This window comes from Hafnia sp. (genome assembly GCF_036648275.1).
Classification (GTDB): Bacteria; Pseudomonadota; Gammaproteobacteria; order Enterobacterales; family Enterobacteriaceae; genus Hafnia; species Hafnia alvei.
In genome coordinates this window covers 1-81,406 of record NZ_JAVXIQ010000019.1, presented here as the reverse complement: position 1 = coordinate 81,406, position 81,406 = coordinate 1, and the positions used below count along the sequence as shown (strand labels likewise).

General features: G+C 49.9%; 73 protein-coding genes. 17 read left to right on the top strand and 56 right to left on the bottom strand.

Translation table 11 applies throughout. From position 1 onward, the window contains the following. Window positions 1–132: 132 nt before the first annotated feature. From nqrM to RSC70_RS15635, 8 genes are all read right to left on the bottom strand, one after another. Window positions 133–360, bottom strand: a complete 228-nt coding sequence (nqrM, locus tag RSC70_RS15670; RefSeq protein WP_025800166.1) for a (Na+)-NQR maturation NqrM — start codon at window positions 358–360, stop codon at window positions 133–135. 1 nt (window position 361) lies between these two features. Beyond that, on the bottom strand, window positions 362–1,426 hold the full coding sequence (locus RSC70_RS15665; RefSeq protein ID WP_234618955.1) for an FAD:protein FMN transferase: 1,065 nt from the start codon (window positions 1,424–1,426) through the stop codon (window positions 362–364). A gap of 141 nt (window positions 1,427–1,567) precedes the next feature. Further along, window positions 1,568–2,794, bottom strand: coding sequence for an NADH:ubiquinone reductase (Na(+)-transporting) subunit F (gene nqrF / locus RSC70_RS15660; protein ID WP_130998450.1), 1,227 nt, complete (start codon window positions 2,792–2,794; stop codon window positions 1,568–1,570). An 18-nt stretch (window positions 2,795–2,812) separates the two neighbouring features. After that, window positions 2,813–3,409, bottom strand: a complete 597-nt coding sequence (nqrE, locus tag RSC70_RS15655; RefSeq protein ID WP_025800171.1) for an NADH:ubiquinone reductase (Na(+)-transporting) subunit E — start codon at window positions 3,407–3,409, stop codon at window positions 2,813–2,815. A gap of 6 nt (window positions 3,410–3,415) precedes the next feature. After that, complete coding sequence (locus RSC70_RS15650) at window positions 3,416–4,045, bottom strand: NADH:ubiquinone reductase (Na(+)-transporting) subunit D (RefSeq protein WP_025800172.1); 630 nt, start codon at window positions 4,043–4,045, stop codon at window positions 3,416–3,418. Then, complete coding sequence (locus RSC70_RS15645; RefSeq protein ID WP_115104752.1) at window positions 4,038–4,856, bottom strand: Na(+)-translocating NADH-quinone reductase subunit C; 819 nt, start codon at window positions 4,854–4,856, stop codon at window positions 4,038–4,040. Before RSC70_RS15645 ends, RSC70_RS15650 begins: the two co-directional genes overlap by 8 nt. Next, a complete protein-coding gene (locus tag RSC70_RS15640) occupies window positions 4,849–6,087 on the bottom strand; it encodes an NADH:ubiquinone reductase (Na(+)-transporting) subunit B (protein ID WP_332542964.1) in 1,239 nt (412 codons plus the stop codon). Before RSC70_RS15640 ends, RSC70_RS15645 begins: the two co-directional genes overlap by 8 nt. 3 nt (window positions 6,088–6,090) lie before the next feature. Further along, complete coding sequence (locus tag RSC70_RS15635; RefSeq protein ID WP_332542963.1) at window positions 6,091–7,434, bottom strand: Na(+)-translocating NADH-quinone reductase subunit A; 1,344 nt, start codon at window positions 7,432–7,434, stop codon at window positions 6,091–6,093. Between the two features lie 512 nt (window positions 7,435–7,946). Here RSC70_RS15635 and dpaA point away from each other — a divergent pair. Next, window positions 7,947–8,672, top strand: a complete 726-nt coding sequence (dpaA, locus tag RSC70_RS15630; RefSeq protein ID WP_040047119.1) for a peptidoglycan meso-diaminopimelic acid protein amidase — start codon at window positions 7,947–7,949, stop codon at window positions 8,670–8,672. Here the strand turns inward: dpaA and RSC70_RS15625 are convergent. Together RSC70_RS15625 and lpcA are read right to left on the bottom strand one after the other, a co-directional pair. After that, the gene (locus RSC70_RS15625; protein ID WP_040047118.1) at window positions 8,643–9,410 is read right to left on the bottom strand and encodes a class II glutamine amidotransferase; all 768 of its coding nucleotides are present in this window, start codon (window positions 9,408–9,410) and stop codon (window positions 8,643–8,645) included. The two genes, dpaA and RSC70_RS15625, sit on opposite strands and share 30 nt — an antisense overlap. Window positions 9,411–9,809: 399 nt before the next feature. Then, a complete protein-coding gene (lpcA, locus tag RSC70_RS15620) occupies window positions 9,810–10,388 on the bottom strand; it encodes a D-sedoheptulose 7-phosphate isomerase (protein ID WP_046459419.1) in 579 nt (192 codons plus the stop codon). 316 nt (window positions 10,389–10,704) lie between these two features. Between lpcA and fadE the strand changes: the two genes are divergently transcribed. Then, complete coding sequence (fadE, locus tag RSC70_RS15615; protein ID WP_332542962.1) at window positions 10,705–13,197, top strand: acyl-CoA dehydrogenase FadE; 2,493 nt, start codon at window positions 10,705–10,707, stop codon at window positions 13,195–13,197. A gap of 165 nt (window positions 13,198–13,362) precedes the next feature. Then, on the top strand, window positions 13,363–14,268 hold the full coding sequence (locus tag RSC70_RS15610) for a LysR family transcriptional regulator (RefSeq protein WP_130998447.1): 906 nt from the start codon (window positions 13,363–13,365) through the stop codon (window positions 14,266–14,268). A gap of 77 nt (window positions 14,269–14,345) precedes the next feature. Here RSC70_RS15610 and glnB read toward each other — a convergent pair whose 3' ends face one another. The 10 genes from glnB to RSC70_RS15560 all read right to left on the bottom strand — a co-directional run bounded on the left by glnB (window position 14,346) and on the right by RSC70_RS15560 (window position 28,908). Continuing rightward, window positions 14,346–14,684, bottom strand: coding sequence for a nitrogen regulatory protein P-II (gene glnB / locus RSC70_RS15605; protein ID WP_025800186.1), 339 nt, complete (start codon window positions 14,682–14,684; stop codon window positions 14,346–14,348). An 11-nt stretch (window positions 14,685–14,695) separates the two neighbouring features. Further along, window positions 14,696–16,318, bottom strand: coding sequence for an NAD+ synthase (locus RSC70_RS15600; RefSeq protein WP_040047115.1), 1,623 nt, complete (start codon window positions 16,316–16,318; stop codon window positions 14,696–14,698). A 291-nt stretch (window positions 16,319–16,609) separates the two neighbouring features. Then, entirely contained in the window at window positions 16,610–17,950 is a 1,341-nt protein-coding gene (gene glrR / locus RSC70_RS15595) for a two-component system response regulator GlrR (RefSeq protein ID WP_040047114.1), read from the bottom strand. A gap of 12 nt (window positions 17,951–17,962) precedes the next feature. Further along, on the bottom strand, window positions 17,963–18,781 hold the full coding sequence (gene qseG, locus RSC70_RS15590; RefSeq protein WP_130998446.1) for a two-component system QseEF-associated lipoprotein QseG: 819 nt from the start codon (window positions 18,779–18,781) through the stop codon (window positions 17,963–17,965). A gap of 3 nt (window positions 18,782–18,784) precedes the next feature. Continuing rightward, window positions 18,785–20,221: a sensor histidine kinase gene (locus RSC70_RS15585; protein ID WP_332542961.1), complete on the bottom strand. Its 1,437-nt coding sequence runs from the start codon at window positions 20,219–20,221 to the stop codon at window positions 18,785–18,787. Between the two features lie 56 nt (window positions 20,222–20,277). Further along, entirely contained in the window at window positions 20,278–20,430 is a 153-nt protein-coding gene (locus RSC70_RS15580; RefSeq protein ID WP_155273781.1) for a hypothetical protein, read from the bottom strand. A gap of 557 nt (window positions 20,431–20,987) precedes the next feature. Beyond that, window positions 20,988–21,965 (bottom strand): hypothetical protein, encoded by a 978-nt coding sequence (locus tag RSC70_RS15575; protein ID WP_332542960.1) that lies wholly within the window; start codon window positions 21,963–21,965, stop codon window positions 20,988–20,990. Window positions 21,966–22,064: 99 nt separating this feature from the next. Then, window positions 22,065–24,491, bottom strand: a complete 2,427-nt coding sequence (locus tag RSC70_RS15570; RefSeq protein WP_332542959.1) for a hypothetical protein — start codon at window positions 24,489–24,491, stop codon at window positions 22,065–22,067. A 242-nt stretch (window positions 24,492–24,733) separates the two neighbouring features. Then, the gene (gene purL, locus RSC70_RS15565) at window positions 24,734–28,648 is read right to left on the bottom strand and encodes a phosphoribosylformylglycinamidine synthase (protein WP_332542965.1); all 3,915 of its coding nucleotides are present in this window, start codon (window positions 28,646–28,648) and stop codon (window positions 24,734–24,736) included. Window positions 28,649–28,701: 53 nt separating this feature from the next. Continuing rightward, the gene (locus RSC70_RS15560; protein WP_130997713.1) at window positions 28,702–28,908 is read right to left on the bottom strand and encodes a hypothetical protein; all 207 of its coding nucleotides are present in this window, start codon (window positions 28,906–28,908) and stop codon (window positions 28,702–28,704) included. 55 nt (window positions 28,909–28,963) lie between these two features. On the opposite strand from RSC70_RS15560, the gene mltF reads away from it, so the two are divergent. After that, window positions 28,964–30,460 carry a membrane-bound lytic murein transglycosylase MltF gene (mltF, locus tag RSC70_RS15555; protein ID WP_025800194.1) on the top strand — a complete coding sequence of 499 codons (1,497 nt, stop codon included), beginning with the start codon at window positions 28,964–28,966 and terminating at the stop codon, window positions 30,458–30,460. Here the strand turns inward: mltF and tadA are convergent. Continuing rightward, window positions 30,457–30,969 (bottom strand): tRNA adenosine(34) deaminase TadA, encoded by a 513-nt coding sequence (tadA, locus tag RSC70_RS15550; protein ID WP_025800195.1) that lies wholly within the window; start codon window positions 30,967–30,969, stop codon window positions 30,457–30,459. The two genes, mltF and tadA, sit on opposite strands and share 4 nt — an antisense overlap. Window positions 30,970–31,211: 242 nt before the next feature. On the opposite strand from tadA, the gene pspE reads away from it, so the two are divergent. After that, window positions 31,212–31,532 carry a thiosulfate sulfurtransferase PspE gene (gene pspE, locus RSC70_RS15545; protein ID WP_234618957.1) on the top strand — a complete coding sequence of 107 codons (321 nt, stop codon included), beginning with the start codon at window positions 31,212–31,214 and terminating at the stop codon, window positions 31,530–31,532. 292 nt (window positions 31,533–31,824) lie between these two features. Beyond that, window positions 31,825–32,976 (top strand): L-threonine dehydrogenase, encoded by a 1,152-nt coding sequence (yiaY, locus tag RSC70_RS15540; protein WP_332542958.1) that lies wholly within the window; start codon window positions 31,825–31,827, stop codon window positions 32,974–32,976. Between the two features lie 42 nt (window positions 32,977–33,018). On the opposite strand, the gene yfhb is transcribed toward yiaY, so the two are convergent. Further along, window positions 33,019–33,669 carry a phosphatidylglycerophosphatase C gene (gene yfhb / locus RSC70_RS15535; protein ID WP_052439995.1) on the bottom strand — a complete coding sequence of 217 codons (651 nt, stop codon included), beginning with the start codon at window positions 33,667–33,669 and terminating at the stop codon, window positions 33,019–33,021. A gap of 265 nt (window positions 33,670–33,934) precedes the next feature. On the opposite strand from yfhb, the gene RSC70_RS15530 reads away from it, so the two are divergent. Continuing rightward, a complete protein-coding gene (locus RSC70_RS15530) occupies window positions 33,935–34,195 on the top strand; it encodes a YfhL family 4Fe-4S dicluster ferredoxin (protein ID WP_025800199.1) in 261 nt (86 codons plus the stop codon). A 39-nt stretch (window positions 34,196–34,234) separates the two neighbouring features. Here RSC70_RS15530 and nlpE read toward each other — a convergent pair whose 3' ends face one another. The 3 genes from nlpE to RSC70_RS15515 form a co-directional block, all read right to left on the bottom strand. Beyond that, window positions 34,235–34,915, bottom strand: coding sequence for an envelope stress response activation lipoprotein NlpE (gene nlpE / locus RSC70_RS15525; RefSeq protein WP_040047109.1), 681 nt, complete (start codon window positions 34,913–34,915; stop codon window positions 34,235–34,237). Window positions 34,916–34,977: 62 nt separating this feature from the next. Beyond that, on the bottom strand, window positions 34,978–35,394 hold the full coding sequence (gene arfB, locus RSC70_RS15520; protein ID WP_040047108.1) for an alternative ribosome rescue aminoacyl-tRNA hydrolase ArfB: 417 nt from the start codon (window positions 35,392–35,394) through the stop codon (window positions 34,978–34,980). Window position 35,395: 1 nt separating this feature from the next. After that, window positions 35,396–35,944 (bottom strand): YaeQ family protein, encoded by a 549-nt coding sequence (locus tag RSC70_RS15515; protein WP_332542957.1) that lies wholly within the window; start codon window positions 35,942–35,944, stop codon window positions 35,396–35,398. A 226-nt stretch (window positions 35,945–36,170) separates the two neighbouring features. On the opposite strand from RSC70_RS15515, the gene RSC70_RS15510 reads away from it, so the two are divergent. Continuing rightward, entirely contained in the window at window positions 36,171–36,371 is a 201-nt protein-coding gene (locus RSC70_RS15510) for a YaeP family protein (protein ID WP_008814496.1), read from the top strand. Beyond that, on the top strand, window positions 36,358–36,618 hold the full coding sequence (rof, locus tag RSC70_RS15505; protein WP_025800203.1) for a Rho-binding antiterminator: 261 nt from the start codon (window positions 36,358–36,360) through the stop codon (window positions 36,616–36,618). The genes RSC70_RS15510 and rof overlap by 14 nt, the downstream gene beginning before the upstream one ends. A gap of 79 nt (window positions 36,619–36,697) precedes the next feature. Here the strand turns inward: rof and RSC70_RS15500 are convergent, their stop codons facing one another. The 24 genes from RSC70_RS15500 to rpsB all read right to left on the bottom strand — a co-directional run bounded on the left by RSC70_RS15500 (window position 36,698) and on the right by rpsB (window position 66,503). After that, on the bottom strand, window positions 36,698–37,015 hold the full coding sequence (locus tag RSC70_RS15500) for a c-type cytochrome (protein ID WP_282813834.1): 318 nt from the start codon (window positions 37,013–37,015) through the stop codon (window positions 36,698–36,700). Window positions 37,016–37,244: 229 nt separating this feature from the next. Further along, entirely contained in the window at window positions 37,245–38,564 is a 1,320-nt protein-coding gene (gene tilS / locus RSC70_RS15495; RefSeq protein ID WP_332542956.1) for a tRNA lysidine(34) synthetase TilS, read from the bottom strand. Between the two features lie 78 nt (window positions 38,565–38,642). Beyond that, complete coding sequence (gene dtpD, locus RSC70_RS15490) at window positions 38,643–40,127, bottom strand: dipeptide permease DtpD (protein WP_130984592.1); 1,485 nt, start codon at window positions 40,125–40,127, stop codon at window positions 38,643–38,645. A 73-nt stretch (window positions 40,128–40,200) separates the two neighbouring features. Continuing rightward, window positions 40,201–42,342, bottom strand: a complete 2,142-nt coding sequence (locus tag RSC70_RS15485) for a lysine decarboxylase CadA (protein ID WP_332542955.1) — start codon at window positions 42,340–42,342, stop codon at window positions 40,201–40,203. Window positions 42,343–42,491: 149 nt separating this feature from the next. Continuing rightward, on the bottom strand, window positions 42,492–43,814 hold the full coding sequence (gene cadB, locus RSC70_RS15480) for a cadaverine/lysine antiporter (protein ID WP_025800208.1): 1,323 nt from the start codon (window positions 43,812–43,814) through the stop codon (window positions 42,492–42,494). A gap of 426 nt (window positions 43,815–44,240) precedes the next feature. Next, complete coding sequence (gene cadC, locus RSC70_RS15475; protein WP_332542954.1) at window positions 44,241–45,848, bottom strand: lysine decarboxylation/transport transcriptional activator CadC; 1,608 nt, start codon at window positions 45,846–45,848, stop codon at window positions 44,241–44,243. Window positions 45,849–45,955: 107 nt separating this feature from the next. Next, complete coding sequence (locus RSC70_RS15470; RefSeq protein ID WP_046458961.1) at window positions 45,956–46,372, bottom strand: VOC family protein; 417 nt, start codon at window positions 46,370–46,372, stop codon at window positions 45,956–45,958. A gap of 180 nt (window positions 46,373–46,552) precedes the next feature. Beyond that, window positions 46,553–47,512 (bottom strand): acetyl-CoA carboxylase carboxyl transferase subunit alpha, encoded by a 960-nt coding sequence (gene accA / locus RSC70_RS15465; RefSeq protein ID WP_025800211.1) that lies wholly within the window; start codon window positions 47,510–47,512, stop codon window positions 46,553–46,555. A gap of 12 nt (window positions 47,513–47,524) precedes the next feature. Further along, complete coding sequence (gene dnaE, locus RSC70_RS15460; RefSeq protein ID WP_040047103.1) at window positions 47,525–51,007, bottom strand: DNA polymerase III subunit alpha; 3,483 nt, start codon at window positions 51,005–51,007, stop codon at window positions 47,525–47,527. A gap of 56 nt (window positions 51,008–51,063) precedes the next feature. Beyond that, window positions 51,064–51,660, bottom strand: a complete 597-nt coding sequence (gene rnhB, locus RSC70_RS15455) for a ribonuclease HII (protein WP_234618958.1) — start codon at window positions 51,658–51,660, stop codon at window positions 51,064–51,066. 38 nt (window positions 51,661–51,698) lie between these two features. After that, window positions 51,699–52,889: a lipid-A-disaccharide synthase gene (gene lpxB, locus RSC70_RS15450; protein WP_332542953.1), complete on the bottom strand. Its 1,191-nt coding sequence runs from the start codon at window positions 52,887–52,889 to the stop codon at window positions 51,699–51,701. 3 nt (window positions 52,890–52,892) lie between these two features. Then, a complete protein-coding gene (gene lpxA, locus RSC70_RS15445; protein ID WP_040047101.1) occupies window positions 52,893–53,681 on the bottom strand; it encodes an acyl-ACP--UDP-N-acetylglucosamine O-acyltransferase in 789 nt (262 codons plus the stop codon). 3 nt (window positions 53,682–53,684) lie between these two features. Then, on the bottom strand, window positions 53,685–54,140 hold the full coding sequence (gene fabZ / locus RSC70_RS15440; protein WP_025800216.1) for a 3-hydroxyacyl-ACP dehydratase FabZ: 456 nt from the start codon (window positions 54,138–54,140) through the stop codon (window positions 53,685–53,687). Window positions 54,141–54,297: 157 nt separating this feature from the next. Continuing rightward, the gene (gene lpxD, locus RSC70_RS15435) at window positions 54,298–55,320 is read right to left on the bottom strand and encodes a UDP-3-O-(3-hydroxymyristoyl)glucosamine N-acyltransferase (RefSeq protein ID WP_332542952.1); all 1,023 of its coding nucleotides are present in this window, start codon (window positions 55,318–55,320) and stop codon (window positions 54,298–54,300) included. A 3-nt stretch (window positions 55,321–55,323) separates the two neighbouring features. Continuing rightward, the gene (skp, locus tag RSC70_RS15430) at window positions 55,324–55,821 is read right to left on the bottom strand and encodes a molecular chaperone Skp (RefSeq protein WP_025800218.1); all 498 of its coding nucleotides are present in this window, start codon (window positions 55,819–55,821) and stop codon (window positions 55,324–55,326) included. Between the two features lie 174 nt (window positions 55,822–55,995). Then, window positions 55,996–58,404, bottom strand: coding sequence for an outer membrane protein assembly factor BamA (gene bamA / locus RSC70_RS15425; RefSeq protein WP_025800219.1), 2,409 nt, complete (start codon window positions 58,402–58,404; stop codon window positions 55,996–55,998). A 37-nt stretch (window positions 58,405–58,441) separates the two neighbouring features. Next, window positions 58,442–59,797: a sigma E protease regulator RseP gene (rseP, locus tag RSC70_RS15420; protein WP_040047098.1), complete on the bottom strand. Its 1,356-nt coding sequence runs from the start codon at window positions 59,795–59,797 to the stop codon at window positions 58,442–58,444. A 25-nt stretch (window positions 59,798–59,822) separates the two neighbouring features. Next, a complete protein-coding gene (gene cdsA, locus RSC70_RS15415) occupies window positions 59,823–60,674 on the bottom strand; it encodes a phosphatidate cytidylyltransferase (protein ID WP_046359633.1) in 852 nt (283 codons plus the stop codon). Window positions 60,675–60,683: 9 nt separating this feature from the next. Continuing rightward, window positions 60,684–61,445 carry a (2E,6E)-farnesyl-diphosphate-specific ditrans,polycis-undecaprenyl-diphosphate synthase gene (ispU, locus tag RSC70_RS15410; RefSeq protein WP_025800222.1) on the bottom strand — a complete coding sequence of 254 codons (762 nt, stop codon included), beginning with the start codon at window positions 61,443–61,445 and terminating at the stop codon, window positions 60,684–60,686. Window positions 61,446–61,720: 275 nt separating this feature from the next. After that, window positions 61,721–62,920 (bottom strand): 1-deoxy-D-xylulose-5-phosphate reductoisomerase, encoded by a 1,200-nt coding sequence (gene ispC, locus RSC70_RS15405; protein ID WP_332542951.1) that lies wholly within the window; start codon window positions 62,918–62,920, stop codon window positions 61,721–61,723. Between the two features lie 169 nt (window positions 62,921–63,089). Then, window positions 63,090–63,647 (bottom strand): ribosome recycling factor, encoded by a 558-nt coding sequence (frr, locus tag RSC70_RS15400; RefSeq protein WP_025800224.1) that lies wholly within the window; start codon window positions 63,645–63,647, stop codon window positions 63,090–63,092. A gap of 163 nt (window positions 63,648–63,810) precedes the next feature. Continuing rightward, window positions 63,811–64,536, bottom strand: a complete 726-nt coding sequence (pyrH, locus tag RSC70_RS15395) for a UMP kinase (RefSeq protein ID WP_020303583.1) — start codon at window positions 64,534–64,536, stop codon at window positions 63,811–63,813. Between the two features lie 198 nt (window positions 64,537–64,734). Next, window positions 64,735–65,586: a translation elongation factor Ts gene (gene tsf / locus RSC70_RS15390; protein ID WP_025800225.1), complete on the bottom strand. Its 852-nt coding sequence runs from the start codon at window positions 65,584–65,586 to the stop codon at window positions 64,735–64,737. A 191-nt stretch (window positions 65,587–65,777) separates the two neighbouring features. Next, window positions 65,778–66,503 carry a 30S ribosomal protein S2 gene (rpsB, locus tag RSC70_RS15385; RefSeq protein ID WP_332542950.1) on the bottom strand — a complete coding sequence of 242 codons (726 nt, stop codon included), beginning with the start codon at window positions 66,501–66,503 and terminating at the stop codon, window positions 65,778–65,780. 387 nt (window positions 66,504–66,890) lie between these two features. On the opposite strand from rpsB, the gene map reads away from it, so the two are divergent. The 5 genes from map to RSC70_RS15360 all read left to right on the top strand — a co-directional run bounded on the left by map (window position 66,891) and on the right by RSC70_RS15360 (window position 72,312). Then, window positions 66,891–67,691, top strand: coding sequence for a type I methionyl aminopeptidase (map, locus tag RSC70_RS15380; protein ID WP_025800227.1), 801 nt, complete (start codon window positions 66,891–66,893; stop codon window positions 67,689–67,691). A 95-nt stretch (window positions 67,692–67,786) separates the two neighbouring features. Further along, entirely contained in the window at window positions 67,787–70,456 is a 2,670-nt protein-coding gene (gene glnD / locus RSC70_RS15375) for a bifunctional uridylyltransferase/uridylyl-removing protein GlnD (protein WP_227741592.1), read from the top strand. Window positions 70,457–70,562: 106 nt separating this feature from the next. Next, window positions 70,563–71,387, top strand: a complete 825-nt coding sequence (gene dapD, locus RSC70_RS15370; protein WP_040047095.1) for a 2,3,4,5-tetrahydropyridine-2,6-dicarboxylate N-succinyltransferase — start codon at window positions 70,563–70,565, stop codon at window positions 71,385–71,387. A 129-nt stretch (window positions 71,388–71,516) separates the two neighbouring features. Continuing rightward, on the top strand, window positions 71,517–71,903 hold the full coding sequence (locus RSC70_RS15365) for a DUF3461 family protein (protein ID WP_008814520.1): 387 nt from the start codon (window positions 71,517–71,519) through the stop codon (window positions 71,901–71,903). Between the two features lie 43 nt (window positions 71,904–71,946). Then, window positions 71,947–72,312, top strand: coding sequence for a hypothetical protein (locus RSC70_RS15360; RefSeq protein WP_332542949.1), 366 nt, complete (start codon window positions 71,947–71,949; stop codon window positions 72,310–72,312). A gap of 210 nt (window positions 72,313–72,522) precedes the next feature. On the opposite strand, the gene RSC70_RS15355 is transcribed toward RSC70_RS15360, so the two are convergent. The 4 genes from RSC70_RS15355 to syd all read right to left on the bottom strand — a co-directional run bounded on the left by RSC70_RS15355 (window position 72,523) and on the right by syd (window position 75,454). Next, window positions 72,523–72,972 (bottom strand): flavodoxin, encoded by a 450-nt coding sequence (locus RSC70_RS15355; RefSeq protein WP_025800230.1) that lies wholly within the window; start codon window positions 72,970–72,972, stop codon window positions 72,523–72,525. A gap of 16 nt (window positions 72,973–72,988) precedes the next feature. Beyond that, a complete protein-coding gene (truC, locus tag RSC70_RS15350; protein ID WP_332542948.1) occupies window positions 72,989–73,783 on the bottom strand; it encodes a tRNA pseudouridine(65) synthase TruC in 795 nt (264 codons plus the stop codon). Continuing rightward, window positions 73,783–74,115, bottom strand: coding sequence for a YqcC family protein (locus RSC70_RS15345; protein ID WP_040045315.1), 333 nt, complete (start codon window positions 74,113–74,115; stop codon window positions 73,783–73,785). Before RSC70_RS15345 ends, truC begins: the two co-directional genes overlap by 1 nt. 787 nt (window positions 74,116–74,902) lie before the next feature. Next, window positions 74,903–75,454, bottom strand: a complete 552-nt coding sequence (syd, locus tag RSC70_RS15340; protein WP_130971056.1) for a SecY-interacting protein — start codon at window positions 75,452–75,454, stop codon at window positions 74,903–74,905. A gap of 69 nt (window positions 75,455–75,523) precedes the next feature. Here syd and queF point away from each other — a divergent pair, with 69 nt between their 5' ends. From queF to xni, 3 genes are all read left to right on the top strand, one after another. Then, a complete protein-coding gene (queF, locus tag RSC70_RS15335; protein WP_130971055.1) occupies window positions 75,524–76,372 on the top strand; it encodes an NADPH-dependent 7-cyano-7-deazaguanine reductase QueF in 849 nt (282 codons plus the stop codon). Window positions 76,373–76,688: 316 nt separating this feature from the next. Next, window positions 76,689–78,053: a nucleotide 5'-monophosphate nucleosidase PpnN gene (gene ppnN / locus RSC70_RS15330; protein ID WP_130997707.1), complete on the top strand. Its 1,365-nt coding sequence runs from the start codon at window positions 76,689–76,691 to the stop codon at window positions 78,051–78,053. A 68-nt stretch (window positions 78,054–78,121) separates the two neighbouring features. After that, complete coding sequence (gene xni, locus RSC70_RS15325; RefSeq protein WP_282813831.1) at window positions 78,122–78,874, top strand: flap endonuclease Xni; 753 nt, start codon at window positions 78,122–78,124, stop codon at window positions 78,872–78,874. 73 nt (window positions 78,875–78,947) lie between these two features. Here the strand turns inward: xni and rlmM are convergent, their stop codons facing one another. The 3 genes from rlmM to RSC70_RS15310 form a co-directional block, all read right to left on the bottom strand. Next, window positions 78,948–80,093, bottom strand: a complete 1,146-nt coding sequence (gene rlmM, locus RSC70_RS15320; protein WP_040045319.1) for a 23S rRNA (cytidine(2498)-2'-O)-methyltransferase RlmM — start codon at window positions 80,091–80,093, stop codon at window positions 78,948–78,950. Next, window positions 80,086–80,481 (bottom strand): DUF423 domain-containing protein, encoded by a 396-nt coding sequence (locus RSC70_RS15315; protein WP_172625155.1) that lies wholly within the window; start codon window positions 80,479–80,481, stop codon window positions 80,086–80,088. The genes rlmM and RSC70_RS15315 overlap by 8 nt, the downstream gene beginning before the upstream one ends. Before the next feature lie 56 nt (window positions 80,482–80,537). Then, window positions 80,538–81,406, bottom strand: an 869-nt coding sequence (locus RSC70_RS15310) for a transcriptional regulator GcvA (protein ID WP_332542947.1), incomplete at its 5' end; no start/stop codon positions are given.

The window sequence follows — 81,406 nt, the reverse complement described above, 5'->3', positions numbered from 1 at the left end:
CCCGGATGCAAGGCGGCGGCGATTGAGCCGCCTTGCTCGGACGCCTGCACAGTGTATATGTATGCTTCGGTGCGTGAGGCGTACGAAACTATCACACTCGCGAGCTATCTCTATTCAACTGGCACTGCCCATTCATATAATCCTATGCTTCTCCAGCATCTCACGCCGAGCTTCCTCACGCGCCATACGCTTTTTGCGCGCGTCGCAGGGTTCGGGGCAGTCGCAGACTTTCTCCAGACCGAGGCTGGCGATGCCGCCGCAGCTGCCGTGAATGCTTTTACGCTTGATGATATAGCCGATAGACATTCCGGCAACCACCGCTAAAAACACCACAAAGGTCGCAATAAATACCGTCGCCATATTATTTACCTTTTTTTGCCTGCACCAAATAAGGCTTAAAGGCATCCGAATAACGATCCTCAAAACCGTTTTCAGTTTTCACAATCATAAATACCGGAATACCCAGCAGGTTTGCCAACGCCATTCCGCGTTCTGGCCCCATCACGTCTAACCCCGTCGACAGGCCATCAGCCGTCATACAGCTCGGCGCAAGCACGGTGATCGAAACCAGATGATGCGTAACCGGACGCCCTGTTTTAGGGTCAATTTCATGCGAGAAACGCTGGCCATTCTGCTCAAAATAGTTGCGATAATCACCGGAGGTCGCGATAGCCATCTCGCCCGGTTGAATAATAACCTGAGCGCTTTGCTGTAATCCAGCCTGCGGTTTTTCAATGGCGATGCGCCACGGCGCGCCGTCTCCGTTGATGCCACGCGTTCTCACTTCACCGCCAATATCCACCATATAATTAGTGATCTTTAACGAAGCAAGATACTCCGCTACCACGTCCACGCCATACCCTTTCGCAATAGACGACAGATCGAGATAAAGCTGAGGAATATTCTTCACCAGCGCATTGCCCTGTACGGATAAATGCCCAATGCCGATCCATGCACGACGCTGGTTAATTTCTTCATCCGTAGGAATACGATCGGGGCGCCCTTCTGGCCCAAATCCCCACAGATTAACCAATGGCCCAACCGTGATATCCAGCGCACCATCGGTGACTTTATTAATCCGAATAGCCTCTTCAACCACTTTCGCGGTTGCGGCCGAAACAGGGAACGGCGTATTCACCTCGGTGCTTTGGTTAAAACGGCTCAGCTCAGAGTTAGAACGGTAGGTCGACATCTGGTCGTTAACCTGCTCCAAACGCTTATCCAGCTCGGCTTTAATTTTTTCCGGCGCGGGCATCCCTGATTCACTGACATACTTGATGGAGTAATAGGTCCCCATCGTTTTGCCTTCAATGTTGACCTGCTCCGGCCCACATCCCGTCAGCAAAAAAGCCAGCCCGCAAAAAGCCAGCCAGCGTGTATTTCGAATAAAAAACGCGGTCGCCCGCGCAGTATTATTTTTCATTATTTTCAACCCATTTTTTGGATAACCATGGATTTCAAGATGCAGGAAGGCGGCAACTGAACGAATCCCTAGGAGCTTACAAAAGTAAGTGACTAGGGTGAGCGAAGGAAGCCAACGCACCTGCAGCTTGAAAGACAGTGGCTATCAGCCGCCGAAGTCATCGAGCATGATATTCTCGTCTTCTACCCCGAGATCTTTCAGCATCTTAATAACCGCAGCGTTCATCATCGGCGGCCCACACATATAGAACTCACAATCTTCCGGCGCGGGATGCGCACGCAGATAGTTTTCGAGCAACACATTATGGATAAAGCCGGTGTAACCCGTCCAGTTATCTTCGGGTTGAGGATCGGACAATGCGATGTTCCACGTAAAGTTTGGATTCTCTGCCGCAAGTTTGTCGAAATCTTCAACGTAGAACATTTCACGCGTTGAACGTGCACCGTACCAGAAACTCATTTTACGCTTGGAGTGCAGGCGCTTGAGCTGATCGAAAATGTGCGAGCGCATTGGTGCCATACCCGCACCGCCGCCGATAAAGATCATCTCAGCCTCAGTTTCTTTGGCAAAGAACTCACCAAATGGCCCGGAAATGGTGACTTTATCACCCGGCTTTAACGACCAGATATACGAAGACATAATCCCTGGAGGCGCATCTGGCACACCCGGAGGCGGCGTGGCGATACGCACGTTCAGCATGATCAGGCCTTTCTCATCAGGGTAGTTTGCCATGGAGTAAGCGCGGATCGTTGGCTCGGTGACCTTGGACTCAAAGCGGAACAGATTGAATTTGTCCCAGTCGCCACGGTATTCCTCTGGTACATCAAAATCGGCGTAGCGCACATGATGCGGTTCACATTCGATTTGGATATAGCCACCGGCGCGGAACGGCACCGCTTCACCGTCAGGGATGCGCAGCTTGAGCTCTTTGATGAAAGTTGCCACGTTATCGTTAGAGATAACTTCGCACTCCCATTTTTTCACGCCGAAAATCTCTTCTGGCAGCTCAATTTTGAGATCTTGTTTGACGCTAACCTGACAGGCTAAACGGCAGCCTTCTTTGGCTTCACGCTTAGAGATATGCGCCAGTTCAGTAGGCAAAATATCGCCGCCGCCTTCTTTAACGTGCACACGACACTGGCCACATGAGCCACCACCGCCACAGGCAGACGAAACGAAAATGCCCTGATTTGAAAGCATATTCAGCAGTTTGTCACCGGCCGGAGCATCAAAGCTTTTCTCCGGATCGTGGTTAACTTCCACATGTATGTCGCCGGTATTCACCAGCTTAGATTTGGCGAACAAGATCAAGACGGTCAGCGCCACCACGATCAGGGTGAACATCGCCACACCCAGAATAATTTCTTGCATAGGTTCCTTCCTGTCCTATCAGAGGTGTACGCCGGAGAAGGACATAAAGCCCAACGCCATCAGGCCCGTGGTCACAAAAGTGATGCCCAGCCCACGTAGCCCAGCAGGCACATTGGCATATTTCATTTTTTCGCGCAGACCCGCCATCGCCACGATAGCCAACAACCAGCCGATCCCTGAACCAAAACCATAAACCACGGATTCAGTGAAGTTGTAGTCACGCTGAACCATGAATGACACCCCACCAAAGATGGCGCAGTTAACGGTAATCAGCGGCAGGAAAATCCCCAGCGCGTTATAAAGCGATGGGAAGAAACGGTCGAGGATCATCTCAAGGATCTGTACAAGTGCCGCGATAACGCCGATGAAGGTGATAAAGCTTAAGAAGCTGAGATCAACGCCATCCACCAGCGCACCGTCGCGGAGCACGTAGTTATAGACCAGATTATTGGCGGGAACAGAGATCCCTAACACCACCGTTACCGCAATGCCTAAACCGAAAGCCGTGGTAACTTTCTTGGAAACGGCCAAAAAAGTACACATCCCCAAGAAGAACGCTAATGCCATGTTTTCAATGAAAACGGCGCGTACAAACAGGCTGATATAATGTTCCATCTGCCCTTACTCCTTTTCCATCTGTTCAGGTTTCAGCGTACGCAGCGCCCAAATCAGCAGACCGATAATAAAGAATGCGCTCGGCGCTAACAGGAACAGGCCGTTTGGCTGATACCAACCGCCGTTCTGCACGCTTTCTAACACGGTAATACCAAACAGCTTGCCTGAACCAAACAGTTCACGCAGGAAGCCCACTAGAATCAGAATAACGCCGTAGCCCAAGCCGTTGCCGATACCATCCATAAAGCTTTCAATCGGCGGCGACTTCATCGCATAGGCTTCAGCGCGCCCCATCACGATGCAGTTGGTGATGATCAAGCCAACAAATACCGAAAGCTGCTTGGAGATTTCATAAGCATAGGCGCGCAGGATCTGGTCAACCACGATAACCAGCGAGGCGATAATCGCCATCTGCACGATAATGCGCACGCTGTTTGGGATCTGATGACGGATCAGTGAAATAAAGAAGTTAGAGAATGCCGTCACCAGCGTTACCGCAATCGTCATCACGAAGGCAGTTTCTAACTTGGTGGTCACCGCCAACGCCGAGCAAACCCCGAGGATTTGTAAGGCGATAGGGTTGTTGTCGAGCAAAGGCCCTAACAGGACTTTTTTAATCTCTTTAGTATCAGCCACGATTCAATGCTCCTTCACGAACGCGTTTTAGGAACGGCCCATAACCATTGTCGCCCATCCAGAAATCGAAGGTATGCTGCACGCCGTTAGCGGTCAGCGTCGCGCCTGATAGTCCATCAACACCGTGTGGGTCCTGAGGATTTGCGCCCCCTTTAACGATACGGATCGCCGGATGGCCGCCGTCATCAAACAGCTGCTTACCCACCCATTTTTCACGCCATGACGGGTTTTCGATTTCACCGCCCAGACCTGGGGTTTCGCCGTGCTCATAGAACGTCAGCCCTTTCACCGTGTTACCGTCGGTGTCGATAGCCACGAAGGCATACATCACCGACCACAGACCGGTGCCATAGACAGGCAATACGACTTGGCCGATGTTGCCCTGCTCGTTTTTCACCAGATACACTTCAACCACGTTGCTGCGGCGTTTAATGCCCGCCGGGTCCTGCGCTGCATCCAAGACCATGCTGGTAGCCGGATCTTTTAACGCTTTGCTCATGTCGAAGGTATACGGATCGCCGGAGGTGAACTCGCCGGTTTTCAAGTCAAGCAGACGCGGTTCGATACGCTGGCCGAACAATGTTTTCACCTGCTCGCCATCGAGCTTTTCGCCCTGCATCAGCCCGGCAACGGCCAGAATGTTGCGCTGTTTATCCAGCTGCTTTTGCTCTTCCTGCATCGGCTTCAAGCCCACCGCTGCACCAGCAACAATCACTGAACATACCAAGCACAACACCACGACCACCATCAGCGTTCGGCCGATGCTGTCGTTTTTACCTACGCCCGCTTTATTTACTGAATCCTTAGCCACGTGCTTTTCTCCTTTTGATGTTGGCGCGCATCACCATGTAGTCGAACAATGGAGCAAACAGGTTTGCGAATAGGATCGCCAACATCATGCCTTCTGGATAGGCGGGGTTAATCACGCGAACCAGAACGCACATCACGCCAATCAACCCGCCGTACCACCATTTACCTTTGTTGGTAAAGGAAGCCGATACCGGATCGGTTGCCATAAAAATCATACCGAATGCAAAGCCACCCAAAACCAAGTGCCAATACCACGGCATAGCAAACATTGGGTTAGTGTCTGAGCCGATGAAGTTAAACAGCGCTGACATAGCCACCATCCCCACCATCACGCCCGCAACGATGCGCCATGAAGCCACGCGGCCAAACATAATGATAAGGCCGCCGAGAAGGATCATCAGCGTGGAGACTTCGCCAATTGAGCCGGGAATGTTACCGATGAAAGCGTCCATCCACGTCACGTGCTGGCCGGTGATGGTATTCATCAAACCGCTCTGTCCAGTTGCACTCCACTGTGACAGCGGTGTCGCACCTGAATAGCCATCTGCGGCGTTCCACACTAAATCACCGGAGATCTGCGCCGGATAGGCAAAGAACAGGAATGCACGCCCCGCCAATGCAGGGTTTAGGAAGTTACGTCCGGTGCCGCCGAAGATCTCTTTGGCAATGACCACGCCAAAGGAAATACCCAGCGCGGCCTGCCACAACGGCAGCGTAGGAGGAACAATCAGCGCAAACAGAATGGAAGTAACGAAAAAGCCTTCGTTGATTTCATGTTTGCGGATGATAGAAAACAGCACTTCCCAGAAGCCGCCCACCAAGAACACCACGGCGTAAATAGGCAGAAAATAGACCGCGCCTAGCGTCATCATGCTGACCCAACCGGCGTTGGCCTGTAGGCTAGCGCCTAACATTTCGGCGAGCCAATAATGCCAATCCGAGGCAATGACCTGAGTCAGTTGCTCTCCCTGATACAGCTGATTGAGAGCACCAATGGCCTCATGGCCCACGTTGTACATTCCCCAGAACATGGTAGGGAATACCGCCAGCCACACTAAAATCATCATGCGTTTTAGGTCGATGGCGTCACGAACGTGCGATGCACCGTGCGTCACTTTGCCTGACGTATACATCAGCGTTGCGGCCGCTTCATACAGCGGATAATACTTTTGCAGCTTGCCACCCGGTTCGAAGTGGTGCTCCATATTCTCGATAAAACTCTTCAGACCCATGAATTATCCTTCCTGCTCAATGGTCGTCAGCACGTCGCGCAGCACCGGGCCATATTCGTATTTGCCCGGACACACGAAGGTACAGAGCGCAAGATCTTCCTCATCCAGCTCTAAACATCCCAAAGCCTGGGCGCTTTCACAGTCGCCAGAGAGCAGATCGCGCAGCAGCATCGTTGGCAAAATGTCTAATGGCATCACGCGTTCATAGTTACCGATTGGCACCATGGCGCGTTCACCGCCGTTCATGTCGGTCGAAAACGCGAACAGTTTGCGCTTAAAGAAATGACCCAGCGTAGTTCGGGTAATGGAGAATTTATTCGCGCCCGGCATCATCCAGCCCAGCAGCTCTTTCTCACGCCCTTCTTTCACCACGGAGATTTGATGGTGGAAACGACCCAAGAAAGCCTTGGTGCCGCTGGCCTGTGTTCCACTCAGCACTGAACCGCTAATCACACGGTTATCGCCTGGCTTCAAGCGGCCTGCGGTAATTTCATCCGTGCTAGCGCCTAATCGGGTACGCAGCAACAGCGGTTTTTCTACCTGTGGCCCTGCCAGTGCAATCACGCGATCGGTATTCAGTTCACCGGTGGTGAAAAGTTTGCCGACGGCGATAACGTCCTGATAGCCCATGTGCCAAACGGTTTTGGTTAAGCTAACCGGTTCAAGGAAATGGATATGCGTCCCCACCAACCCTGCTGGGTGTGGGCCGGTAAATTCGTTATGGGTAATATTTGGCGCAGACTTGGTTTGCAGCCCCGCACCGGCCTGTTGGCAAACGTAAACTTTGCCTTCGGTTAAACGGCTTAGTACGGTCAGTCCATGTTCGAAATCAACCATATTTTCACGCAGGATCAGCAGCGGATCGGCGGCTAACGGCTGAGTATCCATAACGCTCACGAAAATCGCTGCGGCGTTAGAGCCCGGTTTTGGCGCATGGCTAAATGGACGCGTGCGCAGTGCCGTCCACAGCCCCGATGCCAGTAGATTGCTTTCAACCTGAGCGCGGGTGAGATTCACCAGCTCAGACACATCGTAATGGGAAAATGGCACCTGCTCATCGCCATCAACGGCAATAACGACCGACTCCAGTACACGTTTTTCACCGCGGTTAATCGCAATAACCTGCCCTGCGGCGGGTGCGGTGAACAAGACGCCAGGATTCTTTTTGTCTTCAAAAAGCACCTGACCTTTTTTGACCTTATCACCTTCTTGCACCGCCATGGACGGTCGCATTCCGACATAGTCGCCGCCTAAAATAGCAACGTTTCGTATAGCCGGGCCTTGTTCAATGATCGGGGCGGGCGCGCCCTCGATAGGCAAATTAAGCCCTTTTTTAATTTTAATCATGTGGTTGCACTATATATATCGTCATGACATTAATGATGTGAACCCTGCAGGCGTTCCTCTACCCTCCATCCGGATGTCACTCCAATGATGTTGGGTATGATGGCCTTCCCGTTGAGAAAAAAGCGCATCGTTGCATGCAGATAAGAGATCGCTCATAAGTACCGGAGAATATTAACCCGAGGTATTACATGGATTAAAAACGATGTTACCGATAACTGTGCGATTTTACCATTTTACGCCGCCTGCATCAGCAACATTGCCGTGACCTACATCAAGCTAATTAAACATAGCCATGAACCATTCATTTTTAGTAGGCGAACAATTCGGTTTTTATATAACTATCGTTCACTAATTCTTAAAATTAATTTTTGCTACATGTAGATTTCATCCCAAATGAGTTAAAAAACACTCACTACAGATCCGCTCTCTGGATTAAACTGATGCTGCTTTGGGAGCTGTCAACAGACTTAATCTGAAGATCTTCTTTCTATGATTTATTAACAGGGTTATCAATGGGCAAAATCATCGCCTTGTTGGCCGTATTTTTTGTACTGCCACTGACTTCATGTAGTTCTTCTGCCAGTGAGCAGACGCAAAATACACCGCTGACAAAACAGCAATTAATGGGCTCTCCGGTTTATATTCAGATATTCAAAGAAGAAAGAAAGCTCGAACTGTTTGCCAAGGTTCAAGACAAATATCAGCTGGTGCAAAGCTTTAATATTTGCAAGTTTTCTGGCGGATTGGGTCCAAAACGTACCGAAGGGGATTTTAAAAGCCCTGAAGGGTTCTATCAGATTGATGCCCGACACCTAAAACCGAACAGCAAATATTACCAAGCAATTAATATCGGATATCCGAACGCTTACGATCAGGCGCACGGTTATTCAGGCAAATATCTGATGATTCACGGTGACTGTGTTTCCATTGGTTGTTATGCCATGACCAATGAAGGTATTTCGCAGATCTTTAGCTACGTGCAAAGCGCATTCCGTAATGGACAAACTTTGGTCGATATCAATATTTATCCATTCCGTATGACCGAACAAAATATGCAGCGCCATCGCAACTCTGACTATTTGCCGTTCTGGAAACAGTTGCAGCCGGCCTATGCTTATTTCAATGAGTATCACCAAGCGCCGCAGGTGAATGTCATCGGTGGCCAATATGTGGTTAACCGTCCATCGCAAAGCAATGGACTGTCTTCCTCACAGCTGGCGTTCACCCAAGCAAAATAAGGCAAACTCTCCCGGCTCGATGCGATTCCACATCTCATTGCTAGTCAGAGGCTGAGTTGCAATCACGGTGACGACGTCATTTGGCGTCGTCTGTGATTGAAAATCAATTTCGACATCCTCATCCAACAGCGTCGCCTTACCGAAAGGCGCTCGACGCGTGATCCAATACAGATTGGTCGAGCAATAGGCCATCACAAAACGCCCATCAGACAGCAGCATATTGAATACGCCTTTGGCGCGAAGCTCATCGGCGCACTGCGCAATAAAGCGAAATACCGCAGGCCAATTACCCGGCGTTCTAGGATATCGCGTCGCCATTTTATTCAGCAGCCAGCAAAACGCATATTCACTGTCGGTTTGACCCACAGGCCGGAAATGTCCCGTCTCTAAGCCCTTATATCCGGTCAATTGTCCGTTATGTGCAAACGTCCAATTACGTCCCCAAAGTTCACGGGTAAACGGATGGGTGTTTTCCAGCGCTACGGTGCCACGATTTGCCTGACGAATATGCGAAATCACCGCACAGGATTTGATCGGATAATCTTGAACTAAGCGGGCAATCGGAGAGTTGAAACTCGGGTGCGGATCTTTAAATGTGCGACAGCCATTACCTTCATAAAAGGTAATTCCCCACCCATCCTTGTGTGGCCCCGTTCTTCCGCCACGCTGTACCAAGCCGGTAAAGCTAAAGCAGATGTCCGTTGGGACATTGGCGCTCATACCGAGTAGTTCACACATACCGACCTCCTGTTCCAAACGTCGACGGATATACATCAGGCACCGTCTGCCTTCTTTATGTTGCCACTGAAAAGGATTTCGCTCGCCAGTCAGCAAATGTGTTTCTCTGCAACGCTGATTAAGGCGAACGAGTCGGGTGCGCTAGCGCGCGCCCCCAACACCCGCGCGCTTTTATCCGAGATGGCATTTCCGCTCCGGTTTGGTATCGCCCATCCAGGGCGCCCCAAACTCCTGCGTGACGTCCTGTCACGCAGGCTCGTCCTACCAAAACTTCAATACCGAAATAAGCGTTATCGGCGCAGTCAATTTGAGTGCAGACAGCGCGCAACCACCGGAGCGTACACATAGTACGTGAGGATGGTGAGCACTGCTCAAGCTCAAAGTGGCAAGTAAGATAGCTTATTTAACCATCTCTTTTTCGATCAACTGAATCAGGATATGTATCGCTTTGATGTGGATTTCCTGAATACGGTCTGCGTAGCCAAAGTGCGGTACGCGGATCTCAACGTCTGCGCTTCCGGCCATTTTGCCGCCGTCTTTGCCGGTCAGGGTGATGACTTTCATGCCCTTGGCGCGTGCGGCTTCGATCGCTTTCATGATGTTGCCAGAGTTACCTGACGTGGAGATGCCTAACAGCACATCACCTTCACGGCCCACGGCTTCTACATAACGAGAAAATACATATTCGTAGCCAAAATCATTGCTCACGCAGGACAGGTGGCTTGGATCAGAAATCGCAATCGCAGCATAACCTGGGCGATTTTCACGATAACGACCGGTTAACTCTTCGGCGAAGTGCATGGCGTCGCAGTGTGAGCCGCCGTTGCCGCAGGAAAGCACTTTGCCCCCCGCTTTGAAAGAGTCTGCCAACAACACTGCTGCACGTTGGATTGCCTCAATGTTAGCGTCATCGCTGATGAAATTTTGCAGCGTTGTCGCCGCTTCGTTCAGTTCACTACGAATAAGATCGTGGTACATAGCAGCCTCTTTATTACATAGAAAATGGCACAGGAAATATTGTAAGAAGTGTAACGGATAGCTCTCCCCCCGAGAAGCACCGCTCGCCGCGTTTTCCATGATTCTGCACTTTCTTTTTCGCTCACCAACGCTCATCGACGAAAGGATTTAGCTTGGAATGCGGTTTGAGGACTAAATTGTGAACTGCGTTGTAATTAATATGTAAACACATTGCTAAATAAAATTAACTCAACTACAACCTATATTATCTACAACAGGTCAGACCTCCTACAACTTGGTCCCCTAACCCGACCTCTGAACACGCAGGAGCATTAATATGATGGTTCTTAGTCTTGTGGTTTTTTTGATAGCGATTGGTGTGCTGTTCTATCACCAAGTTAACCTCTATCTGAGCAGCGCCATTTTGCTGGCATACACAGCGGCAATGGGTGCCATTGGCCTTTGGTCATTCTGGGCTTTAGTCCCCGTTGCCGTGGTATTACTGCCGCTGGTGCTGGTTTCAGTCCGTCGCTCGCTGATTTCAGGCCCTGCGTTAAAGGCATTCCAAAAGGTGATGCCGCCGATGTCTCGCACGGAGAAAGAAGCCATCGACGCAGGCACAACCTGGTGGGAAGGCGATATTTTCCGTGGTACTCCCGATTGGAAAAAACTGCACGACTATCCGCAGCCTAAGTTAACGGAAGAAGAACAGGCGTTTCTGGATGGCCCAGTAGAAGAAGCTTGCCGTATGGCAAACGACTTCCAAATCACCCATGAACTGGCGGATTTACCTCCTGAGCTGTGGGCCTATCTGAAAGAACATCGCTTCTTTGCGATGATCATCAAAAAACAGTACGGCGGTTTAGAATTCTCTGCGTATGCACAGTCTCGCGTGCTGCAAAAACTGTCTGGCGTATCCGGCATTCTGGCGATTACCGTGGGTGTTCCTAACTCCCTCGGCCCCGGAGAACTGCTGCAACACTACGGCACCGAGGCGCAGAAAGATCACTATCTGCCACGTTTAGCGCGTGGTCAGGAGATCCCGTGCTTTGCATTAACCAGCCCTGAAGCAGGATCTGATGCCGGTGCGATCCCCGATGTCGGCATCGTCTGTATGGGCGAATGGCAAGGCAAGCAAACCCTGGGGATGCGCCTAACGTGGAATAAGCGCTACATCACTCTTGCGCCTATCGCTACCGTGCTTGGCCTAGCCTTCAAGCTTTCTGACCCTGAACGTTTACTCGGCGGTGAAGAGCATTTGGGTATTACCTGTGCGCTGATTCCAACCGATACCGACGGCGTTGAAATCGGCACTCGTCACTTCCCGCTGAACGTTCCTTTCCAGAACGGTCCAACGCGCGGTCAAGACGTGTTCGTACCTATTGATTTTATTATCGGTGGCCAGACTATGGCTGGCCAAGGCTGGCGTATGCTGGTTGAATGTCTGTCGGTTGGTCGCGGCATCACCCTGCCGTCTAACGCAACAGGCAGCCTGAAAAGCGTGGCGCTTGCCATCGGTGCCTATGCCAATATCCGCCGCCAGTTCAAAATTTCCATTGGTAAAATGGAAGGGATTGAAGAGCCGTTAGCACGCATTGCGGGTAACGCCTATGTGATGGACGCTGCGGCTACATTAGTCACCTACGGCATCATGCAGGGCGAGAAGCCTGCGGTGCTGTCAGCGATTATCAAATATCACTGTACCCACAGAGGCCAACGTTCAATCATTGATGCGATGGATATTGCTGGTGGTAAAGGCATTATGCTCGGCGAATCTAACTTCATCGCCCGTGCTTATCAAGGCGCACCAATCGCGATTACCGTTGAAGGCGCGAACATCCTGACCCGTAGCATGATGATCTTCGGCCAAGGCGCCATTCGTTGCCATCCATACGTTTTGGATGAAATGGCCGCCGCGCAAGACAACAGCGTTCCACGCTTCGATAAGCTGCTGTTTAGCCACTTAGGGCATGTAGGAAGTCATAAGGTGCGTAGTTTCTGGCTGGGCTTGACCGATGGCCGTACCAGTGCCACGCCAACTAAAGACGCAACACGTCGCTACTATCAGCAGATTAACCGTATGAGCTCAAACTTAGCGCTGCTGTCCGACGTTTCTATGGGCGTGCTGGGTGGTTCTCTGAAACGCCGTGAGCGCATCTCTGCGCGTCTCGGAGACTTACTCAGCCAGCTGTTCTTAGCCACCGCCGTGCTGAAACGTTATGAAGATGAAGGACGTAACGAAGCTGACCTGCCGCTGGTTCACTGGGGCGTACAGGACGCGCTGCATCAAGCCGAGCAGGCTATCGACGATCTGCTGCGCAACTTCCCGAATGGCTTGGTTGCCGGTGTGATGCGGGCGGTGATCTTCCCATTAGGCCGTGCGCACTCTGCACCGTCTGATTATCTGGATCATAAAGTCGCTAAGATTTTGCAGGTTCCATCAGCAACGCGTAGCCGTATCGGGCGTGGCATGTACCTCACGCCAAGCGAATATAATCCGCACGGCCTGATTGAAGCCGCGCTGGCAGACGTGATTGCCGCAGACCCTATCCATCAGCGTATTTGCAAAGCGTTGGGTAAAAATCTGCCATTCACCCGTTTAGACCAGTTAGCTAAAACCGCGCTGGATAAGGGATTAATCAACGCCGAAGAGCAGGCCATTTTGGTCAAAGCCGAAGAAAGCCGCCTGCGTACCATTAACGTAGATGAGTTTGAACCGGAAGCTTTAGCCGCCGCCGTAATACCTGAAAAAAATCAGATCGCGCCTGAACAAGCGGAGAAAAGCCTGCCGGAAAAGCACAACGGCCTGCCAAAAACGGAGGCCGCATAACCGAACAAGCGTAATTTAATTCAATAAATTACCTGTGTCAGCGGCTCCTTCGGGGGCCGTTTTTTGTTTCAATTGATATTACGGCTAAGCCAATACGTTTACTTTGTCATTGGCGTTCGGTTAGGGTGGGTAAATTCCCAAGCTCACTCGTTATGGAAATCATGAATGAAACCAATACGCTTTTCATTGGCGCAAATCGAAGCGTTTGCCAGCGTCTGTGAATGCGGCACCTTGACGCACGCCGCCAAAAAGCTAAAAAAAGATCGCACCACCATCAGCGAGCTCGTGGATTATCTGGAACTGGATCTGGGCTATGCCCTCTTTGACCGCAGCACCCGCCCACTCAGCCTTACCGATGCAGGCAAACTCTTATATCGCCAAGCACGGCTGTTTTTACATGAGGCTCAGGCCTTTGGGCAGATTGCAGAGCATATTCCACAGCAGCTCAGTACCCAGCTCACCCTTTGCTACGATGCCTTTACGCCGCGTGATTTTTTACTTCGCTTGGCTGACAAGCTGCACGGCCAACAGATCCATCTCAATTTAATTGCCACCGAGCGCGCCAACGCCGAACAGATGCTCGAAAAAGGCGAGGCAGATATTGGCCTATTCCAAGCCATGAACCGTTCGATCAATGAGCGTTTTCAATGGAAAGCCATCGGCGGCATTTCACTCGCCGTTTATGCCAAGGTGGGATATTTCCACGTTAAGCCGGTTTCGCTGCTGAGCTTAGCCTCTGGCGTACAGCTCATGCCGTTTAAGGATTTGCCGCCTCATATGGCTCAACGCCTACAAATCGCCGACAGAATTCAAAGCGTGACGGAAATCAGCATGCTAAAAGCGTTGCTCACCGCGGGCTATGGCTGGGGATTCTTACCGACTCATCTACATGCTGAACAGTGGCCTGATGTTGAAAGGCTCGAGGCCGAATTTGGCGATGCCGGTTTATCCCACCCGCTGGTGGCGTTATGGGATCCTGCACAGAAAAATCAGCCTACCGTGCTTCATGCCCTTTCGTTAATGTCTGAGTTGTTTAGTCACCCCGAAGACGTGATCGAGGCAGCCGAATAGACAACAAAAAAGCCCCTGATTTTCATCAGAGGCTTTTTGACTAGCATAAGGTGATCATAACGTCAGTCTGACGCGAATTAGATCGCTTCTTCGTCTTGCTCACCGGTACGAATACGCACCACGCGCGCCACGTCAAAGACAAAGATTTTACCATCGCCAATTTTGCCGGTTTGAGCGGTTTGCATAATGGTATCTACGCAGGTGTCGACGATATCATCGGCAACTACAATTTCAATTTTTACCTTCGGTAAAAAATCGACCATGTATTCTGCACCGCGATAAAGCTCGGTATGGCCTTTCTGGCGACCAAAACCTTTTACTTCAGTGACGGTCATGCCAGTAATGCCCACTTCAGCCAGCGCTTCACGAACGTCATCCAGCTTGAATGGCTTAATAATTGCGTCAATCTTCTTCATTGCTAATCCCTTTACCAGTTTTTGCGGCCAAAGCCAGATGTAATCGGATAGCGACGATCTTTGCCAAAGTTGCGCGCGGTAATACGCGGGCCAACCGCAGCCTGACGGCGCTTATATTCGTTAATATCAACCAAGCGGATCACTTTTCGCACCACCGCTTCATCAAATCCAGCGGCAACCAGATCGGCCACGGATTTATCTTGCTCGACGTAACCTTCCAGAATCGCATCCAAAATGTCATACGGCGGCAAACTGTCTTGATCAAGCTGATCGGGAGCCAGTTCCGCTGACGGTGGACGATCGATAACGCGCTGCGGGATCACGTAGGATACCGTATTACGATATTCTGAGAGCTTGAACACCAGCGTTTTTGGCACATCTTTCAGCACATCAAAACCACCGGCCATATCGCCATAAAGCGTGGCGTAGCCGACGGCCATTTCACTCTTGTTACCCGTGGTCAGCACCAAACGACGGCGTTTGTTAGACAGCGCCATCAGCACCACGCCACGGCAGCGTGCCTGCAGGTTTTCTTCCGTGGTATCGCGCTCAGTACCCGCAAACATCGGCGCCAACTGCCCCATGAACGCATCAAACATCGGTTCGATGGAGACAATATCAAATTCAACGCCAAGAATTTCAGCTTCTTCTTTGGCATCCGCGATACTGATATCCGCGGTATAGCGGAACGGCATCATCATCGCCTGAACTTTGTCTTTACCCAGCGCATCCACAGCAATCGCCAGCGTTAACGCCGAGTCGATACCGCCAGATAAGCCAAGTACCGCGCCTTGAAAACCATTTTTGGTCACATAGTCGCGAACGGCGAGAACCAGCGCTTCATAAACCTGAGCCAAATCTGGCAAGCTTGCCGCTGGCGCAAGCATCGGTTCAACCTGCAACTCATTGAGATTGAACAGCGCGGTCTGTTCAGCAAAGCCCGCCAGACGGTGAGTCATATTGCCAGCTGCATCAAAGGCTTTTGAGCAACCATCAAAAATCAGCTCGTCCTGACCGCCAATCTGATTCAGATAAACCAAAGGCAAACCGGTGCGCTGGCAGTGGCTGGTCAATAACGTTTTGCGAATATACGGTTTCTCGCGATTGTAAGGCGAGGCGTTGATCGACAGCAGCACTTCGGCACCAGCGGCGGCAACCGCATCAACCGGGCCGTCAAACCACAGGTCTTCACAAATCAGCAGGCCTAAACGGTAGCCTTTCAGCTCAACCACACAGCTCTCTTGACCAGCGGAGAAATAACGTTTCTCGTCAAACACGCCGTAGTTTGGCAGTTGTTGCTTGAAATAGCGGGCAACTAACTGACCATCAGAGAACAGAGATAGCGCATTGTATAAGTGCCCACCTTCACGCCACGGATGCCCAACCAATACGGCGATATCAGCAGATGCCTGCTGCAAACGATCCAATTGCTGCTGGCAGCGCTGATAAAAATCATCGCGATACAGCAAATCTTCAGGAGGATAGCCCGAAAGCGCCAGTTCAGAAAACATGACCAGATCGGCACCGGCATTGCGCTGCTCGTGCAGCGTGTTCAGCATGCGTTCGGTGTTACCTTCAATATCACCCACCAGCCAGTTGAGCTGGGCTAACGCAATAGAAAGAGATCGACTCATAATTACTCACTTCCTTCGTATTTGAAGCTGCGACAGCGCTCGCTGCCTTGTTGCCACTTCAGCTACTTTGGATATAAAAAGAGGCTGGTTGAATTCGCCAAGTGTAAAACATTCTCAACGCTTTGTTTAGCGCCCTAAACGCACAAAGGCACCTGAATCCCCCTCCTAGCCTCCCCCTTCACAGGGGGAGGAACCGTTCAGCGCAATCTTTTATATCTGTGTGCTCAAACCTAACGCTGTTGTGCCCCCTCCCCTACGAAGGGGAGGGCTGGGGTGGGGTTTCTGAGAAAATTATTCTTTGAAGTCTGCCGCATCTAACTCATGCCGCGCCAGTAGCTTATAAAACTCGGTACGGTTACGACCTGCCAAACGTGCGGCGTTGGTTACGTTGCCTTTGGTTATTTGCAGGAGTTTGCGCAAATAGTTGAGTTCAAAGTGGTTACGCGCTTCCGCAAACGTCGGCAGTACCGTATTTTCGCCTTCCAGCGCCTGCTCAACTAAGGCTTCGCTGATCACTGGCGCGCTGGTTAACGCAACACACTGTTCGATAACGTTAACTAACTGGCGCACGTTACCAGGCCAACTGGCAGCCATAAGACGGCGCATCGCATCGGTAGAGAAACTGCGCACAAAAGGCTTATGTCGTTGAGCCGACTCACGCAGTAAGTGATTGGCTAATAATGGAATATCTTCAGCACGTTCGTTCAGAGCTGGAATTTTTAGACTGACGACGTTCAGACGGTAGAACAAGTCCTCACGAAACTCACCTTTGGCCATCGCTTTCGGCAAATCGCGGTGAGTCGCCGAAATAATCCGCACGTTAATATCAATATCACGGTTGCTACCCAGAGGGCGAACCTTGCGCTCTTGTAAAACGCGCAGCAGTTTAACCTGCAACGCCAGCGGCATATCACCAATTTCATCGAGAAATAACGTGCCACCTTCGGCAGCTTGGAATAGCCCTTCTCGGCTGCTGACCGCGCCGGTAAAGGCGCCTTTGGCATGTCCAAAGAGTTCAGATTCAAGCAGCTGCTCAGGCAGTGCGCCACAGTTGATAGCAATAAACGCCTTTCCTGCTCGCGGGCTAGCGGCATGAATTGCCTGCGCCAGAACCTCTTTACCGGTGCCGCTTTGCCCGTTAATCAGCACGCTGACGTCTGATTGCGCCACCATGTTTGCCTGCTCAAGCAAACGCAGCATAGTTGGGCTGCGGGTCACAATCCCTTCTCGCCAGGTATCATCACCCGCTGCGGGCATCGACTGAGCCAACGCTTCATCAATGGCTTTGTACAGCGCATCACGATCGACGGGTTTGGTTAAGAAACCAAATACCCCTTGCTGCGTAGCCGCAACGGCATCAGGGATAGAACCATGAGCCGTCAGTATAATCACCGGCATCCCCGGCTGACGCTTTTGGATTTCCGCAAACAGCGCCATGCCATCCATCTCGTCCATGCGCAAATCGCTGATCACCAGATCAATCTGCTCACGCCCTAACACACGTAACGCATCATGCCCACTCTCCGCCGTCGTCACGCGAAATCCTTCGCTGCTTAAACGCATCCCAAGCAGTTTGAGTAGGCTTGGGTCATCATCCACGAGAAGTAGGTTAGCGGGTTTACGTTGTGCCATGGGTATTGCTCCTTAATGGGCTTCCGTTTTTTCTGGTTCAGCCACGGGCTTGTCGGTGGCATCTGCCGGAGCTTTGTTCTCAGGTTTTCCCGCATCAGGCGTATCGTCTTTCGCTGCGGGCTCGGGCATTTCACCTGAAATCTGTTTGCGTGACGACAGCTGGCGCTCAATATCGGTTAAATTTTCGAGTTTGCGCGTGGTGTCATCCAACTGGAACTGGAGACGCCCTTGAGTTTCACGCAGAGCATCTAGCTGAGAATCACTGCTGGCTTGGAGCTTTTGATAGCGAGCTTTCTCATCAAGTAAGTTGATCGTCAGCATCTGTTTTTCACGCCAAATTTGAATAAGCGGACGAACCGACGCAGGGAATTCAGAGCGATAACTGTTTAAGCGGTCGATGATCTGCCGACGTTCGGCGGCAGTCGGATCGGCGCTGCCAACCAGTAAGCTTTGTTTAAACACACGCTGCCAGTTCTCGCTGCCCAGAGAGCGTGCTTGTAGACGCGCATCCTGACCGCTGAGGCGATCGGCGCAGTCCATCGCACGCAGCCAATAAAGCCCGTTATCAACGGCGTCTTTATCGTCATTGAGCCAAATGGTGTCACAGGACGCCGTTTGGTAATCAACCACTTTGCTATCAGGAATTATTGCCTGTACGGCATGAGCGACGGGATTTCCCGCACCATTCTTGGCGCATCCGGTCAATAAGAAAGGAACCAACAACACAGCGCCCAAAAGGCTTAATGGACGCAAAGCAGACGCTTTACGGCATGAGCCGTCAGCGTCAAACAGATGTTCGTTGAATAGGGCGCGAACAGACCACTTATTCATTAGTTATGAGATCTCTGCGGTTAATGGTAATTCAATGCGAAAACAGACGTCGGCTCCGTCTACGGCCACCAGATGTAAATCGCCCTGCATACGTCGGATGCAATCACGAGCAATACTCAGCCCTAAACCGCTTCCTTTGACAGCGCCTTTACGTTGAAGACTTCCCTGATAAAAAGGCTCGAAGATCATGGCCTGTTCCGCGCGCGGGATGCCCGCTCCGGTGTTTGCCACGTCGATCTGTATTTTATCTCCAGCCAAACGACTGCGGATCCAGATGGTACCGGATTCCGCCCCGTAGTGCACCGCATTGGAATAGAGATTATCAATAACGCGTTCTAATAGCGTAGGTTCTGCCCAGCAAAGGTCAATGTCTAGCTCAGTAAGTGTACGAATAGATTTGGCACGCGCAGGTAAACTATGAGCAGAAACCACCAGCTCAATCATCTCGCCCAGATTTACTCTCTCTTTTTCCATTGGCGCATCGGCCAACTTGCGGTTGTAATCCAAGAGCTGTTCAATAAGCTGCTGAAGATGACGACTGCTGGAATCCAGAATGCCCACCACCTCTTTTTGATCCTGCGTCAACGGCCCCGCGACCTCATCGGCCAGCAGTTCAGTTCCCTCTCGCATGCTAGCAAGCGGCGTCTTTAACTCATGTGAAATATGGCGCAGGAACTCATGCCGTTGCGATTCCAGCCATGATAGGCGCTCGCTTAACCAGACGATCCGCTGAGCCAGTGACCTAATTTCACGCGGCCCGCGAAATGCCACCATATTGCCGACGCTTTTTCCTTCGCCTAGCCGGTTGATCATACGTTCAACCCCTTTCACCGGCCCGATGATCATGCGTGTAAACAGGAAAACCAACAGCACGCTGACTAAAAACAGCACCAGTGACTGCCAGCCAAAGAACTGACCGCGCTCGGCAATCGCCTGCTGAAGTTGCTGCCCTCGGGTAAAAATCACGTCTCGAGTGGCTTGAACCATCTGCCCATTCGCCACGGAGAAAGCGGCTAATAAAGCCGATGCCTGAGTCACCGGGGCATTATTTTGGCAATTAAACACCGCCAGTTGGTCAATCAGCCCATTCAACTTTTGGTAGTAACGTGGATCGGGCAACACGGAAGCCTGACGCTCTAGCATTTGGGAATATTGACCACGCTGTTTTTGATACAGCTTAGAGAGCGACTCATCGCCTAAAACGCAAAATTGCCTGTAGCTGCGCTCCATCTCTACCGCAAGGCTCGCCATCGCCTCGCTGCGGCGGGCGTCAGAAAGCGTGGTGCGGTTGATATCCGCAGCCTGCGAGCTCAAATTGTTGAGCCCCTGATACGCCTGATACGCCAGCACCAGTAAAGGAAGCAGGACTAATAAGAACGCCAGCAGAACCAACTGACGCAGGGAGCGGGGAAATAAACGCCATCTCTTCAAGGAAATCATCTCATTACCCAAAGGTTTGCTCAGATGCTAACTGAGTCCGGCGAGAGGAGCAATTTTCAGATCGCAGATAAACAAAAACCCGAAGTCAGATAGCTGGCTTCGGGCTCTGTTATTTGAATGATATCGCTAATGCAATTCTCGTCTTCAGTTTGATGAGGTAGAACCATCATCGGTGCCGTACAACGGCGGATAAGACGAATGTCATTCATTTTATGTCCCAGGCTGATGAACCAATCATCACAGTCGGACATTAAATAGGTGGTGCCTCACTCAACGTGTCGCCCCGAGTTTGATAAAGCGCATAAGCGACTGTTATCGATAATTGGACGGTAGGCACCTTACTTTGGCGTCATTCGATGTCTTATGTAGCCTGACTCGCTATTGCGGTCGCTGACATAAAAGAGTGAATGAGCAACTGCGTTTTATAATGCAGAAGTCGTGCCAACTTTAAAAAACAATTAATAACACACTGATTTAAAACACCTTAAATAAAAAACATTGCCTCAACCATTAAATAAACATCACTTTTGGTGATAGGAAATGGCATAACCATGCTTGTTTTTCCATCAATACGTCGCTAAAAGTAGACAGACATGCTCAAAGGCGAAGATACGCATATAAATCAATTAGTTAAATGTCACCTATCAGCGACATTGCTAATAGTGGTTTGTTGTCTTTTTGCGACAACGGAGACAACTGCAAACATGGAAGGACAGGAAGCTAACGCTATACATATCAAGAATGACGTTAGCTCAAAGCAAGTTATTTATCGATGAGACAGAATATCTTCGTCACCACCTACCCGCATTTTGATACTTTCCAGTATCCATAAGATCAGCTCTTCACCGCTGATTTTGTCGCGGTATTCAGAAGGTAAATCACGAGTATCAATTTCACCGTCAATCATAATCAGCGGCTTGAGACGATTGCCTAGCTCGGTGCCGCTAGGCAGCCATTGAAATTCACGCCCTGTCGGATTGAGTTTATCGTGGCTGGTATAGAGTTCCCCTTTAATCCCCCCAACAACAACCGTGCTGCTTGGGAAGAAGGTTCTGAGTAATTTACCTTTGGAAGTGCGCTCTTCTAGCACTGATTGTTCATCTTTATTAAGACTTTGAATATCGATGGTGATATAGCTCGAGGTATATTTTCCGCCTGTAATACCGCGCCACGTAATTTCATAGCTGTCCTGTTTCTCAAGGCGTCCCGGATAATATTGATACTCATTGTTAAGACAGTAGCCTTGCTCATAGTGGGGGTAGGCATGGTAGGAAATTTTCGCTACATCACGTACTTGCGCATCCATCCGGCGCTTGACTTCTATATCAAGTTTATCCGAAGGCTGTGGACGTGGTAGTTCTATCGGGCTCCCCGTTACAAGCATCCATTTTTTCCTTTCTGGAAAAGACTTCAGATAGTAGGGTTTAAACATATAAATAGAACCAAGCGATATAGAGGGATCTTTGGATGTATCCATATACTCTAACATTACTCGTGTAGCCGATTTCATATTTTGGTAAGTGAGTTTACTTCCAGGCCAATTAGAAATATCAGTCGCAATTTTTTCGTTAATAAAATGCACCCAATCTTTTTCTATTGAGGGATAATCAGAACGTACAGCTTTTGAAATCTCTATATCAAAGTTTTCAAAAGAATAATTACCGCTCTCCATATACATAAAAATGGGTAATTCAATTTCATAACGGCCAAAGCAGTGTTTCTGTGTGGGAAGTTGAGTACTCATACTAGTATCCTTACGAAGAGAATGTGGCCCACAGCCGGTTGTTGATAACACCAAGGTGCCAAGTAATAACCACGATAAATGCCGCATAACTAATTCCTTTTATTTTTTAAGCGCGCTAATTTCTGAGTTATAGGCCCAACTGGCGGTTTGCAGCTCCTTATATACGGCTGCACGGATTTTTTCGTCTTGATACAGGCTGTCGTGATATTCACTGCATTCGACTTCCGTAGCCCCTTTTGCCGCCGACAGCGGTAGCTCGCCGTCACCAACACTGCCACCCTTTTGCAATACAAACTCGGTTGGCAACACGGTTAAACGAGCCGTTGCTCCCGTGAGATATAACGTGCCCTGCCCGCTATCTGCTAGGGAGCTAAACAGATGGGTGCCTAATACTGAGTCAATACCGTTGAGCAGACCGCTAGCGTTAGCCACTCGTTGTCCAAATTTCTGCCAGCTCTCTGATGCTCCCGGTGGAGTAACGCTCTGTGCCTGCCAAACCGCTTTATCTCGCGACATTGGCTTACTGTTCTTGCCGCTCAATTGCTGAGTTTTATCTAAACCACTTGAGCCCAAACTTGAATGAAAGGACGAGGATTTGGCTAAATAGCTATGCACAAAAGATAAGTTACTTTGTTGTAACTTTTTATTCTTGCATAAGAGATCTTCATTAATCGCTTTATACCAATGCTTATCACTTTTATATTCAACATATACATCTTCCCCTAAAGCCATCACCACCGGAGCTGGCGCTTTTTCGCCTTCCACCAACGAAATAGACGGCGGTTGATAGCAAATCCATCCTTTCTCATAGCTATTATTGGGTAATACCTCTAGCGCACTTTGGCTATAACTCAATACCATGGTAATTTCTGCCGCATTAGCACCCAGTACCTGATTACTGATATAGGCTAAGGCCTTGTCTTTCGCTGCCTGATCGGGCTTGCTCCAGTCCACCGATACCGGCGTTTGCATACCCGCACGAAACCAACAATAGATATCTGGCATACCGTTTATCGGCAGGCCAGCATGCACTGCTTTGAGCAAGTTTTCTTTGTTGAAAGATGGAGTCGCTTTTTTGATTGCAGCAGAGGTGCTGCTTGATGAGTTTTTATCAGCCGCTGCCTGCTCGGGATTTTCTTTAGCGTCATGGCTATCAAAACTCCCTCCGCCTCCAGTGCTTGAGTTTTCTTGGGAAGTTGCTGAGTTTGCTCCACCCGACGTCTCCGGTGATAAATCCGCCAGCATCGCTCGCACCACTTGCCCACCAGCACCGTGCGAAATAATCAGTACCTTTTCAACCGGCTTTTTGGTCATCCACGTACCGTCACCGCCGTCATCTGAGGTTTTGTACATCGCCATAATCTGTGCAATACGGGTCGTGAGCCGCTGAGCACCGTCGGCACAGCCCTGCATCCAGTTAAAACCCACCGCGTGTAAAGGAAACGCGTAGCCTCCCATCACCTTAGCAAAGTTGGCATCCGCTCCCCAAGGCAGTGGCGATTGTTTGCTTGAACTGCTCACAGGAGCTGCCGAAGGCGTTGGGGCTGGCGTTGACACTGAGGTGACCGTTTTAGGCACGGCCGCCGCGGCAGGCTTGGATGCCGATTTATCGCTGAAATCAAACAGCGCTTCAATCGCAGCCAATAAGTCTTTAAGTGCTTTCCCCGTTGGCATCGCTGGCTGGGGGATATCACCCGGCAAATTCTGCCCCGCAACGCTAACGTCTTTGATATTAAAACGCGCATCCAAATGCCGCTGCAGCGTCATCAAAAATTCACCGTATTGATGCCAGCACACTTCTCCCCATCCCTGCTTAAATCGCTGGTCAATATCCTGCACGCGCACCGAGGTCATGGTGCTGAAATAGAGGGTATCTGCGCTGCCTTTGGTTGCATCTTGGCTGATTTCAAGCAGGCTATCATCACGACCAACCTGCGCCCCCACCAACATTTCCCGCCGCTTGCTCGCATCGCGAAACATCCATTCCAATACCGAAATGGCTCCCCATACGTTACGCCCAATACGTAATATATCTTCAGCTTTCCCCATAGCCTCGAATACATGGGTAATTTCTTTTTCAATATGGGCAATTTTGGTTTTTATCTCTGCAAGCTGGGCTTTAAGCTTGGAGGTAGCCTCTTTGCTATCGTCTACCGCATCGGTGCTGGCTCCCTCAAGCCGCTTGCTGAGGCTATTAAGGCCGAGTGCCTTGGCAATTTTCTGGCTCATCTGATACAGCGCCATCAACGCACCGTGTAACTTGGTCAATTTTTCCTGCAGCGCCAGCAGCTTTTTGACCAAAGGGGAGGCATTAGCCATCGCTGTTTGTTTGGTGATCATCCCGCTTAAATCAATCGCGGCGGTCCCTAGCGGCGTGTGATAACTGCCCATTCCCGCCATCGGATCCCACACCGTCTTATGATCTCTGGCATTAGATAAACGCGTGCCTAAAATATCCGGCACAAAAATCACCGGAATAACCACTTTCTTACACTGGCATTCGCCACGACATTCATGATCGCTCATTAAACATATCCCTCCTGTTTATGGGAACATTACGCAACCATTAAAACGGAAAAATAAGTAAATAAGCCGAACATCAATGATAAGTTTTATTTAAGTATTTTTAGTTCCAAGAAACTAGGGGCGATGCGATTAAAGACACGAGATCATTGCGGAGAATATTTATAGATCTGTGGCAAGAAGGGAGAAAAAACAAAAGCCTTTGCCCAGAAGATCTGAGCAAAGGCAACAGAGAGAGAATATAACTACCCCAACTGCTTACGCGCATTGCGGAACATGCGCATCCAAGGGCTGTCTTCACCCCACTCGGCTGGATGCCAAGAGTTGCTGACCGTACGGAACACACGCTCTGGATGAGGCATCATCACAGTGGCACGACCGTTTGAGCTGGTTAGTGCGGTAATGCCGTTTACGGAACCGTTCGGGTTAGCCGGATAGGTTTCTGTCACTTTACCGAAGTTATCGACAAAGCGCAGCGCAACCAGACCATGGTGCTCAATCGCGGCCAAATGCGCATCGTCACGCACTTCAACATGCCCTTCGCCATGTGATACCGCAATTGGCATACGCGAGCCTTCCATGCCCTGCAATAGCAGAGAGGGGCTGCTCGCCACTTCAACGAGGCTAAAGCGAGCTTCAAAACGCTCGGACGTATTGCGCACAAAGCGCGGCCAAAGTTCAGCGCCAGGGATCAGCTCACGCAGGTTAGACATCATCTGGCAGCCGTTACACACGCCCAATGCCAAGGTTTGTGGACGATGGAAGAAGGACTCAAACTGTTCGCGAGCACGCTCATTGAACAGAATAGACTTCGCCCAGCCCTCACCGGCCCCCAACACGTCGCCATATGAGAAGCCGCCACAGGCGACAAGCGTGTGGAATTCATCAAGCGTAATACGCCCCGCCAGAATATCGCTCATGTGAACATCCACCGCTTCGAAACCCGCACGGTGGAAAGCAGCAGCCATTTCCACATGGGAGTTCACACCCTGCTCGCGCAGCACCGCCAGTTTAGGACGGCTACCCTTAGCGATGTAAGGCGCAGCAATATCATCCTGAGGATTGAAGGTGAGTTTCACATTCAAGCCTGGATCGGATTCTACCTGTTTGGCCTGATGTTCTTGATCGGCACACTCAGGGTTATCGCGCAGGCGCTGCATCTGCCACGTAGTTTCAGCCCACCACAAACGCAGCGTCGAGCGCTGTTCATGGTAAACTTCTTTGCCATGAGACTGAATCGCAAGGTGATTTCCGCTAGAAGCATGCCCAATCTGGTGCGTGATATCGGCGATGCCTTGATCTGCTAACACGGCTTTCACCATGTCTAGATCGGCGTTACGTACCTGAATCACTGCGCCAAGTTCTTCATTGAACAGCGCGGCTAAGTGATCTTGCCCCAGCGCGCTGATATCAATATCCAAGGCACAATGACCAGCAAACGCCATCTCAGCCAGCGTAACCAGCAGGCCACCGTCGGAACGGTCGTGGTAGGCCAACAGCTTGCCTTCCGCCACCAGCGCCTGCATGGCGTTGAAGAAGCCAGCCAGTTTCGGCGTATTACGTACATCGGCAGGTTTGTCCCCCAGTTGGCGGTAAACCTGTGCTAATGCCGTTGCGCCTAAAGCGTTATGCCCTTCACCTAGATCGATCAGCAGCAGCGTATTTTCGCCCTGATCGACATGTAGCTGAGGTGTCACGGTACGACGAACGTCTTCCACGCGGGCAAACGCGGTGATTACCAGCGACAATGGCGACGTCATTTCACGCGGTTGATTACCTTCCTGCCAACGCGTTTTCATCGACATCGAGTCTTTACCCACCGGAATGGTTAGCCCCAGCGCCGGACACAGCTCTTCGCCCACGGCTTTCACCGCTTCGTATAATCCAGCATCTTCTCCTGGGTGGCCCGCCGCAGACATCCAGTTAGCCGAGAGCTTAACGCGTTTAAGTTCACCCACCTGAGTGCAGGCTAAGTTGGTCAACGCTTCACCCACGGCCAAACGTGCCGAGGCGGCGAAGTCAAGTAACGCCACCGGAGCACGTTCGCCCAGCGACATGGCTTCGCCGTAATAGCTATCTAAACTGGCCGTGGTCACCGCGCAATCGGCGACCGGGATTTGCCAAGGACCAACCATCTGATCGCGCGCCACCATACCGGTAACGCTACGGTCACCGATGGTGATCAGGAACGTTTTTTCCGCCACGGCAGGAAGATGCATCACGCGTTTTACCGCGTCAGCAATGCTGATAGTGCCACGGTTCAGTGAATCTCCCAGCGCTTTGAGCGTGGTGACATCGCGCGTCATTTTTGGCGTTTTGCCTAGCAATACGTCCAGCGGCATATCGATAGGCTGATTGTCGAAGTGACGGTCATTCAGCGTTAAATGCAGTTCTTCTGTCGCTTCGCCGATAACAGCATAAGGCGCACGCTCACGGCGGCAAATCGCATCAAACTGAGCCAATTTTTCTGGTGCCACCGACATCACATAGCGTTCCTGCGATTCGTTACACCAAACTTCCAGCGGGCTCATGCCCGGCTCATCGTTAAGAATATCGCGCAGTTCGAAACGACCGCCGCGACCACCATCGCTCACCAGCTCTGGCATCGCGTTAGACAGTCCACCCGCGCCAACGTCGTGAATAAACTGAATCGGGTTCTCATCACCCAACTGCCAGCAGCTGTCGATCACTTCTTGGCAACGACGCTCCATTTCTGGGTTGTCGCGCTGTACCGAAGCGAAATCCAGATCGGCATCTGACTGACCTGAAGCCATCGAAGACGCAGCCCCGCCACCTAAGCCGATATTCATAGCCGGGCCGCCCAGTACGATAAGCTTCGCGCCTACAGTGATCTCGCCTTTCTGTACATGGTCGGCGCGAATATTACCAATACCACCCGCCAACATAATCGGCTTGTGGTAGCCACGTAACTCAACGCCGTTGTGGCTCTTCACCTGTTCTTCATAGGTGCGGAAATACCCCAGCAGTGCTGGACGACCAAACTCATTGTTAAACGCGGCGCCGCCCAGTGGCCCTTCCGTCATAATGCTCAGCGCATTGACGATACGATCTGGCTTGCCAAAATCCTGTTCCCATGGCTGTTCAAAGCCCGGAATTCGCAGGTTGGACACGGAGAAGCCGACCAGTCCAGCTTTAGGTTTCGAACCTCGGCCAGTTGCTCCTTCGTCGCGGATTTCACCGCCGGAGCCCGTTGCTGCGCCCGGCCATGGGGAAATCGCGGTTGGATGGTTGTGAGTTTCCACCTTCATCAAGATGTGCGCCTCTTCCTGATGGAAGTCATACACACCCGATTCTGGATTCGCAAAGAAACGGCCAACCGACGAGCCTTCCATAACGGCGGCGTTATCTTTATAAGCAGACAAAACATAGTCAGGCGTCTGCTCATAGGTATTTTTAATCATTTTGAACAGCGACTTTGGCTGTTCTTGCCCATCGATAACCCAATCGGCATTAAAAATTTTGTGGCGACAGTGCTCAGAGTTTGCCTGAGCAAACATGTAGAGTTCGATATCGTTAGGATTACGCCCTAAGCGCGTGAAGGACTCTAGCAGGTAGTCAATTTCATCATCTGCCAAGGCCAGACCTAAGCGCACGTTGGCATTAACCAGCGCGTCACGGCCTTCGCCCAACATATCCACGCTTTGTACCGGAGCCGGAGACTGGTGCGTAAACAGCTTCTGCGCATCCTGTAGCTCGCTGAACACGCGTTCCATCATGCGGTCGTGCAGCAGGTCTTGCAGCTTTTGCCACTGGGCATCGCTGAGCTGTGGTGCATCAACAGCGCCTGTGGCGTCTACGCTTATATAGTAAGCCAAACCACGCTCTAAACGGATGACCTGAGGAAGATTACAGTTATGAGCAATATCAGTCGCTTTAGACGACCACGGAGAAATAGTACCGGGGCGCGGCGTCACTAACAGCAAGCGGCCTTTCGGTTCGTGTTCAGCCAAAGAAGGGCCATATTTCAACAGGCGCTGAAGCGTTGCTTTTTCCTCAGAAGAAAGAGGCGCGCTGACATCGGCAAAATGCACGTATTCAGCGTAGATATCGTTGACTGGAAGATTAGCGTCCCGACAAGCAGACAGCAGTTGGGTAACACGAAAAGCCGACAAAGCGGGTGAGCCACGCATGATTTCCATAGGAAATGAGTCCGTCATCTAGGTTCTCTCGTCTTCGAGATGGCTGTGAGAGGTCAAAAAACCTTGTCTACAACCGCCTCAGTGGGCGAAACAGGGGGAAAGCGGAGGACATTATAGAGAATCTCTGCGCCATACGAAACCGTTTGCGTAGCCTTTATTTCGGATTGACGATTTATCTGCCCGATCAACTTTATGTGCTTTTTGAGTTGCACGCTGACGCTTTGTTGCGCAAAATGCCGCCTTCCTGTTGATTTAGCCATATACTATCCTGCGAACACAGCACCACAATTCGATACACATTCATGAGATAACTATTTGAAACGTATAAAATATAATTATTATCTTATCGGTATCGTTTCTGCCCTGCTGGCGCTTGCGCTATGGCCGAATATTCCGTGGCGTAGCGGAAACGAGAGCCAGCTACAGCAGATTCTCGACCGTGGTGAGCTGCGAGTCAGCACCATTAATTCCCCCCTCACCTATCAAACCGATGGGAAGAACATCAGCGGGCTCGATTATGAGCTGGCAAAACGCTTTGCTGATTATCTGGGCGTGAAGCTAAAAGTTCGCGTGCGCGGCACGTTGCCAGAATTATTTGATGATTTGGACAGTGGTAAAAGCGATCTGGTTGCCGCGGGTCTACTTTATAATACCGAACGCCTCAGCCGTTTTCGCACTGGCCCTTCTTATTATTCAGTATCACAGCAGTTAGTTTATCGTCAGGGCAAACCACGACCGAAATCGCTTAAAGATTTGAGCGGTATACTCGCCGTGCAGTCGGGCTCTGCGCATGTCACCACCCTGAGCCAATACAAGCAGACCAAATATCCCAATCTGACCTGGGAGTCGTCTACTGATTTGTCCTCAACCGATCTTATGCAGCGCGTGGTACAAGGTACGCTGGATTATACGATTGCCGACTCTGTGAGCGTGGCGCTTTTCCAACGCATTCACCCGCAGTTGGCCGTAGCTTTCGATATCAGCGATGAAGAACCCGTAATGTGGTATCTCAACCGCGACGATGATGACAGCCTGTATGCCGCCGTCTTGGATTATTTCAGCAAGATTGTGGATGATGGTTCACTGGCACGCTTGGAAGAAAAATATTTGGGCCACGTGGGCGGATTTGATTATGTTGATATCAAAACATTCTTAGCGGCAATTGATAATGTGCTGCCCGACCTGAGCGAGATCTTTAAAAAATACGCCCAGAAAATCGATTGGAAACTGCTGGCGGCCATTGCCTATCAAGAATCACACTGGAACCCTCAGGCCACGTCACCGACCGGCGTCCGAGGCTTAATGATGCTTACCCGCGCCACGGCAGATGGGCTAGGGGTAAAAGATCGTCTTGATCCCGAGCAAAGCATCGCGGGCGGTGCACTTTATCTCGAACGTTTGATGGATAAACTGCCAGATACCATTCCTGAAGATGAGAAAATCTGGTTTGCATTAGCCGCCTACAACATGGGCTACGGACACATGCTAGACGTGCGCCAGCTGACGCAAAAACAGGGTGGGAATCCTAATAGCTGGGTTGATGTGAAACAGCGTCTGCCTATGTTAAGCCAAAAGAAATATAACCAGAATCTAACCTACGGCTATGCGCGCGGGCATGAGGCTTATCAGTATGTGGAAAACATCCGCCGCTATCTGGTGAGTCTGGAAGGTTATTTGTTAGAAAAAGAGAAGCAGATTGCCGCCGAGCAAACTCGCCAAGCGTTATTAGGTCAAGGCTATCCAGCGGTGCCGCCTGAACAGGCGCTGGAAGGACGAACAAAGCGCAGCCCACGCGGACTGCTGCCGTTCTAATCGGTAGAGCCTGAAAGATTTTGACGCCGAGCCTCGCGCTCGGCTTTTTTCTGCTCGCGGCGCTGCTGGAAAAACTGACTCAGCATGTCCGAGCACTCGGTAGCCAACACGCCAGATGCGATCTCTATCTGATGATTCATGCCCGGATGGCGCAGAATATCCAACAAAGAGCCTGCTGCACCGGTTTTTAAATCACTCGCACCATAAACCAAACGTTTAATACGGCTGTGCACCATAGCGCCTGCGCACATCACACAAGGCTCAAGCGTGACATACAGCGTTGCATTTAGCAGCCGATAGTTCTGCACAATCTGCCCGCCCTGCTGCAACGCCATAATTTCGGCATGCGCGGTTGGATCGTGTCGAGTGATTGGACGGTTCCAGCCCTGCCCAATCACTTTATCATCCAGCACCAAAATCGCACCGACGGGCACTTCGCCCTGATCCCACGCTTTTTGCGCTAACGCTAACGCCTGCTTCATCCAGTAAGCATCATTTAGTTCGCTCACGTGCTCACCTCCATTAATTCAGGGCGCGCATTATACCCTTCTTATCTGAAGTTGCATCTTGGACTTTAATCATAGCGGGGAATCTCTTCGCTCCTGCCTATTACTCCCTTGATTGAACGTTTTCTCAATATAGTAGGGAGTACGCAAAGTTTTACGCACTCCGTTGGCGTAGTATGCATAAGGCGAAAGCCGTTATTTGATAATCACAAAGGAGATGTATCACGATGTTTGGTCAAACTCGAATGGTAAAAAAAGCGCTGATTGCCAGTGCGCTGCTGATGGTTTCAACTTCACTGTGGGCCGCAGAGCATTGGATTGACGTGCGTACTCCGGATCAGTATCAAGAAACTCATGTGAAGGGCGCGGTGAATATTCCGTTAAAGCAGCTAGATCAGCGTATTAGCGAAGTATCACAGGATAAGAACGACACTCTGCATCTTTATTGCAATACCGGCAATCAGTCAGGTAAAGCAGAGAAAATGCTGCAAAAAATGGGCTACAAAAATGCCGTTAACGAAGGCGGCTTGAAAGACGTTGAAAAAACGCAAACCTTGGTAAAATAATCACACCCTATCCCCTGATGCCAGATAACTACGCCTCAGGGGTTATCACCAATCCCCCCTTCGCTGAAGTACTTTTTACACCCGCGTAAAGATCGGTTAGCGGCGCTAACACATTTAATTACATCTCTATGTTTATAAATGCCACGCATCACACATGCCACAAATATATAAATCATCGATATATTAATTTTGCTATTATTTTATTCCTGCCAAATTTTGAGGAAGATCAGATTTCATCTACCCCTTGGATAGTATCGTGATTGTTAATTTTCTCACATTAAGGAATGACCCGATGACAACTTCAACCTTCTTTATCCCTTCAGTCAATATGATTGGCGCTGGCTGCTTAGCCGAAGCGGCAACCACCATGAAAGGCTATGGCTACAAGCACGCGCTGATTGTTACCGACAACGTATTGAACAAAATTGGTGTTGTCGCCAAAGTTCAGACTTTGCTATCCGATATGGGCATTAAGAGCGCGGTGTATGACGGTACTCATCCAAACCCAACAACGATCAACGTCGCTGAAGGCTTAGAAATTCTGCGCCAGCATCAAAGTGATTGTGTTATTTCCCTTGGCGGTGGTTCTCCACACGATTGCGCAAAAGGCATTGCCCTGGTCGCTGCCAACGGAGGTGACATCCGTGATTACGAAGGCGTTGATCAATCAGCCAAACCACAGTTACCGCTGATTTCCATCAATACCACGGCGGGTACAGCGTCTGAAATGACGCGTTTCTGCATCATTACCGACGTTGATCGTCACATCAAAATGGCTATCGTGGATAAACACGTCACGCCAATTCTGTCAGTAAACGATCCTGAGCTAATGGCTGGCATGCCTAAAGGCCTGACTGCGGCTACCGGTATGGATGCGCTGACCCACGCCGTAGAAGCCTACGTGTCTATCGCCGCTAACCCAATCACAGATGCCTGCGCGCTGAAAGCCGTCACCATGATCAGCCAGTCGCTGCGTCATGCGGTGGAAAACGGCAGCAGCATGGAAGCGCGTGAAACTATGGCCTATGCACAGTTCTTGGCCGGTATGGCGTTTAACAACGCATCACTCGGCTATGTGCACGCGATGGCGCACCAGTTGGGTGGTTTCTACGATTTGCCACACGGCGTGTGTAATGCGGTTCTGCTGCCGCACGTGCAGATCTTTAACGCGAAAGTGTCTGCTGCTCGCCTGAAAGATATCGCGGCAGCTATGGGCGTTGATGTGAGCAAGATGAATGACCAGCAGGGTGCGGATGCGTGTATCGCAGAAATCCGTAAACTGGCAAAAGACGTCAACATTCCTGCCGGTTTGACCGAACTGAACGTGAAAGAAGAAGATCTGCCAACGCTGGCAACCAATGCCTTAAAAGATGCCTGTGGTTTCACTAACCCAATTCAGGCTACGCACGAAGAGATCGTTGCTATCTTTAAAGCTGCGATGTAATCACGCTTTAAAGCCTCCCCTTTGTAGGGGAGGCTTCTTGATTCACTCTAACTGCTGTAACTCTCCCGTAGGACTCACTCGGAAGCGATGCTCGCAAAACGACAATAGCGGGTTGTCTTGCTGGCTGTCGCTGTACCCACTGTAAAGCTTAAGCGGTTTACCCAGCTCCTTTTCTAGCTGTACCACTTTTTCTGGCCCTAAACAGCGCAGTGTCAGCACCCAACCACCGCGTCGACGCACCATCCGGCTGCCAATCATGCGTACCTGATGAATAAAAGGTTCATCTGCATAAACTTGCTCCACCAAACGCTGCGGGGAACCGGTAATCAGCCACACTTCTGCTGTTTGGCTGCTTAAGTACTGTTTTAAACGCCCCATGACAACCGGGAAAGGCACCACGTCACGCTTAAATACCTGCACAAACTGGCGCTCAAGCGCATTCAACCGCGATTCCCGATGACCAAACGTGATAGCCCAAAGCAGCAGGCTTATTGGCCAGCGCGTTGCTCTTCCCTGAACGATCAAGCCGAAAGCAATCACCGGCAATAGAGGGATCACTAACAGCAGGTTTTGTGGCATATGCCAAAGCATAAAGCGTAAAAAACTGCCGAACATATCTTGCTGATGCAGAGTGCCATCAAGGTCAAAGAAGACCACGCGTTGTGCTTTTGTCGCTGACTGGCTGTCGGTCAAAATGGCTCCTTGGGAAAGCAAAATCCCATCCTCTCGTTTAAATCAGGTTAATTCATTGGAACTGGATCAATAGTATTAACGGTACCCAGCATCCTACAAAGATACAACCACGTAGCTAAACTAACGCTAACGTGGGAGAGATAACCCGAGTGAAAAAATTGGTGTATGACACATCTGGGGGTATAATCGCGCGCCCACGCGAGTATTTATCCGCCCCACATTGAGTGGTTTATTTGAAACCGCCCTGCAACGTTATGAGAGAGTTATGGCCCTACTGATCACAAAAAAATGTATCAACTGTGATATGTGCGAGCCGGAGTGCCCGAACCAAGCGATTTCCATGGGAATGGATATTTACGAGATTGATGCAGAGCGCTGCACCGAATGCGTAGGCCACTACGACGAACCGACCTGTATGAAGGTCTGTCCTATCGACAACACGATTATTCGCGACCCAGCTCATCTAGAAAGTAATGAACAGCTGTGGGATAAGTTCGTTGTACTGCATCACGCCGATAAAATTTAAACACTTCAGGGCCTAGCCCTGAAGTGCATTCATTTAGGCTCAGTTTGCACAGCCGCCTTTGGCATCAAAATGAGGCTGACCGTCAGGAACTAACGCTTTTTCCACCTGCCCTTCTTCCATCGAAGGCGTTACCGCAAAGTGCCCTTGGATTTCTAAGAACACAGGCTGTCCCGGCTCAGACTGCGCATGGCTATAGCCTTGCTCCAGCGCAATATTGTTGCTGACAGGGAATTGCTTACCGGTAGCACAATCACGGAAGATTGCCGCATCCGCCATGTAAACATACATGCCTTTAAACGTCATTGGCGTGACGGGCAAAGTGGCGTCCGTTGCCTTTAAGGTGTAATTCAGCGAAGAATCGATGTCGTTACCGCTAGCATCCAACATCGTCAAGTTGTTGCCTTTCGGACGAAAATAGCGCTTATTGCCATCAGTACCGGTTAGCACTAGCTTATCCGCGGTACGCTGCCAACTGCCATATTCTGCGAAAGTCTGATCGCCATCGCGTGCGCCACGATAGATCTCTTTCAGTACAAAGGTGCCGTCCTTTTCCAAGAACAGCGACGTATCCATGCCCTCGCAGTCAGCACAAGGCAATACGCCCTGAAAACTTTGCGCCATCGGCTTGAGAGGTTGTTCTACATATTGGGAACGAGCGTTACACCCGAACAGTGCCATAGCACCCGCTGCCAAAAACAGCGAAATAGCCAATTTTTTCACAGTTGTTCTCCTACTGTGGGTCCCTATTATTTTAATCTTCGGTGACATACCAAGCACAAACGCTAATCCGCACTCACCTTGCCACGTAAAGATTTCGTCACCCCGCGTCGGGTTTTGCTTTCTACCCGCTTACGTTTTGCATTTCGACTCGGCTTCGTTGGACGGCGAACTTTCTCCACCACGCCTGCCGATTTAATTAATTCCGTCAATCTTGCCAGCGCCGCTTCGCGATTCATCTCCTGACTCCGATATTCCTGCGCCTTGATAATAATGACGCCGTCGGGGGTTATCAGATGATGACTCATCGCCAGTAAACGCTCTTGGTACAAAGGCGGTAAACTGGAGCTGCGAATATCAAAGCGTAGGTGAATCGCCGTTGAAGACTTATTCACATTTTGGCCACCGTTGCCCTGCGCGCGGATCGCGGTGATTTCAATTTCGTCATCGCTTACGGATACTGTGTTGGTAATCTGCAACATCTCAGACTCCCGCAGGCTTCCAGTGATCAAACTGGATCTCAACGTTATTTTGCGCGTCAGATAGCCAGATTGCGCCTTCCTGAATTGTTGCCTGTAAGTCCATGGTGCGATTAGCAAACTTAGGCAGCAGCGCCATAATTTCATCGCTAACAAAACGAATGGATAGCGCTTTAAGCCCGCTCAGTTTTGCCTGATTCTGCTGCCACCACACACGCCCAGCGCGTTCACTATAAGCGTAGAGCACCACTTCCTGCGATAACGAACAGGCTTTTTTAAGACGTTTCTCATCAGGTAAGCCGAGTTCAATCCACAGATCGATCCCGTTGTAATCATTACGTAGCCATAATTCAGGCTCATCGTCGGCGCACAATCCTTTGGTAAAAGTCAGGCGCTCGTTTGCGTGGCAAATCCAGACTAAAAGCCGCAGCATCATGCGTTGTTCAGTTTCTGATGGATGCTGTGCCAGCGTCAAAGAAGCATCATGATAAAAATGACGATCCATATCTGCAATATTGACGTTAGCTTTGTAAATCGTTGCCTTTAATGCCATAAAATCCTCTCGTATAATTGTTAACAGTGTACCGTATCCCCCTTCTGGCAACTAGTCAGAGTGGGACTGTCACGTGTAAAGAACAGATTTATTACATCGCGTAGCAACTCAGCCTGCTTTCTAGTGAGGGCGGCTGTGCTATAGTCGATGAGATAAGCAGAGCTTATCCTCGTGCCGATTTTTTCAGACTAACCGTCACAGGGATAAGCTTTAGAGGAGGATAAATTTGCAGCAATATTCTGAGTTAGTACGCCGTATGTACGCCCAGATCGGTAGTGGGGATTTGGGATATATACCTGATGCGTTAGGTTGTGTTTTAAAAGCTCTGGATGAGGTTGCAGCCAACGAAGCGCTGCCCTCTGCCGTTAGGGAACAGGCGGCCTATGCCGCCGCTAACTTATTGGTGAGTGATTATGTCGAAAATTGAAGAGTATCAGCCAATCAACTGTGACGATTACGACAATTTGGAACTCGCCTGCCAGCATCATCTGATACTGGCGCTAGAACTGCGCAACGGAGAGAAGTTGCAAGCCAAAGCCAACGACCTGATTTCACGTAAACACGTAGAATATCTGGTTATTGAGCAAGACGGCGAGCCACGGGAGTTACGTTTAGACCACATTGCCAGCTTCAGTCATCCTGAAATTGGCACCGTCAACGTAAGCATGTCTTAACCCCTTTCGGCACACCTCTCCACCAAGATAGATTGACGAAACAGATAGACGAAGGGCGATGATTTCATCGCCCTTTTCATTATGGTTTCAGACTCGCGTAATACGCGGCTAAATCGCTGATATCCTGCTCAGAAAGATTGCCAACATAGGCTTTCATCACTTCAGCTTGTCCACCTGAACGCCCGCCGCTTTTATAATCCTTCAGCGCCTGCTCCAGATACATCGCGTTCTGCCCGGCTAAATTAGGATACATCGGCACCGTAACTTTGCCTTCCATGCCATGGCAAGCCACGCAGGTCATCGCTTTATTTTTTCCCGCAGCCGCATCACCCGCCGCAAATGCAGGTAGAGAAACCACCGCAGTCAGCACTACCGCAGTCATTAATTTTTTCATCATTATTATCTTCCTCGACATTGCCATCACTGTAACCAACGCATCTATAGCTTGAAGTATGACGGAGATTTATCCTCAACGTAATTGGAGCTGTATCCCCCAGACTAATCTCCTAAATAATTCAGGCTACAAAAAGGCGGCAAACACGTGAATCCCTAGGAGCTTACGCAAGTAAGTGACTGGGGTGAACGTGTGTAGCCAACGCATTTGTAGCTTGAAGTATGACGGAGATTTACATCCAGTCTTTGGTCCAGTGTATATTCCACACCGGCCGATCCGCCATCCCCTGCCCATCTTGGGTAATGAAAACGCCGAGTGCGGCGATTAGCGTTTCACCATAGTAGAGCATAGGTGTTCGTTCACGCTCCCATGGCGGAATGTTATGTTCTTGCCAGATTTTTTTTATTGGGCGTGAATGGCGGCGTCCGACGATGCGTAGTGTGCCATGAGCAGCAAAGCGGATCGAGACGACTTCATCCGATGTTGGGGCGCGCACGCATATTCCGCGCTCACCGAGCTGTAATTCACCGAGACCATCTGGCAGCGGCAAGGATTCACGCGGATCCCATGCGATGACTTCTGTTTTGAGCGAACGCAGCGGAGGCAACAGGTATAGATGCTGGCGATAACGGCGAACCTGATTTTTACCGAGTTGAAGCTGCGGCTCTGCGTCTTCACGTGCGGTTGCGACTTCGTTCCAGAGGCGTTGCAGCTGTTCACGAGTCGGCATCATGACGCCAAAGCAGGCAATCCAGCGGCGCAATAGCGCATAGCGCTTGGCCTCAGACATCGGCAACAGGCCTTCGATATTCAGCGAGTCATCTTCGCTCATCAGAGACTGTAGCGAGTCTAACAAGAGCTCATCGAGCAGCTGTTCCTGCTCGGCACATAGGCTGGCGCTGCGGGCAACGGCTTCAGGAAAGTGTGGCCAGCGGTCGCGTAGATTTGGGATCACGCGCAGGCGTAGGAAGTTGCGATCGAAGCGATCGTCTTGATTGCTGTCGTCTTCAACCCATTTGAGATCGTAGCTGGCGGCATATTCTTCTAGCTGGGCACGGCTGATGTCGAGCAACGGACGTATCTGTTCGGTGCTGAAAAACGGCATGTGGCTGGCCATCGCGGAAAGTCCCGTCGGGCCGCTGCCGCGTTTAAGTGCCAATAAAAAGGTTTCACACTGATCGTCGAGATGCTGCGCGGTCAGCAGGGTTTCGTGATTACCGATAAGTCCGGCTATCGCATGGTAGCGGGCATCACGCGCGGCGGCTTCAACACCGCTGCGCTGGGCATCCACTTTAACCCGTAGGACATGCAGCGGCACCTGCCATTGCTGGCACACTGACTTACAGTGATCGACCCATAAATCAGCGTAGCGGCTGAGCCCGTGGTGCACATGCGCAGCCCGTAGCTGTAAATGGGGGAAATTCTGCATACGCAACTGAACGAGCGCATGCAGTAAAACGGTAGAATCAAGCCCACCGCTGAAAGCAACCATCAGATGCGAACGCCCCTGAAGTTTGCTGGCAATTCGCATCTGGATTTCTGAGCTATTCATGACACTTTACGGCGCGGTCACCGCCCTGAACGATTGAATATCAGAACGTTAACCATCCGCTCTGTTGGAAGCAAGTCCTTATTCGCACGACTCGGCGGCAACTGTGTTGCGGCGCACCATAAACATATGACACAGCCAAATCACCGCAACCAGTCCAACGCAGCCAAGCGCGCCCCATGCGATATCGCTAAACACGCTGACATACGCCATAACGGAGTGTGCCGTCGCTTCGCCGCCTTGTTCAAATGAAACTTCAGCGGTTTGATTTGCGATAATACCCGCAAGATAGTTGGCTATCGATCCAGTTGCCAACATGTAGATCCCGGTAAGGACGCCCGTCACTCCCGGAATTTTCAGCCGAGTAATCTGTGCCATCGCCACTGGATCGATAAAGAGTTCTGCGCATCCCATCACCGCTAGGCCTAAAACGGTTAATGCCATTGAGCCTTGGCCATGAACCGCCGCCCAGCGAGCGTTGAAGGTGAGAATGCCGAAGCCTGCGCTAATCAGCGCCAGCCCAAGAGCAAACTTACCCCAAATGCGCAATATACGGTTGCCGTTGCTGTTTTCGCGAACCAGCCAAGCCAGAACCACGCCGCTTAGCATAACGGCAAAACCGTTAACCGATTGGAACACCGCCGTAGGAATGGTGAAAGAGAACCATTGGCGATTCACAAAGCGGTCTATGAACAAGCTGATTGAGCTGCCGCCCTGTTGGGCAAACGCCCAGAACAGCGTACCGAGCAGCATTAAAATCACAATTTGTAGCAGGCCTTTACGCTGATCCGGCTCTGCTCGACGATAAATGCTCACCATAATAATAATGGCCGCGGCACACACCAGCGCCAGCGCGTAGCTTGACCAGTCGCGCCAGAAAAGAACGGCGACAAAGAGCGGAGAAAGAACCACCGCCGCCAGCAACCATCCCCAGTTAGGAATGCGCAGCGTTTTATTTTTCATACCCTGATGGTTCACACCAACGGTATGGCGGAAATGTTTGTGTCCGCATAAGAAGATAATCAAACCGGCAAACATGCCGATTCCGGCTAATGCGAAGCCGACGTGCCAGCCATACTGCTCGGCAGCAAGGCCGCAGGCAATGGGGGCAACGATAGAACCAATGTTTCCAGCGGCATACAGCAAGGAGAAACCGCCGTCACGGCGCGGATCTTCAGGAGCATAAAGCTCGCCTAGCAGGCAGCTGATATTGGATTTGAACAGCCCGTAACCACACACGATGATGGCTAAGGCTAAATAGAGAGATGAAGGTGAAACCGCACTGACGCCGAGAACCACATGGCCTAACGTCATCAGGATAGCCCCGGCTATCACCGCCATTCGGTTGCCCAGCAGTTTATCTGCAAGGATCCCACCGATAATTGGGGTGACGTAAACCAATGAAGCGTAGGCGCTATAGAGACTGAAAGCGTGGGTGTCGTTATACCCAAGCTGATGGGTGAGATAAAGGATCAATAACGCACGCATGCCGTAAAAGCTGAAATATTCCCAGATTTGCAATGCTACGACATAGTAGATAGCGCGCGGTTGTGAGGGTGTTTTCATGTCATCTCCCATTTAAGGGGGTTGCATAATAAAAGGGGGCGTCCTTTAGCAGGACGCCCCCTCAGTCAGTCAATTACTTCTGGTCTTTGATAACTTTAACAGTGTAGCGACCGTCAGCCTGACGATATGCACCGTGGATATCAGTTTCAAAGCCTGGGTAATGTGCACCGATTTCGCACAGCATCTGCAAGAATTCCAGAACTGGGCGGCTTTCTTCGGTCAGCATTTCACCTGGCATTACCAAAGGAACTCCTGGAGGATATGGCAGGATCATGTTGGCATTAACTTTGCCGATCATCTCTTCCAGATAAACTTCTTCAGTCTGGCCACGCAGTTCTTTTTGGAACGCTGCATGTGGGTTCATAACCATGGTTGGCAACACTTCAAATGCACGGTACATCAGGTCCGGCAGGTTGTGGTGTTGGATCAGCGCATGGATGCCCTGTGCCAAGTCCTGAATACGCATGTTTTCATAGAACTCTGGATCTTCACGATACAGTGAAGGCAGCATGTTCTTAACGCGCAGGTTCAAGTCGTATGAACGTTTGAACTCGGTCAGCGCACGCAGCAGGCTCAGTGCTTTAGTTTTGTCGATACCGATGCTGAACAGGAACAGCAAGTTGTATGGACCAGTTTTCTCAACGATGATGCCGTGTTCGTCTAAGTATTTAGAAACGATAGACGCTGGGATACCGGTATCAGCCATTGAACCATCTTTCTGCATCCCTGGAGTCAACAGAGTGACTTTGATTGGGTCCAGATACATGTGGTCGTTATCGATATCTTTGAAGCCATGCCAGTTGTCTTTGGAATCCAAAGGCCAGCATTTCGCTTCGTCGATACCTTCTGGCTGCCATACGTCGAAGAACCAGCCTTCAGACTCGGAGTTCAGACGTTTGATTTCTTTACGGAAACGAATCGCACGTTCGATAGAACCGTTGATCAGACGTTTACCGGCATTACCTTTCATCATTGCTGCTGCGGTTTCGGTAGAAGCCACGATGCCGTAATGAGGAGAAGTAGAGGTGTGCATCATGTAGGCTTCGTTGAAGGTTTCTTCGTTGATATCACCTTTAACGTGAATCATTGAAGCCTGAGAGAATGCAGCCAGCAGTTTATGAGTAGACTGAGTTTCATAAATGACTTTGCCTTCAACACGGCCACCGCTCATACCGCACAGACCTTTGTAGATCGGGCTGAAGTTGGTGTAAGGAACCCATGCAGAGTCAAAGTGGATGGATTTAACGTCCAGCGCTTCTTTGATGTAATCAGTGTTGTACAGCAGACCGTCGTAAGTGGAGTTAGTCACTACGGCGTGAACTGGCCAGGTTGCATTTGGAGTTTGTGCAACGCGTTCAGCGATGGTGTCGTGCTGGAATTCACTCTTAGGAATACCACCCAAAATACCGTAAGCGTTACGGGTTGGACGGAAGTAGATAGGAGTGATGTCGCTCATCATCATCAAGTGAGTCAGAGACTTATGGCAGTTACGGTCAATCAGAACGGTGCTGCCAGCTGGTGCTGAGTACATACCAACGATTTTGTTCGCGGTAGAAGTACCGTTAGTCACCATGTAGCTGCGTTCTGCGTTGAAAGTACGCGCAATGTATTCTTCAGCTTCTTTGTGTGGACCTGAGTGGTCAAGCAGAGAACCCAGTTCACCCACAGAGATGGAGATATCAGATTTCATCGCGTTAGCGCCGAAGAAATCATAGAAGATGCTGCCCACTGGGGATTTCTGGAACGCAGTACCGCCCATGTGACCCGGAGTACAGAAGGTGTATTTACCTTCTTTAACGTAGTTGAACAGTGCTTTGGTCAACGGAGGCAGAATTTCGTCGATGTATGCGTCGGTGCTCTGACGGATTTTCTGTGCGATATCCTGAGCTGCGCCCAGTGCATATTCGAAGAACTCAACGTTCAGACGCAGATCGTTCAGGCTAACATCCAGAGTAGAGTGGGTGTTGGCGAACGCATAAACAGGCAGATGTTCGTTCATCGCGCTGATTTCTTCGCACAGGTCGAGATTGTAAGTATCCCAGTCGAAGATAACGCCGCACAGACGTGCATTGTTGTCGATGAGTTTCAGCAGGTCTTCACGGTCGTTTGGATAAACAATCTGAAAATCGAGTGCTTCCAGTGCCTTGTGCAGTTCACGGATAGGCTCTTCTTTGAAGTAGACGCCCATGTGATTCAAGATGGCAATAATATTCATACTCTAATTCTCCAGGCAAAAAGCTGGCCCCTCTCTACTTTTCAGTAGAAGTACTTCAAACAGAGAGAGGCTGGATAAATTAATTGTCTTGCTGTGTGTAATCGCGAGGATTACTCAATTCGTTGTGTACGTGGCGTTAGCCAAGTCACTTATGCGTTGCTGTCTGCGCTAGCTTGTGGTTTGCGAGAGTTCATTTTACGTGCATAGAACATCAGGATAACCAGGCTCACGATGAAGGTACCGGACAGTTCGAATGAACCCGCACCCATCAGAGCGATAAAGCAGAAGCAACAACCCAGAACCGATGCAACCAGGCTCAACAGGTTTTTCACGTTGGCGCCTTCGAAACGAATCAGGTCAACGCAAGAGTAGAAGTAAGGCAGCATAGTCAGCAGAACCGCGATACCTGTCAGTTCACCGAACAGGTCAGACGCTTTACCGCCGCTAGCGCTCATTACAGTAATCAGAACCATCAGTACGGTCATTTTCACTGCGGCTAACAACAGGCCTTTCTTAGGAATGCCGTTTTTGTCCAGCTCGCCGTACACTTTAGGGAAGTTACCGTCTTTAGCAGCACGCACACCGGCTTGACCCACCAGCATCATCCAAGAACCTAAAGAGGTTAAACATGCGAATGCGGTGAAAGCAGACACTACTGGAGCAGCCCAGCCGCCAACCATAGTTGAAGCACTCATTGCGAACGGTGCACCAGAAGCCGCCATTTGGCTCGCTGGGTAGATACCTGCGATAACCTGAGTTGCTGCGATATAAACGATACCTGCCAGAGCAGTACCCAACATGGTAGCCAGTGGAACGGTACGAGATGGGTTTTTCACCATACCAGTACTTACCGCTGCGGATTCAACACCGACGAACGCCCACAGGCACAGCAGGATACTTTTGATAACCGCGTGGCTATCGGTACCGCCAGAAGTGTTCCAGTTAGCGTGATAAGTAGCAGGGTCAAACCAAGCCCAACCTGCGATAGCAGTACCGATTACTGGGATTAACACCAGAACCAGACCGATAGTAGTTAAGCGGCTTACCCAAGTACCACCCAGCATATTCACGAAAGTGAAGATCCATACAATGGCGATACATGCTGCGCCAGCTGCAATTGGGCTATTCAATACTGGGAAGAAAGTAGATAGATAAGAAACTGCGGTAATACCGATTGCTAAATTACCAATCCAGTTTGCATGGTAATAAAGAACACCGGTTTGGAAACCGAATGCCGGACCAATTTCACCAGCATAAGCAATAGGGCCACCTTCCTGAGGGTTCTTAGTAGCCAAACGTGCATATACATACGCTAGAGACATTGCACCGATTAATGAAATGATCCAACCAAATATTGCGATGGAACCGAGACTCGCCAGGTTCGCAGGTAATAGTGCAATACCGCTCCCCATCATATTACCAGCTACTACGCCGGTGCAGGCAATTAGCCCGATTTTCTTGCTTGATGACATGGTCAGTTGCTCCTGATTAATTTTCAGAAAAGTCGTATTCACTCATTACCGCAGTTAGGTGTTCGACTTGATGGGATGCATGTTACTGACCGGCAAAATAAAAGTCCTAAAGGTAAAGTTAAATTATCAGCGTGTCCCAAGAAATGACATCTTGACCTTTTTATCCAGACAATAAAAAAACATCAAGAAAATAAAAATTAAACCAATAAAAACAGTATGTTGACATAAAAATTACCGCTGATTTTTTAAGGTAAAATAACGTTTAATGAAACAAAATTAACACATACAGAGAAACAAAAAAACAACACACTTAATGCATATATTTTTCATTGTCAGTGAAGAATCCGAGGGAGGTTTATAATTCTTTGGGGGTAAAAAAAGCCTGCTCCTTTATAAGGGAACAGGCTGGATTAAATATCATACAAATTAATTGTTATCGGAGAAGTCGTAATTCGCTAAGTAAGGGGCAACGCGGATAACATTGGTTTGGAAGACGCCATTTTTGATCCAATCCAAGGTATTATTTCCTGGACGTAAATTGAAAGCGGTAATATAAGCATCTGCAGCAAGGTTATTTTGTCCTTTCAATTCGTAGACTTTGCCAAGTAAGACATAGTTTAACCAAGACATCTCTAAATCTATGCCTTTATTAATCATCTTAAAGGCTTCATCGACTTTACCCTGACTTAAATAATCAACCGCATATATCTGCTGAATAATTGCGCTATTTTGCAATATTGGAATAGCCTCAACGTCAGTAATCTCTTTACGCAGAGCAGCGAGATCTGAGGCATTAAACGGCTGGTATGAATTCAGCAATATATCTACCAACGCTTTTTCTGCACGCGCATAAACAAAGTCCGGCGACTGTTTTGTAATCTGGGCAAGTAAGGTACTAGCTTGATTCAATGAATCGCTATCGCCCTGAATCAAAAGCTGGTGAGCCTGATAATAGAGCTGCAATATCTGACTATGCTGCGGCACCAGCGTTTCAATTCTCTGTACCATACTCGCAGGCTGAACCACTTTTAACGTTTGGAACATGCTATCGATGAAGTCTTTCTGCACCGTCAGCAAATTATCCGTCGTAATAAAGTAGCGTTTCTCCAGCATCACTGAGCTATCAGCGTTATCAATCAGGCGCACGGACAAGAAACACTGCTGTGCGCGATAGTGCCTCTGATTCACAAACTCAATGAACATAGACTTGCCTGAACTGCTCGGCCCGCCGTAGTTGTAGTTGGTTTGATCGTGCACTAAAAACGTTGAATGGGTATTCAGACCCTGCGCTAGCATTTCGCTCAGGCCAACGACGTACGAAAGCTGATTAGTCCAGTTGGTGCAACTATTCCCGCCCTGAATACGGATATCAATATCACGAGGATTCAGCAGCATGGGCGCAGGAGCAACAGGCACTCGCTGATTAAAAACGGCTAGCCCAATCAACGAGATACACAACACCAATGAGGATAAAAATGCAACCCACACCCAAAAACGTGAGCGCCACAGCTTAGACGAACGTTTTTTATCGCCCGTATCTTTCGGTGCGACGTCAGGGCTGGCCGTTTGGACATGGCTAAGCGATGATTGCTCAGGATGAACATCAGATGCAGTGACAGTATGCGAGATCGCGCTGCCATCTTCCGGCTCGTGCTCAATCACCACTTTGACCGGCGCTTGAGTCGGCAAAGTAAAATCAGCCCCGCCCTCTTCGCACCAGATAACCGGTTCAACCAGTTTGTAGCCGCGTTTAGGCACTGTCACGATGTACTCGGGCGCGTCAGGTCGCCCGTCTTTTAAATATTTCCTCAGCTCAGAGATACACTGAGTCACCACATGATTGGTGACAATATTACGTTTCCATACGTTATCAATTAGTTCATCCCTGCTTAGTACCGTATCGGGATGATGAGCAAAGTAGCTCAACATATCGATGAGGCGAGGCTCTAGCACTAATAAACGACCATCACGGGTGATCTTATTATCAGCGGCTAAAACCAACCATTCGCCAACGCGGAAAGTTTGCTCTTGCATGGTGTGCTAAGGCTCAGAGGGAAATGGAAAGAAGCGCGCAATAGTAGCACAGCGGGACTTGTTACACAGTAAACCGCTGCACCCTATGCACTTTTGGTATTATATTTTCAGCAATTGGTACTATTTTTCAAGTCATCACCCATTTGATAGAGCTCAAGCGGCAGCCCATCAGGATCCGAGAAAAATGTAAATCGACGTTCAGTATAGGGGTCAATGCGTACCTCTTCACAACGCACCGCATGATTTTCCAGATGTTTTACCGCACTATCAATATCATCTACGCTGAATGCCAGATGACGCAAACCACAGGCTTCAGGCCGAGACACGCGCGCGGGAGGCTTTGGAAATGAAAACAGCTCAATCGTATAGTCACCGTTCAGTGCTAAATCCCCTTTCCAAGAATCACGCTCTGCGCGATACACTTCGCTCAGTAACGTAAAACCTAAAACATCACAGTAGAAAGACTTACTGCGCTGATAATCTGACGCAATAATTGCGATGTGGTGGATTTTATTGAGTTTCACACAGCCTCCAAATGCAAACGATTCTCGGGGAAATTACCCCTTAACAATGCAGAAAGCAATTTTACGCTGACAAAAAGCGCTTCATAAAGTGTAAGCCAAACAAAAGAAACTGAACGAACGATAAAAACAACAAAGCCCGGCATAACCGGGCTTTAGAATGAACATTACTCGTGATGGCTATCAGCAGTAACCGTAGTTCATCAGGCGCTGGTAGCGACGATTCAACAGTTCTTCTGTTTCTAACACATCAAGATCGCCTAAATCTGCTAATAGCTGCGCTTTCAGAGATGCAGCAATCGCAGGAACATCGCGATGCGCACCGCCCAAAGGTTCAGGGATAACAGAGTCAATCAGCTTAAGTTCTTTCAGACGCGGAGCCGTAATACCCATCGCATCGGCGGCTAATGGCGCTTTATCGGCGCTCTTCCACAGAATTGAGGCGCAACCTTCCGGAGAAATAACGGAGTAGGTGCTGTACTGTAGCATGTTAACTTTATCGCCAACGCCGATAGCCAACGCACCACCCGAACCACCTTCACCAATCACGGTGCAGATAACCGGCACGGTCAAACCTGACATTTCACGCAGGTTACGAGCGATAGCTTCGGACTGACCACGCTCTTCAGCGCCAACGCCAGGATATGCTCCTGGGGTGTCGATAAAGGTAATGATTGGCAGTTTAAAGCGCTCGGCCATTTCCATCAGGCGCAGAGCCTTACGGTATCCTTCCGGCGCTGGCATACCAAAGTTGCGACGGATTTTCTCTTTGGTTTCACGTCCTTTCTGATGACCAATAATCATCACCGCGCGACCATTTAAACGAGCCATACCACCGACAATCGCCTTGTCATCAGCATAGGCGCGATCGCCTGCCAACTCATCGAAGTCAGTAAAGATATGTTCGATATAATCCAGCGTATAAGGACGACGCGGATGGCGCGCTAATTGCGCAACCTGCCATGCACCCAGATCAGAAAATATCTTACGTGTCAGTTCAACGCTCTTATCACGCAGGCGCTGTACTTCTTCGTCGATATTAATATCTAATTTTTCGTCTTGACGGCTGACTGAAGTTAGCGAGTCAATTTTCGCTTCAAGTTCTGCAATCGGCTGTTCAAAATCCAGAAAATTCAGACTCATAGTATTCCTATATTAGTCAAATTCCAGTTCAACCTGTTCATTACCCACCAGAGTACGAAGGTCAACTAGCAGGCGATCTGTCGGCGTTACCCGCCAGGCCGCGCCAAATCTTAACTTAGCGCGTGCATTATCACGTTGATAGTATAAATGCACTGGAATCGTCCCCGACCGATGTGGTTCCAACGAGTCGCGGAGACGGTTTAAAAGCTGGTCATCAATTTGCCTGTCAGTCAGCGAGATAGCAAGCCCACGCGCATATTTTTCGCGTGCTTCACTGATGTCCATTAGCTCGCGGGCGATCATTTTAAGCCCACCGCTAAAGTCATCAAAGCTGACCTGTCCGCTGGCAATCAGGATACGGTCTTTTTCCAGCAAATGTTGGTATTTATCTAACGCATCGGTAAATAGCATCACTTCGAGACGACCGGAACGGTCATCCAGTGTGCAAACGCCAATACGATTACCCCGCTTGGTGGTCATCACTCGTGCAGCTACCACGAGACCAACCGCAGTGGTCATTTTGCCCCGATCCGTCGGATGCATATCTTTTAGGCGCATGCCACCGGCGTAGCGCTCTATCTCCTTCAGGTATTGGGTGATGGGGTGGCCTGTTAGATATAAACCTAACGTTTCACGCTCGCCATCCAATACCACCTGAGCAGGCCACGGTGCAACGCTGCTATAGGATTTCTCAACTTGTTCAGGTGCTTCAGCCAGTACGCCAAACATATCCACCTGACCAATAGCCTCTGCTTTGGCATGTTGATCTGCGGCTTTCAATGCGTCATTCAGCGAGTTCATCAGCGCAGCACGGTGCGGACCTAAACGGTCAAATGCACCAGACATAATAAGCTTCTCCAGCATACGCCGGTTTAGCTTTTTAGTGTCTGTTCTAGCACACAGATCAAATAACTCTTTGAAATGACCGCCTTCGTTACGCGCGTCGATGATAGCCTCAATCGGCCCCTCACCCACGCCTTTAATCGCACCGATACCGTAAACAATTTCGCCATCGTCATTCACGTGGAAATGATACTGCCCGCTGTTAATATCCGGCGGCAGAACTTTTAGCCCCATGCGCCAGCATTCATCCACCAAGCCAACAACTTTTTCGGTGTTATCCATATCGGCTGTCATTACCGCAGCCATAAACTCAGCGGGATAGTGCGCCTTTAGCCACAGCGTTTGATAGGAAACCAGCGCATAGGCAGCGGAGTGCGATTTGTTAAACCCATAACCGGCAAATTTCTCTACCAAGTCGAAGATTTTAACCGCCAGCTCACCGTCAACGCCACGCGCTTTGGCTCCATCTTCAAACCCACCGCGCTGCTTAGCCATTTCAACGGGATTCTTTTTACCCATTGCACGACGAAGCATGTCTGCGCCGCCTAGCGTATAGCCGGCGAGCACCTGAGCAATCTGCATAACCTGTTCTTGATACAGGATAATGCCGTAGGTCGGCTCCAGCACGGGTTTCAGTGACTCATGCTGCCACTGAACATCAGGGTAAGACACTTCTTCACGCCCGTGTTTACGGTCGATAAAGTTATCAACCATCCCTGACTGCAAAGGACCGGGGCGGAAAAGCGCCACCAATGCGATCATATCTTCGAAGCAGTCAGGCTTCAGGCGTTTGATCAAATCTTTCATGCCGCGCGATTCAAGCTGGAATACCGCCGTGGTTTCCGAGCGTTGCAGCATATCGAAACTTTTTTTATCGTCGAGCGGAATAGCCGCAATGTCGATTGGCTCTTCGCCCGCTTTAGCACGGCGGGCGTTAATCATCTCAAGCGCCCAGTCGATGATCGTCAGCGTTCGCAGGCCCAAGAAGTCAAACTTAACTAGGCCTGCATACTCTACGTCGCTTTTATCAAACTGTGTGACGGGGTGATTACCTTCAGAGTCACAGTATAGCGGCGCAAAGTCAGTAATTTTGGTCGGTGAAATTACCACCCCACCAGCGTGCTTACCGGCGTTACGCGTGACGCCTTCAAGCTTACGAGCCATGTCGATCAGCGCACGAACCTCTTCATCCGCCTCATAAATTTCTGGCAGCTGCGGTTCAGCTTCAAAGGCTTTAGCCAGCGTCATCCCCGGCTCTGGCGGCACTAATTTTGATATACGATCGACAAAACCATACGGATGCCCTAATACGCGGCCAACGTCGCGGATAACCGCTTTCGCCGCCATGGTACCGAAGGTAATAATCTGCGATACCGCATCACGACCGTACATTTCAGCCACGTGATCGATAACCCGATCGCGTTTCTCCATGCAAAAGTCGACGTCAAAGTCAGGCATGGAAACACGTTCTGGGTTCAAGAATCGTTCGAACAGCAGATCGAACTCCAGCGGATCCAGATCGGTGATTTTCAGCGCATAGGCCACTAACGACCCCGCACCAGAACCACGCCCCGGCCCTACCGGTACGCCGTTATCTTTCGACCACTGGATAAACTCCATCACGATCAGGAAGTAGCCAGGGAATCCCATCTGGTTGATAACTTTGAGTTCAATCTCTAAACGCTCGTCATACTCAGGACGGCGTTTGGCGCGCTCTTCAGGATCGGGAAATAAAAACTCGAGACGTTCTTCCAAACCCTGCTTGGATTTTGCCACCAAGAAGTCTTCGGTCGACATCTCGCCAGTCGGAAACTGTGGCAGAAAATACTCACCTAACCGGATCGTCACGTTACAACGCTTAGCAATCTCTACGCTGTTTTCAAGCGCTTCGGGGATGTCGGCAAACAGCTCACACATCTCTTCTTCGCTGCGCATGTACTGCTGAGCACTGTAGTTTTTAGGTCGTTTTGGATCGTCTAAGGTGAAACCATCATGGATAGCGACTCGAATTTCATGCGCATCGAAATCACCGGTTTCTAGAAAGCGCACATCGTTGGTAGCCACGACCGGAAGATCGCGCTCTTCAGCCAAGGCCACGGCAAAATGCAGATAGCTCTCTTCATCAGGGCGGCCAGTGCGTATAAGCTCTAGATAATAGCGATCAGGAAAATATTGCTGATAAAAATCAACGCACTCATGCGCTAGCTGCTGATTACCACGCAGGAGCATTTTACCTACGTCACCTTGGCGTGCGCCTGACAGCAATATCAGCCCTTCACGGTATTCAATCAGCCAATCACGGTCGATGACCGGGCCATCGGCACCATAACCACGTTGATACGCATGTGAAATAAGCAGGGTTAGGTTTTGATAACCGGTGTTATTTGCCGCCAATATAGTTAAATGCGAAAGCTCATCGCCCAGCATTTCGCTTTTAACCAATACATCTGCGCCAATAATCGGCTTGATTCCAGCCCCGTGCGCCGCGCCATAAAACTTCACTAGCCCGCACATATTGGTATGGTCAGTAATCGCAAAGGCAGGCATACCTAGCGCAGCCACTTTCTTGACTAATGGGCCGACTTTCGCCAGCCCATCGATCATGGAATAGTCACTGTGAACGCGCAAATGTATGAAACGTGGTTCTGCCATATGTCAATTACTCGCCTAAAAACCGGTTACTAAAGTAGTACATAGATGGGGATTAATTATATTAACCCAAGAACACGTTTAACCGGCCCAAAGCTGCGACGGTGGTGTTCAGTTGCGCCCAACTGCGCTAAGCGCTCAAGATGGAAAGCAGTTGGATAGCCTTTATGCTGTGCAAAACCATAGTCTGGGAATTGGGCATCCAGAACTTCCATTTCACGGTCGCGGGTGACTTTAGCCAAAATAGAGGCCGCGCTGATTTCAGCCACGCGGCTATCACCTTTCACTACGGCCTGCGAAGCCATAGGCAATTTCGGGCAACGATTACCATCAATCAGCACAAAGTCAGGTTCGATCGACAATCCAGCCACTGCTCTTTGCATCGCCAGCATAGTGGCATGCAGGATGTTCAGCTCATCAATTTCGTGCGGCTCTGCGCGGCCTAAGCTCCAGCTCAACGCTTTCTCAATAATTTCGTCATACAGTGCGTTACGGCGCTTTTCACTTAATTTCTTCGAGTCGGCCAAGCCCACAATCGGACGCGCAGGATCGAGGATCACTGCCGCAGTGACAACCGCGCCAACCAAAGGCCCGCGTCCTACTTCATCAACGCCTGCAATTCGCTGCGCGATAGGATAGACAAAAATGTCACTCACTGAATTGGTGCTCATTGAATTACGGCCTATTGATTAACTTATTGATTAACTAAAGACAGTACCGCATCGGCCGCTTGTTCATCGGCGCCGCAGCGGATACTTTGGTGCAATTCGAGGAAGGTCTTTTGCAAGACTTTAGTGGCTTCGCCACCTTCTAACAGCGGCAATAAAGCAGCGGCTAATTTTTCAGGCTGGCAATCGTGCTGTAGCAGTTCTTGCACCAACTCACGGCGCGCCAACAGATTTGGCAATGAAACATAATCTGTTTTCACCAGACGCTCAGCCAACCAGAAGGTGAACGGTTTCATGCGGTAGCCAACCACCATTGGGCATTTCGCCAGCATACATTCCAGCGCTGCCGTACCAGAAGCTAACAGCGCCGCATCGCTGGCGTACATCGCATTACGCGCTTGTCCATCGAGAAGATGAGCGGTTAATTCTGGTGCCACTTCAGCTTTAATGCGTTCAAACTGTTCGCGGCGTTTGGCGTTAACCAGCGGTACGACGATTTCTAATGCCGGATACTTCTCCCGCAAGATCATCGCTGTTTTTAAGAAGTCAGCGCTCAACATCTCAACTTCGGCGCTACGGCTGCCCGGCAGTAAAGCTAAGCACAAAGCATCGGGAGCAATGCCCAATGCTTGACGCGCAGCCTGTTTATCCGGATTGAGCGGCATTGCATCTGCCATCGTATGGCCAATGAAACGGCACGGAACATTGAATTTGTCATAAAACGCTTTTTCAAAAGGCAGAAAGGCTAAAACCAAATCGGTTGCCTTGCCAATTTTGAAAACACGCTTCTGTCGCCACGCCCATACTGACGGGCTGACATAATGAATGGTTCGAATACCTTGCTGCTTTAAGCGGCCTTCCAGCGTGATATTAAAATCGGGCGCATCGATACCGACGAAAACATCGGGCTTAAGCTCGGTAAAGCGTTGGGTCAGTTCACGACGAATTTTAAGCAAACGAGGCAGGCGTTCGAGAACTTCAACAATCCCCATCACCGCCAGCTCTTCCATTTCAAACCAGGCTTCACAGCCTTCGGCCTGCATCAGAGGACCGGCTACGCCAACAAAACGCGCATTGGGATGACGCGCTTTCAAAGCACGGATCAAACCCGCACCGAGGATATCGCCGGAGGTTTCCCCGGCGACCAGACCAATCGTCAGCGGACGCGAAGCGCGATCCACCGACAACGAGTCAGAGGCTATCTGAGATAACGTCATGGCTTAGCGGATAATGCCGCGAGTCGAACGCTCAAAGAAATCAACGAACAGCTGAACAGCAGGATGCTGTTTGGCTAACTCGGCAATTTCTGGCTTGGCTTCTTCTAGCGTTTTTCCGCTACGATAAAGGATCTTGTATGCGTTACGAATCGCATGCAGAGACTCTTTTTCGAAACCACGGCGCTTCAGGCCTTCAATATTCAGGCCGAACGGAGTTGCATGGTTACCCTGTGCAATCACATACGGAGGCACGTCTTGCGCGACGCCAGAACAGCCGCCGACCATCACATGCGCACCAATCACACAGAACTGGTGAACCGCTGTCATTCCACCGATGATCGCAAAATCATCAACCGTAACATGACCACCTAACGTTGCGTTGTTAGCGAAAATACAACGGTTACCGATGACACAATCGTGCGCGATATGCGCATTAATCATCAGCAAGTTATCGCTACCTACTTTCGTTAGGTTACCGCCCTGTGCAGTACCACGATGAATGGTGACACTCTCGCGAATACGGTTACGATCGCCGATTTCTACGCGGGTAGGTTCGCCAGCATATTTCAGATCCTGATTCACTTCACCAATAGAGGAGAACTGATAGATCTCGTTATCACGGCCAATTTTAGTAATACCATTGACGACGACATGGGACTTCAGCACGGTACCTTCGCCGATTTCCACTTGGGAGCCGACGTAGCAAAAAGGACCGATATGCACACCGGCACCAATGACTGCGCCGTCTTCGACTATGGCACTTGGATGGATAAAGGCGGTTGGGTCAATCACGTATTAGGCCTCCCGGCTACGGGCACACATCATTGAAGCTTCGCAAACAATCTTACCGTCTACTTTGGCAACACCGTTAAAGCGAGCTACGCCGCGGCGCTCTTTGAGGAATTCAACTTCCAGAATCATCTGGTCGCCCGGCTGAACGGGACGCTTAAAGCGAGCATCGTCAATACCAGCAAAATAGTACAACTCGCCTGGCTCCAGTTTGCCCGCGCTTTTAAATGCCAGAATACCGGTGGCCTGAGCCATCGCTTCTAGAATTAACACGCCTGGGAAAATCGGTTTGCCAGGGAAGTGGCCCTGGAAAAACGGCTCGTTAAAAGTAACGTTTTTCACTGCACGCAGGAATTTGCCTTCTTCAAAATCAAGAACGCGATCCACTAAAAGGAACGGAAAACGGTGCGGCAGTAACTCTAAAATCTCGGAAATATTGAGAGTATGAGTGTCAGTAGTCAAAATACTCTTCCTGTAGGAAAACTAATTGTCATCAACAACACGGCCCGCCTCATGTCCATATAAAGACAATGATGCAGGCCGCAAATCGTTTTATACCCAGTAAAACAGGGTAAATGCCAGGAATATGTATTCACTGACAAAGGTATGGCTTTAGTCGTTAGTCATTAGTGACTTTCTTTTCAACGGCTTTTAGACGCTTATTGATTTCATCAATATTCATCACCAGAGCTGCCGTTTTACGCCATGCCTTGTTGGGTTGCAGCGGAATACCAGAGGAATAAATACCCGGTTCAGTGATAGGACGCATCACCATACCCATTCCCGTTACCACGGCTTTGTCGCAAATTTCCATGTGACCATTGATCACACTTGCACCGCCAATCTGGCAGTAACGACCAATCTTCAGACTGCCCGCCATGATAACACCGCCAGCAACTGCTGTATTGTCGCCAATCATAACGTTATGTGCAATCTGGCATTGATTGTCGATAATTACGCCGTTGCCAATAATGGTATCATCCAAAGCGCCACGGTCGATGGTGGTACATGCGCCAATCTCAACGCGATCGCCGATGCGTACCGTGCCGAGCTGTGGAATTTTAATCCAATTGCCGCGATCGTTAGCATAACCAAAACCATCAGCGCCGATAACGGTTCCTGACTGAATCAGACATTTGTCACCGATTTCGATCTGGTGATAAACGCTAACGTTGGCCCACAAGCGTGTGCCTGAACCAATTTTCGTGAACTTACCTACGAAGCAACCCGCGCCAATGATGACGTTGTCGCCTAACACGACGCCCTCTTCAATGACCGCATTGGCGCCAACAGAAACATTGTTGCCAAGCTGAGCCGTTGCATCAATCACCGCACTCGGCGCAATATCTTTTGCCGGAGCCGGTGTTGTATCCATAATCTGCGCCATCAGTGCATAGGTTAAGTAAGGGTTTCTTACTACCAACGCCGCCGATGTACAGAAAGGCAGATCCGCTTCAGTCAACACCACAGCGCTTGCATTACAAGCTGCTAATTGTTCACGGTAGCGACTGTTAGATAAAAAAGTGATTTGCTGCGATTTTGCCGAATGCATTGAAGCAACGCCGGTGATGACGATATCGCCATCACCGTGAAGCTCTGCATTCAACTGCTGAGCGAGATCAGCGAGTCGAATTGAAGCCATGCCTTATTTAACCTGTTTCAGCACTTGTGCAGTGATGTCGTTGGAAGAATCAGCATAAGCAACAGCATTTGCATCAATAACCAGATCGTAGCCTTTGTCTTTAGCAACGGCACGAACGGCATCCTGAATGCGGCTCAACAGCTTATTACGTTCTTCGCCCTGACGACGTCGGTTATCCTGCTCAAAAGCCTGAGCTTTCTGAGAGAAAGCGTCACGCTGTGCCATGATGTCTTTTTCCATCTTGGTACGATCGCTTGCTTTCATGGTAGAACCATCACGTTGCAGTTTTTGCATTTTTGACTGCAGATCGCGTTCCTGACCCTGCAACTCAGTTGCGCGGCTTTTGAACTCGTTCTCCAGTTGTTTCGCAACGGTTGCACGCTGTGGCAACTGCTGGAAGATGCTGGATACGTTTACAATTGCAATCTTATCAGCAGCTTGTACGTTAGCAGAAACTGCTAATGCCATGCCCAGACCTGCCGCATATAACCACTTTTTCAATTTAGACTCCTTACCATCACCCATATGTGTCGACGACACGTATACCGCATAGGCACCGACCCATAGTGTCTCTCACAACGTCCATTATAAAAGAACGCTCTGAGTGGAACTTATGCATTATGGTATGAGGACGTATCCCCATACCTTATACAGTAGCTTTTATAGAGTAGCTTATTACCAAGTCTTACCGATGTTAAATTGGAACTGTTCCGATTTATCACCGTCATATTTTTTAACTGGCTGAGCGTACGAGAACACCAACGGCCCCAGTGGAGACATCCACTGTAGTGCTAGACCCGCAGAGACACGAATGTTGCTCGGATCGCTGTAGTCAGGAATGCCCTGAGAACTACAGGAGGTCGCGCCACAGCCGTTGTTATCCCAGTTAGTATCCCAAACGGTACCCGCATCCATAAAGATAGAGGTACGCAGGGAGTTGGAATATTTCTCACCCACGAACGGCGTTGGCGTAATCAGCTCAAGGCTGGCCACTGCCATGGCGTTACCGCCCACCGCATCGTTGTCATCCGTTTTGCTGCTATCAATGCTGCCGTTCGAATTCAGATAAACCGCTTTAGGACCGATGTTATTCGATTGGAAACCACGTACCGAGCTAGAACCACCGGCATAGAAGTTTTCATAGAACGGCATCTCTTTACCGCCCAGACCGTCACCGTAGCCTAAACGGGAACGCCCCATCACAACCCAAGAACGATCGTCATCCAACGGCAGATAGCTTTGGCTATCGAACGTGATTTTGTAGTATTCGTTATCAGAACCAGGGATGGTCACTTTACCGTTCAGAGACGCTTTCGTACCCTGAGTTGGGAAGAACCCACGGTCAACGTTGTTATATGACCAACCTAAGGTATAAGTGAAGTCATCAGCGGTATAGTCAGCTTTCTTCGTATCATCCGGATGCTGTCCCATGGAGTCCAGATAACGCCACATAGCCACCTGTGGCTGCATATCAGACAGGGAGTTATGCACGTAACCCAGACCGGTACGCAACGAGTTATTTTCGTTGATTGGGAACCCTAAGGTGCCATCAAGTCCATAGCTGCTGTTGGTATAGTCAGACAGGTCCGCATCATCAGCTTTAAAGTCGTTATAGAAAATACGACCACCCAAGCTCACACCGTCAACGGTGAAGTACGGGTCTGTCATAGACAATTCAGCATAGGTTTGGTAATCGTTTTTGGTACCGCTAATACCGACGGTATTACCTGTACCCAACCAGTTTTCCTGCTGAACGCCGACTTGGAAGCTAACGCCACTTTCAGTACCGAAGCCCACACCGAAGTTGAAAGTACCGGTGTTACGCTCTTTCACCTTATAGGTAACATCTACCTGATCTGGCGTACCAGGAACACGCTGAGTATCAACGTCAACGGTTTCAAAATAACCGGTACGGTTCAGACGTTCTTTACCCTGGTCGACCAAGTCGCTGCCCAGCCATGCACCTTCCATCTGGCGCATTTCACGACGCAGAACGGAATCTTTACTGGTGTCATTGCCTGCAAACTTGATGTTACGAACGTAGTAACGGTTACCCGCATCAACGTTCATATGCAACTTAACGGTTTTATCCGCATCGTTGATTTCAGGCTGAGTCTGTACTTTTGGATAAGCGTAGCCGTAGCGACCGAGGAGTTTCTTAACGTCATCCTCCATCTTGGTCACTTTAGCACCGTTATACAGTTCACCCGGTTCAATCGTGGTCAAGCGGTTGATTTCAGTGCTATAACCCGCCATGTTACCGTTCACGTCAACGCCAGTGAGTTTGTACTGGTCGCCTTCAGTGATGTTAACAGTGATGTAGATGCCTTTTTTATCCGGCGTTAAGCTCACCTGAGTAGAATCAATGTTGAAACGGGCATAGCCGCGATCCAAATAGAAGCTTCTCAAGGTTTCTAAGTCACCAGACAGTTTTTGTTTTTGATATTTACGGTCACCAACCAAGTTCCACCAAGGAACTTCGTCGCGCAGTTGGAAACGAGCAATCAACTCTTCGGAGGTGAACGCGTGGTTCCCTACGATATTGATTTGCTGAATCTGAGCGGATTTACCTTCAGTAAATACCAGTTTCAAGTCAACACGGTTACGAGGCAGAGGTGTTACCACCGCTTTCACCGTCGCACTGTATTTACCGACGCTGTAGTAGAAATCTTCCAGACCCTTTTCAATGCTAGAAAGCATTGTGCGGTCCAGAGCTTCACCTACGCGCACGCCAGAAGCTTCAAGGTTCTGCTTCAGCATGTCGTCTTTTACAGACTTGTTACCGGAGAAGGTAATACTCGCGATCGTAGGACGTTCCTTAACCTGCACGATCAAGTTCTCACCATCGCGCAGCACCCGAACATCTTCGAAGTTGCCGGTCGCATATAATGCGCGAATAGTGTTACTGAGATCTTCATCGCTGACGGTATCGCCAACGCGAACCGGCATGTTAAGTAACGCCGCACCGACGGCGACCCGCTGCAGGCCTTCGAAATGAATATTTTTCACTACGAATCCATCTGCACCGTATACGGTTGCGCTGCCAAACAGCAGCGACGCTATGAGCAACTTTTTCATCGCCATCGTTGTTATGCGTTCTTCCTAACCTAAATCCCGTCCCTTAGAGGCGCGAGAAATCATTGAAGAGTGCAAGCCCCATTAACAACACCAGTAAAATAGAACCGATGCGATAACTGAAGTCTTGAACTCGCTCGGAAACCGGCCCTCCTTTTAGCTTTTCAATCGCTAAGAAGAGCAAGTGACCACCATCAAGTACTGGGAGTGGGAACAGGTTGATAATCCCTAAATTAACGCTGATAAGCGCTAAGAACATTAGGTAATACACAACACCGTACTCCGCTGACATCCCTGCGCCCTGCGCGATCGAAATCGGCCCACTCAGGTTATTCAGCTTCACATCACCAGTAATTAGTTTCCCTACCATAGAGACCGTTAGCTTCATCAATTGCCATGTTTTATCACTGGCCTGATAGATCGCCATAAACGGTCCATATTGTCGAATCGTCTTATACTCATTGGGTAAAGGAATAACTTTCGGCGCGATGCCAGCAAAGCCTTCCATTTTACCCGCACCAACAGCTTTGCTGTCTGGTGTTAACTGCAATGATTGAATATTTCCATTGCGTTCAATATCAAGTGCTATGCTTTCGTTAGGTCTTTCACGGACCTGTTTAACAAAAGTTTGCCAGTTCAATAACGGCTGACCATCGACTTTAACGATCCTATCGCCGACTTGCAAACCTGCTTTCTGAGCCGCTGAATCCTTCTGCACTTCAGCAAGGATCGGCTCAATCTGCGGGCCACGCGGCACGATGCCAAGCGAAACCACCGGATCTTGCTTATCTGGCTCAAACTGCCAATGCGTCAGATCCAGAGTTTTCTGCGTTTTATTGTCACTACCAAACGGTGCAACTTCAACGGTCGTCTCTTTCGCGCCAATTTTTCCGACCAGCGCTAAACGAACAGAATCCCAGTCAGGCGTTTCGATACCTGCAACGGACTTTAGTTCCAATCCTGGCGAAATATCTGCTTGAGCCGCTACCGATTGAGGAACAATTTCGCCAATAACCGGACGAACGCTAGGTACACCAATCACGAAAACAAACCAGTAGGCAACAATGGCAAACAAGAAGTTAGCAATAGGCCCTGCGCTGACAATGGCCGCTCGCTGCCACACCGTTTTGTTATTAAACGCCTGATGGCGAAACTCAGGGGCAACGCTCTCTACCCGCTCATCCAGCATTTTGACATAGCCGCCAAGCGGGATAAGAGCCAGCACATATTCCGTACCGCTGCGGTCTACGCGACGCCACAGCGCCTTACCAAAACCGATAGAAAAGCGCTCTACCTTTACGCCACAACGGCGAGCCACCCAAAAGTGGCCAAACTCATGCACCGTGATCAACACCCCAAGCGCCACTAAAAACGCAATCAGGCTCCAGAGTATATTGGTCATTGGTAAGCTCCCTGTCTCAAGCGGACTAGTAAAACACTAACAGCATAAGACATGCAAACACCGGTACTGCCGCAGTCAAACTATCAATACGGTCCAGAATGCCACCATGACCGGGGATTAAATGCCCACTGTCTTTGATGCCGGCTTCACGTTTGAACATGCTTTCGGTTAAATCGCCCAGCACAGAAACCAGAGCGGCCACAATAGAGCAAACCAGCAGCGTAGTTGGCACCACAGCGAGCGGGGCGTACAAACCAAAACCCCATGAAATTAGCGCTGAGGTAATCAAACCACCGATGAAGCCTTCCCACGTTTTACCCGGAGAAACCTTTGGCGCCAGCTTGTTTTTACCAAACAGTTTACCAAACATGTAAGCGCCAGAATCCGCACCCCATACCAGGAACATTACGTACAACAGCCACCACGCCCCTTGATAATGATCGGCGTCATAACCGTGTTGGCGTAGTGCAATCATTCCCCAAAAGAACGGAATAATGGTTGCTGCGCCAAAAACAATTTTGAGCACGCGAGAGTGTTTCCACCATCCCGCAGACTTGGGATAAAACAGCACTAAAAACAGCGCGACAATCCACCAAACAACTGATGCCCACAGCGAACCGGCAATTAACGGCAGGTGCACGCTTCGATTAAATTCAGGCAGGCTCAGCAACATCGCAGCCAGCACTAGGCCACAGATCACTGCGCCCCAAATACGCTGCGAATTAGATGTAAAACCAGCAAGTTGTCCCCACTCCCAAGCGGCTAGCATGCATATGACTAAGGTCACAATCGCAAAACCTACAGGAGGTAATAAAAACAGCGCCGCAATGACAATAGGCACTAAGATCAAAGCAGTAATAATGCGAGACTTCAGCAAGAGATCCCCCTAAGACGCATCTGATGCGTTGATAGGTGTAGTGCCTCCGAAGCGGCGCTCGCGTTGCGCAAATGCATTAAGTGCACCTTCAAAGGTAAGTTCATCAAAATCAGGCCACAGCACATCCGTGAAATAAAACTCGGAATATGCGATTTGCCACAGCAAAAAGTTGCTGACCCGATGCTCTCCACCGGTCCGAATGACAAGGTCAACCGGAGCCAGTTCATGTAAGCAAACTTGCTGGCTCAGCAAGTCCTCAGTGATATCTTCAGGTTGAAGCACTCCGGCCTTGACCTGCTCGGCCAGCGTTTTCACGCCCTGCATGATATCCCATCGCCCACCATAATTAGCGGCAATATTTAACGTTAGCCCATCATTATTTTCAGTTAATTGCTCAGAACGACGAATACGCTCTTGTAAGCGCGAGCTAAAACGGCCGATATCACCGATGATTTTCAGACGTACATTGTGCTTATGCAAGCTTTTCACTTCACCGTCTAATGCCCGAATGAAGAGCTCCATTAGCGCACTGACTTCCTGCGCTGGGCGGTTCCAGTTCTCACTACTAAACGCATACAACGTTAACGCCTTGATGCCATGGCTAACCGCAAAACGTACGGAACGACGTACCGATTTCACCCCAGCTTTATGGCCAAATACACGCATTTTGCCCTGACGCTTCGCCCAACGGCCATTGCCGTCCATAATGATAGCGACGTGCTGTGGACCACAGACCATCTCGTCAGTCATTGGTGATTGAGTGGAAGACATACGTGTAATCAATTCCTCAAAAGCATGGCACTAAAGTAAGCCACAACATCAAGCTCACCTTGCCCATGCGACATCAATTGCACAAACTGAACCGAGTATTAAATAACCAAGTGTTTAATGCGCAAAAAAGCCGTGTACTAGTCACGGCTAACCAATTAATCAGCAGCAAAATCAAAATCCTTAGCACACTAAACATCTCGACCCGCCAAAAGTTGTCGCAAACTATATCATTTCACCTGAACAGCCACAAACTACCTACACAGGGAATAACTAATCTATATTAGGAAGTTCGCGCTCAAACGAGTGGCTACTTCGCGCGCTTGGCGATCAATATCCAAGACTTCTGCAATACTTTGCGGCTCACAACAAGATAATGACGACAAAACATCCTGATTTAACGCCGCAATATCCGTAAAGCGAATTTGCCCGCGTAAGAATGCATCCACTGAAACTTCGTTCGCCGCATTCAACGCGGTTGTCGCTGCCTGCCCTGCCCGCGACGCGTCTATCGCCAGTTGCAAACAAGGATAGCGCACCATATCGGGTTGCTCGAACGTAAATGATCCAATTTTGCAGAAATCGAGAGGTTCGACACCGGTTTGCACGCGAGCAGGATAAGCCATCGCATGGGCAATTGGCGTACGCATGTCAGGCGAACCTAGCTGCGCAATGACGCTCCCATCGCGGTAGCGCACCATAGAGTGAATAACGGATTGAGGGTGAATAATCACCTCCATCTCAGACTCAGAGGCATTAAACAGCCAGCGAGCTTCGATATACTCCAGCCCTTTATTCATCATGGTGGCAGAATCAACGGAAATCTTACGCCCCATTGACCAGTTCGGGTGCGCACAAGCCTGATCTGGCGTGACCGCAGCGAAATCACTCATCGGCAATTGACGGAATGGGCCCCCAGAGCCAGTGAGAACAATACGCGATATGCCATTCTCATTCAGTGAGGCAAAGCCAAGATTCTTTTGTACAGCCTCGGGCAAACTCTGAAAAATAGCGTTATGTTCGCTGTCGATAGGCAACAGCTGAGCGCGACTCTGCTTCAGTGCATCCATAAACAGACGTCCACAGGTCACTAACGCCTCTTTATTGGCCAGTAAAACCTGCTTATTGGCTTTAATCGCGGCCAACGTTGGTAACAGACCTGCTGCGCCGACGATGGCAGCCATAACCTGATCAACGTCATCTAGCGCAGCTAAATCGCAGGCGGCCTGCTCTCCAGACATCACCTCAATGCCGCTGATCCCAGCATCTTGTAAGCGTTGACGAAGCGTCTGGGCAGCATGATCATCAGCCATAGAAACGTAGCGCGGAGCAAATTCAACGCACTGCTGGAACATGACTTCGACGTTTTTACCTGCCACCAGCGCGGCAACTTTAAAATTATCAGGATTTGCTCGCACCACAGCCAGTGTACTGGTGCCAATGGAGCCGGTAGAACCAAGAATAGTCAGTTGCTTCATGAGGGGTCTTCTGAATAACTGTTTAGAACAGGAGATGCATCAGTCTGAAACTAAGACGGCGGATTGTCTATGAGAATTAGCCCGTCTTCAGCAACAGCCTGAGGTTTCTCGGATAGCCCAAAAAACAAAAGCGCCGCCGGGGCGACGCTTTTTTCAAGCCAGTGAGGAATTAAACTTCCATCAACTCTTTTTCTTTGTCAGCTAATGCAGCGTCGATCTTTTTGATCATCACGTCTGTCATTTTCTGCACTTCGTCTTGCGATTTACGATCTTCGTCTTCGCTGATTTCTTTATCTTTCAGCAAAACTTTGACTTTATCGTTCGCATCGCGGCGTACGTTACGAACAGAAACACGACCCTGTTCAGCTTCAGCACGAACCAGTTTGATCAGATCTTTACGACGTTCTTCGGTCAGCGCTGGCAATGGAACACGGATAACCGCGCCCGCAGACATTGGGTTTAAGCCCAAATCTGAAGCCATGATCGCTTTTTCTACCGCAGCAGACAGAGAACGATCGAACACGGTGATTGCCAGTGTGCGAGAGTCTTCAGCAACCACGTTAGCAACCTGACGCAGAGGCGTAGCAGATCCATAATATTCTACAGAAATACCATCCAGCAGGTTCGGATGAGCACGACCTGTACGGATCTTGTTGATGTTTGACTTAAATACTTCAACGCATTTATCCATGCGCGTTTCGGCATCTTTTTTGATTTCGTTGATCACGTTGCGAACCCTTGAAAACGGTTAATTAAACTGGCGCTTCATCATGAGAAACGCCGATATATTTTCAATCAAGCGTAACTGGCAAGAAAGCCTGACGCAATATTCATCGAGTAAAAATGACGCGTAAGGCTCTCACGTTCGTAGAGCGCCGTTATGCTCCAAATTATTTGGAGATCAGCGTGCCTTCTTTCTCACCCATAACGACACGACGCAGAGCACCTGGCTTGTTCATGTTAAACACACGAATCGGCAGGTTATGGTCGCGAGCCAAGGTGAAAGCGGCCAGATCCATGACTTTCAGTTCTTTTTCTAAAACGTCCTGATAGGTCATTTGATCGAACAGCGTTGCATCTGGATTGGTGACCGGATCGGCTGAATACACACCGTCAACTTTGGTCGCCTTCAACACCACGTCAGCTTCGATTTCAATACCACGCAGACAGGCTGCGGAATCAGTCGTGAAGAATGGATTACCGGTACCGGCAGAGAAAATCACTACGCGGTTGTTACGCAGCAGGCTAATTGCTTCTGCCCAGCTGTAGTTATCGCACACGCCGTTAAGTGGAATCGCAGACATCAGACGCGCGTTCACATAGGCACGATGCAGCGCATCACGCATTGCCAAGCCGTTCATCACGGTGGCAAGCATCCCCATGTGATCGCCCACAACGCGGTTCATGCCCGCTTGTGCCAGACCTGCGCCACGGAACAGGTTTCCGCCGCCGATGACAACACCGACTTGAATGCCTAATTCGACCAGCTCTTTAACTTCCTGAGCCATACGATCCAGTACGCTTGCATCGATGCCAAAACCTTCTGCACCTTGCAGGGCTTCACCGCTAAGCTTGAGCAAGATACGCTGATATACGGGTTTGGAGTTAGTTGCCATGGTGTTCTGTCCTAAGAAGCAGTCAATAAATAGTCGGAGGTATTTCAATGCACGGTCGTAACCGATCATTGGGATACATTCTAATGCTGGCTGGGATACTTAATAGTGTAAACCTTTCTACGTTGGCTAAGGGCTATGCGCCTAACGTTTCCAGATAAAACAATGGAACCACCCTGCGGCGGTTCCATTTGAAGGCGATTAAGCGCCTTTAGTCATTGAAGCAACTTCTGCAGCAAAGTCTACGGTCGCTTTTTCGATACCTTCACCCACTTCGAAGCGGATGAAATTGGTAACGTCAGCATTGTGCTCTTTCAGCAGCTGACCAACAGTTTTGCTTGGGTCCATAACGAAAGCTTGACCAGTCAGAGAAACTTCGCCGGTGAATTTCTTCATGCGGCCTTCAACCATTTTCTCTGCGATTTCTTTCGGCTTACCAGACTGCATCGCGATGTCCAGCTGAACCTGGTACTCTTTTTCTACTACTTCAGCAGAAACGTCTTCTGGTTTAACGAATTCAGGCTTGCTTGCAGCAACGTGCATTGCCAGTTGCTTAGCCAGTTCTTCATCAGCGCCAGTAGCAGCAACCAGAACACCAATGCGAGCACCGTGCAGGTAGCTAGCCAGTACATCGCCTTCCAGAGAAGAAACGCGACGGATGTTGATGTTTTCACCGATTTTAGCAACCAGTGCAACACGCTCTTCTTCGAACTGTGCTTTCAGTACTTCAACGTCGGTGATTTTGCCTGCAAACGCAGCGTCCAGCACTTTCTCAGCGAATGCCTGGAAACCACCGTCTTTAGCAACGAAGTCAGTCTGGCAGTTAACTTCCAGAATCACACCGTAGTTGCCTTCAATCTTGGTTTTGATCACGCCATCAGCAGCAACGTTGCCTGCTTTTTTCGCCGCTTTGATCGCGCCAGATTTACGCATGTTTTCGATTGCCAGCTCGATGTCGCCTTGGGCCTCGGTCAGCGCTTTCTTACAATCCATCATGCCTGCGCCAGTACGTTCACGCAGTTCTTTTACCAGGGCGGCGGTAATATCAGCCATTGTATTTTCCTCGGTGGTCTCGTCGTGAAGAGCGAACCTCACGGAGACTGGTTCTCTCATCTAGGGATTGGTTCTTTATATCGCCGTGATAAAAAGGCGATTTTTACAAAGAAAGGGGGGGCCATAAAGGCCCCCTAACCAACATATTTTAATACCTGGTTAATAAGGGCTCAAATTTTGAGCTTGCCTTATTATTCAGCTTCTACGAAGCTTTCTTCCGCTTGGGAAACCAGATCCTGAGAACGGCCTTCACGGACAGTTGCCGCTACAGCGCTCAGGTACAGGTTTACTGCACGGATTGCGTCATCGTTACCAGGGATAACGAAGTCAACGCCGTCCGGATCGGAGTTGGTATCAACGATAGAGAATACCGGGATACCCAGGTTGTTGGCTTCTTTAATCGCGATGTGTTCGTGATCGGCATCAACTACGAACAGAGCGTCTGGCAAGCCACCCATGTCCTTGATACCGCCCAGGCTGTTTTCCAGCTTGGCCAGTTCACGAGCGCGCATCAGCGCTTCTTTTTTGGTCAGTTTTTCGAAGGTGCCATCCTGAGACTGGGTTTCCAGATCTTTCAGACGCTTGATGCTCTGACGAACGGTTTTCCAGTTAGTCAGCATACCGCCCAACCAGCGATGGTTCACGAAGAACTGGTCGCAGCTGTTAGCAGCTTCTTTTACCGCTTCGCTTGCAGCGCGTTTAGTACCAACGAACAGGATTTTGCCTTTACGAGCAGAAATCTTCTGCAACTCAGCCAGAGCTTCGTTGAACATTGGAACAGTTTTTTCAAGGTTGATGATGTGAACTTTGTTACGCGCACCGAAGATGAAAGGCTTCATTTTCGGGTTCCAGTAACGGGTCTGGTGACCAAAGTGAACACCAGCCTTGAGCATGTCGCGCATGGAAACAGTTGCCATGATTAAACCTCTATATAAAGTTTGGGGTTAAGCCTCCACATATCCCATGAGCCGACCCGGCAAGGCATTGTCCTAAGACTCATCCTGCAAGGCACCCCGGCGCACGTGCCGATATGTGTGTGTTGTTGTCGTTTCTTTGCAAAGAATACAAATAACACAATTGAGATTTACAGCTTCCTTATCAACGCCCCGCTCTATTGAGCAAAAGAAACAGAAGATATAGGAACTGCGGCGCGCTTTATACCATAAACGAGCCATAGACTCCACCTTTTGTTGCATTTTGAGCCCACGGCTATCGTAGGATTTGGCAGCGGTTCCGAGGACTGTTACCATGTTCAGCAATTGATTCTCATTGTCGATTTCACGACACCTGCGGACACATACTTCATGGCAATTTCAATAAAAACACCTGAACAAATCGAAAAAATGCGCGTGGCTGGACGACTGGCTGCGGAAATCCTAGAAATCATCGAGCCGTACGTTGTTCCTGGTGTCAGCACCGGTGAACTTGACCGTATCTGCGACGATTATATTACCCAAAAACAGCATGCGATCTCCGCTTGCTTGGGCTATCACGGCTATCCAAAATCCGTCTGCATCTCTGTGAATGAAGTGGTTTGCCACGGCATTCCTAGCGACGAAAAAATCTTGAAGAACGGCGACATCGTCAACATCGACGTGACCGTTATCAAAGATGGCTGGCACGGCGATACTTCAAAAATGTTTATCGTGGGTGAACCTACCATTCTGGGTGAGCGTCTGTGTCGCATCACGCTGGAAAGCCTCTATCTGGCACTGAAAATGGTAAAACCGGGTATCCGCCTGCGCACTATCGGTGCTGAAATCCAGAAATTCGTCGAATCACACGGCTTCTCCGTGGTGCGCGAATACTGTGGTCACGGCATCGGTGAAGTGTTCCACGAAGAACCGCAGGTTCTGCATTACAATGCCGACGACGGTGGTGTGGTACTGCAAAAAGGCATGACGTTCACCATCGAACCTATGGTCAACGCCGGTGATTACCGCATCCGCACCATGAAAGATGGCTGGACGGTAAAAACTAAAGATCGCAGCTTGTCCGCACAGTATGAGCATACTATTGTGGTGACTGATAACGGTTGCGAGATTTTGACACTGCGTGAGGAAGAGACTGATCTCCCACGTGTTATCGTTCACGAGAACGTATAACCCATCGCTTAACAAGCGAGTCATCATCTCAAGCCGGCTTATGCCGGCTTTTTTTATGTTTTGCGTTCTTAACTCGGCGACAACGGGAGATGCCCATGCCCATTTTACCTTCAGCCACGTCAGAATCCCCCACGGAGCCGCTGATCCAGCCGCCCTCTCCTGACAATTTTGCCGCATCCGATCTTGAGTGTGCGCCGCTGAAACTGTCGCTTGAACGCTTCCAACAATGGATGGCAGCCGCATTTAAGGCTGGCGAATCAGCTGAATCGCTGATTGCCGCCCGAACACTCTATATCGACCGGCTGCTAACGCGTCTATGGATTCATTTGGGATTCAAAGAGCGTCAGGGCATGGCGTTAATCGCCGTGGGTGGCTATGGGCGTGGCGAACTGCACCCGTTGTCTGATATCGACCTGCTGATTTTGAGTCAGGAACCGCTTAACGAACACGACGCGCAGCGCATCAGCGAACTCATCACTCTGCTGTGGGATTTAAAGCTCGAAGTGGGGCACAGCGTCCGTACGTTAGATGAATGTATTCAAGAGGGGCTTTCAGACCTCACGGTCGCCACTAATCTGATTGAATCTCGCTTAATCTATGGCGACGTCGCGCTATTTCTTCAACTGCAAAAACAGATTTTCAGCGATGAATTCTGGCCATCCCCTCAGTTCTTTGATGCAAAAATTCAAGAACAAAAAGACCGCCATCACCGCTACCACGGGACCAGCTACAACCTTGAGCCAGATATAAAAACCAGCCCAGGTGGGCTACGTGATATTCACACTTTACTTTGGGTGGCTCATCGTCATTTTGGCGCGACATCCATGAATGAGATGGTGGGTTTCGGTTTTCTGACAGAAGCCGAACGCGACGAGTTAAACGAATGCCAAAGTTTTCTGTGGCGTATCCGTTTTGCGCTGCATTTAGTCTTGAACCGCTACGATAACCGCCTGCTGTTTGACCGCCAGTTTAGCGTCGCCCAACTGCTCGGCTACGAAGGCGAAGGCAATGCCCCAATCGAACGCATGATGAAAGATTTCTACCGCATGACACGCCGTGTGGGAGAACTCAACCAAATGCTGTTACAGCTGTTTGATGAAGCGATTCTGGCGCTCGGAACCAATGAAAAACCGCGCCCACTGGACGAAAATTTCCAGCTACGCGGCAATCTGATTGATTTGCGCGACGCAGAAACGTTCATGCGCGATCCGGTCACCATCCTGCAAATGTTTTATGTGATGGCCAAAAATCAGGAAATACAGGGAATTTATTCCACCACGCTGCGCCACCTACGCTATGCGCGCCGTCATCTGGCTCAGCCGTTGTGCGATCTGCCCGAAGCCCGAAAACTGTTTATGGCGATATTACGCCATCCAGGATCGGTGAACCGCGCTCTACTGCCGATGCACCGCCATAGCGTTTTATGGGCCTATATGCCGCAGTGGGGAAAAATCGTCGGCCAGATGCAGTTCGACCTGTTTCACGCCTATACCGTGGATGAGCACACCATGCGCGTCTTGCTGAAGCTGGAAAGCTTTGCGGATGAAAATACCCGCCAGCGACATCCGCTGTGCGTGGAGCTCTACCCTCGCCTCCCACAGCCAGAGTTATTGCTGCTCGCCGCGTTATTTCACGATATCGCCAAAGGGCGCGGCGGTGACCACTCAATTTTAGGCGCTCAAGACGTCATCGAATTTGCTCAGTTGCACGGGCTCAATTCACGCGAAACTCAGCTCGTTTCATGGCTAGTGCGCTGCCATCTGTTGATGTCGGTCACGGCACAGCGGCGCGATATCCAAGATCCCGCCGTTATTCAGCAATTCAGCGCCGAAGTGCAGAGCGAAACCCGTTTGCGCTATCTGGTTAGCCTGACCGTTGCGGATATCTGTGCCACCAATGAAACGCTGTGGAATAGCTGGAAACAGAGCCTGTTGCGCGAACTCTATTTTGCGACAGAAAAGCAGCTGCGGCGTGGAATGCAAAACACGCCAGATATGCGCGAGCGCGTGCGCCATCACCGTTTACAGGCTTTGGCATTGTTGCGCATGGATAATATCAACGAGGAGGCGCTGCATTATATTTGGAGCCGCTGCCGCGCCGATTATTTCCTGCGTCACAATCCTAATCAGCTGGCATGGCACGCTCGCCACCTGCTCAAGCATGATGCCAGCAAACCGCTGGTATTAGTGAGCCATCTTGCCACTCGCGGCGGCACCGAAATTTTCATCTACAGCCCAGACCGGCCTTATTTGTTTGCCGCCGTGGCAGGAGAATTAGATCGACGCAATTTGAGCGTGCATGACGCACAGATCTTCACCAATCGCGACAACTTTGCGATGGATACCTTCGTGGTACTTGAACCCGATGGCAGCCCACTGGCACAAGATCGCCATGCCACAATCAAACATTCGCTGGAACAGGCGCTCACCCAGCAACACTATCGCCACCCACGCACACGGCGTCCGTCACCCAAACTACGCCATTTTACCGTACCGACAGAGGTCAGCTTCCTACCAATGCACAACGAACGTCGAAGCTATATGGAACTGGTGGCGCTCGATCAGCCGGGGCTATTAGCGCAGGTGGGAGAAGTATTCGCTGAGATGGGGCTGTCACTGCACAGCGCCCGAATCACCACCATCGGCGAGCGGGTTGAGGACTTATTTATTCTGGCAGACGGCGAACGTAAAGCATTAAGCATTAAAATGCAGACAGAATTGGCTCAGCGGTTGACAGAAGCCCTCGATCCAACCGATAAAGGGTAATGTATTTGTTAAGATTTATACCCAGAATAATTCGAGCTGCGGCCAACACATCTGCAACTCGAAATATGAAGGGGATATGTCAATTAAACTTCGGGAATAGAACAGCATGCAGCAGTTGCAAACACTTATTGAAAACGCCTTTGAACGCCGCGCAGACATCACTCCGGCTAACGTAGACAGCATCACGCGTGAAGCAGTTAATCAGGTTATCGCTCTGTTAGATTCAGGCGAACTGCGCGTCGCAGAAAAAATTAACGGCGAATGGGTCACCCATCAGTGGCTGAAAATGGCAGTGCTGCTCTCCTTCCGCATCAATGACAACAAACTGATGGAAGGCGCTGAAACTCGCTTCTACGACAAAGTGCCGATGAAATTTGCCAATTATGACGAAGCACGTTTCCAGCGTGAAGGCTTCCGCGTAGTGCCACCTGCCAGCGTTCGTCAGGGCGCATTCATCGCTCGCAACACCGTGCTGATGCCTTCTTATGTCAATATCGGCGCATACGTTGATGAAGGCTCCATGGTCGATACATGGGCTACCGTGGGTTCTTGTGCGCAGATTGGTAAAAACGTACACCTCTCCGGCGGCGTCGGCATCGGTGGCGTTTTAGAGCCGTTACAGGCGAATCCAACCATCATCGAAGATAACTGCTTCATCGGCGCACGTTCAGAAGTGGTTGAAGGCGTTATCGTTGAAGAAGGCTCAGTCATTTCCATGGGCGTTTATCTGGGTCAAAGCACCAAGATTTACGACCGTGAAACCGGCGAAGTACATTACGGCCGCGTGCCGGCTGGCTCCGTGGTTGTTTCTGGTAACCTGCCGTCTAAAGATGGCAAATACAGCCTGTACTGTGCGGTCATCGTTAAGAAAGTTGACGCCAAGACGCGTGGTAAAGTCGGTATCAACGAGCTGCTGCGCAGCATCGACTAAGAGAGTGAGCATAGCGGGCAACGAGCCCGCTATTTTTTTATCAGTCACTTTACGTCGACGATAATTTAATCGGTTCTGCCATTTAGTCTATATTTCATCTTCTCATGAAAAATATCAAAAGGTGCCGCTATGTATGACAACCTGAAAAGTCTGGGGATTAATCAACCCGAAGAGATTGACCGCTACAGCCTTCGTCAGGAGGCCAACAACGACATTCTCAAGATTTATTTCCGTAAAGATAAAGGCGAGTTTTTTGCCAAAAGCGTGAAGTTTAAGTATCCACGTCAGCGTAAAACCATCGTGGCGGATAACGCGGGGCAAGGTTACAAAGAGATCCACGAGATTAACCCGAACCTGCGTTATGTGATTGATGAACTGGATCAGATCTGCAAACGCGATCAGGTTGAAGTCGATCTGAAGCACAAGATCTTGGACGATCTGCGCCATCTTGAAAGCGTGGTTGCGAATAAGATTGCCGAGATTGAGGCGGATCTGGAGAAATTGACGCAGAAGTAAGGTGGGGCAACCTTCGTTGTCTTGCATCTTATATGTAAGAACCGTGAAAGATTTCGTCCGCTTAATACTCTGTTTGTTTTGGGAAAGTTTCGCCCGCTTATTGGCAATATTTTCCCATATAGCTACGGATGAAAGCGGTCAAGCAAGGCGGCTCAATCGCCGCCGCCTTGCATCCGGGCTTGGCACCGTTCCTCAGCCTGCTTCGCAGGTTCCCTCATCTCGTCATTCCGGCTTTAACGGAACGAACGGCAATCGCCATCCTGGCTCCTCCGTTCTTTCGCCGACATCCCTGTCGACGAATCCTAGCCTGCATTCCTCTATTCGGCTGAAAAACAACGAGCCAGAAAAGGTCAAAATCAAATTCAAAAGATTTTATTTGTTTAAGTATTGGGAGAAAGAGCAACGCTAACAGGATGTTAGCGTTAGGGGAGGAGGCGCCAAGGATGGCGCATGCCGACCCGGAGCGGAGATGGCATCTCGGATAAAAGCGCGCGAGTTGAGAACCCCCGCGCAACGGGGCTCTCATCGGACGCCTTCGACTTGGCTACATATAAAAGCAGTTATAGATAGGCGGTCGAAACCTTACACAGAGGCCTCATAAACAACCGGCACACGCAGCCTACTTAATCAACTGCCCCCACTTCTCCACCCATGGCCCCGTGACCACTTCGGGTTCGGCATCAACCTGAGCATCCACTTCCAGCAGTTCGCCAATGCGCGTCGCTTTCTGCTCTTGTAGCAGTTCATCGAATTGATGGCCTGCGCCGCAGAAATGAGTGTAGCTGCTATCGCCTAACGCAATCACGCCATAGCGCAGTTCAGGCTGATAGCCGACATCATCCTTCACCGCACGAAACAGCGGAGCGATTGAGTCCGGCAAATCACCCTGCCCGGTGGTGGATGTCACGATCAATGCATAATGATTGCGGTAGAACTGCCACTCTTCGAGCGTGCCTTCCTCAAACAGTTTGACTTCATGTCCTTGCGCTTTGAGGATATTTTCAGCGTCTTCCGCCGCCATCAATGCGTTGCCGTATACCGTTCCAACGAAAATACCAACCTGAGCCATGATGTGTTCCCTTTTCTTAAGAATTTACGCTGACGTCATTTTGGTTATCGTGAACGCAACTCTCTGGAAACTCAACCCTTTCAAGATGAGGGAGATAACTTTGCCAGCCAAAATGCGACATCATGCGCTGCCAGCGATCGTCAAGCCCCGCCTGCAAACAGAGCGGCTCTCCGGTCACTGGATGATCGAGACACAGCTCGCTCGCATGCAGCATCAAACCAGAGCAAGAGAAATGCTGCGCCATGGCGCGATTTTGACGCAGGTCACCGTGTTTAGTGTCACCAATAATCGGATGGCGTAAATGTGACATATGACGCCGTAACTGATGCTTACGGCCGGTTTCTGGCTTTAGCTCTACCAAACTATAACGTGCGGTTTGATACTTACCGACGGCAACCGGCATTTCGACCGTAGCTAACGAACGGTAATGACTCACCGCCGTCTGTGGTGCTTTATCAGGATCGGCAAACTTATCCGCAATCTTGTCCAGCTCTGGCGTTAACGCATAATCAATCACCGCTTCGCCTTCAAGGTAACCGCGCACCACCGCATGATAAGTCTTATTCATCTCACGCTGTTCAAACTGTTCCGATAGCATGCGGGCAACGTCGCTGGAAAGCGCCATCAGTAGCACACCAGACGTTGGGCGATCGAGGCGATGTACCGGAAACACATGCTGACCAATCTGATCGCGCAGCGTTTGCATCACAAACACCGTTTCATGACGGTCAAGCCAACTGCGATGAACCAGCCAGCCCGCCGGCTTATTCACCGCCACCAGATGTTCATCCTGATAGATAATATTCAGCATTAATTGGCGTCTTCTTGGTTCAGCATACTGTCCAACTCTTGGAGCAGGACGATCAGCGGCTGAACCTCCAGCAAGCGCTCTTTGAAGGCCACTTCAAAATAAGGGGCAATAGCAAAACGACGCGGTAATGGCGCACTGCTATCAATCAGCGCAAACATGCGCGGTAGCAGGATCCATTGCAGCCACTGCTCAGGGCTCATGGTGTCCACGCAAAAAGGCTCTTGGCTCTCAAAAGCCTGAGCATCAGGTGCACATTCTTGAGACAAATCAAGGCTGTCTAACTGTTGCTCTATTCTCAGCAAATGCTGTCTGACTTCAGCGTATTCACTCATGCTTCTCTCACTTATGTCTACAGGCGGGATATAAAATGGGGGCAAAGGATAGCATTGAAGCTCGCACCTCCCAATAGTCTAGCGTGGTTAAGCCATCTATGAGCAGTATGCGTGTATCGCTATGGGCCATTAGTGCGGGTGATGAGAGGGCATTAAATCACTGATGAAGAATAAAAAACGTTGGCGATGGGCAAAAAAAAGGGCGTACTGTTTTTACACAGTACGCCCGGTTCGTTTTATAGCAATCCAGCTACTCATTGTGCTCCCTGCTCATCCATGAAAACTTTTCCGTACGGCTATCCATTTCCCGACAATCCGTCGTATCGTCCAACTTTCATCCTGACGTTTCATCCTGCATCATCCTGATGCTGTTCCTCAGTCTTCCTGACCCGCCTGTTATCCTAACTGGCTCTCAATCTCCGTCCTGGAGGTGTCCCTGACTTCATCCTGAAGTATCCTTGGCCAACATCCTGTGGCACATCCTTTATCACTCTTCCTGAGTGTGTCCTTCGCTTCATCCTGAAGCAACATCATCCTGATGTGTCCTGCTCCAACCGTCTTCCCTTCCGGTGAAACTAATATCGCCTATTCTTAGGCTTAAAACAATGAACCCAATTGGCTCACAGTTGGCTTACACGCAGAAGGACTACAAAATAAAATTTTTATTCATTGAATTATATACAAAAAATAAAATCAGCTTACACAATATCTGCATCAATAAGCGATATATCCTACACGCCTTGTGAGAGATCTCTTACACGGCGACGGGCAGCCGTGTAAGCCAAATTTACTTAATAACGACAGGTTGTAGGCGAGACAGGAATTCTGACAGCGATTCGGCCAGCACTTCGCGCTGTTTACTGCCGAACTGTTCAAGCAGAACATTGCCAGTAAGATTACACAGCGAGATCAGCTGTAGCTCGGAATCCGTAGTGGCGAGAAAGAGGGTTGGAGAGAGTTTTAACCGGCGCTGAGTGACTAAATGACCGATCTGATTTTCTTGTAAGCGCTGTAAGTCATCTTCGCTCCAAACCTGCACCAGATCTAGCGCTAAATCACCCAATACCGCGCTCATATCACCCGCATACTGCGAGGTGAAAAAGGGAACGATATCTTCATGCAGCTGAATATCCAAAGCGCGGGAAATACCGTTTAGGCCATCAGAAGCGACCGCAGGCTGCGGTTTCCAATACACTTTCTCGTTGTCGGTATGCACGACGCAGGGTGATGCAACACCATATAATGCCTCACTAGAGGGGAAATCGCCGCTTTCACGCTGCCAGTTATCAATAAAACGCTGGGTAAACTCCGCTAGCGCGGCAGAAACATCATGCACCATGTTTTCTCTCACTAAGGTAAACTGTAGGGTATTCACTGATTGTACCGTTCTTATTCGAATATAGGCCACATAATGTCATACCAAGATCATCAGGCCCTTGCTGGCTTAACGCTCGGCAAAGCCACTGAATACCGCGACAGCTACGACGCATCACTGCTTCAGCCCGTTCCTCGCAGTATGAATCGTGAACCGCTGGGACTTTATCCTGATTCACTGCCTTTCACCGGCGGTGATATTTGGACGCTGTATGAGCTCTCATGGCTTAACGCCAAAGGCCTGCCGCAGGTTGCCATCGCCGATGTGGAATTGGATGCTTTTAGCCAGAATTTGATTGAGTCAAAAAGTTTTAAACTCTATCTAAACAGCTTCAACCAAACGCGCTTCGCTAATTGGGATGACGTGCAAACTACGCTGCAGCGCGACTTATCACACTGTGCGCAGGGTGACGTGCGCGTGCAACTAATGAAGCTTGATGAAGTTGAAGGCCAGCCGATTGCCGCCTTCAGTGGAGAATGCATCGATAATCTCGATATTGAAATCGATAACTACGAATTTGACGCTGAGCTACTCAAGAACGCCGCCGATCCACAGAACGTGATCGAAGAAACATTGGTGAGTCACTTGCTGAAATCCAACTGTTTAATTACCCATCAGCCTGATTGGGGCTCCGTGATGATTCAATACCGTGGTCCGGCTATCAATCGTGAAGCGCTGCTGCGTTATTTGGTTTCGTTCCGTCATCACAATGAGTTCCACGAACAGTGCGTTGAGCGCATCTTCTGTGATATCCAACGTTTTTGTCAGCCGGAAACCCTCAGCGTTTATGCTCGCTATACGCGCCGCGGTGGCTTAGATATTAATCCTTGGCGCACAAATACGCCGTTCGTTGCACCAAAAGGCCGACTGGTTCGCCAATAAGCCTCGCAAAAATGGCAAATCATTACGTGCGCTTACGTAAGAGTGTTGGCAAAAATCAAAAGACAACGGTAAGGTGTTTGCAGGACGCAAAATGCACGAGTTCACAATAAGCTATTGATGAATCAAGCAACCTATCAGGCCTTGAGCATAAATCGGCTATCAGCTCGGAATGCTAAATTTGTAAGGTGAAGGCGTGCATTAATACAGTAGCAAAACGTATCAGGAACAACGGAATTGAGCCTGCCTAACAATAGACAGGACACGTTATTCCTGATGCCATCGCGGTAACCGCATCGGTAGATGTATAGGAGTGACTTTGATTACACATATCAGCCCGCTAGGGTCTATGGATTTGTTGTCGCAGCTTGAAGTAGACATGCTAAAGCGCACGGCAAGCAGCGATTTGTACCGCCTATTCCGCAACTGTTCCCTCGCCGTACTTAACTCCGGCGCACAAACCGATAACAGCAACGAGCTACTATCGCGCTTCGAAAGTTTTGACATCAACGTATTGCGCCGCGAACGCGGCGTGAAATTAGAACTGGTTAATCCGCCTGAAGACGCTTTTGTCGATGGGCAGATCATTCGCGCTCTTCAGGCCAACCTATTTGCCGTGCTGCGCGATATTCTGTTTGTTAACGGGCAGATGACCAACACCGACCGCTATCCGCATCTGGATACCAAAAGCCCAGTACATATCACCAACATGGTCTTTTCGATTCTGCGTAACGCCCGTGCCCTGCACGTTGGCGAAGAGCCGAACATGATTGTTTGCTGGGGTGGTCATTCCATTAACGAGATCGAATACCTGTACGCACGTAAAGTGGGTAACCAGCTAGGACTGCGCGAGCTGAATATCTGCACCGGCTGCGGCCCAGGCGCGATGGAAGCACCGATGAAAGGTGCCGCCGTTGGACACGCTCAACAACGCTACAGAGAAAGTCGCTTTATCGGTATGACCGAGCCTTCCATCATCGCCGCCGAGCCGCCTAACCCGCTGGTGAACGAACTGGTGATCATGCCGGATATTGAAAAGCGTCTGGAAGCCTTCGTTCGCTTTGGTCATGGCATCATCATCTTCCCTGGCGGCGTGGGGACGGCAGAAGAGCTGCTCTACCTGCTGGGCATTCTGATGAATCCAGAAAACAAAGATCAGGTTTTACCGCTGATCTTAACGGGTCCAAAAGAGAGCGAAGACTATTTCCGCGTGCTGGATGAATTCATCATGAGTACGCTGGGCGAAACGGCACGTAAGCATTACACCATCATTATCGACGATCCGGCTGAGGTCGCTCGCCAGATGAAACGCGCCATGCCGAAAGTGAAAGAAAACCGCCGCCAAACCGGCGATTTCTACAGCTTTAACTGGTCGATCAAGATTGCCCCAGATTTACAGCTGCCGTTTGAGCCGACACACGCCAATATGGCTGCGCTAAACCTGCATCCTGACCAACCACCTGAGCAGTTAGCAGCAGCGCTGCGCCGTGCATTCTCAGGCATCGTCGCCGGTAACGTGAAAGAAGTGGGTATTGCCGAGATTGAAAAGCACGGTCGTTTCAAGATCCACGGCGATGCAAAAATGATGCAGCACATGGATCATCTGCTGCAAGGCTTTGTCGCACAGCATCGCATGAAGCTGCCGGGAACCGCCTACGAACCTTGCTATGAAATCATTAAGTAATTAACTATTACTTTATGCAGGGCGGTCGAGTTACCGCCCTTTTTCTTTTCCGAATAATTATAACCATCATGCAAATACACCTTCTGATCGTTGACGCCCTAAACCTCATCCGCCGCATTCATGCCGTTCAGGGTTCACCCTGTGTTATTGCTTGCCAGCATGCGCTACAGCAACTGTTGGCGCACAGCCAACCAACCCATGCCGTGGCCGTTTTTGATGAAGACGATCGCGATAACAGTTGGCGTCATCAGGCCTTACCGGACTATAAAGCCGGTCGTAGCGCCATGCCTGAAAACTTAGCCGCAGAAATGCCCGCCATCCGTGAAGCATTCAGCAAATTAAGCGTACAAAGCTGGCATTCAGCAGGTAACGAAGCGGACGATCTCGCCGCAACGCTGGCGTATAAAATTGCGCAAACGGGAAATCGCGTGACAATTGTATCTACGGATAAAGGCTACTGTCAGCTGTTAGCCCCTACGATTCAAATCCGTGATTATTTCCAAAAACGCTGGCTTGATTTGCCTTTCGTGAAAAAAGAGTTCGGCGTAGAACCGCAGCAGCTTACGGATTATTGGGGGCTGGCAGGGATCAGCAGCAGCAAGATATCCGGCATACCCGGCATTGGGCCAAAAGCAGCGGCTACGTTGCTTAATGAATTTGGCTCGCTGGCCAATATTTTTGAACAGATAGAAAGTGTGCCAGATAAATGGCGCAAGAAGTTGGAAGAACACAGGGAACAGGCGGAGCTCTGTAAGAGAGTCGCCACGCTACAAACCAATCTGACGATCAGCGGCAACCTGCAGCAGTTGCGTTTACCGTAGAATTTACCACGATTTAAAACTTCCCTCTCCTAACCTTCCCTTTCTCAAGGGAGGCTAGAAGAGGATCAATCAGTTAGCTATTATTACTATTCTTCAACTGCATACGACGGTTAAGCTCACGCTCATCGCGGCGGCCAGGGATCGCGCCCCACATACGACGCACGTGTACCGTAATTTCTTCACGATCGTGATAAAGCTGTTTAGCTGCGATTTGAGCATTAATGCCGTTGTCTTTCAGCGTTTGCGCCAAAATAGACAGGTTCTGGCTCACTTCTTCATAACGCTTTTTCATCGGCAGCTTCAGGTTGAAGATCGCCTCACGGCACCAACCGTTCACTAACCAACGCGCGACCAAACTTGAAACCTTCGCAGGTTTCTCAACCATGTCACATACCAGCCAATCAACACCGTTAGTGTGCGGTGGCTCAAATTTAAAACCATCAGCTTTATGGTGTGTAACCTGTCCGGTATCCATCAGGCTTGGTGCCATTGGACCGTTATCGACTGAATGCACCCACATGCTGCGTTTCACTAATTGATAAGTCCAGCCACCAGGGCATGCACCCAAATCGACCGCTTTCATACCGCCAGCAAGACGCTCATCCCACTCATCGTGCGGGATAAACACATGCAGCGCTTCTTCCAGTTTCAGCGTTGAACGGCTTGGTGCATCCGATGGGAATCTCAGACGCGGGATCCCCATATAGAACGGAGAGTTGTTATTACTGTAGGAATAACCCACATAGCAGCAGCCCGGCGCAATAAAGAATACGTGTACCACAGGGCGGTGCGCATTTTCATTCTTCAGCAAGATCTTTTGCTCGCGCAGCGCAGCGCGCAGCGGCACCGTGAACTTGCGACAGAACTTCATCAGTTCTTTGCTTTCATTGGTATCCGGCACTTCAACGCGCAGTTCACCGGCACCGTCAATCACGTTCATCAGCATTCCAACAATCGGCGAAACGCGATCGTCAGTTGGTAAATCTTTGAGCAACTCACCCACCACAATCATCTGACGAGCAAAAATCAGCTCGCGGAATGGCAGATTTTTGGCGAGTTTATCGGCATCTTCATGCTGATAACATTCAAAGGTCACATAGCCGCTGTTTTCTTTTACTCTTGGGAAGCCAAAGACTTCAAGAGCCGCGGCTTTCTCGGTAATTTCTGCTGCGCATTCTTTTTCGAATCCTGGGCGGCAATATAAAGCTAATTTATTCATGGCGTTCCGCCCTTTTCCTCATGCGTAAGGCACCTACTAACATCAAAGCCCAACCTACTAAAAAGCAAACGCCGCCGATAGGCGTGATGTACACCCACAGTTTAAGATGCGACAGCGCCAGACAATAAAGACTTCCACAAAACAACACGGTTCCCAGAGCCAATAACGCACTGCTCCAATAGAACCACAGATTTTTACGACGCTGCATTAAGGCGGCCAGCCCTAAAATTGCCAGCGTATGGATCCCCTGATACTGCAATCCAGTATGCAGCCAATCCATTTCAGCAGCACCCAAGGTTCGGCTCAAGACATGTGCGCCAAACGCCCCCAGTGCAACAAAAACGAAACCGCTAATTGCGGCAAAAATCATCATTGAACGACTACTCATTCCGATTACCCTGTATTAAGCCGTGTGTATGAAGACTTACCATCGACAAACGACGATTAAGACTCATAACGAAAACGGAATTTTTCCTGCTCGCTCGCCGCACGCGCGAGGATCCACTGACGGAATGCCGCGATTTTCCCCAGCTCCGCCTGGCTATCCTGACAGACCAGATAAAATGAATTCTTACTGATGAGCACATCGTTAAACGGACAAACCAGACGACCGGCCTCGATCTCGGTTTGTGCCATCACGTTATTCACTAACGCAATACCCTGACCATGCACCGCCGCCTGAACGACCATGGCGCTATGGCTGAAAATAGGCCCTTGCTGAACGTTAATATGCTGTAGCCCTAATTGACGGGTATAGGCTAACCAATCTCGACGCGACGTATCGTGCAGCAGCGTATGATAAGCCATATCGGCCGGATCTTTTAGTGGATGTTCGCCCAATAATAATTGTGGTGAACAAACGGGGAGCAAATACTCAGCATACAGACGCTCTACGCGCAGTCCCGGCCAGTGCCCTCGGCCATAAAAAATAGCAACGTCAACGTCATCGGCCAGCTTCCCTTCTTCGCGATCGACAGCCTGAATACGCACATCGATACCCGGATAGGCAGAATTAAAACCAGAAAGACGCGGAACGAGCCATTGAATAGCAAAACTTGGCGGCAGGCTGACAGTTAACGCGCCTTTGGCACTACGCGCCTGTAGCTTACGCGTTGCTTCATTAAGGGATGAGAAAATTTCTTTGATATCGAGGTAATAACTTTGCCCTTCTTCCGTTAGTAACAAAGAGCGGTTACGACGGCGAAATAGCTTCAGCCCAAGGAAATCTTCCAGTGATTTAATCTGATGACTTACCGCAGCCTGAGTAACAAACAGCTCCTCTGCAGCCTTGGTAAAGCTGAGATGTCGGGCTG

Excerpts from the sequence above, each read along its gene's own strand:
- nqrM (WP_025800166.1), bottom strand. The coding sequence starts at position 360 with ATGGCGACGGTATTTATTGCGACCTTTGTGGTGTTTTTAGCGGTGGTT.
- nqrF (WP_130998450.1), bottom strand. The coding sequence starts at position 2,794 with ATGCAAGAAATTATTCTGGGTGTGGCGATGTTCACCCTGATCGTGGTG.
- nqrE (WP_025800171.1), bottom strand. The coding sequence starts at position 3,409 with ATGGAACATTATATCAGCCTGTTTGTACGCGCCGTTTTCATTGAAAAC.
- RSC70_RS15640 (WP_332542964.1), bottom strand. The coding sequence starts at position 6,087 with ATGGGTCTGAAGAGTTTTATCGAGAATATGGAGCACCACTTCGAACCG.
- RSC70_RS15635 (WP_332542963.1), bottom strand. The coding sequence starts at position 7,434 with ATGATTAAAATTAAAAAAGGGCTTAATTTGCCTATCGAGGGCGCGCCC.
- dpaA (WP_040047119.1), top strand. The coding sequence starts at position 7,947 with ATGGGCAAAATCATCGCCTTGTTGGCCGTATTTTTTGTACTGCCACTG.
- RSC70_RS15625 (WP_040047118.1), bottom strand. The coding sequence starts at position 9,410 with ATGTGTGAACTACTCGGTATGAGCGCCAATGTCCCAACGGACATCTGC.
- lpcA (WP_046459419.1), bottom strand. The coding sequence starts at position 10,388 with ATGTACCACGATCTTATTCGTAGTGAACTGAACGAAGCGGCGACAACG.
- fadE (WP_332542962.1), top strand. The coding sequence starts at position 10,705 with ATGATGGTTCTTAGTCTTGTGGTTTTTTTGATAGCGATTGGTGTGCTG.
- RSC70_RS15610 (WP_130998447.1), top strand. The coding sequence starts at position 13,363 with ATGAAACCAATACGCTTTTCATTGGCGCAAATCGAAGCGTTTGCCAGC.
- glnB (WP_025800186.1), bottom strand. The coding sequence starts at position 14,684 with ATGAAGAAGATTGACGCAATTATTAAGCCATTCAAGCTGGATGACGTT.
- RSC70_RS15600 (WP_040047115.1), bottom strand. The coding sequence starts at position 16,318 with ATGAGTCGATCTCTTTCTATTGCGTTAGCCCAGCTCAACTGGCTGGTG.
- glrR (WP_040047114.1), bottom strand. The coding sequence starts at position 17,950 with ATGGCACAACGTAAACCCGCTAACCTACTTCTCGTGGATGATGACCCA.
- qseG (WP_130998446.1), bottom strand. The coding sequence starts at position 18,781 with ATGAATAAGTGGTCTGTTCGCGCCCTATTCAACGAACATCTGTTTGAC.
- RSC70_RS15585 (WP_332542961.1), bottom strand. The coding sequence starts at position 20,221 with ATGATTTCCTTGAAGAGATGGCGTTTATTTCCCCGCTCCCTGCGTCAG.
- RSC70_RS15580 (WP_155273781.1), bottom strand. The coding sequence starts at position 20,430 with ATGAATGACATTCGTCTTATCCGCCGTTGTACGGCACCGATGATGGTT.
- RSC70_RS15575 (WP_332542960.1), bottom strand. The coding sequence starts at position 21,965 with ATGAGTACTCAACTTCCCACACAGAAACACTGCTTTGGCCGTTATGAA.
- RSC70_RS15570 (WP_332542959.1), bottom strand. The coding sequence starts at position 24,491 with ATGAGCGATCATGAATGTCGTGGCGAATGCCAGTGTAAGAAAGTGGTT.
- purL (WP_332542965.1), bottom strand. The coding sequence starts at position 28,648 with ATGGAAATCATGCGTGGCTCACCCGCTTTGTCGGCTTTTCGTGTTACC.
- RSC70_RS15560 (WP_130997713.1), bottom strand. The coding sequence starts at position 28,908 with ATGGCTAAATCAACAGGAAGGCGGCATTTTGCGCAACAAAGCGTCAGC.
- pspE (WP_234618957.1), top strand. The coding sequence starts at position 31,212 with ATGGTAAAAAAAGCGCTGATTGCCAGTGCGCTGCTGATGGTTTCAACT.
- yiaY (WP_332542958.1), top strand. The coding sequence starts at position 31,825 with ATGACAACTTCAACCTTCTTTATCCCTTCAGTCAATATGATTGGCGCT.
- RSC70_RS15530 (WP_025800199.1), top strand. The coding sequence starts at position 33,935 with ATGGCCCTACTGATCACAAAAAAATGTATCAACTGTGATATGTGCGAG.
- arfB (WP_040047108.1), bottom strand. The coding sequence starts at position 35,394 with ATGTTGCAGATTACCAACACAGTATCCGTAAGCGATGACGAAATTGAA.
- RSC70_RS15515 (WP_332542957.1), bottom strand. The coding sequence starts at position 35,944 with ATGGCATTAAAGGCAACGATTTACAAAGCTAACGTCAATATTGCAGAT.
- rof (WP_025800203.1), top strand. The coding sequence starts at position 36,358 with ATGTCGAAAATTGAAGAGTATCAGCCAATCAACTGTGACGATTACGAC.
- RSC70_RS15500 (WP_282813834.1), bottom strand. The coding sequence starts at position 37,015 with ATGATGAAAAAATTAATGACTGCGGTAGTGCTGACTGCGGTGGTTTCT.
- tilS (WP_332542956.1), bottom strand. The coding sequence starts at position 38,564 with ATGAATAGCTCAGAAATCCAGATGCGAATTGCCAGCAAACTTCAGGGG.
- dtpD (WP_130984592.1), bottom strand. The coding sequence starts at position 40,127 with ATGAAAACACCCTCACAACCGCGCGCTATCTACTATGTCGTAGCATTG.
- RSC70_RS15485 (WP_332542955.1), bottom strand. The coding sequence starts at position 42,342 with ATGAATATTATTGCCATCTTGAATCACATGGGCGTCTACTTCAAAGAA.
- cadB (WP_025800208.1), bottom strand. The coding sequence starts at position 43,814 with ATGTCATCAAGCAAGAAAATCGGGCTAATTGCCTGCACCGGCGTAGTA.
- cadC (WP_332542954.1), bottom strand. The coding sequence starts at position 45,848 with ATGCAAGAGCAAACTTTCCGCGTTGGCGAATGGTTGGTTTTAGCCGCT.
- accA (WP_025800211.1), bottom strand. The coding sequence starts at position 47,512 with ATGAGTCTGAATTTTCTGGATTTTGAACAGCCGATTGCAGAACTTGAA.
- dnaE (WP_040047103.1), bottom strand. The coding sequence starts at position 51,007 with ATGGCAGAACCACGTTTCATACATTTGCGCGTTCACAGTGACTATTCC.
- lpxB (WP_332542953.1), bottom strand. The coding sequence starts at position 52,889 with ATGACGTTATCTCAGATAGCCTCTGACTCGTTGTCGGTGGATCGCGCT.
- lpxD (WP_332542952.1), bottom strand. The coding sequence starts at position 55,320 with ATGGCTTCAATTCGACTCGCTGATCTCGCTCAGCAGTTGAATGCAGAG.
- bamA (WP_025800219.1), bottom strand. The coding sequence starts at position 58,404 with ATGGCGATGAAAAAGTTGCTCATAGCGTCGCTGCTGTTTGGCAGCGCA.
- rseP (WP_040047098.1), bottom strand. The coding sequence starts at position 59,797 with ATGACCAATATACTCTGGAGCCTGATTGCGTTTTTAGTGGCGCTTGGG.
- ispU (WP_025800222.1), bottom strand. The coding sequence starts at position 61,445 with ATGTCTTCCACTCAATCACCAATGACTGACGAGATGGTCTGTGGTCCA.
- ispC (WP_332542951.1), bottom strand. The coding sequence starts at position 62,920 with ATGAAGCAACTGACTATTCTTGGTTCTACCGGCTCCATTGGCACCAGT.
- pyrH (WP_020303583.1), bottom strand. The coding sequence starts at position 64,536 with ATGGCAACTAACTCCAAACCCGTATATCAGCGTATCTTGCTCAAGCTT.
- tsf (WP_025800225.1), bottom strand. The coding sequence starts at position 65,586 with ATGGCTGATATTACCGCCGCCCTGGTAAAAGAACTGCGTGAACGTACT.
- rpsB (WP_332542950.1), bottom strand. The coding sequence starts at position 66,503 with ATGGCAACTGTTTCCATGCGCGACATGCTCAAGGCTGGTGTTCACTTT.
- map (WP_025800227.1), top strand. The coding sequence starts at position 66,891 with ATGGCAATTTCAATAAAAACACCTGAACAAATCGAAAAAATGCGCGTG.
- glnD (WP_227741592.1), top strand. The coding sequence starts at position 67,787 with ATGCCCATTTTACCTTCAGCCACGTCAGAATCCCCCACGGAGCCGCTG.
- dapD (WP_040047095.1), top strand. The coding sequence starts at position 70,563 with ATGCAGCAGTTGCAAACACTTATTGAAAACGCCTTTGAACGCCGCGCA.
- RSC70_RS15365 (WP_008814520.1), top strand. The coding sequence starts at position 71,517 with ATGTATGACAACCTGAAAAGTCTGGGGATTAATCAACCCGAAGAGATT.
- RSC70_RS15355 (WP_025800230.1), bottom strand. The coding sequence starts at position 72,972 with ATGGCTCAGGTTGGTATTTTCGTTGGAACGGTATACGGCAACGCATTG.
- truC (WP_332542948.1), bottom strand. The coding sequence starts at position 73,783 with ATGCTGAATATTATCTATCAGGATGAACATCTGGTGGCGGTGAATAAG.
- RSC70_RS15345 (WP_040045315.1), bottom strand. The coding sequence starts at position 74,115 with ATGAGTGAATACGCTGAAGTCAGACAGCATTTGCTGAGAATAGAGCAA.
- syd (WP_130971056.1), bottom strand. The coding sequence starts at position 75,454 with ATGGTGCATGATGTTTCTGCCGCGCTAGCGGAGTTTACCCAGCGTTTT.
- xni (WP_282813831.1), top strand. The coding sequence starts at position 78,122 with ATGCAAATACACCTTCTGATCGTTGACGCCCTAAACCTCATCCGCCGC.
- rlmM (WP_040045319.1), bottom strand. The coding sequence starts at position 80,093 with ATGAATAAATTAGCTTTATATTGCCGCCCAGGATTCGAAAAAGAATGC.
- RSC70_RS15315 (WP_172625155.1), bottom strand. The coding sequence starts at position 80,481 with ATGAGTAGTCGTTCAATGATGATTTTTGCCGCAATTAGCGGTTTCGTT.